Source organism: Parasphingomonas halimpatiens (assembly GCF_036663795.1).
Classification (GTDB): domain Bacteria; phylum Pseudomonadota; class Alphaproteobacteria; order Sphingomonadales; family Sphingomonadaceae; genus Sphingomonas.
Window position 1 is genome coordinate 1 of the sequence record NZ_JAXOJP010000019.1, and the last position, 87,939, is coordinate 87,939.

Annotated in this window: 86 protein-coding genes and 2 pseudogenes; 51 read left to right on the plus strand and 37 right to left on the minus strand. The window is 66.3% G+C overall.

Annotated elements, in window-relative coordinates:
• The first annotated feature begins 310 nt into the window (after positions 1-310).
• The 3 genes from U1839_RS17305 (at position 311) to U1839_RS17315 (ending at position 2,803) form a co-directional block, all read left to right on the plus strand.
• Positions 311-1,240, plus strand: a complete 930-nt coding sequence (locus U1839_RS17305; RefSeq protein WP_332804839.1) for a bifunctional riboflavin kinase/FAD synthetase — start codon at positions 311-313, stop codon at positions 1,238-1,240.
• A gap of 756 nt (positions 1,241-1,996) precedes the next feature.
• Complete coding sequence (locus U1839_RS17310) at positions 1,997-2,299, plus strand: hypothetical protein (protein ID WP_332804840.1); 303 nt, start codon at positions 1,997-1,999, stop codon at positions 2,297-2,299.
• Positions 2,300-2,374: 75 nt separating this feature from the next.
• Positions 2,375-2,803 carry an OsmC family protein gene (locus U1839_RS17315; RefSeq protein WP_332804841.1) on the plus strand — a complete coding sequence of 143 codons (429 nt, stop codon included), beginning with the start codon at positions 2,375-2,377 and terminating at the stop codon, positions 2,801-2,803.
• A 2-nt stretch (positions 2,804-2,805) separates the two neighbouring features.
• Here U1839_RS17315 and U1839_RS17320 read toward each other — a convergent pair whose 3' ends face one another.
• Entirely contained in the window at positions 2,806-3,030 is a 225-nt protein-coding gene (locus tag U1839_RS17320) for a hypothetical protein (RefSeq protein WP_332804842.1), read from the minus strand.
• A gap of 119 nt (positions 3,031-3,149) precedes the next feature.
• Here U1839_RS17320 and U1839_RS17325 point away from each other — a divergent pair, with 119 nt between their 5' ends.
• Positions 3,150-3,929: a hypothetical protein gene (locus tag U1839_RS17325; protein ID WP_332804843.1), complete on the plus strand. Its 780-nt coding sequence runs from the start codon at positions 3,150-3,152 to the stop codon at positions 3,927-3,929.
• Between the two features lie 205 nt (positions 3,930-4,134).
• On the opposite strand, the gene U1839_RS17330 is transcribed toward U1839_RS17325, so the two are convergent.
• On the minus strand, positions 4,135-4,839 hold the full coding sequence (locus U1839_RS17330; protein WP_332804844.1) for a helix-turn-helix transcriptional regulator: 705 nt from the start codon (positions 4,837-4,839) through the stop codon (positions 4,135-4,137).
• Positions 4,840-4,939: 100 nt separating this feature from the next.
• Between U1839_RS17330 and U1839_RS17335 the strand changes: the two genes are divergently transcribed.
• From U1839_RS17335 to U1839_RS17365, 7 genes are all read left to right on the plus strand, one after another.
• Positions 4,940-5,551: a glutathione S-transferase family protein gene (locus U1839_RS17335; protein ID WP_332804845.1), complete on the plus strand. Its 612-nt coding sequence runs from the start codon at positions 4,940-4,942 to the stop codon at positions 5,549-5,551.
• A 91-nt stretch (positions 5,552-5,642) separates the two neighbouring features.
• Positions 5,643-6,020, plus strand: a complete 378-nt coding sequence (crcB, locus tag U1839_RS17340; protein ID WP_332804846.1) for a fluoride efflux transporter CrcB — start codon at positions 5,643-5,645, stop codon at positions 6,018-6,020.
• Positions 6,017-7,162 carry an RluA family pseudouridine synthase gene (locus tag U1839_RS17345; protein WP_332804847.1) on the plus strand — a complete coding sequence of 382 codons (1,146 nt, stop codon included), beginning with the start codon at positions 6,017-6,019 and terminating at the stop codon, positions 7,160-7,162. Before crcB ends, U1839_RS17345 begins: the two co-directional genes overlap by 4 nt.
• A 9-nt stretch (positions 7,163-7,171) precedes the next feature.
• Positions 7,172-7,774 carry an FMN-binding negative transcriptional regulator gene (locus tag U1839_RS17350; protein ID WP_332804848.1) on the plus strand — a complete coding sequence of 201 codons (603 nt, stop codon included), beginning with the start codon at positions 7,172-7,174 and terminating at the stop codon, positions 7,772-7,774.
• Complete coding sequence (locus tag U1839_RS17355) at positions 7,771-8,430, plus strand: HAD-IA family hydrolase (protein WP_332804849.1); 660 nt, start codon at positions 7,771-7,773, stop codon at positions 8,428-8,430. The genes U1839_RS17350 and U1839_RS17355 overlap by 4 nt, the downstream gene beginning before the upstream one ends.
• Entirely contained in the window at positions 8,427-8,648 is a 222-nt protein-coding gene (locus U1839_RS17360; protein WP_332804850.1) for a hypothetical protein, read from the plus strand. Before U1839_RS17355 ends, U1839_RS17360 begins: the two co-directional genes overlap by 4 nt.
• Entirely contained in the window at positions 8,645-9,325 is a 681-nt protein-coding gene (locus tag U1839_RS17365) for an ATP12 family chaperone protein (protein ID WP_332804851.1), read from the plus strand. The genes U1839_RS17360 and U1839_RS17365 overlap by 4 nt, the downstream gene beginning before the upstream one ends.
• A 6-nt stretch (positions 9,326-9,331) precedes the next feature.
• On the opposite strand, the gene gmk is transcribed toward U1839_RS17365, so the two are convergent.
• Entirely contained in the window at positions 9,332-9,982 is a 651-nt protein-coding gene (gene gmk, locus U1839_RS17370) for a guanylate kinase (RefSeq protein WP_332804852.1), read from the minus strand.
• A 38-nt stretch (positions 9,983-10,020) separates the two neighbouring features.
• Here gmk and U1839_RS17375 point away from each other — a divergent pair, with 38 nt between their 5' ends.
• Entirely contained in the window at positions 10,021-10,590 is a 570-nt protein-coding gene (locus U1839_RS17375; RefSeq protein WP_332804853.1) for a DUF2585 domain-containing protein, read from the plus strand.
• A 128-nt stretch (positions 10,591-10,718) separates the two neighbouring features.
• On the opposite strand, the gene U1839_RS17380 is transcribed toward U1839_RS17375, so the two are convergent.
• The 3 genes from U1839_RS17380 to U1839_RS17390 form a co-directional block, all read right to left on the minus strand.
• Positions 10,719-10,934 carry a hypothetical protein gene (locus U1839_RS17380; RefSeq protein WP_332804854.1) on the minus strand — a complete coding sequence of 72 codons (216 nt, stop codon included), beginning with the start codon at positions 10,932-10,934 and terminating at the stop codon, positions 10,719-10,721.
• 56 nt (positions 10,935-10,990) lie between these two features.
• Positions 10,991-12,382, minus strand: a complete 1,392-nt coding sequence (gene fumC / locus U1839_RS17385) for a class II fumarate hydratase (protein ID WP_332804855.1) — start codon at positions 12,380-12,382, stop codon at positions 10,991-10,993.
• A 162-nt stretch (positions 12,383-12,544) separates the two neighbouring features.
• Positions 12,545-13,027 (minus strand): SspB family protein, encoded by a 483-nt coding sequence (locus tag U1839_RS17390; RefSeq protein ID WP_281125092.1) that lies wholly within the window; start codon positions 13,025-13,027, stop codon positions 12,545-12,547.
• 71 nt (positions 13,028-13,098) lie between these two features.
• Here U1839_RS17390 and hisB point away from each other — a divergent pair, with 71 nt between their 5' ends.
• The 11 genes from hisB (at position 13,099) to U1839_RS17445 (ending at position 22,509) form a co-directional block, all read left to right on the plus strand.
• The gene (gene hisB, locus U1839_RS17395) at positions 13,099-13,686 is read left to right on the plus strand and encodes an imidazoleglycerol-phosphate dehydratase HisB (protein WP_281125093.1); all 588 of its coding nucleotides are present in this window, start codon (positions 13,099-13,101) and stop codon (positions 13,684-13,686) included.
• Positions 13,683-14,000 (plus strand): YciI family protein, encoded by a 318-nt coding sequence (locus U1839_RS17400; RefSeq protein WP_332804856.1) that lies wholly within the window; start codon positions 13,683-13,685, stop codon positions 13,998-14,000. Before hisB ends, U1839_RS17400 begins: the two co-directional genes overlap by 4 nt.
• Positions 13,997-14,602 carry an imidazole glycerol phosphate synthase subunit HisH gene (gene hisH, locus U1839_RS17405; protein WP_332804857.1) on the plus strand — a complete coding sequence of 202 codons (606 nt, stop codon included), beginning with the start codon at positions 13,997-13,999 and terminating at the stop codon, positions 14,600-14,602. The genes U1839_RS17400 and hisH overlap by 4 nt, the downstream gene beginning before the upstream one ends.
• 145 nt (positions 14,603-14,747) lie before the next feature.
• Entirely contained in the window at positions 14,748-15,482 is a 735-nt protein-coding gene (gene hisA / locus U1839_RS17410; protein ID WP_281125097.1) for a 1-(5-phosphoribosyl)-5-[(5-phosphoribosylamino)methylideneamino]imidazole-4-carboxamide isomerase, read from the plus strand.
• A complete protein-coding gene (gene hisF, locus U1839_RS17415) occupies positions 15,479-16,246 on the plus strand; it encodes an imidazole glycerol phosphate synthase subunit HisF (protein ID WP_332804858.1) in 768 nt (255 codons plus the stop codon). The genes hisA and hisF overlap by 4 nt, the downstream gene beginning before the upstream one ends.
• A gap of 235 nt (positions 16,247-16,481) precedes the next feature.
• On the plus strand, positions 16,482-18,182 hold the full coding sequence (locus tag U1839_RS17420; protein WP_332804859.1) for a PAS domain-containing protein: 1,701 nt from the start codon (positions 16,482-16,484) through the stop codon (positions 18,180-18,182).
• Positions 18,104-19,309: an ATP-binding protein gene (locus tag U1839_RS17425; RefSeq protein ID WP_332804860.1), complete on the plus strand. Its 1,206-nt coding sequence runs from the start codon at positions 18,104-18,106 to the stop codon at positions 19,307-19,309. The genes U1839_RS17420 and U1839_RS17425 overlap by 79 nt, the downstream gene beginning before the upstream one ends.
• A 504-nt stretch (positions 19,310-19,813) precedes the next feature.
• On the plus strand, positions 19,814-20,020 hold the full coding sequence (locus tag U1839_RS17430; RefSeq protein WP_281125102.1) for a hypothetical protein: 207 nt from the start codon (positions 19,814-19,816) through the stop codon (positions 20,018-20,020).
• 31 nt (positions 20,021-20,051) lie between these two features.
• On the plus strand, positions 20,052-20,375 hold the full coding sequence (locus U1839_RS17435) for a phosphoribosyl-ATP diphosphatase (RefSeq protein ID WP_281125103.1): 324 nt from the start codon (positions 20,052-20,054) through the stop codon (positions 20,373-20,375).
• On the plus strand, positions 20,375-20,752 hold the full coding sequence (locus U1839_RS17440) for a histidine triad nucleotide-binding protein (protein ID WP_332804861.1): 378 nt from the start codon (positions 20,375-20,377) through the stop codon (positions 20,750-20,752). Before U1839_RS17435 ends, U1839_RS17440 begins: the two co-directional genes overlap by 1 nt.
• Positions 20,753-20,877: 125 nt before the next feature.
• Positions 20,878-22,509, plus strand: coding sequence for an amino acid permease (locus U1839_RS17445; protein WP_332804862.1), 1,632 nt, complete (start codon positions 20,878-20,880; stop codon positions 22,507-22,509).
• A gap of 79 nt (positions 22,510-22,588) precedes the next feature.
• Here U1839_RS17445 and U1839_RS17450 read toward each other — a convergent pair whose 3' ends face one another.
• Positions 22,589-23,587 carry an adenosine kinase gene (locus U1839_RS17450; RefSeq protein ID WP_332804863.1) on the minus strand — a complete coding sequence of 333 codons (999 nt, stop codon included), beginning with the start codon at positions 23,585-23,587 and terminating at the stop codon, positions 22,589-22,591.
• Between the two features lie 188 nt (positions 23,588-23,775).
• Here U1839_RS17450 and U1839_RS17455 point away from each other — a divergent pair, with 188 nt between their 5' ends.
• The gene (locus U1839_RS17455) at positions 23,776-24,453 is read left to right on the plus strand and encodes an EI24 domain-containing protein (RefSeq protein ID WP_332804864.1); all 678 of its coding nucleotides are present in this window, start codon (positions 23,776-23,778) and stop codon (positions 24,451-24,453) included.
• Entirely contained in the window at positions 24,450-24,833 is a 384-nt protein-coding gene (locus tag U1839_RS17460) for a hypothetical protein (RefSeq protein ID WP_332804865.1), read from the plus strand. The genes U1839_RS17455 and U1839_RS17460 overlap by 4 nt, the downstream gene beginning before the upstream one ends.
• A 113-nt stretch (positions 24,834-24,946) precedes the next feature.
• Here the strand turns inward: U1839_RS17460 and queG are convergent, their stop codons facing one another.
• The gene (gene queG, locus U1839_RS17465; protein ID WP_443030633.1) at positions 24,947-26,044 is read right to left on the minus strand and encodes a tRNA epoxyqueuosine(34) reductase QueG; all 1,098 of its coding nucleotides are present in this window, start codon (positions 26,042-26,044) and stop codon (positions 24,947-24,949) included.
• A 46-nt stretch (positions 26,045-26,090) separates the two neighbouring features.
• Here queG and U1839_RS17470 point away from each other — a divergent pair, with 46 nt between their 5' ends.
• From U1839_RS17470 to U1839_RS17480, 3 genes are all read left to right on the plus strand, one after another.
• Positions 26,091-27,008: an ABC transporter ATP-binding protein gene (locus tag U1839_RS17470; RefSeq protein WP_332804867.1), complete on the plus strand. Its 918-nt coding sequence runs from the start codon at positions 26,091-26,093 to the stop codon at positions 27,006-27,008.
• Positions 27,005-28,240 carry an ABC transporter permease gene (locus U1839_RS17475; RefSeq protein ID WP_332804868.1) on the plus strand — a complete coding sequence of 412 codons (1,236 nt, stop codon included), beginning with the start codon at positions 27,005-27,007 and terminating at the stop codon, positions 28,238-28,240. Before U1839_RS17470 ends, U1839_RS17475 begins: the two co-directional genes overlap by 4 nt.
• A 92-nt stretch (positions 28,241-28,332) precedes the next feature.
• Complete coding sequence (locus U1839_RS17480) at positions 28,333-29,580, plus strand: cytochrome P450 (protein WP_332804869.1); 1,248 nt, start codon at positions 28,333-28,335, stop codon at positions 29,578-29,580.
• A 201-nt stretch (positions 29,581-29,781) separates the two neighbouring features.
• Here the strand turns inward: U1839_RS17480 and U1839_RS17485 are convergent, their stop codons facing one another.
• Positions 29,782-30,063 (minus strand): hypothetical protein, encoded by a 282-nt coding sequence (locus tag U1839_RS17485; protein WP_332804870.1) that lies wholly within the window; start codon positions 30,061-30,063, stop codon positions 29,782-29,784.
• 114 nt (positions 30,064-30,177) lie between these two features.
• Between U1839_RS17485 and msrB the strand changes: the two genes are divergently transcribed.
• Positions 30,178-30,672, plus strand: coding sequence for a peptide-methionine (R)-S-oxide reductase MsrB (gene msrB / locus U1839_RS17490; protein WP_332804871.1), 495 nt, complete (start codon positions 30,178-30,180; stop codon positions 30,670-30,672).
• 3 nt (positions 30,673-30,675) lie between these two features.
• On the opposite strand, the gene U1839_RS17495 is transcribed toward msrB, so the two are convergent.
• The 3 genes from U1839_RS17495 to U1839_RS17505 form a co-directional block, all read right to left on the minus strand.
• Positions 30,676-31,209, minus strand: a complete 534-nt coding sequence (locus U1839_RS17495; protein ID WP_332804872.1) for a CHAP domain-containing protein — start codon at positions 31,207-31,209, stop codon at positions 30,676-30,678.
• A gap of 167 nt (positions 31,210-31,376) precedes the next feature.
• Positions 31,377-32,840 carry an MFS transporter gene (locus tag U1839_RS17500; RefSeq protein WP_332804873.1) on the minus strand — a complete coding sequence of 488 codons (1,464 nt, stop codon included), beginning with the start codon at positions 32,838-32,840 and terminating at the stop codon, positions 31,377-31,379.
• Entirely contained in the window at positions 32,837-33,667 is an 831-nt protein-coding gene (locus U1839_RS17505; protein ID WP_332804874.1) for an SDR family NAD(P)-dependent oxidoreductase, read from the minus strand. Before U1839_RS17505 ends, U1839_RS17500 begins: the two co-directional genes overlap by 4 nt.
• Positions 33,668-33,827: 160 nt before the next feature.
• Between U1839_RS17505 and U1839_RS17510 the strand changes: the two genes are divergently transcribed.
• Entirely contained in the window at positions 33,828-34,973 is a 1,146-nt protein-coding gene (locus U1839_RS17510) for an acyl-CoA dehydrogenase family protein (RefSeq protein WP_332804875.1), read from the plus strand.
• 131 nt (positions 34,974-35,104) lie between these two features.
• Positions 35,105-35,893 (plus strand): SDR family oxidoreductase, encoded by a 789-nt coding sequence (locus U1839_RS17515; RefSeq protein WP_332804876.1) that lies wholly within the window; start codon positions 35,105-35,107, stop codon positions 35,891-35,893.
• Between the two features lie 235 nt (positions 35,894-36,128).
• Here the strand turns inward: U1839_RS17515 and U1839_RS17520 are convergent, their stop codons facing one another.
• Together U1839_RS17520 and U1839_RS17525 are read right to left on the minus strand one after the other, a co-directional pair.
• Positions 36,129-36,767: a retropepsin-like aspartic protease family protein gene (locus tag U1839_RS17520; protein WP_332804877.1), complete on the minus strand. Its 639-nt coding sequence runs from the start codon at positions 36,765-36,767 to the stop codon at positions 36,129-36,131.
• A gap of 327 nt (positions 36,768-37,094) precedes the next feature.
• The gene (locus U1839_RS17525; protein ID WP_332804878.1) at positions 37,095-39,353 is read right to left on the minus strand and encodes an NADP-dependent malic enzyme; all 2,259 of its coding nucleotides are present in this window, start codon (positions 39,351-39,353) and stop codon (positions 37,095-37,097) included.
• Positions 39,354-39,642: 289 nt separating this feature from the next.
• On the opposite strand from U1839_RS17525, the gene U1839_RS17530 reads away from it, so the two are divergent.
• Positions 39,643-41,412: an aspartyl protease family protein gene (locus tag U1839_RS17530; RefSeq protein WP_332804879.1), complete on the plus strand. Its 1,770-nt coding sequence runs from the start codon at positions 39,643-39,645 to the stop codon at positions 41,410-41,412.
• Between the two features lie 64 nt (positions 41,413-41,476).
• Here U1839_RS17530 and U1839_RS17535 read toward each other — a convergent pair whose 3' ends face one another.
• The gene (locus U1839_RS17535) at positions 41,477-41,686 is read right to left on the minus strand and encodes a Sec-independent protein translocase family protein (RefSeq protein WP_332804880.1); all 210 of its coding nucleotides are present in this window, start codon (positions 41,684-41,686) and stop codon (positions 41,477-41,479) included.
• Between the two features lie 307 nt (positions 41,687-41,993).
• Positions 41,994-43,820, minus strand: a complete 1,827-nt coding sequence (locus U1839_RS17540) for a DUF885 domain-containing protein (protein ID WP_332804881.1) — start codon at positions 43,818-43,820, stop codon at positions 41,994-41,996.
• Between the two features lie 282 nt (positions 43,821-44,102).
• On the opposite strand from U1839_RS17540, the gene U1839_RS17545 reads away from it, so the two are divergent.
• From U1839_RS17545 to dnaQ, 5 genes and pseudogenes are all read left to right on the plus strand, one after another.
• A complete protein-coding gene (locus U1839_RS17545; RefSeq protein ID WP_332804882.1) occupies positions 44,103-44,672 on the plus strand; it encodes an SLATT domain-containing protein in 570 nt (189 codons plus the stop codon).
• A 3-nt stretch (positions 44,673-44,675) separates the two neighbouring features.
• Positions 44,676-45,998, plus strand: coding sequence for a reverse transcriptase domain-containing protein (locus tag U1839_RS17550; protein WP_332804883.1), 1,323 nt, complete (start codon positions 44,676-44,678; stop codon positions 45,996-45,998).
• A 106-nt stretch (positions 45,999-46,104) separates the two neighbouring features.
• Positions 46,105-46,434, plus strand: coding sequence for a DUF433 domain-containing protein (locus U1839_RS17555; protein ID WP_332804884.1), 330 nt, complete (start codon positions 46,105-46,107; stop codon positions 46,432-46,434).
• Positions 46,431-46,733 (plus strand): DUF5615 family PIN-like protein, encoded by a 303-nt coding sequence (locus tag U1839_RS17560; protein ID WP_332804885.1) that lies wholly within the window; start codon positions 46,431-46,433, stop codon positions 46,731-46,733. The genes U1839_RS17555 and U1839_RS17560 overlap by 4 nt, the downstream gene beginning before the upstream one ends.
• Positions 46,734-46,914: 181 nt before the next feature.
• Positions 46,915-47,412 (plus strand): annotated as a pseudogene (gene dnaQ / locus U1839_RS17565) (DNA polymerase III subunit epsilon); the annotation flags it as partial.
• Positions 47,413-48,210: 798 nt separating this feature from the next.
• Here dnaQ and U1839_RS17570 read toward each other — a convergent pair.
• Complete coding sequence (locus U1839_RS17570) at positions 48,211-48,774, minus strand: DUF5681 domain-containing protein (RefSeq protein ID WP_332804886.1); 564 nt, start codon at positions 48,772-48,774, stop codon at positions 48,211-48,213.
• Between the two features lie 325 nt (positions 48,775-49,099).
• Here U1839_RS17570 and mutS point away from each other — a divergent pair, with 325 nt between their 5' ends.
• Positions 49,100-51,799 carry a DNA mismatch repair protein MutS gene (gene mutS / locus U1839_RS17575; RefSeq protein WP_332804919.1) on the plus strand — a complete coding sequence of 900 codons (2,700 nt, stop codon included), beginning with the start codon at positions 49,100-49,102 and terminating at the stop codon, positions 51,797-51,799.
• A gap of 229 nt (positions 51,800-52,028) precedes the next feature.
• Here mutS and U1839_RS17580 read toward each other — a convergent pair whose 3' ends face one another.
• From U1839_RS17580 to U1839_RS17590, 3 genes are all read right to left on the minus strand, one after another.
• Positions 52,029-53,621 (minus strand): methyl-accepting chemotaxis protein, encoded by a 1,593-nt coding sequence (locus U1839_RS17580; RefSeq protein WP_332804887.1) that lies wholly within the window; start codon positions 53,619-53,621, stop codon positions 52,029-52,031.
• A gap of 106 nt (positions 53,622-53,727) precedes the next feature.
• A complete protein-coding gene (locus U1839_RS17585; RefSeq protein WP_332804888.1) occupies positions 53,728-54,264 on the minus strand; it encodes a glycine zipper 2TM domain-containing protein in 537 nt (178 codons plus the stop codon).
• Between the two features lie 84 nt (positions 54,265-54,348).
• Complete coding sequence (locus U1839_RS17590) at positions 54,349-54,822, minus strand: hypothetical protein (RefSeq protein WP_332804889.1); 474 nt, start codon at positions 54,820-54,822, stop codon at positions 54,349-54,351.
• Positions 54,823-54,930: 108 nt separating this feature from the next.
• Here U1839_RS17590 and U1839_RS17595 point away from each other — a divergent pair, with 108 nt between their 5' ends.
• The 3 genes from U1839_RS17595 (at position 54,931) to U1839_RS17605 (ending at position 60,909) form a co-directional block, all read left to right on the plus strand.
• Positions 54,931-57,678 carry a [protein-PII] uridylyltransferase gene (locus U1839_RS17595; protein WP_332804890.1) on the plus strand — a complete coding sequence of 916 codons (2,748 nt, stop codon included), beginning with the start codon at positions 54,931-54,933 and terminating at the stop codon, positions 57,676-57,678.
• A 14-nt stretch (positions 57,679-57,692) separates the two neighbouring features.
• Positions 57,693-58,073 carry a VOC family protein gene (locus tag U1839_RS17600; RefSeq protein WP_332804891.1) on the plus strand — a complete coding sequence of 127 codons (381 nt, stop codon included), beginning with the start codon at positions 57,693-57,695 and terminating at the stop codon, positions 58,071-58,073.
• Between the two features lie 445 nt (positions 58,074-58,518).
• Complete coding sequence (locus U1839_RS17605; RefSeq protein ID WP_332804892.1) at positions 58,519-60,909, plus strand: TonB-dependent receptor; 2,391 nt, start codon at positions 58,519-58,521, stop codon at positions 60,907-60,909.
• Between the two features lie 357 nt (positions 60,910-61,266).
• Here the strand turns inward: U1839_RS17605 and infC are convergent, their stop codons facing one another.
• Positions 61,267-61,791 (minus strand): translation initiation factor IF-3, encoded by a 525-nt coding sequence (gene infC / locus U1839_RS17610; RefSeq protein WP_332804893.1) that lies wholly within the window; start codon positions 61,789-61,791, stop codon positions 61,267-61,269.
• Between the two features lie 282 nt (positions 61,792-62,073).
• Positions 62,074-64,065 carry a threonine--tRNA ligase gene (thrS, locus tag U1839_RS17615; RefSeq protein WP_332804894.1) on the minus strand — a complete coding sequence of 664 codons (1,992 nt, stop codon included), beginning with the start codon at positions 64,063-64,065 and terminating at the stop codon, positions 62,074-62,076.
• Position 64,066: 1 nt separating this feature from the next.
• On the opposite strand from thrS, the gene U1839_RS17620 reads away from it, so the two are divergent.
• From U1839_RS17620 to U1839_RS17640, 5 genes are all read left to right on the plus strand, one after another.
• Complete coding sequence (locus U1839_RS17620) at positions 64,067-65,701, plus strand: hypothetical protein (protein WP_332804895.1); 1,635 nt, start codon at positions 64,067-64,069, stop codon at positions 65,699-65,701.
• 127 nt (positions 65,702-65,828) lie between these two features.
• Positions 65,829-66,953: an AI-2E family transporter gene (locus tag U1839_RS17625; RefSeq protein WP_332804896.1), complete on the plus strand. Its 1,125-nt coding sequence runs from the start codon at positions 65,829-65,831 to the stop codon at positions 66,951-66,953.
• On the plus strand, positions 66,950-67,423 hold the full coding sequence (locus U1839_RS17630) for a hypothetical protein (RefSeq protein WP_332804897.1): 474 nt from the start codon (positions 66,950-66,952) through the stop codon (positions 67,421-67,423). Before U1839_RS17625 ends, U1839_RS17630 begins: the two co-directional genes overlap by 4 nt.
• On the plus strand, positions 67,416-68,903 hold the full coding sequence (locus U1839_RS17635) for a DUF4403 family protein (RefSeq protein ID WP_332804898.1): 1,488 nt from the start codon (positions 67,416-67,418) through the stop codon (positions 68,901-68,903). The genes U1839_RS17630 and U1839_RS17635 overlap by 8 nt, the downstream gene beginning before the upstream one ends.
• Before the next feature lie 163 nt (positions 68,904-69,066).
• Positions 69,067-69,819, plus strand: a complete 753-nt coding sequence (locus U1839_RS17640; protein ID WP_332804899.1) for a hypothetical protein — start codon at positions 69,067-69,069, stop codon at positions 69,817-69,819.
• A gap of 21 nt (positions 69,820-69,840) precedes the next feature.
• Here the strand turns inward: U1839_RS17640 and U1839_RS17645 are convergent, their stop codons facing one another.
• Positions 69,841-70,428, minus strand: a complete 588-nt coding sequence (locus U1839_RS17645; RefSeq protein ID WP_332804900.1) for a GNAT family N-acetyltransferase — start codon at positions 70,426-70,428, stop codon at positions 69,841-69,843.
• Positions 70,429-70,529: 101 nt separating this feature from the next.
• Between U1839_RS17645 and U1839_RS17650 the strand changes: the two genes are divergently transcribed.
• Together U1839_RS17650 and U1839_RS17655 are read left to right on the plus strand one after the other, a co-directional pair.
• On the plus strand, positions 70,530-71,336 hold the full coding sequence (locus U1839_RS17650; RefSeq protein ID WP_332804901.1) for an AraC family transcriptional regulator: 807 nt from the start codon (positions 70,530-70,532) through the stop codon (positions 71,334-71,336).
• Between the two features lie 61 nt (positions 71,337-71,397).
• Positions 71,398-72,573 (plus strand): S41 family peptidase, encoded by a 1,176-nt coding sequence (locus tag U1839_RS17655; protein ID WP_332804902.1) that lies wholly within the window; start codon positions 71,398-71,400, stop codon positions 72,571-72,573.
• Between the two features lie 87 nt (positions 72,574-72,660).
• On the opposite strand, the gene U1839_RS17660 is transcribed toward U1839_RS17655, so the two are convergent.
• The 4 genes from U1839_RS17660 to U1839_RS17675 all read right to left on the minus strand — a co-directional run bounded on the left by U1839_RS17660 (position 72,661) and on the right by U1839_RS17675 (position 75,576).
• Positions 72,661-72,951 carry a hypothetical protein gene (locus U1839_RS17660; RefSeq protein ID WP_332804903.1) on the minus strand — a complete coding sequence of 97 codons (291 nt, stop codon included), beginning with the start codon at positions 72,949-72,951 and terminating at the stop codon, positions 72,661-72,663.
• A 353-nt stretch (positions 72,952-73,304) separates the two neighbouring features.
• Positions 73,305-73,514, minus strand: coding sequence for a hypothetical protein (locus U1839_RS17665; RefSeq protein ID WP_332804904.1), 210 nt, complete (start codon positions 73,512-73,514; stop codon positions 73,305-73,307).
• 47 nt (positions 73,515-73,561) lie between these two features.
• Positions 73,562-75,157, minus strand: coding sequence for a chaperonin GroEL (gene groL, locus U1839_RS17670; RefSeq protein WP_332804905.1), 1,596 nt, complete (start codon positions 75,155-75,157; stop codon positions 73,562-73,564).
• Positions 75,158-75,288: 131 nt separating this feature from the next.
• Complete coding sequence (locus U1839_RS17675; protein ID WP_332804906.1) at positions 75,289-75,576, minus strand: co-chaperone GroES; 288 nt, start codon at positions 75,574-75,576, stop codon at positions 75,289-75,291.
• 248 nt (positions 75,577-75,824) lie between these two features.
• Between U1839_RS17675 and U1839_RS17680 the strand changes: the two genes are divergently transcribed.
• The gene (locus U1839_RS17680; protein WP_332804907.1) at positions 75,825-77,009 is read left to right on the plus strand and encodes a cation:proton antiporter; all 1,185 of its coding nucleotides are present in this window, start codon (positions 75,825-75,827) and stop codon (positions 77,007-77,009) included.
• Positions 77,010-77,018: 9 nt separating this feature from the next.
• On the opposite strand, the gene U1839_RS17685 is transcribed toward U1839_RS17680, so the two are convergent.
• The 9 genes from U1839_RS17685 to U1839_RS17725 all read right to left on the minus strand — a co-directional run bounded on the left by U1839_RS17685 (position 77,019) and on the right by U1839_RS17725 (position 86,021).
• Positions 77,019-77,417, minus strand: a complete 399-nt coding sequence (locus U1839_RS17685; protein ID WP_332804908.1) for a hypothetical protein — start codon at positions 77,415-77,417, stop codon at positions 77,019-77,021.
• Positions 77,417-78,313 carry a sigma-70 family RNA polymerase sigma factor gene (locus U1839_RS17690; RefSeq protein ID WP_332804909.1) on the minus strand — a complete coding sequence of 299 codons (897 nt, stop codon included), beginning with the start codon at positions 78,311-78,313 and terminating at the stop codon, positions 77,417-77,419. Before U1839_RS17690 ends, U1839_RS17685 begins: the two co-directional genes overlap by 1 nt.
• On the minus strand, positions 78,300-78,764 hold the full coding sequence (locus U1839_RS17695) for a carboxymuconolactone decarboxylase family protein (RefSeq protein ID WP_332804910.1): 465 nt from the start codon (positions 78,762-78,764) through the stop codon (positions 78,300-78,302). The genes U1839_RS17690 and U1839_RS17695 overlap by 14 nt, the downstream gene beginning before the upstream one ends.
• Before the next feature lie 106 nt (positions 78,765-78,870).
• On the minus strand, positions 78,871-79,605 hold the full coding sequence (locus U1839_RS17700; RefSeq protein WP_332804911.1) for an FkbM family methyltransferase: 735 nt from the start codon (positions 79,603-79,605) through the stop codon (positions 78,871-78,873).
• A 267-nt stretch (positions 79,606-79,872) separates the two neighbouring features.
• Entirely contained in the window at positions 79,873-82,200 is a 2,328-nt protein-coding gene (locus tag U1839_RS17705) for a TonB-dependent receptor (protein ID WP_332804912.1), read from the minus strand.
• A 210-nt stretch (positions 82,201-82,410) separates the two neighbouring features.
• Positions 82,411-82,806 (minus strand): DUF2946 family protein, encoded by a 396-nt coding sequence (locus U1839_RS17710; RefSeq protein WP_332804913.1) that lies wholly within the window; start codon positions 82,804-82,806, stop codon positions 82,411-82,413.
• Between the two features lie 141 nt (positions 82,807-82,947).
• Entirely contained in the window at positions 82,948-83,931 is a 984-nt protein-coding gene (locus U1839_RS17715; RefSeq protein WP_332804914.1) for a right-handed parallel beta-helix repeat-containing protein, read from the minus strand.
• 192 nt (positions 83,932-84,123) lie between these two features.
• Complete coding sequence (locus U1839_RS17720; protein ID WP_332804915.1) at positions 84,124-85,053, minus strand: right-handed parallel beta-helix repeat-containing protein; 930 nt, start codon at positions 85,051-85,053, stop codon at positions 84,124-84,126.
• Between the two features lie 149 nt (positions 85,054-85,202).
• Entirely contained in the window at positions 85,203-86,021 is an 819-nt protein-coding gene (locus U1839_RS17725) for an LD-carboxypeptidase (protein WP_332804916.1), read from the minus strand.
• A 67-nt stretch (positions 86,022-86,088) separates the two neighbouring features.
• Here U1839_RS17725 and U1839_RS17730 point away from each other — a divergent pair, with 67 nt between their 5' ends.
• Together U1839_RS17730 and U1839_RS17735 are read left to right on the plus strand one after the other, a co-directional pair.
• Complete coding sequence (locus U1839_RS17730) at positions 86,089-87,510, plus strand: glutamate ligase domain-containing protein (RefSeq protein WP_332804917.1); 1,422 nt, start codon at positions 86,089-86,091, stop codon at positions 87,508-87,510.
• 61 nt (positions 87,511-87,571) lie between these two features.
• Complete coding sequence (locus U1839_RS17735; protein WP_332804918.1) at positions 87,572-87,826, plus strand: DUF6356 family protein; 255 nt, start codon at positions 87,572-87,574, stop codon at positions 87,824-87,826.
• On the opposite strand, the pseudogene U1839_RS17740 reads toward U1839_RS17735, so the two are convergent.
• Positions 87,823-87,939, minus strand: a pseudogene (locus U1839_RS17740) (IS5 family transposase); the annotation flags it as partial. The gene U1839_RS17735 and the pseudogene U1839_RS17740 sit on opposite strands and share 4 nt — an antisense overlap.

The following is an 87,939-nucleotide window of genomic DNA, read 5'->3' on the forward strand; positions in this document are numbered from 1 at the left end:
TGCGGCATGGACATCACAGCGCCAACGCTCGTCCATGACCACGAAGACAACCATAGACCAAGGTCAGAATTACCAAGGAAAATCAAATGTATGTAAAATCAATTAGACAACACAATACTAAATTCAGGCGAGCGCTAGCATGCGGCAGCCGATCGCGAAGAATTTAGTATTGTGTTCCCGAAATGGTAAGCGCGGCACCAACATTGGTCGGTGCATGGCCGCCGATTCGCCTTCGCGGCGACGGAGGGTGGCGCCGGCGATGTGCATAACCCCTTTGCGCCCTCCCCTCGCCCCCCTATAGCCCGCCGCCATGGAGCGGCTTGACGGCGGCTCGGCGCTGCCCCCGCACCTCGCCGGTGGTATCGTCGCGCTGGGCAATTTCGATGGATTTCACCTCGGACACCAGGCGGTGGTCGGGCGCGCCATCGCAGCCGCGCACGCCGCCGGCCGACCGGCGATCGTCGCGACCTTCGATCCGCATCCCGTGCGCCTGTTCCGCCCCGACGCCCCACCCTTCCGCCTCACCACGCTCGACCAGCGCGAACGACTGTTCGGCGCGGCCGGCGCCGACGCGATGCTGGTGTTCCATTTCGACGCCGCGCTCGCCGCGCTGACCGCCGAGCAATTCGTCGACCAGCGTCTGGTCGCCACGGCGCGCATCGGCGGCGTCGTCACCGGCGAGGATTTCACCTTCGGCAAGGCCAAGGGCGGCAATGTCGCGCTGCTCGCCGACCTCGGTCGCCGGCATGGCTTTGGCGTCGAGACCGTCGGCCCGGTGTCGCTCGACGGCCGCACCGTATCGTCGAGCCGGATCCGCGACATGCTCGTCGCCGGCCAGCCGCGCGATGCCGCGCGGCTTTTGACCCGACCCTGGGCAATCGAGGGTATCGTCACCCACGGCGCCAAGCTCGGCCGCACGATCGGCTACCCGACCGCCAATCTCGATCTCGGCAGTTATTTGCGGCCGGCCTACGGCATCTATGCGGTGCGGGGGCGGCTGCCGGACGGGCACATTCTCGACGGTGCCGCCAATCTCGGCATCCGCCCGAGCTTCGAACCACCCAAGGAACTGCTCGAGCCCTATTTCTTCGATTTTTCGGGCGACCTTTATGGCCAGCGCATCGAGGTCGAACTGATAGACTATCTCCGCCCAGAGGCGAAATTCGACACGCTCGCCGCGCTGACCGCGCAAATGGAAGCAGATTGCGCGCGGGCGCGGGCGCTGCTTGCTCGCGCCTGATCGCGCCATCCGATCGACGTGCCCCTAACGCAAAATGGGGGCCGGCATTGCTGCCGACCCCCTGTCGCCGGACTTCGACCCGCTCATCCGTCTTCCGAAGAAAACGAACCGCGCCGTCTGGTTTCGGCGGCCCGCTCCACCTCGTGCCGCGAACGGCGACAAAGCTTCGCGTTTCGGTCACCGGGGCCGGGCGCGATACCCTTGCGGGCCTCAGCGCCACAGCCTCGGCGGCCAGCTCGGCGTTCCGGACCGAAGTCCTTTCCGCTTCGCCTTGGCCCTTACCTGTCGAACCGCCTTCCGCCCGGTGATGAGCGTCGCGCATCCGGCCATCATGGCCAACGCCCTTCCTCGATCGCGGGGACGCGGAGGGACGTTTCGGTCCGCCGCTCCTGCCGCCGCGACGCCGACGCTTGCGCGTCCGCACATCCCGGCCATCAGTTACCTGCGGGCCTCCCGAAAAAGCGCGCCGAACCTTGCGGTCCTCGTCTCTTCCCCGGCATAAGCTTTTGATCTCTCTGCGGTTTCCCGCTTCGTCGTCATCCGCTTACAGTCATGATGGTGTCATCGAATCCGAGTCGCGCCAATAGCAATCCGCGCGGCCGCGCTTGTGGATAATGTGGATATCGTGGAGCGATTGGTGCGCTGCGGCGCGCACCAAGACGTGACATGAACGCAACGTTTTTTGCGGTTCATGCAACAATTGCTAAACCTCCCGCGTTCGGCACTTCACTGAATTAAAGGCAAGGGAGACTATCTATGCGTAAGCTCATCATGGCGCTCAGCGCCGTATCGCTGGTCATTCCGGCAATGGCGATTCCGACCGCCGCCGAGGCCAAGAAGCATTATTATAACGGCCATAGCTACAAGCGCACCAAGGTCTGCCGCCACTCGAGCGGTACGACGGGTCTCGTCGCCGGCGGCGTCGGCGGCGCGCTGGTCGGCAACTCGGTCTTCGGCCATGGCGCGCTCGGCACGATCGCCGGCGGTGTCGGCGGCGCCTTTGCCGGTCGTGCGATCGATCGCACGATCACCGCCAAGAAGCGTTGCTATTATCGCTGAGCCGGTCGGTACGCGAAGCAGACAGGAAGGGCGCGGTTCACCCCGCGCCCTTTTGCCATGACAGGGACAATCGACATGACGACACGCAGCGGATCAGCCCGTTATGACGGGTTCGGCAAAGACGGCCAGGGCCAGGTCTCGACCCAGTCGGGCGTGCTCACCGATCAGCGCTACGGCTTCGGCAGCCGCTTCGAGGACGGCCCTGGCACCAACCCCGAGGAACTGATTGCCGCCGCGCTCGCCAGTTGCTTCACCATGGCGCTGAGCTTCGCGCTCGCCAGGGCCGGGTTCAGCGACGGCGTGCTGGAAACCACCGCCAAGGTCACGCTCGACAAGGATGGCGATGGCTTCACCATCACCCGCTCGGATCTCGATCTAAGCGCGACGGTCGCCGGTATCGATGCCGCCGAGTTCGAGCGCATCGCCGTCGATGCCAAGGCCAACTGCCCGGTGTCGAAATTGCTCAAGGCGGAGATCACGCTGACGCACCGCCTTAATGCCTGACGTTAGATCAGGCCGCCGGTAAAAAACAGCCGCAGCCCGCTGATAAGGATAATCAACAGGTTCAGATTGCGGCCGGACTTGTGCGACGACATCAGCCCGACCGCCGTGCCGATGATCGCGATCGGCAAGGCGATCCAGTTGAGCAGCGGGACGAAAGGGATGGGAATCACGCCGACCAGGGCGAAGACCAGGGCGACGAGGCCGATCAGGAGCGATATGATGTTCATGCTTTACAAGATGGCGTGCATCGGACGCCCGCGCAAGGTGTTTTAGCTATATACCACACAACCAACGCTTCTTTAACCGGATCCGGTGCATTGGTGTCCGACGTATCTGGAGCGTTTGAATGGTTCGCAGTCGGTTTCCGGGCCTTATGGTCCTCGCTTTGCCGCTGGCGCTGCTCGCCTGCGGTCCGCGCGACAAGGACAGCCGCAACCTCGATTCGCTCGACAACGAGTTGATCGAGGCGGGCAATGCCAACAGCCATGACCCCGCGATGATGAGCGCGTTGCAGGACCAGATCATGGTCGACCCGTCGCTCGCCCATAAGGCGAATGACGACGCCGTGCGCCCGCCCGCCCAGCCGCTGTCGGGTGCGGTGCCACCCGAGAACATCGCTGCCACGCCGGCCGGGACAGCCGCCACAACCGGCCAGGCGACCAGCGTGGCGGTCAAACCGACCCCCGCGCCCAAGGGCGCCAGTTGCCCGCAGTGCGATGCCGCCAAGGCGTCGCTGACGCTCGGCGCGCTCGCCTCGCGGCAGCACGACCGCCGCACCGCCGCCTGCGCCGGGTCGCTGCGCTATTCCGCCGGCTGGGCCGACCGCCTGCCCGCCGACCTGCCGCTCTACCCCGATGCGCGCGTTGCCGAGGCCGCCGGCGCCGACGGCAAGGCCTGCGCGTTGCGCGCGGTGAGCTTCTCGACCGGCGCGTCGCTGCAACAGGTGATGGACTGGTATTATACCCGCGCCAGCGATGCCGGCTTCTCGGCCGAGCAACAGACTGATGGCAGCCAGCATGTGCTCGGCGGCACGCGCGACCGCGACGGCGGCGCCTTCGCGCTGTTCATGACCAGCCGCCGCGACGGCGGCACCGATGTCGATCTCATCGCCAATAACGGGCGTTAGTTAGAGCATTCCGCAGATAACCTGACCCATATCGTCGCATCTTCCCCCCCTTCCCCGGCGAAGGCCGGGGCCCAGTTGGGAAAGCGATTATGAGGAGCGGCAACGCCCCTCACGGCGTTCCCCAACTGGACCCCGGCCTTCGCCGGGGAACACAGGACGATAGCGCTGCTACGCGTATCGCGGTTCAGATCTCACCCACATCGCTCTAGCGCTGCAGCTCCCGACCATGCTTGATCGCCATATGACGGTCCCAACGGGCGCGCAGTTCGCCGGGTCGGCAGCCATGGCGCTCGTCGAGAAATTCGGCATCCGCCACGCGATCGGTGCGGAAGTGGCGAAAATCCTGCCGTAGCTCGCACCACGCCGCGAGCATGCGCACCGTGTCGAAATAGCCGACGACGACGGGCCAGATCGTCCGCGCACTCACCGCGCCCCGCTCGTCGCGATAGCCGATGCGGATCTTGCGCCCGGTGTGAATCCACGATCGTGTCCGCGCGATATCGATGCCGTCCACCGCGACGCTGCCCGGCCGCGTCCCGATCGCCGGTTGGGCGAAATATGGCCGGAGATGCTGGGGCACGACGTTGGTGATCTTGGCGATGAGATCGCGCGCCGCGCTCGCCAGGGCAGGGTCGCCGCGACCGGCGACCCATTGCGCCCCCAGCACCGCCGCCTCTATCTCGTCGGCGGTGAGCATCAGCGGCGGCATGTCGAAATGGCCGTCCAGCACATAACCCAAGCCCGCCTCGCCGCGGATCGGCACGCGCTGACCGATCAGGTCGGCAATGTCGCGATAGACCGTGCGCTTCGAAACCTCGAGCTCGCGCGCCACCAAGTCCGCCGTGATCGGTCGCGAAGACCGCCGCAGGATCTGGATGATCTGAAAGAGTCGGTCGGCCCGGCGCATCATGTCCTCGCTGCTGACATCATGCTGTCAGCAGGCCCTCCCTACAAGCGTTCATGTCGCGCGGCACCGTTCAGGTTGCCGGCGCCGTCGCAGGAGATTTCGAATGATCACATTGTACCACGCGCCCCAGTCGCGTTCCTCGCGGATGATCTGGTTGCTGGAGGAATTGGGCGCTCCCTACCGCATCGAGCAGGTCTCGATCTTTCGGCCGATGACCGGCACCGGGACCGCCGATCCATCCAATCCCCATCCCGACAAGCAGGTCCCCGCGATCATGCAGGGCGACGAGGTCGTCGCCGAGTCCATCGCCATCCTGCTCTATCTTACCGAAGCCTTTCCCGCGGCGGGTCTCGGCCCGCTCGCCGGCGAGCCCGGCCGCGGCGCCTATCTCACCTGGATCGGCTGGTATGCCGCAAGCATGGAGCCGGCGATGTTCGCCGCCATGGGCAATGAACTGGCCGCCGCGCCGCTCAAGCAGCGCAACCACGACGCCGTCGTCCGCCGCCTCGAAGGCGCCCTTGCCCGCGGTCCCTACATGATGGGCGAGACATTTTCTGGCGTCGACCTGCTGGTCGCCAGCGCGATCAATTTCGCGCGGCGCGCCTTTCCCGAAAGCGCGACGCTCGACGCCTATGTCGCGCGCTGCACGACCCGCCCGGCCGCGGTGCGCGCCGCCGCCCTCGACGATGCGGCCGGCCTGCAGCGCGCCGCGTGATCCCAGGTGGATTCCCCCTTCCCCGGCGACCAGCCGGGGAAGGGAATTCTCCGTGGGGTGACGGGAGAGGCCATCCGCGCTAACGGGGGCCATGTTTTCCCTGTTTCTCGTGATGCTCGGCGGCGCCTTCGGCTCCGGCGCGCGATATCTCACCGGCGTCGCCATGCTGCGACTGTGCGGCCCGAACTTTCCGTACGGCACGCTGACGGTCAACCTCGTCGGCGGGCTGGCCATGGGCCTGCTCGTCGGCACCATCGCCCGCCTGTCGGTGCCGGGCGAGAACTGGCGCCTGTTGCTCGCGGTCGGCGTGCTGGGCGGCTACACGACCTTTTCAAGCTTCTCGCTCGACGTCGCCAACATGCTCCAGCGCGGTGACCTCACCACGGCCTTGGGTTATATCCTCTTGTCGGTAATCGGCGCGATCGGCGCGCTGTTCCTCGGCCTCATACTGACACGGGTGGCGGCATGAGCGACAAGATGAGCGAGACCGACGTCCGCCAGTTCAACGTCGGTTATGACGATGAGGGCATCCGGCTCGACCGCTGGTTCAAGCGGCATTTGCCCGACACCAGCTTCACCACCGTCGCCAAATGGGCGCGCACCGGCCAGTTGCGCGTCGATGGCGCGCGCGCGACGCCGGGCGACCGCATCGCCGCCGGCCAGATCATCCGTGTGCCGCCGGCCGAGCCGGTGCGCGTCGATGCCGTGACCGGCGCGCCGACCGGCCCGAAGAAACGCGAGCGCGAACCGCTCAGCGGCGAGCAGACCGATTTCATCCGCGATCTCGTCATCCACCGCGACAAGCAGGCGATCGTCATCAACAAGCCGCCGGGTCTTGCGACGCAGGGCGGCACCAAGACCACCGAGCATGTCGACGGCTTGCTCGACGGTCTGACCTTCGATGGCGAGAGCCGTCCCAAGCTGGTCCACCGGCTCGACAGGGATACTTCGGGCGTGCTGCTCGTCGCGCGCACCGCGCGCGCCGCGGGTTATTTCGCCAAGGCCTTTTCGTCGCGCAGCGCCGAAAAGATCTATTGGGCGCTGATCGTCGGCGTGCCGTCGATCGAGGACGGCATGGTCGAACTGCCGATTTCGAAGCAGCCCGGCAGCGGCGGCGAGAAGATGCATGTCGACGAAAAGGAAGGGCAGACGGCGCGCACCCGCTACCGCGTGATCGAGCGCGCCGGCAACCAGACCGCCTGGGTCGAACTGCGCCCCTTTACCGGCCGCACGCACCAGCTGCGCGTGCACATGGCGGCGATCGGCCATCCGATCGTCGGCGACGGCAAATATGGCGGCCAGGCGGCGTTCCTGACCGGGGGGATCAGCCGCAAGATGCACCTCCACGCCCGCCGCCTGCGCATCGACCATCCCGACGACGCGCCGATCGACGTCACCGCCGAACTGCCGACGCATTTCGCCGATAGCCTCAAGCAGCTCGGCTTCGACGAGATGCTCGGCAACACCATGCCGCTCGACAAGCCGCCGCCGCCGAGCCGCGCGGTCCTGAAGCAGCAGGCGAAGCATCATGCCAAGGGCGTGCGCAAGGCACGCCGCGGCGAGCGGCGCGGACGCGGCGAGCGCGAGGCCGCGCCGAAGCCGCGCCGCTAGGACGGACCGGTGCACCCCAACCGCGCCTTCCGCTTCGACAGCGACGCCGCGATCCTCGGCTGGGCGGTCGGACGCGGCTTCGCGCACATCTTCGCGACCACGCCCGACGGGCCGATGGTCGTGCACGCACCGATCATTGCCGCCGGGCCGGGGGCGTTGCGCTTCCACGTCTCGCGCGCCAACCGCATGACGCCGCATCTCGACGGCGCGCGCCTGTTGCTGAGCGTGGCGGGGCCCGACGGCTACATCACCCCCGGCTGGTATGTCGACGGCGCAGAGACCGTGCCGACCTGGAATTATGTCAGTGCCGAGATCGAGGGCATTGCCACCACGATCGACGAAGAAAGCCTTGTCGCCCAACTGGATACGCTGGCCGCCGGACACGAGCCGCGCGTCGCGCCCGGGCACCCCTGGACCCGTGACAAAATGGACGAGGCCCGCTTCCGTGCGATGCTCAAGGCGATCGTCGGTTTTGAGCTGAGCGTCGAAGCGGTGCGCGGGACGATCAAGCTCGGCCAGAACAAGAACGACGCAGACATCGCGGGCGTGATCGCCGGCCTGCGCGGCAGCGGCAACCCCGATCTCGCCGCGGCAACCGAGGCGGCACGATGAACCGCCTCGCGCTGTTCGACTGCGACGGCACGCTGGTCGACAGCCAGGCCAATATCTGCGTCGCGATGGAAACCGCCTTTGCCGAGGCCGCGATCCCCGTCCCGCCGCGCGAGGCGATCCGCCGCATCGTCGGGCTCAGCCTGGTCGAGGCGGTCGGCGCACTGCTGCCCGAGGCAGACGACGCGCTCCACCGCCGCCTCGCCGCCGACTATAAAGCGGCGTTCTTCCGGCTGCGCGGATCGGGCGCGATGGCCGACGAGCCGCTGTTCGAGGGCATGATCGCCACGCTTGATGCTTTGACCGAGGCCGGCTGGGTCCTGGGGGTCGCGACCGGCAAGTCCGATCGCGGCCTTGCCCATGTGCTCAGCCATCACGGCATCATCACGCGCTTCGTCACCCTGCAGACCGCCGACCGCCACCCGTCCAAGCCCGACCCGGCGATGATCATGGCAGCGATGGCCGAGGCCGGCGCCGCGCCCGAGACGACGGTGATGATCGGCGACACGAGCTATGACATGCTGATGGCGCGCGCCGCCGGGACCGGCGCGCTCGGCGTCGCCTGGGGCTATCATCCGGTCGAGGAACTCACCGCCGCCGGCGCGCATGCCGTCGCCCCGACCGTCGCCGACCTTCCCCGGCACATGGAGAAATTGTGAGCAGCCCCGAGACGACCGCCCGCAACCGCTATCTGCTCATCGCGGGAAGCCGTATCGTGGGGTCGCTCGGCGCGATCCTCGGCATCATCCTGCTCGCCCGCGCGCGGGACTGGCCGACCAAGGGGCTCGGCGTCGCGATCGTGCTCGCCGCGCTCTACATGGTCGCGACCGTGCCAGCCGCGCTCGCACACCGTTGGCGGACGCCGCCGCAGCCGTGAAGCGTTTCTGGAAAGAGGTCACGATCGATGCCGGGCGCGGCATCGCACTCGACGGTCGCCCGGTGCGCACGCCGGGCAAGGTCGCGCTCGCCCTGCCCACCCCCGCGCTGGCCGAAGCGGTCGCCGATGAATGGCGCGCGGTCGCGGGCAAGATCGACCCGCGCGCGATGCCGCTGACCGGCCTCGCCAATGCCGCGATCGACCGGATCGAGCCCGACCAGGCGACCTTCGCCGCCGGCCTTGCCGCCTGGGGCGAGAGCGACCTGCTCTGCTACCGCGCCGAATCGCCCGAGCCGCTGATCGAGCGCCAGGCCGCCGCTTGGGACCCGCTGCTCGACTGGGCACGCAAGCGCTACGACGTGCATTTCGTCGTCACCGCCGGGATCATGCACCAGCACCAGCCACCCGCGACGCTGGCCCGCCTCGCCGAGGCGGTGGCGGCGCGATCGGCATTCGAGCTCGCGCCACTGTCGACGATCGTCACCATCACCGGCACGCTGGTTGGCACACTGGCGCTGCTCGAAGGCGCGACCGACGCCGCCACTTTATGGACGGCGGCGCATATCGACGAGGACTGGCAGGCGGAGCTATGGGGCCGCGACCCGCTGGCGCTGGCCGCCTATGAGGAGCGCGAGCGCGACTTTGCCGCGGCGGTGCGATTTCTCACGCTGCTCTGAGACTCACTACCGCAGCAGCTTGCGGATAAAGCCGATGATCCCAGTCTGGCGCGAGCGCTTGAGGCGCTCCGCCGCGAGAATGATCTTAACATGCTGGAAGCACTGCTCGACATCGTCGTTGACCAGCACATAGTCATAGCCGTCCCAGTGGCTGACCTCGTTCGCCGCGCGATCCATCCGTGCGTTGATGACGTCCATCGTGTCGGTCGCGCGCCGCTCGAGCCGGGCGCGCAACTCCGTCATCGAAGGCGGCAGGATGAAGACGCGCACGACGTCGCCGCCGGCCAGCTGGTGGAGCTGCTGTGCACCCTGCCAATCGATGTCGAACAGGATGTCGCGCCCCTCGCCGAGCGTGTGGAACACATCCGCCTTGGGCGTGCCGTAGCGATGCCCGAAGACATGCGCCCATTCGAGGAACTCGTGATTCGCCACCATCGTGCGGAAGGTTTCGAGGTCGACGAAATGATAATCGACCCCGTCGGTTTCGCCCGGGCGGATCGGCCGCGTCGTGTAAGACACTGACATCCCAAGCTCTGCCTCGTCGGCGAGCAGCTTGCGCGCGATCGTCGACTTGCCCGCGCCGGACGGCGAGGATAGTACGAAAAGCACGCCGCGGCGCTTGAATCCATGCGGGTCTTCGGGGGTGCTGGCGTCCATGCGCGCTAGTGGCGCGCGACACGGCGGGGCGTCAAGGCATGGCAGCGATGGAACGTGTGAAAAGCTGGTGGTGGGCGATCGCCTGCGTCGTGCTGATCGCCGCGATCTTCGAACTGAGCATGGGTCGCTCGCCGATCTGCCCGTGTGGCCACATGTCGCTATGGGCCGGCAAGGTACAGTCGCCCGAGAACAGTCAGCAATTGAGCGACTGGTACAGCTTCAGCCACATCATCCATGGCTTCCTGTTCTACGGCGCGGGCTGGCTCGTTTTGCGCCGGCAGCCGATCGGCCTGCGCCTGCTCGCCGCGACGATCATCGAGGCGGGCTGGGAGATGCTCGAAAACTCGCCGATCATCATCGACCGCTACCGTGCCGCGACGATCGCGGTCGGTTACAGCGGCGATTCGGTGCTCAATTCGATGAGCGACGTGCTGTGCATGATCCTCGGCTTCGCCATCGCGCGGCGCCTGCCTTTATGGGCGACGGTCGCGCTGGCGTTGAGCTTTGAGCTGTTCACGCTGCTGACGATCCGCGACAATCTGACGCTCAACGTGCTGATGCTGGTCGCGCCGAACGACGCGATCAGGGCGTGGCAGGCGGGCGGATAGCCGCGGTCAGGTCTAAATTCCCACCGTCACCCCGGACTTGTTCCGGGGTCCACCGTGCCGCGTAAGAAGCCGTCGTCGAGTCGGCGGCGCGGTGGATGCCGGAACAAGTCCGGCATGACGGAGGGATATTAGGCGCTCTTCGCCGACCCGAACGCGCGTTCCTTGAGTTCGACCGCGCCGCGCAGCACGGCCCAGCCTACCGCATAGGTCACCGCGAGCGGCAGCACGACCTTGAGCACATTCGCGCCGATCGCGCCGATCACCGCGCCGTCAGCAGCGCTGTCGTCGCCGCTCATCGCATCGATTGCGCCACCGATCATCGCGCCCACCGTCGTTGCACTCATGAAATCATCTCCTCGTTCGCCCGGTGAAGCGCGCGAGGTCGAAATCGGTTCCGGCGCTATTTTCCGACCATCGTCTCCGGCCGCACCAGCCGGTCGAAGGTCGCGGCGTCAACGAGGCCCAATGCCAGCCCCGCTTCGCGCAGCGTCAGCCCTTCGGCATGGGCGTGCTTGGCGATCTTCGCGGCATTGTCGTAGCCGATCTCGGGCGCCAGCGCTGTGACGAGCATCAGCGAACGCTCGACCAGATCCTCGATCCGCGCGCGATTGGGTTCGATTCCGTCGACGCAGCGCGACGCAAAACCCTCCATCGCCACCGCCAGCAGGTCGATCGAGCGCAGCACATTGGCGCCGATCAGCGGCTTGAACACATTGAGCTCGAGATGCCCCTGCATCCCGCCGACGGTGACCGCGGCGTGGTTGCCGATCACCTGCCCGGCGACCATCGTCAGCATCTCGCACTGCGTCGGGTTGACCTTGCCCGGCATGATCGAGCTGCCCGGCTCGTTGGCCGGCAGGTCGAGCTCGCCGAGCCCCGAGCGCGGCCCGCTGCCGAGCAGGCGGATGTCGTTGGCGATCTTGGTCAGCGCCACCGCCAGCGTGTTGAGCGTGCCCGACAGATGGACCAGCGGGTCGTTCGAGGCGAGCGCCTCGAAACTATTCTCGGCCGGGATGAAGGGCATGGCGGTGATGTCGCGCAGCGCTGCGCAGAAATCTTCGGCAAAGCCGTGCGGCGCGTTGAGCCCGGTGCCGACCGCGGTACCGCCCTGCGCTAGCCGGTTGGTGCCGTGCTCGACCGCCGGCTCGATCCGCCGCCGGCAGCGATAGAGCTGGTTGGCATAGCCGGAGAATTCCTGGCCCAGCGTCAGCGGCGTCGCGTCCTGCAGATGGGTGCGGCCGATCTTGACGATATCGTCCCATGCCTTGGCCTTGGCGTCGAGCGACGCGTGCAGCCGGTCGAGCGCCGGGAACAGCCGCCGCGTCACCGCGATCGACGCGGCGATGTGGATGGCGGTCGGGAAGCTGTCGTTCGACGACTGGCTCATATTGACGTGGTCGTTGGGGTGCACCGGCGCCTTGCCGCCGCGCGTGCCCGTGAGCACCTCGTTGGCGCGGCCGGCGATCACCTCGTTGACGTTCATGTTCGACTGGGTGCCGCTGCCGGTCTGCCAGATGACCAACGGAAACTGGTCGTCGAGCGTGCCCGCCACCACCTCGGCCGCCGCCGCTTCGATTGCGTCGGCGAGCCCCGCGTCGAGCCCGTGGACCCGATTCACCCGCGCCGCCGCCTGCTTCACCAGCGCCAGCGCGTGGATGATCGCCAGCGGCATGCGCTCGCTCGCCGGGAAAGGGAAGTTCTCGATCGAACGCTGCGTCTGCGCGCCCCAATAGGCGCTGGCGGGAACGGCGACGGAGCCGAGCGAATCGGTTTCGGTGCGGGTGTCGGTCATCGCAGACTCCGTCATTTCCCTTGTCCCTCTCCCTGAGGGAGAGGGAGGGAGGCGCGAAGCGCCGGAAGGGTGAGGACAGCACGCCATCGCAAACGTGCTGTCCTCACCCTTCCCATCGCTGCGCGATGGGCCCCTTCCCTCTCCCAGTGGGAGAGGGAACTTTCACTTCTTCCGCTTGAAATCCACCGAGACGACGTTCGATCCGTCCTCGACCGGGGTGATCGTCGGGCCGTCATTCTCGGCCGATTCGTGCGGCTCGGGGCCGTCGGGGCCGTCCTGCGCCTGGAAACGCAGCTCGAAATGCACCGCCGGGTCCTGGAAGCCGGTGATCGCCGAATAGGGAATCGTCAGTTTCGACGGCACCTGGTTGAAGCTCAGCCCGATCGAGAATTTCTCGTTATCGACCACCAGATCCCAGAAGCGGTTCTGCATGACGATCGTCATCTCGTCGGGAAAGCGTTCCAGCAGGCGCTTGGGGATGTCGACGCCGGGCGCCTGGGTCTTGAAGGTGATGTAGAAATGATGCTCGCCGGGGAGCCCGCCATTCTCGGCTACCGAGCCCAGCACCCGCCCGACCACGGCGCGCAACGCCTCCTGGACGATCTCGTCATAGGGAATCAGGCTGTCGGGCGCGTTGTCGGTCATCACGCATCGGTAGCGCGGTCTGGCGGCGGGTCAAGATTGCGCGTCGCGCAACAGGCGCTATGGGAGCCAGCATGCGCAGCGCCACCATCAGCCGCAAGACGAGCGAGACCTCGATCGACGTCACCGTCAACCTCGACGGCACGGGTGCCTATACCGTGTCGACCGGCATCGGCTTTTTCGACCATATGCTCGAACAGCTGTCGCGCCACGGGCTGATCGACCTCGACGTGAAGACGATCGGCGATCTGCATATCGACCAGCATCACACCGTCGAGGACACCGGCATCGCGATCGGCGAGGCGGTCAAGCAGGCGCTCGGCGAGAAGCGCGGCATCCGGCGTTATGCCGAGGCGCTGTCGCCGATGGACGAGACGCTGACCCGCGTCGCGCTCGACATTTCCGGCCGCCCTTTCCTCGTATGGAAGACCGAATTCTCGCAGAAGCGGCTCGGCGAGATGGACACCGAGATGTTCGAGCATTTCTTCCACAGCTTCGCACAGGCCGCCGGCATCACGCTGCACGTCGAGACGCTGTACGGCCAGAACAACCATCACATCGCCGAAAGCGCCTTCAAGGGCCTTGCCCGGGCGCTGCGCATCGCGGTCGAGATCGACCCGCGCAAGGCCGATGCGATCCCGTCGACCAAGGGCACGCTGTGAGCGGCGGCAAGTTCCGCGCGAACGGCGCGCTGTGCCTGATCCTGCTCGATTATGTGAAGTCGCTCGACCAGGTCGATGCGCAGATGGCGGCGCATGTCGCCTGGCTCGAGGCCGGTTTCGCGCACGGCGTACTGATCATCGCCGGCCGGCAGGACCCGCGCGTCGGCGGCGTCATCATCGCGCGCGGCGACAAGGACGAGATCGAGGCGCTGGCGGCGACCGACCCGTTCGTCACCAGCGGCGTCGCCACCGCGCGCGTGATCGCCTTCCATGCCAGCTTCGCGGCGGACGATATCGCCGCCTTGCTGGCATGACGATCGCGCTGATCGATTATGGCGCGGGCAATCTGCACTCGGTGCACAATGCGCTGAAGGCAGCCGGGTCGACCGACGTGGTCGTCACCGCCGATCCCGCTGTCGTCCTGCGCGCCGACCGCGTCGTGCTGCCCGGCGTCGGCGCCTTCGGCGCCTGCGCGTCGGCGCTGCGCGCGGTCGAGGGCATGGTCGATGCGCTCGACCGGCGCGTGCGCGGCGATGGCGTGCCCTTTCTCGGCATTTGTGTCGGCATGCAGTTGATGGCCGATCATGGTGAGGAACTTGGCACGCATGCCGGGCTCGGCTGGATCCCCGGCACCGTCCGCGCGCTGGTGGCGGACCGGCCCGAGACCAAGATCCCGCATATGGGCTGGAACGATGTCGTCCCCGCGACCCCGCACGCGCTGATCGTGCCGGGCGAGGCCTATTTCCTGCACAGCTTCGCCTTCGACGGCGAGGCGGTGATCGCCACCACCGACCATGGCGGCGCGGTGACCGCGGCGATCGGCCGGGACAACCTGATCGGCGTGCAGTTTCACCCCGAAAAGAGCCAGCGTTACGGGCTGCAATTGCTGGAGAGGTTCCTGACATGGCGACCTTAGTACTTTCCTCCCCATCGCAGATGGGGAGATGGACCAGCGAAGCTGGTGGAGGGGAAATGCCGCAAGCGCTGCGCTCGCGGCGCTTCCCCTCCACCAGCTTCGCTGGTCCCCCTCCCCACGCTTCGCGTAGGGAGGAAAGAAGGCCATGACCCTCATCGTTTTCCCCGCGATCGACCTCAAGGGCGGGCAGGTCGTCCGCCTTGCCGAGGGCGATATGGCGCGCGCCACCGTCTATGGCGACGATCCGCCCGCCCAGGCGATGCTGTTCGCGCGGGCCGGCGCGGAATATCTCCATGTCGTCGATCTCGACGGCGCCTTTGCCGGCAGCTCGGTCAATGGCGAGGCGGTGGCGGCGATCGTCGAACAATTCCCCGGCCACGTCCAGCTCGGCGGCGGCATCCGCAATCGTGAATCGGTCGAGCGTTGGTTCGATCTCGGCGTGTCGCGCGTCGTGATCGGCACTGCCGCGCTGGAAAATCCCGATTTCGTCCGCGAGGTCGCGCGCGACTTCCCTGGCGGCATCGTCGTCGCGGTCGATGCGCGCGACGGCATGGTCGCGACGCGCGGCTGGGCCGATATCTCTGATGTAACGGTGGTCGATCTCGCGCGCCGCTTCGAGGATGCCGGCGTGGCGTCGCTGCTGTTCACCGATGTCGGGCGCGACGGCATGCTCAAGGGCTGCAACATCGATGCGACGGTCGACCTCGCCCGCGCGGTCGACATTCCGGTGATCGCCTCGGGCGGCGTCGCCGGGATCGGCGAAATCCATATCCTCGCGATCCACGCCAGCAACGGCATCGAAGGCGTGATCACCGGGCGCGCCTTGTATGACGGCCGGCTCGACCTCGCCACCGCGCTGGCGGTGGCCGCCGCGGCATGACCGTCCGCGCGCGCGTCATTCCCTGCCTCGACGTCGCCAATGGCCGCGTCGTCAAGGGCGTCAACTTCGTCGACCTCAAGGACGCCGGCGACCCGGTCGAGCAAGCACGCGCCTATGACGCGGCCGGCGCCGACGAGCTCTGCTTCCTTGACATCACCGCGAGCCATGAGGCGCGCGGCACGCTGCTCGACGTCGTGCGGCGCACCGCCGAGGTGTGCTTCATGCCGCTGACCGTCGGCGGCGGGGTGCGTTCGGTCGAGGACGCCCGCGCGCTGCTGCTCGCCGGTGCCGACAAGGTCGCGATCAACTCCGCCGCCGTCGCCCGGCCCGAACTGGTCGCCGAACTGGCCGATCGTTTCGGCAGCCAGTGCGTCGTCGCCTCGATCGACGCACGCCGGTCCGGCGACGGCTGGGAGGTCTTCACCCATGGCGGCCGCCGCGCCACCGGCATCAACGCGGTCGAGCATGCGCGGCGCCTCGCCGAACTCGGCGCGGGCGAACTGCTCGTCACCTCGATGGATCGCGACGGCACGCGCGACGGCTACGACCTCGTCCTCACCCGCACCATCGCCGACATGGTCGCGGTGCCGGTGGTCGCCTCGGGCGGGGTCGGCGGACTGTCCGATCTCGTCGCCGGCATCACCCAGGGCCATGCCAGCGCCGTGCTCGCCGCCTCGATCTTCCATTTCGGCGAAGCGAGCATCGCCGACGCCCATGCCGCGCTCGCCGCCGCCGGCGTACCGGTGCGCCGGCCGATCGCTTAGGCCGTAGACTTATAAAGCGGCCATTCCGCTTGCGCCCCAATCCCAGCCGGTCTGCGCACATCTTTGGTTGCCTGAAACCTGCCGTTCGCTGAGCAACTGCTTTTCGACGGGAGCTGGGCCGAGAGCAGGCTGCCGGGTTTCGGGCGGCGAGATAAGCAGAGCTGGCTTTCGTTCGATTGTGCCGCGTTGGGATGCGGCACCTTAAGTGCTAGCTAGGCAAGGTACGACCTCGGTTATGCATGACCTCGGCGCTGGATCGAAGGAGAAGGCCGTGATTTACGAGGGCGGGGGCGAATTGGGCGCGTTGATGCGCGGCCATGACTGGTCGACCTCGCCGATCGGATATCCGGACACATGGCCCCAAGCGCTTCGGACGGCAGTGAGCATCATGCTCCCCAGCAAGCACATCATGTTCGTTGCCTGGGGTCCCGAACTCGCTTTCCTCTACAACGATGCCTACCGACCCGTATTCGGCAGCAAGCATCCCTGGGCGCTCGGTAGACCGTTCCGGGAGGTCTGGTCGGAAGTCTGGGATGAGATCACGCCGTTGGTGGAAGCAGCGCTTCGCGGTGAAGCGACTTGGTCCGAAAACCTTCCACTCGTTCTTGAGCGCAACGGCTACCCCGAAGACTGCTGGTTCACCATTTCCTACTCGCCGTTACGCGATGACAGCGGCAAGATCGCCGGTATCTTCTGCGCTGCCACAGAGACTACCCAGACAGTGCTGGGGGAACGGCGCCTGGTGGCGGAGCGCGAGCGGCAACGACTGCTGTTCGAGCACGTACCCGGTTTCGTCGGAATCTTGCGCGGACCCGACCATGTCTTCGAATATGTGAATGACGCCTATGATCGCGTAGCGGGCAAGCGGGGTTATGTCGGCCAGACTATGCGCACGGCGTTGCCCGAACTCGAGGGCACCGGCCTGTTCGAGGCACTTGATCGCGCCTTTTCAACCGGCGAACCCTACGTGGCGCGCGACGTTCCGCTCAGTCTTCAGCGCACGGCCGGAGCGGAGGCTGACGCGCTCTTTCTCACCTTCACCTACCAACCGATCGTCGACGAGCTGGGTAAAGTAACGGGCATCTTTTTCCAGGGCCAGGACGTTACCCAAGAGCATCAGGCACTGGCCGCAGTGCGCACCGAACGCGACCGCCAACTGATGCTCTTGCAGCAAATGCCTGGCTTCGTCGCCGTGCTCGCCGGCCCTAACCACATCTATGAGTTCGTGAACGACGCCTATGTCGACATGGTGGGGTCTCGCGATTTCCTCGGGAGGAGCGTTCGCGAGGTCTTTCCCGAGCTGGAAAGCCAGGGATTCTACGAAACGCTGGACAGCGTTCAGGCGACCGGTGAGTCGATTTCGGTCAAAGTCGTGCCGATCCGGTTCGCCGGCGAGGCCAGGGATCGGTTTATCGATATCCTTTATCAGCCAATCCGGAATTCAACCGGAGAGGTCACTGGAATATTTGCCGGGGGTTACGACATCACGGAGCGCATCCGCGCTGAGAAGGCACGCGCCAAGATCGAGGCGCATGTCGATGCGCTGAACGAGGACATCGAGCGTAGCATCGTCGAGCGGGCGGACGACCGTAGCCTGGTGTGGAAGCTCAGTCCCGACCTGCTCGGCGTGTTACGCGCGGACGGGCATTTCGAAACCACCAACCCCGCATGGAAGACGACGCTCGGTTGGAGCGAGTCCGAGATCATCTCGATGTCGATCTTCGAGATGCTGCACCCCGGGGATACCGAGCGGACGCGTGAGGGTTTTAACGCTATTCTCGCCGGAAATACCGTCGTCAATTTCGAGAACCGCTATCGGTGCAAGGATGGGGTTACCGCACCCTGTGTTGGGTCGCCGTGCCGGAGCTCGACAAGATCTACTGTATCGGCCGCGACATTACGGGCGAACGGGGTGCCGCCGAAAAGCTGTTGGTGACCGAGGCAGCGCTTCGCCAAGCGCAGAAGATGGAGGCGATGGGCCAGCTCACCGGCGGTGTGGCGCATGACTTCAACAATCTGCTTACCCCGATCATCGGCTCGCTCGACATGCTGATGCGCCGAGGGCTCGGCAACGATCGCGAGCGGCGGTTGATCGACGGCGCGCTGCAATCGGCGGATCGCGCGAAGACCCTTGTCCAACGGCTGCTCGCGTTCGCACGGCGCCAGCCTTTGCAGGCGGTCGCGGTCGATCTCGGCACACTGGTCGACGGGATGGCCTCACTGATCGGCAGCACAGTCGGGCCGAACATCGTCGTTCGAGTCGAGCTTGAAGAGAACCTTCCGCCGGCGAACGCCGATGCAAACCAGCTCGAAATGGCGATCCTCAATCTTGGCGTGAACGCCCGGGACGCCATGCCAGGTGGTGGAACGCTGACGATCACGGCCGCCCGCGAGAGCGTGCGTGGCGACCATCGGTCCGGGCTGAAGCAGGGGCATTATGTGCGCCTCTCCGTGGCGGACACGGGCACCGGCATGGACGAGGCCACGCTCGCTCGCGCCACCGAGCCGTTCTTCTCGACCAAGGGCATTGGCCAAGGCACCGGCCTCGGCCTGTCGATGGTCCACGGTCTTGCTGCGCAGCTCGGCGGCGGGCTCAATATCGTCAGCGAGCCGGGGCAAGGGACCGCCGTGGAACTGTGGCTGCCGGTCAGTCTTGGTCCGCTTGGACACGAGAACGAGACCAGGGCCGCACCATCACCGGTCACGTCAAAAGGCTGCGCCCTTCTTGTCGATGACGAGGAACTGGTGCGGATGAGCACGGCCGACATGCTCGCGGACCTTGGCTACACAGTGATCGAGGCGAATTCAGCGGAGCAGGCGTTGCAGCTTCTTGACGAAGGCGCGGCCCCCGACCTTGTCGTCACGGACCACTTGATGCCGGGCATGAGCGGCGCGGAATTGGCATTGGAGGTGCGCGCTCGTAAGCCGGGGGTGCCGATCCTTATCGTCTCTGGCTATGCCGAGGCCGAAGGGATCGCGTCCGACTTGCCGCGACTGACAAAGCCTTTCCGCAATGCGGAACTGGCGCAAAGCCTTGCGGATCTCGCGCGTAATACGGCTTGATGTCAAAACCGGTCGTTGTGACACTGCGGTCTCAACCACGGTTTTCTGCGGGCGTCGAGGTGTCAGAAGTCGGCTTCTGGATGGCCGCTTACGGGATGGGCGAAAATGCTCCTCAATGGCCGAGAATAGGGCGCACAGCTGTCGTCATCGACTGATCCAGCGAACGGCAGCTCAGGCTATCCTCATTCCTGAAAGCTGTCAGGCCGCTTCCCACCAGGTCGAGCCGTTCCGCTCCTGACGCGGAGATTGGCACGCCTGCGCGCGGCCTGTCCATCGGCTAGCCACCAAAGTGGGCCATTAAGCCCTTATCCGAACGGTCGTTTATGGGTTCACGACCGGGTTCTTTCCTTCCCCGGCGAAGGCCGGGGCCCAGTCACGGACCGATAGAATATTAGCGCTGCGCTCCGTTACCTCCGGCTTCCCAACTGGGCCCCGGCGTTCGCCGGGGAAGGCGAAAATGAGCGGGCAAACCAAAATTTAGGGAGCGCGCGTTACAAGAGCGCCATGCGATTCCTCCCCCTCGCCCTGCTGCTCGCCACCCCGGCGCTCGCCGTGACACCGGCGCATACCGGCGTGGCGAAGATCCGCACCGGTCCCGAACTGTCCGACATCGCGCTGTTCGTGATGGCGGCGCTGGGCGTGTGGCTGGTGCGGCGCGCGATGCGCGCGCGCTTTGCCAGGCGCGCCGCAGACGACAACGCGAAGGATTGACCTTCGGCGCGGTCTGGGCCAGCCGCATGTCATGGCCGCAGACACACTCGACCGCCTCGAGGCGACGATCCGCGCACGCCGCGCCGCCGACCCGTCCTCCTCCTATGTCGCCAAGCTGACCGCGAAGGGCCGCGCCAAGATCGCGCAGAAGCTCGGCGAGGAAGCGGTCGAGACGGTGATCGCCGCAACCAGCGGCGACGATGCGTCGATCGTGCCCGAGGCCGCCGACCTGATCTTCCACCTGCTCGTCCTGCTCGCCGATGCCGGGCTCGGCCTCGACGACGTCCGCGCCGAGCTGGCGCGGCGCGAGGGCCTGTCGGGGATCGACGAAAAGGCCGCCAGAGGAGCCGACTGATGCCGATCGACGCCACCCTGCCCTATGACGACCAGAACATCTTCGCGAAGATCCTGCGGGGCGAGATCCCGTCGCGCCGGGTCTATGAGGACGAATGGGCGATCGCCTTCCACGACATCAACCCGCAGGCGCCGACGCACATCCTCGTCATCCCGCGCGGCGCCTATGTCAGCTGGGACGATTTCAGCACGCGCGCGCCCGACGCCGAGATCGCCGGCTTCGTCCGTGCGGTCGGCAACGTCGCGCGCGCGGCCGGGCTGGTGGCGCCGGGCTATCGCCTGCTCGCCAATACCGGGCTCGACGCGCACCAGGAGGTGCCGCACCTCCATGTCCATCTCTTTGCCGGCAAGCCGCTCGGCCCGATGCTGGCGCGCTGAGCGAAACGCCAAAGCGGCGCGGCGCAATAAGGGATTGCACGGACCGGTTTAGTGGCTAGGCTCGCGCACAATCCAAACCTGCGGCGCCAACGAGCCCGCCTGTATCCCCGGGGGGACCGATCTGCATGATTTTTGATCGCGTAAAATCACTCGACGCCATTCTCGCCACGGCGGAGAAGAAGGGCCTGCACCGTTCGCTCGGCGCCTTCCAGCTGACCATGCTGGGTGTCGGCGCGGTGATCGGCACCGGTATTTTCGTGCTGACGTCCGAGGCCGCGCAGAAGGCCGGTCCGGGCATGCTGGTCAGCTTCATCATCGCAGGTTTCGTGTGCGGCGTTGCCGCACTGTGCTATTCCGAACTCGCCTCGATGGTGCCGGTATCGGGCTCGGCCTATACCTATACCTATGCGGTGACCGGCGAGCTGCTCGCCTGGATGGTCGGCTGGGCGCTGATCCTCGAATATGCCGTCGGCGCCAGCGCCGTCGCGGTGGGCTGGTCGAACCATGCGGTCGGTCTGCTCAACGGGCTCGGCTTTCACATACCCGCGGCGCTCAGTAACGGCGACGCGCTGATCGCCAAGGTGCAGATGGCGTTCGGCGCGACCGCCACGCCCGATCTCATCACCGCCAGCCAGGTCGGCGGTTATTTCAATCTCCCCGCAGTGATCATCTCCGGGCTGGTGACGATGCTGCTGATCCTCGGCACGACCGAGAGCGCACGCGTCAACGCCGTGCTCGTCGCGATCAAGATCGCCGCGCTGACCGCCTTCATCTTCCTCACCATCCCGGTGCTCAAGGCGAGCAACTTCACGCCCTTCGCGCCGACCGGCGCCAGCGGCATGCTCGGCGCCGCCGCCTCGATCTTCTTCGCTTATGTCGGCTTCGACGCAGTCTCGACCGCCGCCGAGGAAACCAAGAACCCGCAACGCAACGTGCCGATCGGCCTGATCGCCAGCCTCGGCATCTGCACGGTCTTCTACCTGCTCGTCGCCAGCGGCGCGATCGGCGCGATCGGCGCCCAGCCCGTCACCTCGCTTTCCGGCGGCGTGCTCTCGCCGGGTTCGGCCGAAATGGCCGGACGCTGCGCCTCGATCCTTGGCAGCGGCGCACTTGAGCCGCTGGTCTGCTCGAAGGAGGCGCTGGTCCATGTGCTCGATTCGATCGGCTGGCCCGCCATCGGTCGCCTCGTCGGCCTCGCCGCCGTGCTGGCGCTGCCGTCGGTCGTGCTGATGATGATGTTCGGCCAGACCCGCGTGTTCTTCGTCATGGCGCGCGACGGCCTGCTGCCGGCCAAGCTCGCCAGCGTCCACCCGCGCTTCAAGACGCCGCACGTGGTGACCGCCGTCACCGGCGTCGTCGTCACCATCGCCGCGGCGGTGCTGCCGGTCGGCAAGCTCGCCGACTATTCCAACTCGGGCACGCTGTTCGCCTTCATGATGGTGGCGATCTCGGTGATGGTGCTGCGCATGAAGGACCCGTCGCGCAAGCGCCCGTTCCGCACCCCGGCGGTGTGGGTGATCGCGCCGCTGGCGATCGTCGGCTGTCTCGGCCTGTACTTCTCGCTGCCGCTGATCGCGATCCTCGTCCTGCCGATCTGGGGCGCGATCGGGCTGGTCGTCTACTTCACCTACAGCCGGTCACGCAGCCATGTCGGGCTCGGTCATGACGACGAGATCCATGAGATGGACAGCGATACGCCGCCCATGCCGGTGCCGCCGCTCCCCGGTGCGCCGACACCGGGCCGCAACCAGGCCTGACCTTCCACTGACGCCAGACAAAAAAGGGGCCGCGACATCATCGTCGCGGCCCCTTTTGCTTGCCTTGATGAAAGGCGCGTCAGCCGAGCTTTTCGGCCACCAGCGCCTGCATGTCGCACATCGGGCGTGCGCCATAATGCGAGATGATCTCCGCCGCGCAGATCGCGCCGAGCCGGAGCGATTCCTCGAGGCTCTTGCCCTGCGCCTGGCCGCGCAGGAAACCGGCGGCGAACAGGTCGCCCGCGCCGGTGGTGTCGACGACCTTGTCAATCGGCTCGGCCGGGACGGCGACGGTGCGCCCGCCCAACACCGCGATCGCGCCATGCTCGCTGCGCGTGCACACCAGCAGCGGCACCTGCGCCGCGGCCGCGGCCACCGCCGCGTCGAAGCTGTCGCTCTCCATCAGCGCGAGAATCTCATTCTCATTGGCGAACATGATGTCGATCAGCCCGTCGGCCATCAGCGCGCGGAAATCGGCGCCGTGGCGCGAGATGCAGAACACGTCGCTGAGCGTGAAGGCGACCTTGCGGCCGGCAGCGCGCGCAATGTCGATCGCCTCGCGCATCGCCGCGCGCGGCTCCTCGGGATCCCACAGATACCCCTCGAGATAGAGGATCGCGCCCGCCTCGATCATCGCGCGGTCGAGCGCGCTGGCGGGCAGGAACTGCGACGCGCCGAGAAAGGTGTTCATCGTGCGCTGCCCATCGGGCGTGACGAAGATCAGGCAGCGTGCGGTGGTCGGCTCGCCGTCGCGCGCCGCGGTGGTGAAGCTGACGCCGGCGGCGCGGATGTCGTGCGCGAAGACGTCGCCGAGCTGGTCGTCGGCGACCTGGCCGATAAAGCCGCAGCTGCCACCCAGCGCGGCAATGCCCGCGACGGTGTTTGCTGCCGAGCCACCGCTCGCCTCGATCCCCGGGCCCATCTTGGCGTAAAGTTCGTCGGCCTCGGCCGGCGAGAACATCAGCTGCATCGAGCCCTTGGCCATGCCCTGGGCGATGATGAAGTCGTCGTCGGTCTGCGACAGGACATCGACGATCGCATTGCCGATCGCGACGACGTCATAGGTGGCTGCACTCAAGCTGGGTCTCCAAAAAATAGACCGTTCGCCCCGAGCGTGTCGAAGGGCCGTTCTTCTTCGCGGTAAAGAAGTGCGGGGCTTCGACGAGCTCAGCCCGAACGGAGTTTATGGATCGTCGCCTAATGGTCGCGCCGCCGCGGCGCAACCGGGGCGTTGACGGAGCCTGCGCTTGTCCGCACGCTGCGCCGATGATCCGTTCGCTGTTTCTCTCGCTCGGCCAGCTCGGCGACCCCCGTGTTGCCGCGGTCTTTCTCAAGTCGCTTGCGCTCACCGTGCTGATACTGTTCGGCCTTGGTACCGGCCTGTGGTTCGGCGCGGAAAGCCTTGCTGCGCGCTATGTCGACGATACCGGCACCACGCTCGCCGGCGCAATCGCGGTGCTGGCGGCACTGGCGCTCGGCTGGCTGCTGTTTCGCACCGTGGCGATCGCGGTGATGGACATCTTCGCCGACGAGATCGTCGTCGCGGTCGAGCGCAAACATTATCCCGCCGCGCTCGACACCGCGCGGGGCATTCCGCTGATGCGATCGCTGACCATGGCGCTCGGCGCCGCCGGGCGGGCGATCCTCGTCAATCTGTTGTTGGCGCCGCTCTACATCGTGCTGATCGTCACCGGCATCGGCACGCCGATCGCCTTCATTCTCGTCAATGGCTGGCTGCTCGGGCGCGATCTCGGCGACATGGTCGCGGCGCGCCACATGCCGCGCGAGGCGATGCGTGGCTGGCGCGCGACGACCCGCGGCCCCCGCTTCGTGCTGGGGGTTGCCGTGGCGGGGCTGTTCGTGGTTCCGATCCTCAACCTGTTCGCACCGGTGCTCGGCGCGGCGATGGCGACGCATCTGTTTCACGCGAAAGGCCGGTCATGATCCGCGCGACCCTCATCCTGCTGCCCGCGCTCGCACTCGGCGCCTGTGCCGGCGACGGCACCGCCCCGCGCACGCAACATGTGCCGGCAGCCTATGTCCCGATTCCCGGCGGCGTCGCGGCGGGCATGGATCGCGTGATCGGCCAGCCGGCCGGCGCGCTGGTCGGGCTGTTCGGCCAGCCGCTCGCCGATGTGCGCGAGGGCAATGCGCGCAAGCTGCAGTTCGGCAACGCGACCTGCGTGCTCGATGCCTATCTCTATCCCAAGGGCTCGGGCGAGCCACTCGTCACCTATCTCGACGCGCGCCAGACTGACGGCAGCCCGATCGACCGCGCGAGCTGCGTCGGGGCGTTGCAGGTCGGGCGCGGCGGGCGGCGGTAGGCTTTCTCCAAAGCCCCTCCCCTTTAGGAGTTCCGGGTCGGTCATGCCCCCGGCATGACCTGAACCGCACGGGGTGCGGTTCACCCGGAACTGGGTTGGGGTGGGGCAGTGCCTCAAGCGCCGGATTCGCGGATAGGCCCCACCCCCAACCCCTCCCCTAAAGGGGAGGGGCTTTGGAGTCGGGCCAACGCCCAGGCCGCTGCCTCAGCCACCACCGGATCGGCATCGTCCAGCAACGCCGCCACCGGTCCGACCAGCGCCCCCTCACCGCTATTCCCCGCCGCGATCAGCGCATTGCGCACCATGCGATTGCGGCCGATGCGCTTGATCGGCGAGCCCGAAAACACCGTACGAAACGCGGCATCGTCGAGCGCGAGCAGGTCGGCGAGCGACGGCGCCGCCAGTTCGGCGCGCGGCGCGAAGGCGAGGTTGGCGTGCGCTGCGTCGGCGAACTTGTTCCACGGGCACACCGCGAGACAATCGTCGCAACCATAGATGCGGTTGCCGATCGCGGCGCGGAATTCGAGCGGGATCGGCCCGGCATGCTCGATCGTCAGATAGGAGATGCAGCGCCGCGCATCGAGCCGGTAGGGCGCGGGAAAGGCGTCGGTCGGGCATGCCCGCTGGCACGCGTCGCACGAGCCGCACGCGTCGCGCCCCGGCGCATCGGGCGCCAGGTCGAGCGTGGTGTAAATGGCGCCGAGGAACAGCCAGCTGCCATGCGCGCGGCTGACGAGGTTGCTGTGCTTGCCCTGCCAGCCCAGCCCCGCCGCCTCGGCCAGCGGCTTTTCCATCACCGGCGCGGTGTCGACGAACACCTTGAGGTCGCCGCCGGCGCTCGCCACCAGCCAGCGCGCCAGTGCCTTGAGCGCGCGCTTGACCACGTCGTGATAATCCTGCCCCTGGGCATAGACCGAGATTCGCCCGCGATCGGGCACCGCGGCCAGCGCCAGCGGATCGCTCGCCGGGGCATAGCTCATGCCCAATGCGATCACGCTCTTCACCTCGCCCCACAGGCCGGTCGGGCTGGCGCGCTGCCCGGCGCGCGCCTCCATCCAGATCATGTCGCCGTGCATGCCCGCGTCGAGCCACTCCCGCAGCCGCTCGCCCGCCAGCGGCGCGGCATCGGCGCGCGCCACGCCGCACGCGGCAAAGCCGAGTTCGGCCGCTTTCGTGGCTAATGATGCCGCGAGTGACTTGTCTTGCTCCACCACCTCCCGCTACCACGCGACGGGCTTCCCGCCTGAGGAATTTTCGTTGCACGACCAACTCGCGATCAGCGCCACCGGGCTGATCAAGAATTTCAGCGGGCGACGCGTCGTCGACGGCGTCGACATCGCGGTGCCGACCGGCATGATCTACGGCGTGCTCGGCCCCAACGGGGCGGGCAAGACGACGACGCTGCGCATGCTGCTCGGCATCATCGAGCCCGATGGCGGCCAGCGCACGCTGCTCGGCACCGATCGCCCGCGCGAGGTCAGCGACCGCGTCGGTTATCTGCCCGAGGAGCGCGGACTTTATCCGGCGATGAAGGCGAAGGAGGCGATCGCCTTCATGGGCGCGCTGCGCGGCCTGCCGCTGCGCACCGGGCGCAAGCGCGCGGTCGAGCTGCTCGACGCCGCCGGGCTCGGCCATGCCGCCGACGACAAGATCCGCAAGCTCTCCAAGGGCATGGCACAGCTCGTCCAGCTGCTCGGCTCGATCGTGCATCAGCCCGAACTGCTCGTGCTCGACGAGCCCTTTTCGGGGCTCGATCCGGTCAACCAGGAACGGCTCGAGGCGCTGATCCTCGCCGAGCGCGACCGCGGCGCGACGATCGTGCTGTCGACGCATGTCATGGCGCATGCCGAGCGGCTGTGCGACCGGCTGGCGATCATCGCCAAGGGCCGGCGCCGTTTCGAGGGCACCGTCGCCGAGGCACGCGGCCTGCTGCCGATGCAGGCAACCTACACCCCGCGCAACGACGATGCGCATATCGCCGACTATCTGCCCGCCGGCGCGCAGCACCAGGGCGATGGCTGGCGCTTCACCGTCCCCGACGAAGGAACCGAACAGGTGCTGAGCAAGCTGATCGGCGCGGGTTACGGCATTTCCGGCCTGTCGATCGAGCGGCCCAGCCTGCACGACGCCTTCGTCAAGATCGTCGGCCGCGCCGCGCTGGAGGATCAGGCATGAGCCGCTTCACCACCCTCGTCCGCCAGACGCTGACCATCGCGCGACGCGATTTCGTCGCCACCGTGTTTACCCCGACCTTCCTGATCTTCCTGTTCGCGCCGGTGGTGATGGGGTCGTTCGGCGCGATCGGCGGCCTCGGTGCCAGCGCGGCCACCTCGGGATCGGGCGACAAGACGCGGATCGTCGCGCTGGTCGCCGGCAACGACGCGCGCACGATGATGGTCAACGATACGCAGCTGCGCCGCGTCTTCCGCGACGCCGGCGAGGCGCCGCCGTTGTTGCGGACCGACGCGCCAAGCGCCGACCCCGCCGTCCAGGCCCATGCGCTGATCGAGGATCGCGGCATCGATGTTGCGGCGGTGCTTTACGGGCCGCTCGACCATCCGCAGGTCGTATACACACCCAACAAGACGCGATCGGCGGCCTATCTCGCCCAGCTCGCCGAGCAGACGCTGCGCACCGCGCGCAGCGGCGGCGCGACCGCGCTGAGCAACGCGACGCTGACCGAAATCAAGCGCAATGCCCCGCGCATGCGCAGCGCCAAGGAATCGGGCTTCTTCGCGGTGTTCGCGATCTTCTTCCTCACGCTGCTGCTCGCCGGCCAGGTCGTCAGCGGCGTGGCCGAGGAACGCGGCAACAAGGTGATCGAGATCCTCGCCGCCGCCGTGCCGCTCGAATCGGTGTTCTTCGGCAAGCTGCTCGGCACCTTTGGCGTCGCGATACTGTTCCTCACCTTCTGGGGCACGCTGATCACGCAGATCACCACGCTGATGCCCGCCGGCATGGCGGCCGGGTTCGCCGCGCTCACCCCGGCGATGGGCATGCCGCTCTTCACCCTGCTGTTCCTCGCCTATTTCACCATGGCCTATATGCTGCTCGGCGCGGTGTTTCTCGGCGTCGGCGCGCAGGCGTCGAGCGTGCGCGAGATCCAGCTGTTGTCGCTGCCGATCACGCTGGTGCAGGTGTCGATGTTCGGGCTCGGCGCGGTCGCCATTTCACACCCCGGCAGCTGGATGGCCATCTTCGCCGAGGTCTTTCCGCTCAGCTCGCCCTATTACATGGCCGGCCGCGCGGCGCAGTCGGCCGAACTGTGGCCGCACCTAGCGGCGCTGGCATGGCAGGCGCTGTGGGTCGCGATCTTCGTCGCGGTCGGCGTCCGCGCCTTTCGCCGCGGCGTGCTGCAATCGGGCAGCGGTAAGTTCCGCTGGAAAGCGCTGATCGGTCGCAGCTGATACCCGCTTCGGCGACTCACCCGATATCCGTTGCGAAACGCTATTGACATAAGTGTCAGTTACCGCTTTTCTACGGCGAAAGGAGAGTGGACATGGCGACTCTGGCGCAGGAAGTGACGCACGATCAGACGGTCGATCCGTTCGATGTGAGCCGACCCGAGCTTTACACCGAGGACCGCTGGCAGGAGCCGTTCCGCCAGCTGCGCGAGACCTCGCCGGTGCATTATGTCCCCGAATCGGGCTTCGGCCCCTATTGGTCGGTGTCGAGCTACAAGCCGATCGTCGAGGTCGAATCGCTGCCCGATGTCTATTCGTCGCAGGCCGGCGGCATCACCATTGCCGATTTCATCGAGAATTCGACCTCCGACGTGCGCATGCCGATGTTCATCGCGATGGACCGGCCCAAGCATACCGGCCAGCGCCGCACCGTCGCCCCCGCCTTCACCCCCAGCGAGATGGTGCGGATGAGCGGCGACATCCGCCGCCGCACCGCCGAAATTCTCGACACGCTCGAATGGAACACCGAATTCGACTGGGTCGACAAGGTGTCGATCGAACTGACCACGCAGATGCTCGCCATCCTGTTCGACTTCCCGTGGGAGGACCGCCGCAAGCTGACCTTCTGGTCCGACTGGGCCGGCGATATCGAACTGGTCAAGACCGAGGAACTGCGGCTCGAGCGGCTCAAGCACATGTATGAGTGCGGCGCCTATTTCCAGGGCCTGTGGAACGCCAAGCTCGGCAAGCCGCCGACGCCCGACCTCATCTCGATGATGATGCACAGCGAAGCCATGGCCGAGATGGATCAGATGGAGTTTCTCGGCAACCTCATCCTGCTGATCGTCGGCGGCAACGACACGACGCGCAACTCGATGACGGCGGCGGTCTACGGCCTCGACAAATTCCCCGACCAGCGGACCAAGCTCGAAGGCGATCCGTCGTTGATCGGCAATGCCGTGCAGGACATCATCCGCTGGCAGACTCCGCTCGCCCATATGCGCCGCACCGCGACGCAGGACACGGTCCTCGAAGGCCAGCAGATCAAGGCCGGCGACAAGCTCGCTCTGTGGTACATCTCGGCCAATCGCGACGCGAGCGTGTTTGGCGAAGACGCCGACAAGATCGTCGTCGACCGCCCCAATGCCCGCCGTCACCTTGCCTTCGGCCACGGCATCCATCGCTGCGTCGGCGCGCGACTGGCCGAACTGCAAATCGCGACGCTGCTCGAGGAAATGAGCAAGCGCCGCATGCGCGTCAACGTGCTGCGCGAGCCCGATCGCGTCGCCGGCTGCTTCGTCCACGGTTATCGCAAGCTGCCGGTCGAAATCACCAAATACTGAGGTTGCGGGTTTCCGCCCGCTACCGCGCGCGGGAGAGGGATTATACCAAATCCCAGCCGGCATAACTCTATTAAGCCCCTCCCCTTTAGGGGAGGGGTAGGGGGTGGGGCAGTGCCGCAAGCACGGCGTTTGGGGTGAGGCCCCACCCCAACCCCTCCCCTGAAGGGAGGGGCTAAAGGTGCCGATCCGTGAACTGAGCGCTTAGTTCGGCTTGTCGACCGTCTCGACCTTCAGCGACTCGCCGGCACCGGAGCAGTCGCCCTGTTCGCGCGCCGTCACGGCTACGGGCTTCTTGCGCCCCATCGTCCAGTTGGCCTGCAACCGCACGCGCGGATTGGGGGCGCACCAGATCTCGCCGGTGTCGTTGATCGCCGTGACCCAGATCAGGTTATGCTCCTGACCATAGTCGATCACTGCGAAGGCGAAGCCGGCGCCCTTGTCGAGCACATGGACCGGGATGGGTGGTTCAAGCTGTTGAAACATACGGCATGAATTCGCGAGACGCGTCGCGGTTCCCGGGGCCTTTGACCGGCGATCGCATCCTGACGCCGTAACCGATCGTAGCTATAGGCCGAACAGGCTCAAAAGGACCGATTGATGACCCCCGACCGCCGCACCTTCCTGACCTTCGCCACCACCGGCACCGTCGCCTTCGCGCTGTTCGGCTGCCGCGATGCCAGCGCCCGCGCGCCCGAGCACTTCGCGGTGACGCTGACCGACGCGCAGTGGAAGAAGAAGCTGTCGCCCGCCGCCTATGAGGTGCTGCGCCACGAGGACACCGAGCGACCCGGATCGAGCCCGCTGCTCAACGAGCATCGCGCGGGCACCTTCGCCTGCGCCGGCTGCGCGCTGCCGAACTTCTCGTCGCGTACCAAGTTCGAGAGCGGCACCGGCTGGCCGAGCTTCTACGCGCCGCTGAAGGGCGCTGTCGCCACGCGCAAGGACGGCTCGCTCGGCTTCACGCGGACAGAGGTGCATTGCTCGCGCTGCGGGGGGCATCTCGGCCATGTCTTCGACGATGGCCCGCAGCCGACCGGGCTGCGCTATTGCATGAACGGCGTCGCGCTGAGCTTCAAACCCGGCGCGGCGTAACGATCAGAAAGCGGCGCTGTCGCCGTTCGAGGTGTCGGCGCTGGCCAGCGTCATCGGGGCGAGCGGCGCCTGGTCGTCGTTGTTGCGATCGGCATAGATGAAACCGTTGGCGGCATAGGCGCTGGTGCCGAGGCCACCGACCGGGCCGTACCACACCTTGACGCGGCTCCAGTCGCCGGCTTCCGACACGTCGACCGCGCGGACATTGGTCTCGACGCCGCCGCGGCGCGACCAGTTGGCATGCGTCAGGAGCACTTCGCGGTCGTTGATCACGTCGCTGACCATCGCGACATGGCCCATCGGCATGCGGCCGCTGGCGGCGAAGGCAAGGACGGCGCCGACGCGCGGGGTATGGCCGCGACCGTAATGGCCGGCAGCCTGGCTCCACCAGGTATTGGCGTTGCCGTGAATGTCGATGCCCGAAATCTGCCGCGCATAAGGCGCACACTGCCAGAACTGCGCCATGGCGGGGGTTGCCGTCATCAGGCCGCAGGAAACCAGCAGCGCGAATCGCGCTGTGACAGACTTGAAATTCATGTGACCCCCAAGGCCCCCGAACGATTGCTGATATGGTGGTTATAGACGGGTGCGCCGCCTGCAAACCCCGCCAACCGTTCGTCGGGAACCTTTCGGGACGAACCGTGTTTACACACCGACCAACCGACGAAACCCGCCGGTCGCTGCATGCTGCGTCGCAGCAAAAACTACGGAATCGCCCCTTCCATCGCGACATCGATCCGCGCGGCAGCATGTTTTAGGCGCGCCTCGTGCTCGGCGCGGCCGAACGGGAAGAAGGCGTAGAACAGCGCAGCGCCGCCATAGAAGATCAGCATCGTGACGATGAAGCAGATCGTCATGCGGTCGATCGTGCCGACCGACACCGTGCCCGGCGCCGCCGACTGCGGGAAGGAAGCGAGGCTGAGAATCTGCCCGGCAAAGAAGATGCCGAGCCCGCCGCACAGCTTCTGGACGAAGAACCCGCCGGCATAGAACACGCCTTCGGAACGCCGCCCGGTGCGCATCTCCGATTCCTCGACGACATCGGCGAGCATCGCCGCCCCGAGAATGAACGCGGCGACGCCGACCGCCGTCTGGAGCGCCCAGATCGTCAGCAGGATCGGTAGCGTCATCGGCATACGCGGCTCGGGGAACCAGCCGAGCAGACGCAGCACATAGGGCGAGATCAGCAAGACGACATTGACCGCCGACAACCACGCTCCGGCGCGCGCCTTGTTGCCGCCGCGCGTCAGGGCTGGCGCGATGAAGAAGGCGATTCCCGCGCCGACCATCAACGCGAGCGGCAGCAACACATAATCACCCCCGGCGAGCCGCCACACGAACTGATAGTTGTAGTTCGACAGCGCGAAGGAAATGCCCTGCGCGGTATAGGCGCACAGCCCCGCCGCCATCAGAATGAGGAAGCCCTTGTTGGCGATCGTCCGGCCGAACATGCCGAAATGGTCGTGCAGGCTGCCGCCGCGCGGCGGCGCCGGCGGCAGTCGCCCGATCTCATGGTGCAGCCCGATCGACGAGCTGACGATCGACACCGCCATCAGCACTGCCGCCAGCCCCGCCATGGCGCGATAACCATCGCCATTGGTCAGCCCGTTGGCATGCGCCGCGTCGGGGCGCAGGAACACGGTATAGGCGAGGAACAGCATCACCAGCCCGCCGCCCCAGCCGAACAGATAGCGGTAGGAGAACAGCCGCGTCCGCTCGTCATAGTCGGAGGTCAGTTCGGGCCCGAGCGCCGATGATGGAATCTCGAAGGTCGACAGCGCGACGCGCACCATCAGCGCGGTCGCGAAGACGTAGAGCAGCAACGGCCCCTGTTCCCAGTGCGGCGGGTTCCACAGCAACCACCAGCCGAGCGCGACCGGAATCGCCGAGGCGTACATCCAGGGATGGCGCCGCCCCCATTTCCCGCGCGTATGATCCGACAGATACCCGACCAGCGGATCGACGAACGCCTCGACGATCAGCGCCGCGCCGACCGCCAGCCCGACCGCTGCCGATGGCAGCCCGATCACCTGGTTGTAGAACAGCAGCAGGAAGGTCGCGAAGCCGCTATCCTTGATGCCATAGGCGATCGACCCGACCCCGAACGACCAGCGGCTGCGCGCACCCAGCTGGCGGGCCGGCGGCACGGCGAGCGGCGCGGCGCTCATCCGGCGATGCCGTCGAGCACCGAGAACAGGCTCGGCTGCGTGTCGTCCCAGCTCGCGCGCGTGCCGACCAGCATCCCGCCATCGACGAGGATATGCGTGCCGGTGATGAACCCGGCATCCTCGCTGGCGAGGAACGCCACTGCCGCCGCGATGTCCTCGGGCCGTCCGGCGCGCTGCACCGGCTGCGCATTGGCCGCGACGCCGGCGATTGCCGCATCCGCCATCGCCTGCTTCTCGGCATCGAGATCGAACGATGCGGTGAAGATGCCCGTGGTAATGAAGCCCGGCACCACCGCATTGACGCGAATCCGGTGCTTGGCGAGATCGGCCGCGGCGACCCGCGTCAGGTGAAGCACCCCGGCCTTGGCGACCGAATAGGCGGTCGGCGCGTAGCCGCTGCCCAGCGCCGAGACGCTCGAGGTGTTGACGATCGCCCCACCGCCGCGCTTCGCCATCAGCGGCGCGGCATAGCGGATGCCGAGCGCGACCGAGCGCAGCAGCAGCGCCTGGGTGCGGTCCCAATCCTCCGGCGAGATCGCATCGATCCGCTCGCGCGACCCACCCGCCCCGGCATTGTTGAACAATATGTCGATCCCGCCGGCGGCATCGGCCGCCTCGATCAGCGCGGCGATGTCGCCCGCCTCGCACACATCGGTGCGCCGGAAATGCACCCGCCCGTTCGAGGTCTCGGCGATCGCCTGGCCGCCTTCCGCGTCGATGTCGCCGATCCACACCTCGGCACCCTCGTCGACCAGCCGCTGCACCGTCGCCCGGCCGATTCCCGAGGCGCCGCCGGTCACCACGGCACGCTTGCCCGCAAAACGCATCACACTCTCCAATTTCGTTTTGACGTCCATAGTATGGGGTTGAGCCCCGTCAATCGCGCGTCTTTCGAATTTTAGGTTTGCAGGTGCTTGCCCGACGCGACGCCACTGACTAACCCTCGCAGCGACGACAAACCCCGTGCAGGAAAAGCGAGCGGACGCCATGGCACTCGACCCAGAAACCTTCGATGCGCTGATCGACACCGTGCGCCGCTTCGTCGCGGAGCGACTCCGCCCGCTCGAGGCGCAGGTCGAGGCCGATGACGCGATTCCCGCCGAGATCGTCGCCGAGATGCGCGACATGGGGCTGTTCGGCCTGTCGATCGCCGAGGAATATGGCGGGCTTGGCCTCACCATGTACGAGGAGGCGCGGATCGGCATCGAGATGGGCCGCACCACCCCCGCCTTCCGCTCGACCTTCGGCACCAATGTCGGCATCGGCAGCCAGGGACTGGTGATGGCCGGCACGCCCGAACAAAAGGCGCAATGGTTGCCGCGCATCGCCAGCGGCGAGATCATCACCAGCTTCGCGCTGACCGAGCCCGATGTCGGCAGCGATTCGGGCAGCGTGAAGACCCGCGCGGTCAAGGACGGCGACGTCTACCGCCTCACCGGCACCAAGCGCTACATCACCAATGCCGACAAGGCCGACCTGTTCACCGTCATGGCGCGCACCGGGCCGGAAGCCGGGGCGCACGGCGTCTCGGCCTTCCTCGTGCCGCGCGACCTGCCGGGGCTGTCGATCGGCGAGCCCGAAAAGAAGATGGGGCAAAAGGGCGCCAAGGTCGCCGACGTCAATTTCGACGACGTGGCGGTCCCTGCCGCCAATCGGCTCGGCGCGGAAGGCGAAGGCTTCAAGATCGCGATGCGCGTGCTCGATCGCGGCCGGCTGCATATCGCCTCGGTGTGCATTGGCGTCGCCGAGCGGCTGATCGCCGATTGCGTCGGCTATGCCACGACGCGCAGCCAGTTCGGCAAACCGATCGCCGAGCATCAGCTGATCCAGGGCATGATCGCCGACAGCAAGACCGAAGCGCTCGCCGCCCGCGCGCTCGTGCTCGAAACCGCGCATGCCAAGGACGCCGGCAAGGACGTGGTGATGGAATCGGCGGCGGCGAAATATTATGCCAGCGAGATGGTCGGCCGCGTCGCCGATCGCGCGGTGCAGATCTATGGCGGTGCCGGCTATATCGCCGATTACGGCATCGAGCGGCTCTATCGCGACGTCCGCCTGTTCCGCATTTACGAAGGCACCAGCCAGATCCAGCAGATCATCATCGCCCGCGAAACGATCAAACGCGGGGGGTGACAATTAGCCCCCTCCCGCAAGCGGGAGGGGGTTGGGGGTGGGCACCCGCCCTCGACAATCGGCAGCATATGCGGAGAGCGGGAGCCCACCCCCTGCCCCTCCCGCAAGCGGGAGGGGTGAGGAGAAAAAGTATGGACACCACCAACCTGTTCCGCCTCGACGGTCGCGTCGCCCTCGTCACCGGCGGCAGCCGCGGCATCGGCAAGATGATCGCCGCCGGCTTCATCGCGCAGGGCGCCAAGGTCTATATCTCGTCGCGCAAGGCCGCTGCGTGCGAGGAGACCGCCGCCGAGCTCGGCCCCAATTGCATCGCCCTGCCGCAGGACGTTTCCAGCGTCGCCGGCTGCACCGCGCTGGCCGAGCAATTTGCCCAGCACGAGTCGAAGCTCGACATCCTCGTCAACAATGCCGGCGCCGCCTGGGGCGTGCCGTTCGAGGAATTCTCCGAAATCGGCTGGGACAAGGTCATGGACCTCAACGTCAAGTCGCCCTTCTTCCTGACGCAGAAGCTGCACGGCGCGCTCAAGGCCGCCGCCAGCCACCAGCGCCCGGCCAAGGTGATCAACATCACCTCGATCGACGGCCTGCGCCTCAACCCGTGGGAGACCTATAGCTACCACGCCTCGAAATCGGCGCTGATCTACCTGACCAAGCGCATGGCCGCGCGGCTGATCAAGGATTCGATCAACGTCACCTCGATCGCACCGGGCGCCTTTGCCAGCGAGATGAACCGCGCCGCACGCGACCATGGCGACGAGGTCGCCAAGAGCATCCCGTCGCGCCGCATCGGCGACGCCGAGGACATGGCCGGCACCGCGATCTTCCTCGCCAGCCGCGCGGGTGACTATATCGTCGGCGACACGATCGTCTGCGATGGCGGCTTGGTGAACGCGTCGCTGGGCACCTCGATCGACGCGTAAAGCCCTTCTCCCTTCACCTTGAGGGGAGACGCTAAGATCTGCGCCGCAACCGGGAGCATCGTGAGATTAACCTGAACCGTTCGTGCTGAGCTTGTCGAAGCACTGTTCTTTCTTGCCACGGTTGCAAGGAACAACAGCCCCCTTCGACTGCCTGCCAAGGCAGGCGCTCAGGACAGGCTTCGACAAGCTCAGGGCGAACGGAAATTATCTTGTGATCCAGGTTTAAGGCCCGATCCTAGGTCGTCGCGTCCGCCGCAACCCCCACCGGATGATGCGGCACCAGCACCATCGTCTGCCCCTCGACGCGCCACGATTTGAGCCGCGACAGGAAGTTCATCCCGATCACGTCCATGTCGCCGAACGCCGGCGACACCACCACCGGCAGGTCGCGCGCCACGACATTGCCGATCCGCACCTCGGGGACGGTCGCGGTCTGCGCGTTGACCGCACCGTTGGCGGTCCGCACCACCATCGGGAAGGGCGCGTCGTCGGGGAACAGTCCGGCCTGCTCGGCCGTGTCGCTCGAGATCGCGGTGACCGTCGCGCCGCTGTCGACCAGCATGCGCCGCTCGATCTTGCCGATGCGCACGCGCACCCAGAAATGCCCGTCGCTCGCCATCGGCACACGCAATTCCTTGCCGACCGCCTCCTGCTCGCGCTCGCCGATGTGAAAGGTCTGCGCGATCCGCGCGAACGCCGGGTCGAAACGCGCGCGCTGCCCGACCAGCAGCACGACGAACCCCAGCGACGCGATCATGATCGCGAACGATACGAAGCGGCCGACGATCGGCACGCGCTGCAGCATCGCCACCACCAGCACGGCGATCGCCACCAGCAGGATCAACGTCGCATGAGCGCTGAGATAGTCGAGCATGGAGGCAATATTGGTGCGACCAAGCTGTATACAAGCTGACCGATCGCAGACTGCGACGACACGTCACGTATCGGCGTCTCACAATCGGTTCACGCGGAGGCGCGGAGACGCGGAGCTGTTGCGAGCGCCAACAATGCAAAACCCTCCACCGTGCAACGCGCACGGCGCGATGAGTTGGCGCGACGCCACCCGGCGCGCAACACCCTCCGCGCCTCCGCGCCTCCGCGCGAACAAATCTTCTTCTTGATCGGAGGCGGACCGAGCGCGTGCTGCTCGCCCCCTCCACCGCTTCGCGGTCCCCCTCCCCGTTCCGGGGAGGAGCTGGCGTCACCGCGCGATACCCCCTGCCGCCAGCACCGCCAGCGTCACCAGTTCGCCGGCGGTCGAGGTCATCGGTGCGATCTGCACGGGCTTCTCCATGCCGACCAGCATCGGCCCGATCACCGCGTCGCCGCCCAGCTCGCGCAGCAGCTTGGCCGAGATGTTGGCGCTCTGCAGCCCCGGCATGATCAGCACATTGGCCGGCCCCGACAACCGCGCGAAGGGATAATTGGCGAGCTGCTTGGGGTTGAGCGCAACGTCGGGCGCCATCTCGCCCTCATATTCGAAGCTGACCTTGCGCCGGTCGAGCACGCACACCGCCTCGCGCAGATTCTCCAGCCACTTGCCTTCCGGGTTGCCGAAGGTCGAATAGCTCAGGAACGCCACGCGCGGCTCGTGCCCCATGCGCCGCGCCACCGCCGCGGTGCCCTCGGCGATGTCGGCCAGTTCCTCGGCGCTCGGCCGCTCGTTGATCGTCGTGTCGGCGAGGAACACGGTGTGCGCCTTGCCGACCATCAGATGGATGCCGAACGCCGTGCGCCCGGCAATCGGGTCGATCACCTTGCGCACCTCGCGCATCGTATGCGCATAGGTCCGGGTGATGCCGGTGATCATCGCATCGGCCTCGCCGAGCTGGAGCAGCACCGCGCCGAAGATGTTGCGGTCCTGGTTGATCATCCGCTCGCAGTCGCGCCGCAGGAAGCCGCGCCGCTGCAGCCGCTCGTAGAGAAAGTCGACCATCTTCGGCACCAGCGTCGAGGTACGACTGTTGTGCAGCTCGTAATTTTCGGGGTCGGTCACGCCGAGCGCGCGCAGCCGATCGGGCACGTCGTCGCGCCCGACCAGCACCGGCGTGCCGTAACCGCCATCGCGGAAGGCGATCGCCGCGCGCAGCACCACTTCCTCCTCGCCTTCCGCGAACAGCACGCGCTTGGGGTGCGCGCGCGCGCCATCATAAGCGAGGCTCAGCACCGAAGTCGTCGGGTTCAATCGCGCGCGCAGCTCGTGGCGATAGGCCGCCATGTCGAGGATCGGCTTGGTCGCCACCCCCGAATCCATCGCCGCCTTGGCGACGGCGGCGGGGATCAGCTCCATCAGCCGCGGGTCGAACGGCGCCGGGATGATATATTCCGGCCCGAAGGTGTAACGCACGCCATAAGCCAGCGCGACCTCCTCCGGCACCTGCTCGCGCGCCAGCTCGGCAATGGCGTTGGCGGCGGCAATCTTCATCGCATCGTTGATCCCCGTTGCACGAACGTCGAGCGCACCCCGGAAAATAAAGGGGAATCCGAGAACATTGTTGACCTGGTTGGGATAATCCGACCGCCCCGTCGCGATGATCGCATCCGGCCGCGCCGCCTTGGCCAGCTCGGGCAGGATCTCCGGGGTCGGGTTGGCCATCGCGAAGATGATCGGCGCCTTGGCCATCTTCATCACCATCTCGGGCTTGAGCGCGCCCGCCGCCGACAGGCCGAGGAACACGTCCGCGCCGTCGAGCGCCTCTTCCAACGTGCGCTTGTCGGTCTTCGCGGCATGCGCCGACTTCCATTGGTCCATGCCCTCTTCGCGGCCCTGATAGATCACGCCCTGGCGGTCGCACATGATGACGTTCTCGTGGCGCACGCCCATCGCCTTCATCAGCTCGGTGCAGGCGATCGCCGCCGCGCCCGCGCCATTGACCGCGACCTTGATATCCTTGAGCTGGCGCCCGGTAAGCAAGCAGGCATTGATGAGGCCCGCGGCGGTAATGATCGCGGTGCCATGCTGGTCGTCATGAAAGACCGGGATATTCATGCGCTCGCGCAGCGTCTGCTCGATGATGAAGCATTCCGGCGCCTTGATGTCCTCGAGGTTGATCCCGCCGAAACTCGGTTCCATCAGCTCGACCGCGTCGATGAAGCGCGCGACATCCTCGGTCTTCAGCTCGATGTCGATCGCGTCGACATCGGCGAAGCGCTTGAACAGCACCGCCTTGCCTTCCATCACCGGCTTGGCGGCGAGCGCGCCGAGATTGCCCATGCCGAGGATCGCCGTGCCGTTGGAGATCACTGCGACGAGATTGCCCTTGGCGGTATAGTCGTACGCCGTGGCGGGGTCGTCGGCGATCGCCTGCACCGGCGCCGCGACGCCGGGCGAATAGGCCAAGGCGAGGTCGCGCTGCGTCGCCATCGGCTTCGACGCGATGATCTCGATCTTGCCCGGCCGACCCTCGGAGTGAAACAGCAGGGCTTCGCGATCGAGCTGGGCGTTGGATTCGTCGGACATCGGGGGGGAACCTCTCGTTTGGCAGTGCCCTTACGGAATGTGGCGCGGCGCGTCACCCCGCTTGTGGTGTAAGTGCCTGCCGGGCGAATTGACGCCCGGTCCGCGCGGCAAGTGCCGCCGTAACGGATCGCGCCGTTCGATCGCGTGCTCGCGAGGCGCGACGACGGCCTGGAATAGGCTGGCGCTGGCGGCGGCGGGCGCGCACGGCCCCGCAATTTTTACTTCGTGCAACACCGCCATTTTCTGCCACCATGTACCTGACATTCCGTCATTCCATACAGGGCGACTCATGGCCGGCACGCTTCCCCGCAAGATCATCCTCGCCGCGACGCTGGCGCTGCTCCCGGCGCCCGCGCTGGCGGCATGCAGCGTCGCGCAAATCGCCGCGTTCAAGGTGACGATGAACGGTCTCTCGCCGACGATCGAGACCCGCATCAACGGCAAGGACGCGCGCTTCATCGTCGATAGCGGCGCCTTTTACAGTTTCATTTCGCCGGGCAGCGCCACCGAGCTCGGCCTGCACCTCAGCGCCGCGCCCGATGGCTACTATGTCAGCGGCGTCGGCGGCAAAGCCAAGATCAAGATCGCGACGGTCAGCGAGTTCGGGCTCGCCGGCGCCAGCATCAAGGACATCCAGTTCATCGTCGGCGGCAGCGAGTTCGGCGCCACCGGGCTGCTCGGCCAGAACGTACTGGGTTACGCCGATGTCGAATATGATTTCGCGCAGGGTGACGTGCGGCTGATGCGCTCGAAGGACTGCGCGCATTCCCACCTCGCCTATTGGCATGGCGACAAGCCCTGGTCGACATTGGAGACCCTGCCGCGTACCCCGCTCGAGCCGCACACCGTCGCCTGGGTGACGCTCAACGGCGCGCGAATCCGCGCGTTGTTCGATACCGGCGCGCCGGTCACCATGCTGTCGCTCGCCGCCGCCGCGCGCGCCGGCATCACACCCGACAGCCCCGGGGTCGTCGATGCCGGCGAAAGCAGCGGGATCGGCCGGCGTGTCGTGCGGACCTGGATCGCGCCCTTCGCCAGCCTCAAGCTCGGCGACGATGAGCAGATCCAGCGCATCAAGCTGCGCATCGGCCGCCTCGAGCAGGGCCCCATCGACATGCTGATCGGTGCCGATTTCTTCCTCTCGCACCGCGTCTATGTCGACAACAGGCAGAATCGCATGTTCATCACTTTCAACGGCGGCAAGGTGTTCGACCTCAGCGTGCAGGAAAGCGCGGCGGCGACCGCGTCGGTCGGCACGACGCCTGCCGCCGCGACCGGCGGCCCTGCACCGAGCGATGCCGACGGCTTCGCCCGCCGCGCCGCCGCGCTCGCCGCGCGTCGCCAATATGCCCAGGCGATCGCCGATTATGGCCGCGCCATCGCGCTCGCGCCGGGCGATGCGCGCTATCCGCTGCAGCGCGCGCTGGCGCGCCTCGGCAGCGGCGATCACGACGCGGCGGGCGCCGATCTCGATCTCGCGGTCAAGCTCGATCCCGCCGCGGTCGACGCCCGCATCGCCCGCGCCGGTTATCATGCCCGCGACGACGACCACGCACCGAGCCGCGCCGATGCCGATGCCGCCGACCGCGTGCTCGCCCCCTCGGCCGATCGCCGCTACGAGCTCGCCGACATCTATGGCGCGATCGACGCCTTCGACGCGGCCGTGGCGCAATATGACCTGTGGATTCGCGCCCATCCCGACGACAGCCGCCGTGGCGAGACGCTCAACGGCCGCTGCTGGACGCGCGCCGAGGCGGGCCGCGAGCTCGACAAGGCGCTCGACGATTGCAACGCCGCCTTGCGCCTGCGCCCCGGCGCCGCCGACATTCTCGACAGCCGCGGCCTCGTCCAGCTGCGCCTCGGCAATCTCGACCGCGCGATCGCCGATTACGACGCCGCGCTGGCCAGAAACCCCGACATGGCCTGGTCGCATTATGGCCGCGGGCTGGCGAAGCAGCGCAAGGGCCTCAAGGACGAAGGCGCCGCCGACCTCGCTGCGGCGGTGAAGCTCGACGCCAAGCTGCCGGAGCGCGCGCGCAAGCTCGGCGTAGCGCCCTGAGCGACCGGCGGCAGCGCCATTTCGCAATCTAGACCCGTTGACTCAGACCGATGTCAGCCCTGCTTCAAATCGCTGAGCGTCCCCCCTGGCCGGGTGAGCGCCAGCCGCCAAAGGCGATGCACCAGAACAGGATCAGGCCGGCCGGCGGAAACAGCGCGAGAAACGCCAGCCCCCTGGGCCAGCCAATCCGGCCGAGGATCTGAAAGAGCGGTACGATCCAGATCGCGGTGACGGCGATGTAGATCAGCCAATGGACGATCGAAAACGAACCCATCATCGCTCTCCTTCAAAAACGCCCGGCGAAGATCGCCGCACGCTGAACATCCCCAACAACCCCGTGCTCCTGCGCACGCAGGAGCCCAGGTTTCCAGACGCGCCGCCCGCGGCCCTGGGTTCCTGCGTACGCAGGAACACCCAAGATCATAAACGCGGCCGCCCTACCCAATCACGCTCGCAAAGTACCGCGACACCACGCCGCCAGCACGTAGAACGGCCCGCTACTGCCCCGACCCCCGCCACAAAACCCTCCGCGCCTCCGCGCCTCCGCGCGAACAAACCCTCTTCTTCTTCCGCCCGCCCCCCTACGCCTTCACCCCAGCCACGTACCGCGAAACCTCCCCCGCCAGCACATCGAGCGGCACATTGCCCCCCTCGACCACTGCCTGGTTGAAATCGCGCAAATCGAACCGCGCCCCCAGCGCCGCCTTGGCCCGCGCGCGCTGCGCGTTGATCTCAATGTGCCCCAGCTTGTACCCACACGCCTGCCCCGGCCACGCACAGTACCGGTCAACCTCGCTCGCCGCATTGCTCGGCGGCAGCCCCGTCGCCGCGACGAATTCGGCCAGCGCCTGTTCGCGCGTCCAGCCCAGCGCGTGGATGCCGGTATCGACCACCAGCCGCACCGCGCGCCACGACAGCCCCATCAGATAACCAAGCCGCCCGGCGGGATCATCGTCATACAGGCCGAGCTCATCGGCGAGTTGCTCGGCGTACAGCGCCCAGCCTTCCGAATAGGCGTTGAACGCCAGGATCGAGCGGATCAGCGGCAGTTGCTGCGCATAGTCGCCCTGCCAGACATGCCCGGGAATGCCCTCGTGAAACACCAGGTCGGGGATCGTCACGCGGTTGTGGATGCTCGGGTCGCCGAGATTGACCCAGATCCGCCCCGGGATCGACCCATCGAGCGCCCCCGGCCCGCCATAGGCCGCCGGCGCGCCCGGCTCCTGCGCCAGCGGCATGCGGCGGATCTCGAGATCGCCCTTGACCAGCCGGCGGAACGCCTGGGGCAGGCGCGGCCGGATCGCGTCGATCCGCCCCTGCATATAGGCGATAATCTGCCGCCGCCCCTCATCGTCATTGGCAAAGCCGATCCCGGGCCGCTGCTGCAACGCCGCCGCGCGCTCGGCGACGCTGCCCTTCGTTAGCCCAAATCCCTTGAGGATGGTGTCCATCCGCGCCTGCAGCTCGATCAGCTGCGCGCGGCCCAGCGCATGGATCTCGGCCGGCGACCGCGTCGTCGTCGTCCCCGCGCGTAGCCCCCAGGCATACCATTCGGGGCCATGCGGCCGCGTCAGCAGCCCCGCCGCGTCGCTCGCGACCTTGCGCTGCAGCTTCAGTTCGTCGAGCTGCCGCATCATCGCCGGCGCAACGCGCGCGCGGACGATCTGCGAGGCGCGCGGCACCCAGTCGCCCGTCATGCCGCCAAGCTTGCGCACCAGCGGCCCGAGCAGCGGCCCGCCGATCAGCGCCGCCGAGATGATGCTGCCCGTCATGCCCTTGATCGTCTTGTCGAGCAGGAAGGCCGGCGGCACCAGCCCGGCCCGGCGCGCCGCGGCGATGCGCTGCGTCTCGCCGTCGAGCTGCCCCGCCATCGCCGCCAGCCGCGCGAGATAGGCTTCCGCATCGGCGGCGTTCTTCACCGGCTGGTCGCCATCGAGCAGCTGCGGCACGTCGAGCCACGCGCCGACATTCTGGATCACGCCATAAGGCGTGTTGCGCCAGCTGCCGATCGTCGCCACGCCATAAGGCAGCGCCATCCCCTCGGCCGCGGTGCGAAACGCGCTCTCGGCGACGGCAAGGCTGGTCCGCGTGGCGGGGTCGAGCAAACCGGCGACCGGCAGCCGCGCCAGCTCATCGAGCGCACCCGCCAGAAAGGTCCGCTTCGCCGCGACGCCTGCGGGGGAGCGATCGTCGAGCCGCCCGCGAAGGGTGGCGTGGGGGCCGGTGTCGAGGCCCAGGCGGGTTGCCTCGCCGGGGTCGAGTTCGAGCAGGTGCCAGGCGAGGCTGTCTAGGAGGGCGGCGGCGGGGGTGGTCGTTGCGGTGGTGGCGCGGGCGGGTAGTGCTGTGGTAGCGGCTACGGCGGCAAGGCCTGCCAGCGTCTCGCGGCGAGAGAGGGAGGGCGTGTCCATCGCGAAGAGATGACGGGTGCGGTGTCGCACGTCAAACACTGGTCGCATTGTCGAATCGCGTCGCAACTAAAAAGAGCCAGTTTACGAGTTGCTCGTTTGGTTGCGCTTTCAGGCATTCCAACATAAAACGCTTCGTGGTGCGGGCAGGGCGCCCTTAAAACGGCGCCAGCTCACTTAGTGGGCTGTTCTTGTAAGTCGGGGAAATCTCAGCCTTGGCTTTCTTCGTAAGAGTAAAAAGATGCTTCCAATCCTTCGTGCCCGCACCACACCAAGGAGCATCAAATGAGCGACACGCAAAAAATATCGCGTATTTGGCTCACCTACAAAGCTCGAATTAATTCGGAGCGAAGATTTAGAAGGTATGCGCTACTGAGTCACCTCGGGCTCAGCTGGTACGCATTTCTTTCAATAGTTTTCAGTATTTATCAGGGAAGCGTCGCCACGAAAATAGGTGAATCTTCGGCTTCTCAGACCTCGCTCATTATATCTGTGCTAACATTCGGTTTATCTCTCGTCATTTATGGCTTTAAGTTTGATGACGTGGCGAACCAACATCGTGACTGCTACTTGCGCATGCAGGCGATATATAAGTCACAATGCGACGCGCAAACAAAGCTAAATCAATATCATGACCTTCTTATTCATTACCCTAATCACTCAACCAGCGACTATGATAACCTTCTCTTCGATGCCTGGAAACGCGGAGACGCGATTTCGAACGAGGACGGTAAAATTACACTAGGCACGTACGTCGTTGTCGTAGGCTCAATGAGATTATTATTAAATTTTCTCTTATCTGTGATTTTATTCTTATTTCCGCTGGCAATTTGGCTCTGGTTCAACTGGCACTGAGCGATGGAAATTTCCCAAACTGGTCACTTTGACCACCGTCACTTGAAAAATCTGTTCGAAACGCGTGTGATTAAATCACAAGCTGTCGGACTCGACGGCACTCGTTTAAAAGTATTTGGCAGAAATCTGGACGAGGAAACTAACTTAATATCAAGAAAGGTGTTGGCATCGACCTATCGATTCACGCCTTACAGGGAAAAACTCATATCGCGGGGATCAGACCGCCTTCCTCGGCAAATTTCAATTCCGACCGTCAGAGACCGTTTGGCGCTCCGTGCCGCTTGCAACTCCCTGTCGGCGCTCGCTCCCGCTTCCCGAACCCTGCCTCCACACCGCTACATAAAATCGATTTCCGATTTAATCCGAGGCTCAACCGAGCCGCTGTCATTCCTCCGCGTCGATGTGAGAGATTTTTTTCCCAACATCGACCATACCCTGTTGACAGAACAGTTGAAAAATATCGGCGTCGAGCGATTTCTGTTAGACTTTATGCAAAAAGCCCTAAGCAACCCTACCGGCTTCACGAAGCAATCGTCGCCACGAACCGTCGGCATCCCGCAAGGATTAAGTGTCTCCAGTATACTTTCTTCAATATATATGATTGAATTTGACCGCACACAAATTGCCCTTGGAACGTATCACCGATACGTTGACGATATTCTTATTGTATGCCCATCGCGAGAATTAAAAAATCGCTACATTTCTGTTCATGATGGCCTATCAAAGCTCATGCTGACTCCACACGCCATGGGCCGAAGTGGTAAAACCGAAGAGAAGCGTATTTCGGATGGTATAGATTATATTGGATATCACCTTACCCCTCTCAAGACATCTGTTCGCGATTCTTCCTACAACCGTATGTTTGCCAACTTATCCAAGGTATTCACATTTTATAAGTATAAGCGAAATTACAATCAATTTATTTTTAAATTAAATTTAAGAATAACTGGATGCATTGTAGATGGGAAACGCAAAGGATGGCTTATGTTTTTCTCACAAACCGAAGATATGTCGCAACTTAGATTTCTCGATGATTTTGTTAAATTGCAAATTGCGCGAGTTGGGGTTCCATATGATAAAGAACCTCCGTGTCGGTTTATAAAAACTTATTACGAGATAAGATATAAAGGGGAATCATCTAACTACATTCCAAATTTTGACGCGTTTTCTCTTGAGCAACAATATGAGTTAATATCTTCAATTACTGGTGCCAGTATGGAGGAGCTTGCATCAAGGTCAATTGAGATAACCGATACTGAGTTTAAAACTATCGTTGCGCGAGAAGTCGCAGATCTTGAGCAGGATTTATTGGATTCTTTCTCCTAGGGCGGTGATCGGCGATTCCCCGTGATCCGGTGATTCCGTGACACGAGCAATAACCTCCGAACTCGCGTCGCACCAAACGCGGCGCAAAGCCGCACAGGCGATTACTGTGCCACGTGCAATAACCCCCGAACTCACGTCGCATCAAACGCTGCGCAAAGCCCCGCAGGTTGACCGCTTCGGGCAGTTGCGACATTTTGCCCGCATGAGGTTATCCGGCTTTCCAAGAATTGCCGTCGATCCCGCGATATGCGGCGGCAGGCCTGTCATTGCGGGCACGCGGGTGCGGGTAACCGACATATTGGAGATGCTCGCCGGTGGCGCGAGCACCGCCGAAATCGTCGCAGACTTTCCGTATCTGGTTGAGGAAGACGTGCGCGCCGCACTTTCCTACGCGGCGGCGGCGGCGGATCACCCGATCGTCCTCGCCGCCGAATGACCTTCCTCGTCGATGCGCAACTCCCGCCGGCGCCATGCCGGTGGATCGACGCGCGCGGTGAAACGGCACAGCATGTCAGTGAGATCGGTCTTGGGGCGGCAAGCGACGCAGCCATCGCCGCATATGCTGAAACGGGCGGCATGATCCTGGTCACGAAAGACGAGGATTTCGTCGTACTGCGCCTGCCCGATCGCTTCGCGCTCATATGGCTGAGCTGCGGCAACGCGACAAAAAATTGCGCACTGGCACGTGGCTGGAACCGCGCTCGGGCAAAAATCCGCGCTGCTCCCATTCGGTGAGCGCTTCATCGAAACGCCGTGAGCAATGCGGCTGCGGCGAGAGTTTAGTGCACCGGGTAAACTAGCATCGTAATCTCAGCCTTCTCCCCAAACTGATGGATTTATATCCTTTCTAAGGTGGGCATGAGCGGCCTCGATGGCGTCAGTTGCCCATCTTAGGGCCTGCTGATAGTCATTTATGATGCGCGAGATCGTATTCGATACCGAAACCACCGGATTTAGTTTCGATGATGGTGACCGTTTGGTTGAAGTCGGCTGTATTGAGATCGTCAACTCGATTGAGACGGGGCGGACTTTTCACGCCTATTTTCATCCTGAGCGTGCGATGCCCGCCGAGGCGCAGCGCGTCCATGGATTGAGTGATGCCTTCCTATCAGATAAACCGCTGTTTGCTACGCAGGCCGATGCTTTGCTCGAGTTTCTCGGCGACGGCCCGCTAGTTGCACACAATGCGTCCTTTGATTTCAGCTTCCTCAATGGCGAACTGCAACGTTGCGGCCGCGCCAAGATCGATGCGGCGCGCATGATCGATACAATCGTTCTGGCCCGCACTCGCCATCCCGGCGCTAAGCATAGCCTTGATGCGCTCTGCGCGCGATACGGCATCGAGCGCAACCACCGTGTGCTACACGGCGCGTTGCTTGATGCCCAATTGCTCTCGCAAGTCTATGTCGCATTAAAACGCGACGTTCCCGAAACAGTCGAGCTCGCGTCAGATTTCCATGCGCTCGCTAGCAGTTTGGAAGAGGCAGCCGGTTCATTGTTACAGCTGCGGGATCTACTCGCTGTAATGAGCACGCGCACATCCTACGGGGAAATGGGTCACAATCTGCCATCACTAGCAATTTCTCGCAGCCAAACAGCGACATTGGAACAGGGCGCGGTTGCCACGATTGCAGCGTCAGCAGAATTGGCCAGCGATGAGCCACGATCAGTCGTACTCGCATTATGCTTGGCTTCAATAAAACGCGCCCTCAAGCTTGTTAAAGCTTTGATGAAATGGCTTCTCGAAAAGACAAATATCTTTGTGGATGAGGCGGCGAAAACCGCTGGCAAGGCGGTCGGTCCTAGCCTCGTTCTCTTGACAGCTGATTTGGCGGGACTGCTCAGACCCATAATCGAGGCGATACAGCATATTTTATTACACCGGTAGAGATTGCTTGAATAGAATTTAACACCTAACGAGCCCCCTGATTTTCCACCGGCAGCGATCTCAATCCCAGCTGTGATTTGTCCTCACCCATCCCCACCCCGCACGACTATCTTCCGCGTCTACTCATCGTAAATCACGTTGTTATCCGGCATCAGCGCCACCTCGGGCTTCCCATATTCGCCGCGCTCGAATACATTATTCAGCGCCTCCTGCGCTACCTTCCGCTGCCGCTCCGCCTCCTGCACAATCTACGTGAAGCGCCACGGCGCGTCCGCCTGCCCTCTACCGCGCGCCACCCCCCGCCCCACCGGCAACCTCCCCTACTCATCCTCCATGGCTCCCCCCCGTCCCACCCGGCCGCACCACCACCGACAGGCTCGACCGCGGATCCACGATGATCTCGCTCTCCCGCGTCGGCTTCGGCTCGCGCAACAGGCCCTGCCACTCGAACGCATTGTACAGCGTCACCTGCTCCTGCTTGGTCTGCCGCTCCGCCTCCTGCACGATCTGCGTGAAGCGCCACTGCGCGATGCGGCTGCCCGCCACCGCATTGCGGATCATCGCGCGCATCACCGCCTGGTGCGCCGGCAGCTCGATCGTCCGCCCGTCCTCCTCCACGCGCATCATGCGGTAAGCCTCGGCCAGGATCATCGCCCGCGTCGGCTCGTCCGCGCCGGGCAGGCGGTCGCCCGGCCCGCCGGTCGCGCGCTGCCGGCGCGGCCGGCCCGCCGGATTGCCCGACTGCCCTTTGCGGAACCGGTGCGGCCCGCGCGGCTGCGGCGCCCCGACCGCGATTTGCTGCCCCGGCGCCTCCTGCTCGGCCGCCTGCTGCTCCGCCACCGGCCCGGCGTCGCGCGCACGGCCAGATTCAACGCCTTCCTCGCTCATCATATTACCCTCGGCGATGTCTTGTCCGATTCGCCCTATCCGCGAGATTGCGCCGCGGTTGAATCACGCCGCGCGCCGCCGTCTTGTTACGGCGCTTGTTTTCTCTTGTTCCGCGAGAACAGGGAGCGCACCCCTTAACCCGCTGATCCGTCACGCTTCCCGCGCCACAAAACCGCGTCGATTCCACGCGCAAGAAAAATCGCAGCTTTACGTAAACGTGAAGCCGCGTGGTCGCATGCTGGCGCATGACGTGCGGGCAATTTCCCGCTACTTCGCCCCCATGTCCGCCCCCAAGTCAGATGGCGCCACCACCGCCCCCACCCCGATGATGGCGCAATATCACGCGCTCAAGGCCGAGGCCGGCGATTCCATGCTGTTCTACCGCATGGGCGATTTCTTCGAGCTGTTCTTCGACGATGCCCGGGCCGCCGCCGCCACGCTCGACATCGCGCTCACCGCGCGCGGTGAACATGGCGGCGTACCGATCCCGATGTGCGGCGTGCCGGTCCATGCCGCCGAAGGGTATCTCGCCCGGCTGATCAAGGCCGGCCACCGCGTCGCCATCGCCGAACAGACCGAAAGCCCCGAGGCCGCCCGCAAGGCGCGCGGCTCCAAGGCGCTGGTCAACCGCGCGATCATCCGCTTCGTCACCGCCGGCACGCTGACCGAGGAGGCTTTGCTCGACGCGCGCACCGCCAATTGGTGCGTCGCGATCGGCGAGGCGGCAGGCGGGGTCGCGATCGCCGCCGCCGACATCTCGACCGGCCGCTTCGAGGTGATCGAGGCCGACGCCGCCGGCCTCGCCGCCGAGCTCGCGCGGCTGAACCCGGCCGAGGTCATCGCCGCCGAAGACTCGGCGCATGCCGGCCACGCCACCGACGGCACGCGCCCGCGCGCCGATTTCGACAGCGGCGGCGCCGTCGATCGGCTCCACCGGCTCTACGGCGTCTCCACGCTCGACGGTTTCGGCAGCTTCAGCCGCGCCGCGCTCGCCGCCGCTGGCGGGCTGGTCGCCTATCTCGAACATGCCGCCAAGGGCGCCCTGCCCTTCCTGCGCCCGCCCCGCCTCGCCGCCGCAAGGGACGGGATAGCGATCGACGCCGCGACGCGCGAGAGCCTCGAGCTGACCCAGGCGAGCGGCGGCGGCCGCAAGGGCAGCCTGCTCGACGCGGTCGACCGCACCCTCACCGGCGCCGGCGCCCGCCTGCTCGCCGCCGATCTCGGCGCCCCGCTGATGGATATCGCGGCGATCGAGGCCCGGCTCGATCTCGTCGCGCTGTTCGTCGCCGATAGCGGCCTGCGCGAGTCCTTGCGCACCACGCTCCGCACCCTCCCCGACATCGGCCGCGCGCTGGGCCGCATCGCCGCCGGTAGGGGCTCGCCACGCGATCTCGGCCAACTCCGCGACGGCCTCGAAGGCGCGGAAGCCCTCACCGCCCGCTTAGCCCCTCCCCTTCAGGGGAGGGGTTGGGGTGGGGCAGTGCCGCAAACTCCGCAGGCGTTGGATTCGCGGAGAGGCCCCACCCCCATCCCCTCCCCTGAAGGGGAGGGGCGTGAGACTCACGCAACGCAGTCTGGTGTCGAACTCCTCGCCGACCTGATCCCCCAACTCCGCGGCCACACCCCGCTGATCGACCTCCTCCGCCGCGCGCTCGTCCCCATGCCGCCGATCGACGCCTCCGACGGCGGCTACATCGCCGAAGGCTATGACGCAGCACTCGACGACCTGCGCGATGCCGGCGCCGGCGGCCGCCGCGCCATCGCCGCGCTCGAGGCGAAGTACCGCGAGCAGACCGGCACGCCCTCGCTCAAGATCCGCCACAACGGCGTGCTCGGTTACCATATCGAGGTCGCCGCGCGCTTCGCCGATCCGCTGATGCGCCCCGACAGCGGCTTCACCCACCGCCAGACGCTCGCCGGCGTGGTGCGCTTCAACGCGCCCGAACTGCACGAGCATGCCATCAAGGTCAGCCAGGCCGGCGCGCACGCGCTCGCCGCCGAGGCCGCACATCTTGAAGACCTCACCGCCGCCGCGCTCGACCGGCGCGAGCCCATCGCCGCCACCGCCGACGCGCTCGCCCGGCTCGACGTCGCGGCGGGGCTGGCGGAACGCGCGATCGAGGGCGGCTGGACCCGCCCGTCGCTCTCGCCCGACGCCTGTTTCGAGGTCGAGGGCGGCCGCCACCCGGTGGTCGAGGCCGCGCTGGCGAAGAGCGGCCAGCGCTTCGTCGCCAATGACTGCACGCTGTCGGAGGCCTCGCGGTTGTGGCTCGTCACGGGTCCGAACATGGGCGGCAAGTCGACCTTCCTGCGCCAGAACGCGCTCATCGCCGTGCTTGCCCAGGCCGGCGCCTTCGTCCCCGCGACGCGCGCGAAGCTCGGCCTGGTCGATCGCCTGTTCAGCCGCGTCGGCGCGTCGGACAATCTCGCACGCGGCCGCTCGACCTTCATGGTCGAGATGGTCGAGACCGCCGCGATCCTGGCGCAAGCCACGCCGCAGAGCTTCGTCATCCTCGACGAGGTCGGTCGCGGCACCTCGACCTATGACGGGCTCGCCATCGCCTGGGCGGTGGTCGAGGCGATCCATGAGGACAATCGCTGCCGCTGCCTGTTCGCAACGCATTATCACGAGCTGACCCGCCTCGCCGAACGCTGCGACGCGCTGTCGCTCCACCATGTGAGAGCGCGCGAGTGGAAGGGCGAGCTCGTCCTGCTGCACGAGGTCAGCACCGGCCCCGCCGACCGCAGCTACGGCCTCGCCGTCGCCCGCCTCGCCGGCATGCCCCCCGCCACCGTCGCCCGCGCCAAGGCGGTGCTGGCCAAGCTCGAGGCCGGCCGCGAGAAGACCGGCGGCATCGCGGCCGGTCTCGACGACTTGCCCCTCTTCGCCGCGATGGCCGCGATCGAGGAGGAACAAGGCGACGCGATCCGCGCGGAGGTCGAGGGGCTCGACGTCGACGCCCTCACCCCGCGCGAGGCGCTCGAGGTGCTCTATCGGTTGAAGGCGCTGAGCCGTGAGGATTGAAGTGCTGCCTGACGGAAGCGCCGTGCTTTCCCTCTCCCCTTGTGGGAGCATCGGGTCGATTGTGCCCCCGGCACAATCTGAACAGCGCGGGGCGCTGTTCACCCGATGCTGGAGGGAGCCGCGCAGCGGCGGAAGGGTGAGGGGGACTCACGCGAACGTTCCGTTCTCGACTTCCCCTCATCCGGCCCTGCGGGCCACCTTCTCCCACAAGGGGAGAAGGAAGGTGGCATCACCCCGCGCGCAGATCGCCCGCGAACGCCGTGGCGGCGTCGGACAGCGCGGCCGACTGGCCGGAGATCGCCTCCGCCAGCCCGCTCAGCATCACCGCCAGCTCGCCGGCAAGCGCGGCGCCGGCGGCGACCTCCTGCAGGTCGCTCTCGACCGACTGGGCGCCATGCGCGGCCTGGTCGACCTCGGCATGGATCGCGTCGGTCGCGCCGCGTTGCTCGACGATCGTCGCCGCGATGTCGGTCGCACCGGCGACGATGCGGCCGACATCGTCGCCGATCGCGACGACCGACTGCGTCACCGCGGCGGTGCATTGCTCCATGTCGACCAGTCGCGCGGCGATGCTGGCGGCAGCGGCGCTCGCCTGCCCGGCCAGCGCCTTGACCTCGCCGGCGACGACCGCGAAGCCGGCCCCGGCCGCGCCGCTGCGCGCCGCCTCGATCAGCGCGTTGAGTGCGAGCACGTTGGTGCGCGCGGCGATGTCCTCGATCAGGCCGACGATCGTTGTCGCGGTGTTGCCATGCGTCGCCAGCGCGGCGGCGTGCTCGCGGGCGCGCGCGGCGGCGTGGGCGGCGTCCTCGGTCGCGGCGACCTGGCCATCGACCTCGCGACCGATCGCTCCGATCGCGTCGTGCATCTGCCTGGTGGCGGCCATCGCCCCGCTCATCGACCCCGCGACGATCACCGCGCGCTTGCTCACCGCGGTCACCCGCGCCTGGCCGAGCGCGCTCGACTGGGCGAGCTGCCCGGTCGACTCGCCGAGCCGCGCGACCACCGCGCCGAGCTTTGCGACCACGCCCATCACCTGGCTCTCGAAGCGCGCGGCATGTTCGGCCAGCGCGTCACGGCGGGCCTGCTCGGCGGCGGCGCGCGCCTCGTGCCGTGCTTCCTCCTCGCGCAACGCGAGTGCCTGGCGCGCGGCGAGCGCGGCGGCTTCCTCGGCGTGGCGCTGGCGTTCGAGCGCGCGGAGCTCGGCGCCCGCCTCGGTCCGTGCAGCGAACAGCTCGGCCTGACCGAGCATCAGCGTGGCGAGCATCGCGACGAAGCCGGCGATCGCCAGTGCGTAGAAGAGCGGGCTGGCGACGAGCGGCAACAGGTCGAAAACCAGCCGGAGCGCGACGACGCCCATGAAGGCGATCGCCACCTCGGGCATCAGCGCGAAGACCAGCCCGCCGGCGCACACCACCGCGACCGTCACGCACAGCAGCGCGATCTGGTCGACCGGCCCCAGCGCCACGGACAGCAAGGTGAGCAGCGCGAACCACGCAATGCCGATCGCGAGACCATAAGCGAGCAGCGCGACCTGCGCCTTGCGCGGATCCGGATAGGCGATGCGCGTGAAGCGGCTGCCGGGCAGCAGCAGGAACGACGCGGCGATCGCCGCCACCATCAGCGGCGTCGCGACCAGCAGCAGCGGGTTACCGAGCTTGAGCGCATAGATGCCGCTCAGGCCGAACGATGCCAGCAGATTGGGGATGGCGAAGCTGTGGATCACGCGCGTCGTCGCGGCGATCCGGTCGGGCAGGCTGTCGCGGTCGACGAACATCGTTCGCCACCGGTGCCAGAAGCCCCCTACCGCCGCCCGTACGTCCACGCTGTTCCCCTCACCAGCAACGGGAGGGTAGAGCGCAATGGTTAATCGAGCGTTGACCATGAAGCGCGGCGACCCGACCCGGGCCGCCGCCTCCATCACGCGTCACTCAGCGGCAGCGGATCTGCGCCGAGTTGCGGTCGAGCGCCTGGCCGGCGATCGCGCCGAGCGCGCCGCCCAGCAGCGTGCCGACCGCGCGGCTGTGACCGCCGTCGATCACATTGCCGAGAATGCCACCGCCGACCGCGCCGAGCACCAGCCCGGTCGTGCCGTCGTTGCGCTTGCAGTAATAGCGCCCGTCGGTGCCGCGATAGATGCGGTCGTCGTTGGACAGCGTCCGCTCCTGATAGTTCGGGCCGGGGCGATAATAGCGCGAGGCGTCATAGCCGCTCTCGTCGCGGTCATCGATCAGATAACCCTGCTGCGGCGGCTGGCGCGAGTCGTAATAGCCGCCGCCACCGCGATTGGCCGCGCGCGCCTGCTGGTAGCGATCGAATTCCTGCTGGAACAGCGACAGCTCGTTCTGGAACCGGCGCTGCGCCGCGTCGAACCGCGCATCGTCGCGCGCGCTCTGCGCGAACGACGGGCTGGCCAGCGCCATGCAGCCGGTGGCCACGATCGTGGCGAGAGTGGTGAAACGCTTCATCATCATATCCTCCTGTGGATCGGCACGCCAACGTCCGAACGCGGCACTTCGTTGCATGTCCGTCCTGAACATGCCTTGACTGGCTTATCTTGCCGCAACCGCGTCGGGCCCGGTCCAGGTCCAGCCGCTGATCTTCCAGCCCGCTTCGCCCTTGTGCAACGAAAAGGCGAACTGCGCGGTCTCGGTCATCGCGACGCCCTTCTGCCTGAAGCGATAGACCGCCGGCACAACGACATAGGCGTCGGCGCCGGTGACCAGCTCACGCGTCGGGTCGCTGATCGTCACGCTCTGGTCGGTGATACCCTTTGCCCTGGAATCCGCCGCCAGCGCCGCGAGCCAGCCGTCGAATGCCCCGGCGCCGCTCCAGCGATAGGGCGCAACCTCGTCGATGATCGCCACGTCCCTGTCGTGCGTCGCAGCGGCGGCGGGCACGTCGCCCTTGTTGAAGCTGGCGACGAACGTCCTGATCGGCGCCTCGACCGCGGCGTCCTTCGCCAGCGCCGGCAGTGGCAGCGCCGCGCAGGCCAGGCCGGTCAATGCTATCGCAAGTCCTCGCATCTATTCTCTCCCCCGCGCGTCGCTCGCGCTGTTACGAACCTATCATGCACCCGTAACGATTGCATCCGCCGGGGTGACCCCCGCCCCCAGAGGAACTGACCCGCCACCATGCCCGCGCGCTTCGACACCCTGCCGCACCGCCGCGCGATCATCGATCGCCGCACCCTTGCCGACGCGCTCGCCGCGATCGAGGGCGGGGACACCGCGACGCTGCGCCGCGCCGCCACCGTCCAGCTCAAGGCCGCGCTCGACGCCGGCCGCGCCGAGATCGCGCGCCGGCTGGTCGAGCACCCGTCGCGCGGGATCGAGGCCGCTGCCGGCCAGGCCTTTCTGATCGACCAGATCCTGCGCCTGCTGTTCGACTTCGCTACCCAGCGGCTTCACCGCAACAGCAACCGCACCACCGCCGAGCGGCTGACGCTCATCGCGGTCGGCGGTTATGGCCGCGGCGAGATGGCGCCCTATTCCGATGTCGACATCGCCTTCCTCACGCCGTGGAAGCAGACCGGCTGGGCCGAGCAGGTGATCGAGTCGATGCTCTATGCGCTGTGGGATCTCGGGCTCAAGATCGGCCATAGCAGCCGCTCGCTCGACGAGATGGTGCGCCAGGCCAAGAGCGACATCACGATCCGCACCGCGTTGCTCGAGGCGCGCTACGTGTGGGGCGACCAGTCGCTCTACGACGAGGCCGCCGCGCGCTTCCGCAAGGAGGTGCAGGCGGGCACCACCCGCGCCTTCATCGCCGACAAGCTCGCCGAGCGCGAGGCACGCCACCACAAGATGGGCGACAGCCGCTATGTCGTCGAGCCCAACGTCAAGGAGGGCAAGGGCGGGCTGCGCGATCTCCATACTTTGTTCTGGATCGGCAAGGACGCCTATAACGTCTCCGATCCCGCAGAGCTGGTCGATGTCGGGCTGCTCACCCCGATCGAATATCGCCAGTTCCACCGCGCCGAGAACTTTCTCTGGGCGGTGCGCTGCCACCTGCACATGCTCGCCGGACGCGGCGAGGACCGGCTGACCTTCGACCTGCAGCGCGAGCTCGCCGACCGCATGCGCTTCGCCGATCGTCCCGGCAAATCGCGCGTCGAGCGCTTCATGCAATTCTACTTCCTCCAGGCCAAGACCGTCGGAAATCTCAGCGGCGTGTTCCTCGCGCATCTCGACGAGAAGTTCGCCGCGCGCGGCCGCCGCTTCAACCTGCCGACCTTCCGCCGCAGCCCGCGCCGGCTCAACGGCTTCGTGCTCGACCGCGGCCGCCTCGCGCTGCCCGACGACGATTTTCTCGCCAAGAACCCGGTGCGGCTGATCGAGATGTTCGCGCTGGCCGACAGGAACGAGATCGAGATCCACCCGCTCGCGCTGCGCGCCGCCGCGCGCGACGCCAAGCTGGTCGACGATTATCGCCGCGACCCCGAGGCCAACGCGCTGTTCATGGAGGTGCTGACCTCGCCGCGCCAGCCCGATACCGTGCTGCGCTGGATGAATGAGACCGGCGTGTTCGGCCGCTTCGTGCCTGATTTCGGCCGCGTCGTCGCGCAGATGCAGTTCGACATGTACCATCACTACACCGTCGACGAGCACAGCATCCGTGCGATCGGCTTGCTCAGCCGGATCGAGAAGGGCGAGCTCGACACCGACCATCCGCTGTCGAGCGCGATCATGAAGCAGATCGTGTCGCGCCGCGCGCTCTATGTCGCGGTGTTGCTCCACGACATCGCCAAGGGGCGTGGCGGCGACCATTCGGTGCTCGGCGCCGAGGTCGCGACCAAGCTCGGCCCGCGCTTCGGGCTGACCCCGGCCGAGACCGAGACCGTCGCCTGGCTGGTGCGCTTCCACCTGCTGATGTCGGCGACCGCGTTCAAGCGCGACCTGTCGGACTTCAAGACGATCCTCGATTTCTGCGAGGCGGTGCAGAGCCCGGAACGGCTGCGCATGCTGCTGGTGCTGACCGTGGTCGATATCCGCGCGGTCGGGCCCGGCGTGTGGAACGGCTGGAAGCGCCAGCTGCTCTCCGACCTCTACGAATCCGCCGAGGAAGTGCTGCGGCTCGGCCACAAGCAGAAGGGCCGCGCCGACCGCATCGCCCTGAAGCAGGAGACGTTGCAGGCCGTGCTCGGCTGGGACGACGATCGCTTCGCCCGTTTCGTCAAGCGCCTGCCCGAACCCTATTGGATCGCCGAGCCCGACGACGTGCTCGCGCACAATGCCCGGCTGATCGACGGCGCGGGCGACACGCCGCTGTCGATCGCGGCGATCGTCTATCCCGAGCGCGGCGCGACTTTGGTGACGATCTACGCCGCCGACCATCCCGGGCTGTTCTACCGCATCGCCGGCGCGATCAACATTGCGGGCGGCAACATCATCGACGCGCACATCCACACCACGCGCGACGGGATGGCGCTCGACAATTTCCTCGTCCAGGATCCGCTCGGCCGCCCGTTCGACGATGCCGGCCAGCTGACGCGGCTGAAGCAGGCGATCGAGGATGCGCTGGCCAATCGCGGCAAGCTCGCCGACCGGCTGAAGGCCAAGCCGCTGCCGCGCGCGCGCGCCGAGGCGTTCACGATCGAGCCCAATGTGCTGATCGACAACCGCGCCTCGAACCGCTTCACGGTGATCGAGGTCAATGCGCGCGACCGGCCCGCGCTGCTCAACCGGCTGGCGCACACGCTGTTCCAGTCGCGCGTGACGATCCATTCGGCGCATGTCGCGACCTATGGCGAACGCGCCGTCGATACCTTCTATCTAACCGACCTGACCGGCGATAAGATTTCCGACGGCACCCGACTCAAGGGCATCGAGCGCCGCCTGCTGGCGGCGGCAGCCGGCGAGGCGATCGACAAGGCGGCCTGAACGGGAGTGAGACGATGCCGGTAAACGGAATTGGCGGACTGTTCTTTCGCGCACACGACCCCGAGGCGCTGTCGACCTGGTATCGCGAGCATCTCGGCGTCGGCGGCGGTTGTGCCGCCGAAGGCGCCGGCGAGCCCGACGAATGGTCGTGGATGACGTTGGGTGGCCCGGTGGTGTTCGCGCCGTTCAAGGCGACGACGGATTACTGGAAAGCCGAGCACGCCTTCATGCTCAATCTGCGCGTCACCGAGATCGACGCGCTGCTGGCGAGCCTGACCGCCGCCGGGATCGAGGTCGAGACGCGGCCCGAATGGGACGACCCGCAGGCCGGCCGCTTCGCGCGGATCCATGATCCGGAGGGTAACCCGATCGAGTTGTGGCAGCCGCCGGTATAGGTGATTTGATCGCGGCATTGGCCGGGGATCAGTTGGAATTTTGTAAAGCGGGGTCTTGCGGATCAGCAATGTTGCCCCTCCCCTTCAGGGGAGGGGTTGGGGTGGGGCTTCTCCCCGAGCGCTGCGCTTGCGGCACGGCCCCACCCCCAACCCCTCCCCTGAAGGGGAGGGGCTTAAGGAGGCGCGCTGGTTCGCAATGTGCGACAGTGAGAAAGAACGCACGTCGGTATGACGGTCGAAATCCTACATTGAAAGTGCCGATTTCGACCGGACCCGCGATTTTCGGCCTGTCGCGCGCGCGGTCCGATCCCATGGAACATCGCTCCCAACCGCCCCACCTGAACAACATTCGTTTCGTCACATAACTTTCATCGAAACGCCGCGAATCCGTCGCCGAGAATCGATACCGCACCGCAACAATCCATAAAAACAAAGGGTCGTTGTGATGCGTGGTACCTTCTCGCTTGCGTTTGCAGGCGTTCTTCTTGGCTGTTCCTCGTCGACGGCGCTCGCCCAGTCGGTGGCCTCCCCATCGTCAATCGCGCCGGATGCGCCCGAAGCGCAGGGCGGCGACATCATCGTGACGGCGCAGAAGCGCGAGCAGAAGCTGCAGGACGTGCCGATCACGGTCTCGGCACTGACCGGCGCGCGGATGCAGGAACTCGGCGTCAATTCGCTCGCCGAGGTGGCGTTGTTCGTGCCCGGCCTGCGCATCCAGGAGCAGAGCGACAACAACCCCGGTTTCGTGATCCGCGGCATCACCTCGGACAGCGGCTCGTCGCAGCAGGGCGCGCGCGTTTCGCTCTATTATAACGGCGTCGACATCTCGCGGACGCGCGGTGCCTATCAGGACCTGTACGATCTCGAGCGGATCGAGGTGGTGAAGGGGCCGCAGGCGACGCTGTTCGGCACCGCATCGGCGGTCGGCGCGGTCAACATCATCTCGGCGCCGCCGCGTGCGGGCACCTCGGCCGGGCTCACCGCCTCTTATGGCAATTATCACCGCGCGCAGGTTTCCGGCTTCATCAATGCCGGCAACGATACGCTGTCGGGGCGGCTCGCCTTTGCCTACAAATATCATGACGGCTTCGTCCGCAACATTGCCGGCGACCCCAATGTGCCCAACCAGAACCAGGGCAAGATCAACCAGGACGACCTCAACGGGCAGGACCAACGCGGCGTGCGCGGCTCGCTGCGCTGGACGCCGAGCAACGCGATCACCGCCAGCCTGGTGCTGACCTATGACGGGCAGCGCAACCCGGGCACGGCGTTCCGCTCGCGCGCGCTGGCGCCGACCGGCGGCAATTTCGGCGACTATAGCTATGCCGAACTGTCGGGCTCGCCGTACAGCGCGCAGGTGCTCGGCGCGGCCAAGCTCGGGCTGAAGCGCGATGTGTACGATGCCAATTTCACGCTGACCGCGCAGCTTGCGCCGGGCGTCACCTTCACCACGGTCAACGGCTATCGCAAGTTCAACAGCAACGAGGTGTTCGACGCCGATGGCAGCCCGGCCTGGTATCTCGAATTCGCCGAGGATGCGCGCGGCGACCAGTGGAGCCATGAAGGCCGCTTCAACTTCACCGGCGAGCATTACCGCGCCTCGTTCGGCTGGAACGCGTTCTTCGAGAACAATTTGCAGCGCGTGCCCTTCTCGACCGAAGAAGGCACCTATCTCGCCTGCTCGGTCAGCCCGTCCTTCGCCGCGATCCGCTCGATCCTGGCGGCAAACGGCGTGTCTGGGTGCGTTGCGCCGAACGGCACGGTGACCGGCGCCAAGGCGACGGCGGTGCTGACGGGCGGTGCGGCGACGCAGATCCCCTATCAGTCGGTGTTCACCAATTACGGCACCAACGACACCTATTCGGTGTTCGCCGATGGCACCTGGATACCGACGCCGCGGCTCGAGATCACCGCCGGTGCACGCCTGCTGATCGAGCAGCGCAAGTCGGGCTATAGCTCGGTCCAGCCCAATTCGACGATCCTCGCCGGACTGGGGGTGAAGACCAGCCTTCTGGGCGTCGCCAACACCAATGCCGTGATCTTCACCGCGCAGAAGAGCTTCACCGGGGTGCTGCCACGCTTCAACGTCCTGTATCGGCTGACCGACCATGTGAACGTCTATGCCACGATCAGCAAAGGCCGCCGCTCGCCGGTAGTGCAGCTCTCGGCGACGACCGCGAGCGGGGTGGTGGTGCCCGCGCTGCAAGTCGTGCCCGAGGAAGTGGTGTGGAATTACGAAGCCGGCATCAAGGGCAAGGTCGGCCCGCTGAGCGGATCGATCGGCATGTTCTACCAGGCGTATAACGGCTTCCAGGTCTCGGTGACCAACAATGGCGTGACCACGACGCAGAGCGCCGGCAAGGCGCACAACCCGGGCGTTGAGGTCGAGGCGAACCTGCGCGTCAACCCGCTGCTCCAGCTGTTCGGCAACTTTGCCTATGTCGACGGCAAGATCGCCAGCAATGCCAGCTACGGCGTCTATTCGGGCGCGCAGTTCCGCCTGCAGCCGAAATACAGCGCCTCGGGCGGCGCGATGCTGCGCGTGCCGGTGGCGGGGATGACCTTCTATGCCACGCCGTCGGCGACGTATCAGAGCAAGGTGTATTTCGAGCTGCCCAACCAGGAGGCGATCAGCCAGGGGGCTTATGTGCTGGTCAATGCGCGCGCCGGGGTCGAACTCGCGGACGGGCGCTATGCGATCGGCGGCTTCGCGCGCAACCTGCTCAACCGCCGCTATCTGATCGATGCCGGCAACACCGGCGGCGGCTTTGGCGTGCCGTCATACATCGTCGGCGAGCCGCGGGTTTACGGGATCGAGGTTAGCGGGAAGTTCTGATTGGTTAGGGGGGGGCTGGCTGGGGCGCCCTTAGACTAGCCCCTCCCCTTCAGGAGTTGGGGGTCGGTCATGCCCCCGGCATGACCTGAACGGCGCGGGGCGCCGTTCACCCGCAGCTGGGTTGGGGTGGGGCCTCTCCATGAACGCCGCGCATGCGGCACCGCCCCACCCCCAACCCCTCCCCTGAAGGGGAGGGGCTTAAGGCAGTCATGCCGAACTCCGGCATCCACCCATCGTCGGGCGCCGGAGCTCGCGGCACGGTGGATCCCGGAACAAGTCCGGGATGACGGGCAAATTTCTTTTTGGTAGAACCGCAGGAAAGGCGGGCGGTGGATGCACCGCCCGGCCCCGCGAGCGTTACTTCGGCGACAGCACCATGAGCATCTGCCGGCCTTCCATGCGCGGATAGGCCTCGACCTTGGCGGTTTCGGCGGTGTCGGCCTGGACGCGCTGCAGCAGGATCATGCCGAGCTGGCCGTGGCTGAGCTCGCGACCGCGGAAGCGCAGCGTCACCTTGACCTTGTCGCCGTCACCGATGAACTCGATGATCTTCTTCATCTTGGTGTCATAGTCGTGGTCGTCGATGTTCGGACGCATCTTGATCTCCTTGATCTCCTGCGTCTTCTGCGACTTGCGCGCGAGGTTGGCCTTTTTCTGCGCCTCGTATTTGAACTTGCCCACGTCGAGGAACTTGGCGACGGGCGGATCGGCGTTGGGCGACACTTCGACGAGGTCGAGCCCGAGCGCCTTGGCCTGCTCCATGGCCTCGCGGGTGTACATCACCCCGAGATTCTCACCCTCATGATCGATCACGCGAACCTTGGGCGAAACAATGAATTCGTTGAAGCGAGGGCCGTTCATCGGCGGCGCCTGGCGGGTCATGGGAGGACGGATAGGTGAAGCTCCTGAGTCTGTTGTCGGGGCGATATAGGGATTATTGCGGCGAAACGAAAGGTGGTCGTTAAACCCCTCTCGTCGTCCGCCGGGGCACGGCCTTCATGCGTCGGACGGGCTGGCGCAAATTCCCTTCTCCCCCTGTGGGAGAAGGTGCCCCGAAGGGGCGGATGAGGGGGAGTCCGGAACGAAACATCCGCGTTACTCCCCCTCACCCTTCCCATCGCTTCGCGATGGGCCCCTTCCCTCTCCCACAAGGGGAGAGGGAGTTCAGGCGAGATCCGGCGCCAACGCCGCGGTCTTCAGTTGCGCGATGACGTCGTCGAGCGACAGGATCTGCTGGCGGTCCGAGCCAAGCTGGCGCAGCGCGACGGTGCCCTCATCGGCCTCGCGCTTGCCGACGACGAGCAGGTTGGGGACCTTGGCCAGCGAGTGCTCGCGCACCTTGTAGTTGATCTTCTCGTTGCGCAGGTCGGTGTCGACGCGGATGCCGGCCGCGGCGAGCTTCGCCATGACCTCGCGGGCATAGTCGTCGGCGTCGGACACGATCGTCGCGACGACCGCCTGGACCGGCGCCAGCCACAGCGGGAAGCGCCCGGCATGGTGTTCGATCAGGATGCCGATGAAGCGCTCGAAGGTGCCGAGGATCGCGCGGTGGAGCATCACCGGGCGGTGGCGCTGGCCATCCTCGCCGACATAGGACGCGTCGAGCCGATCGGGCAGCACCGTGTCGGCCTGGATCGTGCCGCACTGCCAGGTCCGGCCGATCGCATCGGTGAGGTGGAATTCGAGCTTGGGCGCGTAGAAGGCGCCCTCGCCCGGCAGTTCCTCCCAGCCGAAATCGGGGGTATCGCGCCCGGCCGCCTTGACCGCGTCGCGCAGATTCTGCTCGGCGGTGTCCCACATCGCGTCGGAGCCGAAACGATTGTCGGGGCGCAGCGCGAGCTTGATGGCGTATTTCTCGAAGCCGAGATCGCGATAGATGCCGTCGAGCAGGTCGCAGAAGGAGCGCACCTCCTCGATCAGCTGATCCTCGCGCACGAAGATGTGCGCATCGTCCTGGGTGAACTGGCGGACGCGCATGATGCCGTGCAGCGCGCCATGCGGCTCGTTGCGGTGGCAGCAGCCGAACTCGGCCATGCGGATCGGCAGGTCGCGATAGCTCTTGATGCCCTGCTTGAAGATGAGGATGTGCGCCGGGCAGTTCATCGGCTTCAAGGCCATCAGGTCGCTCTTGCCCGACAGGATCGGCGCCGCATCATCGACGCTGGGGATCTCGTCGGGGACGACGAACATGTTCTCGCGATATTTGCCCCAATGGCCCGACTGCTCCCACTGACGCGCGTCCATCAGCTGCGGGGTCTTGACCTCGACATAACCGGCGCCGTCGAGCTTGCGGCGCATATAGGCCTCGAGCGCGCGCCACACGAGATAACCCTTGGGGTGCCAGAAGACCGAGCCCTGCGCCTCGGACTGGAGGTGGAACAAGTCCATCTCCTGGCCGATCTTGCGATGGTCGCGCTTGCCTGCCTCTTCCAGCCGGAAGAGATGCGCGTCGAGCTGCTTCTTGTTGAGCCAGCCGGTGCCGTAGATGCGGCTGAGCATCGCGTTGTTCTGGTCGCCGCGCCAATAGGCGCCCGAGACGCGCGTCAGCTTGAAGGCTTGCGGATCGAGCTTGCCGGTCGAGGCGAGATGCGGGCCGCCGCACATGTCGAACCAGCTGCCGGCGCGGTACACCGTCAGTTCCTCGCCCGCGGGCAGTTCGGCGGCCCATTCGGCCTTGAAGGTCTCGCCCTGGTTGCGCCACGCGCTGATCAGGTCCTCGCGCGACCAGACCTCGCGGACGAGCGGCTCGTTGCGGGCGATAATGGCGCGCATCTCGGCCTCGATCGCGGGCAGGTCTTCCTCGGTGAAGGGGCGATCCTTCGGGGCGAAGTCGTAATAGAAGCCGTCGTCGGTCGACGGGCCGAAGGTGATCTGCGTGCCGGGGAAAAGGTTCTGCACCGCCTCGGCGAGGATATGCGCGAAATCGTGGCGGGCGAGTTCGAGCGCGTCGGCCTCGTCGCGCGAGGTGACGAGCGCGAGATCGGCATTGCCCTCGAACGGGCGGTTGATGTCGCGCAGATCGCCATCGACGCGCGCGGCGATCGCCGCCTTGGCGAGCCCCGGCCCGATCGCCGCGGCAATGTCCGCCGGGGTAGTCCCCGGGGCTACCTCGCGGACGGAACCGTCGGGCAGCGTGATGCGGAACAAGGCGGACATGATGGAACGGGTACTTTCTGTGGCAGGTGGAACCGCGCGGCTTATGCCCGCGTGCTTCCCATATAGGCAAGCCGCGTCGCAAGGCGAGCCGTCAAACCCGATGGTGTTGCGACAACCAACCGCTATTCGCTTTTTCCGGATTGTTCATTTCTTCCCGACTAACAACGTCGTCAGGAGCGTGTTTATGAAAGTACCGAGAGTCGCCAGCGGCATCCTGGCTTTCATCGCGCTGGTGCTGGTCGCAACGCCTGCCGCAGCGAAGAAGCTTGACGAGCCGCAAGAGGTAATCTGCGTGACGGTCAAGCATTTATGGGCAGGCAATGGCGAAGATGTCGCGAACATCGCGTCGGCACCTGTGCCGGAGAGCTATCGCCGGACATTTCTCGGCGGCGGTTGCGGTCGCTTCTCGCTCGATGAAGCGGGACTGATAGATTGGCACCTGGCCTTTGGCGACGAAGCGAGCACGACCGCCGCGCTCGCCTTTCTCGCGCAACATATGGGTGGCGCGGGTGGGAGCCTTGCCGGCCTCGACGCAAAGTTGTTGGCGGCGCGCCGGGCGGTGCAGCCCGATATCGATAAGGTGCGTCGCACGATCCAGCGCGGCGGGCACGGCGCTCTTGAGACCGCCATGCGGGAATTCTACCTCCGCCCTGCGGTCGTGCGCTTGCTGGCGCTCGTCGATCTGCACAAGGACGAGAGCTTTCTCGCCACGCAATATCTCCGTGCAGCGCAATTCTATGGATCACCCCGCCTTCTTGAACAGGCGCGTTCACATTTCGTCGCAGTACAGGCCGTATGGCGCGCGATGGGCACCTTGGCGTTTTACGACAAGGCACGCGATGGCGACGTTCTTCGGCTGCAGATCGACGGACGGAGACAGACCGATGCGGATGATTCCGACATGGCGATGGCCGTGACGACCGCGCAGCTGTCAGGCGACGAACTGGAAATATACCGGGCGGATGCACGGCTCCGCGCGCACTTCCAGCCCGCGTTCGAGACCGCTGCCAGGGAAGGTTACCGGCATGGCGAGGAGCTTTGCGACATCGGCGACCGGGACGATTTGAAAGACTTTGCGAAGACCTGCAGCGACGATAACGAATTCGAAATTGAGGCTGCCAATTATTGGTATCGGCGCGCGCAACTCGATCTTGTGACGGTTAGAAACGTGGCAGGCTGCCCTGCCGATGTCGGGGCTACGACCAATATGCTCGACAGTTTCTCCGCCGCTCTGCTCTTCATCGACGCAAAGGAAAAGCACAACGAGGGCAACTGGAGCTTGCGACGCTACGATGCCCAGTCGAGCGCAAAGGCAGCGCTTTACATAGCCCGCGCGGACACCAAATTGCGCTTAGCGCTTTGCCAGCCTCCCAACACCAGTGGATCGATGAGCATCTCGCAGAACCTGCAAGAAGTGCTCAACGACCTCGTAGTCGCCGAAGCATTAGTCCCTCCGTCAGAGGCGCCCAGCCGCTTTCGCCAGATCGGCGAACTTTACCTGAAAACTTATGATCGACTCGTCGTGGCGGAACGCGCGTCCGGCGAAACGAGACCGCTCTATGCGCCGATCGTCCGGAAAGCAGCTTATTTCCGGAGCGTGATTGACCGCCTCGCCGACATCGCTACCGCGCATTGATCCAATACCCGGCGCGATATGGCCGGACAAGCCATGTTGACGGAACACCGCCGCGACACAGTGGTTTTTGCAGTGCCCGCAGGGCGGGTGCTCATGTGCCCGACTGGTCTTGGTGCTGGGGGACGACATGGTAACGGAATCGAACAAGGCGCCGCGCGCCGCTCGTGCCGCGCCGGTGGCGGCGGCGGGCGTGCGGACGCGGCAGCTGTGGCTGACCGTGACGATCATGCTGCTGGCGCTGTGGATCGCGCTGCCGTTCCTGACGCCGATCGCCTGGGCGACGGTGCTGGCGATCGCCGAATGGCCGCTTTATCGCCGCGCGCTGCGGCGCCTGCCCGACCGGCCCGGGCTGGTCGCGGTCGGCTTTACCGTCGCAACGGCGTTGCTGGTGATCCTGCCGCTGTCGCTCGCCGCGGTGACGCTGGCCGAGGAAAGCCAGGGCGCGCTCGACTGGCTCAAGCATGCACAGCAGTTCGGCATCGCCGCGCCGCCGTGGCTCGCCGGGCTGCCGCTGGTCGGCGCGCGGGCGAGCGGGTGGTGGCAGGCGCATGTCGCGTCGCCGCAGGCCGCCAATATGCTGCTCGGCAGCCTGAGCGCCTCGTCGATCCTCGGCTGGACGCGGACGGTGGGCGGCGAGGTTGCGCGTGAATCGGCGCTGTTCCTGATCACGCTCGTCGTGCTGGCGACGTTGCTGGGGCGCGGCGAATGGATCGGGGCACAGGTCAAGGCTATGACGCTGCGGATGTTCGGCGATTTCGGCGAGGATTTCATGCTGCGGATGACCGGCGCGGTGCGTGCGACGGTCAACGGCACCTTGCTGGTGTCGGTCGGCGAAGGCGCGCTGATCGGGCTGGGTTATGCCGTGGCCGGGGTGCCGCAGCCGTTGCTGTTCGCGACCTTCACGATCGTGCTGGCGCTGGTGCCGTTCGGCGCATGGGCGGCCTTCGGGCTGGCCAGCCTGATCCTGATCGGCAGCGGCAGCGTGCTGGCGGGCGCGTTGCTGTTCGCCTTTGCCGTGGTGGTGATGACGATCGGCGACAATGTCGTGCAGCCGATGATGATCGGCAGTGCGGTCGAACTGCCCTTCCTGCTGGCGATGATCGGCGCCTTTGGCGGGCTGGCGGCACTGGGGCTGGTCGGGCTTTTCGTCGGGCCGGTGGTGATGGCCGCGCTGCTGCTGGTGTGCCGCGAATGGGTGACAGAGCCGGCACCGGCCCTGCGCCCGCGCCGCGCCCGGGTGGTGCGGCGATGATCGCGACGATGACCGAGCTCGACCGCGTGCGGCGCGACTGCCGGCGGATGGTGACGCGGCGCGCGCTGGCGGCGGCCGGGGCGACGGTGGTGCCGATCCCCGGCGCCGACCTGGTCGCCGACATCGGCCTGTTGGCGAACATGCTGCCGCGCATCAGCCAGGCGTTCGAACTCGACCATGACAGCGTCGAGAAGCTCGACCCCGAAATTGCCGAGAAGGTGTTCGTGTTCGCGGCGAGCCTGGGCAATAATGTGATCGGGCGGTTCGTGACGCGCAAGGTCGCAATCGGGCTTTTGCGGCGGATCGGCGTGCGCGTCGTGTCGGCGTCGGCGGCGCGTTATATTCCGCTGATCGGATCGGCCTTTGCCGCCTCGGTGAGCTTCGGGGCGATGAAGCTGGCGGGCAATGCGCATATCGAGGATTGCTATCGCACGGCGCGGTCGCTGCTGCCGGCGGACGGGCATGAGTGACCTGACCGTGGTGCGATCGATGGTTCGCTTGCTGGTGATCGGCGCGGCGTGTCTCGGCGTCGCGGGGTGCCACCGCGTGCCGCGCGTGGCGCCGCCGCGCGCGACCGACGTCATCGCGGTGCCGCCGCAGACCTCGATCATCACCGTGCCGGTGACGGCCGATCTCGACCAGCTGCGCGTCGCGCTCGAGCGCGCGGTGCCGCGCCGGCTATGGGCAATCGACCAGCCCGGCGAGACCTGCGTCGCGTCGAAGCAGGTCAAGATCCTGTTCGCGAAGATCAAGACGCCGACGATCACCTGCCGCATCGTCGGCGTCGTGACGCGCGGGCCGCTCGCTTTGTCGGGGTCGGGGCAGAATATCTTCGTGACGATGCCGCTGCATGCGGTGGTCAGCGCAGAGGATATCGGCGGCATCCTGAAGCGCGAGACCGCCACGGCCGACGCGCATGTCCGCGTGGTGGTGAAGCTCGATGTTGCGCCCGACTGGTCGCCGCGCGGCAGCATCGCGATCGCCTATGACTGGACCGACGCGCCGCATATCGACTTTCTCGGCCAGCGGATCGAATTCACCGGCAAGGCCGATGCGAAGCTGAAGGGCGTGATTGCGGGGCTCGAGCGCACGCTGCCGCGCGAACTCGCCAAGCTGCATTTTCGCGAGCAGGTGGCGCATGCCTGGGCCTCGGCCTTCACCTCGATCGAGCTCAACGAGGCCAATCCGCCGGTGTGGATGCGGATCACGCCGCAGACGCTGAACTATGGCGGTTACACCGTCAGCGGGCGGACGCTGACGCTGCGGCTGGGGATGAAGGCGGGGACCGAGACATTCGTCGGGCCGCAGCCGGCCGATCCGAAGCCGACGCCCCTGCCCGCGGTATCAAGAACCGCGACCTCGCCGGGCGAGATCCTGTTCGCGATTCCCGTCATCGCCGATTATCGCGAGCTGGAGCCGGTGCTGGCGAAGGCGCTGGCCAAACGTTCGGCGCGGCCGTTCGCGGTGCCGGGGATCGGGCCGGTCACTGCGCAGTTCGGCAAGGTGACGATCTATGGCACCGCGGGTGGCAAGATTGCGGTCGGGCTGGAATTCAGCGCGGCGACGCCGGGCGGCACGCCGTCGCGCGGCACGGTGTGGCTGACGGCGAAGCCGATCAACGCGGTCGACAGCCGGCGTGTGTCGTTCACCGAGCTGTCGGTTGCCGGCGTGACCGATTCGGTGCGCACCGGGCTGTTGATCAAGCTGGCCAATACGCCTGGCCTGTCGGATACGATCGCCGATGCGCTGACGCAGAATTTCAGCAAGGATTATGACGGGCTGCTCGGCAAGGTCGCGCAGGCGATCGCGGAGAAAAGGCTCGGCGACCTGCTGATCCGCGCGCATATCACGCATGTGCGGACCGGGCAGCTCAAGGCGGCGGGCCAGGGGCTGTATCTGCCGGTGTGGGGCCAGGGGACGGCGTCGATCGTGCTGGCGGGGCAGCCCTAGCCACGGACGCGACAACTTTGGTCAGGCACGATTAAGGTCGCGGCCCGCTTTCATGCCCGCGTCATCGCCCCGACACGCGCGGCATGACAGGGGCCGTGACAATGAAATCTGCGCGCATGTCTTGTCTTTCGCACTGCAGCATTGCGGGCTAGGCGGTTCGACGATGCGGGCTGCGCTAACTTCCCTGCGAGAGCGGCTGCCCGACCGGTTGCGCGGCCGCGCCGTGGCGATGGTGCTGGCGATCGCGATCGAACTGCTGGTCGTGGCAGCGCTGCTGACGCTGGGCCATTATCAGCGTGAGGTCCAGAAGCGCGACGAGAAGCTCGCCACCTTCCAGGTGCTGCCCGAGGCCAAGCCGGCGCCGCGCCCGGCGTCGCGCGCGACGAAGGTGACCAAGGTCAAGCATGACAGCGGGGGTGCCGCGCCGAAGTCGCCGACGCAGGATACGCCCGCGACGCCCGAGCCCAAGCCCGAAACGCCGCTCTTCATTCCGCTGAGCAAGGACGAGATGGCCGCCGCCGATATCGGCCATATGGCATCGGCCAGCGGCAACGATGCCGGCGATGGCCGCTCGACCGGTCGCGACAGCGGCGCGGCGTACGGCCCCGGCGAAGGCCCGGGCGGCGAGCGGCTGTTCAATGCCGAATGGGAGCGCGAGCCGACCCGCGCCGAAATGGTGACCTATATGCCGGCGGGCGTCGAGACCGGCTGGGGCATGGTGGCGTGCAAGACGATCCCCGGCAACCGCGTCGAGAATTGCCGCTCGATCGGCGAATCGCCGGGCTCGGGCCTGTCGCGGATGCTGCGCCTCGCGGCCTGGCAATTCCGCGTGCGGCCGCCACGGATCGGCGGCAAGCCGCAGATCGGCGCCTGGGTGCGGATCAAGTTCGACCTGATCCGCGGCGTGGTGAAGTAGCGACGTCGCGATGAGCGGCGCTCAGTCCCGCAGCGTCGCCTCGAGCAGCACCAGCGACGGATCGCCCTCATAGGTTCGGGCGGTGAAGCCCATTTCGCGTTCGAGCTCGATCGCGGCGTGGTTCTCGTGGCTTTCGATCGAGCAGAGCTTGCGGATGCCCTTGGCCTTGGCCTGGCGCGCGACATGGTCGAGCAGCGCCCAGCCGATGCCGCGCCCGCGCACGTCATGGCGGATCGAGATCGCGACCTCGGCAGTGTCGAGCTTCTCATCGGCGGCGAGCAGAGCATTTGCGACGATCGTCTCGCCATCGGCCTCGAACACGACGAAGTCCTCGGTCTTGCCGTGATCGACATGCGTCATCTCGGCGATGCGCGCCTCGGGCACCTTGCTCATCCCGCTGAGGAAGCGGAAGCGCAAATCGTCGGACGAGACGCCGGCGAAGAAGGTGGCGAGCGCCGCCTCGTCGCCGACCCGGACCGGGCGGACGTGGCAGACATAGCCGCTGCGCGTGGTGAGTTCGGTCGTCCCGGTCGCCGCGTCGGGGCGGGAAATCTCATCGAGCTTCATGTCGGTCGCCTTTTCGTCTGTGCCGCGTCGCGGCAGGACCATGCCGTGCACCGCGCGCGACCGTGCCGGTATCGGTATTGTTACGCGGTTCGCCGGGCCCGCCACTCCCCGGCCAGACCGGGCTGTGCTAGCGGCCAGTGGTCATGAGCGCCGACGTTATCGCGAAGGATCGGGCAGCCTTTGTGCGGCCGCGCCACCTGCCGGGGGTGGAACTGGTGTCGGTCGCCTATCGCCGCCGCACCTTTCCGACGCATTTGCACCCCGAATATGTCGTCGGCACGGTCGAGGCGGGCGCGGAGGAATTGTGCGTCGGCGGCGTCGGCCATGTCGTCGCGCGCGGCGACGTGTTGCGGCTGCACCCGGGCGAGCCGCATGCCAATCGGTGCATCGGCGACGCGACGCTGCGCTACCGCGTCTTCTACCTGCCCGAAGAGAGCATCGCACCCTATCTGCGCGATGGCCGGCCGCTCGCTTTTGCGGGCCCGGTGGCGCGCGACGCGCGGCTCGCGGCACAGGTGGCGGCGACGCATGAGATGCTGTGCGCGGACGGCAGCGGCCCGCTGGAGCAGCAGAGCGCGCTGCTCGCGCTGATCGACGCGCTGGCCAGCGATGGCGCCGTCGCACCGCCGGCGGCGGGTAGCGCTGCGGCGATCGCGCGGGCGCGCGACCATATCGACCGGCATTTCGCCGAGGGTTTCAGCCTCGCCGCGCTCGCGGCGGTCGCCGGGCTGAGCGTATTTCATCTCGCGCACAGTTTTCGCGCGGCGACGGGATTCAGCCCCCTCGCCTATCGCAACCAGCGCCGGGTGATCGCAGCGCGGCGCATGTTGCGCGAGGGCGGCGAGATCGCCGATGTCGCGGCGGCGGTGGGCTATGCCGACCAGAGCCATCTGACGCGGCAGTTCCAGCGCATCGTCGGCGCCTCGCCGGGGCGTTACGCACAGCAATAGCGTTCAATCCTTGCCGCTGCGGCGCGGCTAGACGCGCCGGCAGCAAGAGCGGGAGTGCGGCATGCGTTACATTGGGGCGATAATGATGGCGGTGCTGGCGAGCAGCGCTAGCGGTGCGGCGGCGCCGGACAGTATGTCGGCGACGGATTATCGCGCCGACGCGGGCGAGATCGCCGCGCTGATCGCGGCCAATTATGCGTATCTCGACGACCTGCCCGGCGGCGCGGTGCCGACATCGCCGATGCTGACCGCCGAGCGCGACGCGGTGCACGACCGCGATTCGCTGCTGCGCTATGCCGAGGACATGGTCACCGCGCTGGCCGATCATCACGCCATGACCGGCAGCTCGTTCAAGGACGATTGGGCGATCGTGCCGAGCTATGCCGATCTGTGGGTCGTCAAGCGCGGCGACGCTTACATCATCGACGCGGTGAAGCCGGACACGCCGGCGGCGCGTGCCGGGATCGTCGCCGGCGAACGGCTGGTCGCGGTGGACGGCGTGGTCATCGACCGCGCGGTGGCGGCGTTCTGGGATCGGCTCGGGCTGGCGCCGGTCGGCGAGCGCGCGCCGTTCGCCGCGCGCGTGCTGGCGGCAGGGCGGCGCGACCGCGGCCGGACGCTGGCGACGCGCGACGGGAAGGCGCGTGTCGTGACGCTCGCCAGCCTCTATGTCGGACAGGTGGATCGGCCGCCGTTGCGCGTGATGCCGGGGAAGAACGGCGCGGTGACGATCGTGTTCAACAATGCGCTGGGCGACGACGCGACCATCACCGCGTTCGACGCGGCGATGGCGAAGATCGCGCCGCGCGCCGCCGTGACGCTCGACCTGACCGACACGCCGAGCGGCGGCACGACCAGCATCGCGCGCGCTGTGATGGGCTGGTTCGTCACGCGGCCGATGGCGTACCAGGTGCACAATTTGCCGGCCGAGGCGCGCGAGACGGGAATCGCGCGGCAATGGATCGAGCAGGTGCTGCCGCGCGCGGGCAAATATCATCCCGGCCCGGTCAGCGTGCGCGTCGGGCGCTGGACCGGGAGCCTCGGCGAAGGGCTGGCGATCGGCTTCGCCGCGCTGGGCAAGCCGGTGTGCGGCACGGCGATGGCCCGGCTGAAGGGCGCGGTCTATGATTTCGACCTGACGCACAGCCGGCTGCGGTTGAAGTTTCCGGCCGAGCGGCTCTACACGATAACCGGGCAACCGCGCGAGAAGGTGGTGCTGCGACGCTGTGTCGGATAGCGGCTCCCCCTGACCCGGCCGACTGCCGCCCGCAGGTTCGCGTGTGCCGAGGCTCGAGCGCGTCCGGGAAATCCTGAAAGCAGGCGCCTATGAGCGGACAGACTGCGCGATGTCGAAATGCGGGTCGCTGATCTGGACGCCCTGTTTCGCCCATGCCGAACGCGAGCGACAGGTGACTCCGGGACGGCCCGGGCGTGGGTCTGCGGCCTCGGCATCGGCGAAGAACCTGATGCAATAGACGTCACGGTCGCCTTCATAGGTGACGCGGTAGGTGGTCGTGGTCGCGCTTCGCCGCGGAGACGCCATCGTGGGCGATGCGACGGTGGCGATCGTGGTGGCGGCGATCAGGCAGGCAGTCAGGCGGGCGATGATGGTCACAGCGTATCTCCGGGCAAATCCGGGCCCGGATCGGCGCCGCGACTGCCCGCCACGCCATGCGAAAAGTGTGCCATATACATAACACACGCAGTTGCGCTGCAGAGATCAGTGCAGGCGCCCGACCGCCCCGCCATTTCCCGCCAATCTTCGGCGGATGACGCCGATGTCTGGCACGGGCCGCCGACCTTCGGAACTGTTTGAAGCGGTACCCGCACAGCAAGCCGGGCGATCGGAATGGCGCGCGGCGACATCGCACGCTGCCGGGATCGTTATGCCCGGCGCGCAACAGTCGCTCGCGGCGGCGACCCCGGCTAGCGGGCGCTGGACCTTCCCCGCACGGGAAGGATCAGATGCTATTTCGTCGCGATGTCGCCGGGTTCGGCGCGGTATTCGGCCTTGACGAAGGCCTTGGCAGCGGTCTGGGTGCGGAAAGCGTCGGTCAGGATCTCGGCCGACACCAGCGGATAACCTTGCGAGTTATACCGCGTGGTGCGGACGGTGACGCGGAACACGCCCTCCTCATCCTTAGTTACGAGGAAGGGGCGGACGGGAACTCGCGACATTATATTCTCCTGAGACAGGTCGGGCAGATGATGGACAGGCGGCGTAATTACGCCGGCTGGTCCTCGGATGCGTCGGCGATCGCCGCTTCGGTGGTCAGCAGCAGGCCGGCGACCGAAGCCGCATCCTGCAGCCCCGAGCGCACGACCAGGGTCGGATCGATCACGCCGGCCTCGACGAGATTTTCGAACTTCTCGGTCTGCGCGTTGAAGCCCATCGCGGGATCGTTGCCGTCGAGCAGGCGGCCGGCGACGACGCCGCCGTCATGCCCGGCATTCTCGGCGATCTGGCGCAACGGTGCCTGGAGCGCCTTGCGCACGATGTCGATGCCGCGCGTCTGGTCGTCGTTCGCGCCCTTCAGGTCGGCGAGCGACAGCGAGGCGTAGAGCAAGGCGGTGCCGCCGCCGGGAAGAATGCCTTCCTCGACCGCCGCGCGTGTGGCGTGGAGCGCATCGTCGACGCGATCCTTGCGCTCGCGCATCTCGACCTCGGTCGAGGCGCCGACGCGGATGATCGCGACGCCGCCGGCGAGCTTGGCAAGGCGCTCCTGGAGCTTCTCCTTGTCATAGTCGCTGGTGGTGATCTCGATCTGCGCCTTGATCGCGGCGATGCGCGCCTTGATCGCCTCGGACGAACCGGCGCCATCGACGATGGTCGTGTCGTCCCTTTCGATCAGCACGCGCTTGGCGGTGCCGAGCATCTCCAGCGTGACACTGTCGAGCTTGATGCCGAGATCCTCGGAAATCAGCTCCGCCTTGGTGACGATCGCGATGTCCTCGAGCATCGCCTTGCGGCGATCGCCGAACCCCGGCGCCTTGACGGCGGCGACCTTGAGGCCGCCACGCATCTTGTTGACGACGAGCGTGGCGAGCGTGTCGCCCTCGACGTCCTCGGCGATGATCAGCAGCGGACGCCCCGACTTCATCACCGCCTCGAGCACCGGCAGCAGCGCCTGGAGATCGGACAGCTTCTTCTCATGGATCAGGATGTACGGATCGAGCAGCTCGACCGTCATCTTCTCGGTGTTGGTGACGAAATAGGGCGACAAATAGCCACGGTCGAACTGCATGCCGTCGACGACTTCGAGCTCGAACTCCATGCCCTGCGCGTCCTCGATCGAGATCACGCCTTCCTTGCCGACCTTCTCCATCGCCTCGGCGATCATGTTGCCGATTTCCTCGTCGCCATTGGCCGAGATGATCCCGACCTGGGCGATTTCGGCGTTGTTCGACACCGGGCGCGAGCGCGCGACGAGCGCCTCGACGACCTTGGTCACGGCGAGATCGATGCCGCGCTTGAGGTCCATCGGACTGACGCCGGCCGAGACCGACTTCATGCCTTCGCGAACGATCGCCTGGGCGAGCACGGTGGCGGTGGTGGTGCCGTCACCGGCATGATCCTGGGTGCGCGAGGCGACCGCGCGGAGCATCTGCGCGCCCATATTCTCGAACTTGTCCTTGAGCTCGATTTCCTTGGCGACGGTGACGCCGTCCTTGGTGATACGCGGCGCGCCATAGCCCTTGTCGAGCACGACGTTGCGACCCTTGGGGCCGAGCGTGACCTTGACCGCGTCGGCAATGATGTCGACGCCGCTCATGATGCGCTCACGCGCGTCGCGGCCGAATTTTACGTCTTTGGCTGCCATCTTGGCGGTTCCTTTTTGGAAAATACCGTTCGGGCTGAGCTTGTCGAAGCCCTGCCCTTCTTTCCGCCCGCGTTCAGACAAGAACGGCCCTTCGACAAGCTCAGGGCGAACGGGAGGTTGTGCAAACTAGATCAGCCGACGATCCCGAGAATGTCCGACTCCTTCATGATCAGCAGGTCTTCGCCGCCGATCTTGACCTCGCTGCCCGACCATTTGCCGAACAGGATCTTGTCGCCGGCCTTGACGTCGAGCGCGACGAGCGTGCCGTCCTCGCTGCGCGTGCCGGAACCGGTCGAGACGACTTCGCCTTCCTGCGGCTTTTCCTGGGCGGTGTCGGGGATGATGATGCCGCCGGCGCTCTTGGTGGCGGCTTCGATGCGACGGACGAGCACGCGATCGTGCAGGGGGCGGAATGTCATGGAGGGGGGCCGTTCGCTTGCTGGACCGCGACGCAATCGTCGCTCTCACAACCGGCGCCAGCGCAGCCATTTGCGAATTGGCACTCACGGAGCGCGAGTGCCAGCATGCCCCATGTGGGCGTTAATGCCGCGCGGGGCAAGGGCGGAGGCACGAACGCGACCTAAAATGGGCTCAGTGCGTGCGGCGTGCGCCGGCGTTCGGCGCCAACACCTTGCGCGGCGGCACGGCAATTCGCTAGCTCTCCGCCATGACCAACACGACCGAGATCTTCCTCATCGCGATGCTGCTGATCTTCGCGCTGCCCTATCTCGTCTGGCGGCTCGGTCGGACCGACTATTATGCCCCGCTGGTCGTGGTGCAGATCATCGGCGGGATCCTGTTGGGCCCAGGCGTGCTCGGCGCGGCCTTCCCCGCTTATTACGCCTTCATCTTCAGCCCCCCGGTGATCGGCGCGCTGAACGGCATCGCATGGTGGGCGGTGATGCTGTTCGTGTTCGTCGCGGGAATCGAACTCGATCTTGGCGAGGCGTGGCTGCGGCGGCGCGAGACCGGTGTCACGGCAGGGCTGGCGTTGCTCGTGCCACTGCTGTTCGGCATGGCGGCGGCGGCGGTGATCCTGCGCTGGCCGGGCTGGATCGGCGCGAAGGGCAATTACTGGCAGGTCCTGCTCGGCATCGGCATGTCGTGCGCCGTTACCGCCCTGCCGATCCTGGTCCTGTTTCTCGACAAGCTCGGCATTTTGCGCCAGCCGCTGGGCCAACGCATCCTGCGTTATGCCAGCCTCGACGATATCGCGATCTGGGGCGTGCTGGCGCTGATCCTGCTCGACTGGCAGCGCGTCGGGCGACAGCTGGCCTTCCTGATATTGTTCGCGATCGCGGCATGGGCGATCCGCCGCACGATGCGCGGCATTGGCGAGCGGGATCGCTGGTATGTCGGGCTGATCTGGCTGGCGGCGTGCGGCTTCGCCGCCGACTGGTCGGGGTTGCACTTCATGGTCGGCGCGTTCGTTGCCGGGGCGGTGCTCGACAAGAAATGGTTCGATGAGGCGCGCATGGACGCGTTCCGCGACCATATCCTGCTGGCGATCATGCCGGTGTTCTTCCTCAGCACGGGGCTGAAGACCAGCTGGGGCGTGGGCGGGGCCGAGGTGTTCGCCGTGGCAGCGCTGCTGCTCGTCGCGTCAGTGAGCGGCAAGCTCGCCGGGATGCATCTTGCCGGCCGCTTGCTCAACTGGGCGAAGGGCGAGGCGCGGATCATCGGCTGGCTGGTGCAAACCAAGGCGCTGATCATGATTATCTTCGCCAATATCCTGCTCGACCGTGCGGTGATCAGCAGCGAAACCTTCACCGCGCTGCTGCTGATGGCGATCGGCAGCACGATGCTGACGATCCCGGTGGTGACGCCGCTGCTGCGGCGCGGCGCCCACTGACGCGCGGCGCTATCCGGCGCGACGCCGGGTGCACCAGGCGTGCGCGGTCAGCGCCGCACCCAACAGCGCGGGCGCGGTGACACCCGGAAAGTCTATCCACAAGGCCGCGCTGCCGCAGATGCCGACCGCCACTTCCCATACATGGAACAGCGCATGGCCTGCCAGCCACAGGGTCGCGGCCGCCCAGAGCAGCGGGCGCTCGCGCGGCAGGCGGACGCCGGCGAGAAAGCCAGCGCCGATCATCACATAGACCAGCCCGATATCGCGCAGGAAATGCTGGTTGAACGGACCCGTCCTGGTCACACCGGGCACGGCAACGTACCAACGTTGCGGATCGACGAGCATGACGAGACCGTTGCCGAGCAGGAACAGGCCGAGCAGCAAGGCGGCGAGCTTGACGACGCGCATCACCCTGCCCCGCCCGGCAGCAGGCCTTCATCGGCCATCACGCCGGCGATATGACGCAGCTTGTCGGGATTGCGCACGATGTAGAGCGCCACGATCCGGCCGTCGGCGATCTCCAGCGCGGTGGTCTGGAACACGCCGCCGCGGTCGACGCTGGCATAACCGGGCAAGCCGTCGATGTGTAGCGCGCGCAGCATCACCGGGCGATAGCTCGGCTTGCGTCGCAGCCCGGCGAACAGGCGCAGCACGCGCTCGACGCCGCGGATCGGGTTGCGGAAGGCGATGACGCGGCCGCCGCCGTCGGAATGGATCACGACATGCTCGGCGAGCATCGCGCGCAGCCCTTCGGCATCGCCGTCGCGCGCGGCGACGAAGAAGGCCTGGGCAATGCGATCGGCCTCGGCCTGCGCGACGGGGAAACGCGGGCGCGCCTCGCGGACGTGGCGCCGCGCGCGGACCGCGAGCTGGCGCACCGCGGCGGCATCGCGGCCGAGCGTGGTCGCGACATCGTCCATCGCCACGCCGAAGATGTCGTGGAGCAGGAAGGCGGCGCGCTCGAGCGGCGAGAGGCGTTCGAGCGCGATCATCAGCGTCAGGGTGAGATCGTCGGAAGACGTGGCGTCGCTATCGTCGAGCAGCGGCTCCGGCAGCCAGGCACCGACATAACTCTCGCGCCGGTGCCGTGCCGACTTCATCCGGTCGAGGCACAGCCGGCTGACGACACGGGTGAGATAGGCAGCGGGCACGTCGACCTGCGCGCCGACCGCCGACCAGCGCAGCCATGCGTCCTGCACGACATCCTCGGCTTCGGACAGCGAGCCGAGCATGCGGTAGCCGAGCCGCAGCAGCCGCGGCCGCTGCGTCTCGAACACCTCCGTCGCGGAGTCAGGCTGCAACATCGCGCTTTTCTACCGGATGTGCGGCGCGAAAGCCCACCTGCAGACGATTCCAGCTGTTGATCGCGCCGATCAGCAAGGTCAGCTCGACCTGCTCCGCCGGGTCGAAGCAGGCGGCGAGTGCCTCATAATCGGCGTCGGGTGCGCCGGTCTGGGGCAGTAGCGTCAGCGCTTCGGTCCAGCCGAGCGCGGCGCGCTCGCGCGCGGTGTAGAGTGGCGACTCGCGCCACGCTTCCAGCAGATAGAGCCGCATCTCGCTCTCGCCCGCCGCGCGCGCGTCGGTGGCGTGCATGTGCAGGCAGAAGGCGCAGTGGTTGATCTGCGACGCGCGCATCCGCACCAGTTCCATCAGCGCGAGTTCGAGGGTGCCGTGCTTGAAGCTGGCTTCGAGCGCCATCATCGCCTGCAGGCCGCGCGGGGCGAGCATGGCGGCGTTGGGCAATCGGGGGGTCATGTCGTGTCTCCTGCGTGCACCATGCACGCTCGATGACATGACGAGGCGGCGACGGCGATTGTGACATGCCGGGTAAATTTATTGCACGGCGCGCTTACGAATGGCGTTAGCGGTCCATCCAGACGATCCCGAAGCCCTGGTTGGCAACGAGGCGCGTGACGCGAAATCCGAGATCGGTCGCGAGTTGTCGCACGTCGTCGACCGTGCGGCCGTCGATCAGATGATATTCCATGCGGATGTGATCGACGGTCGCGAACAGCGCCGGATCGCGCATGAAATCCCACTCGGCTCCCTCGCAATCGACCTTGAGCAGGTCGATGTGACCGCCGGCGCGAGCAAGCACCGTGGCGAACCCCGTCAGCGTGATCGCGCCGTCGGCCTTTGGTTCGGTGCGGGCAATGTTGGAACCGCCATATTCGATCATCTCGGCGCGCCCTTCGACAGCCGCCACGCCCTCCTCGAAGACGCTGGTCAGCGGGTGCGCAACATTGTGCCGCGCATAGGCCGCGGTGCCCGGTGACGGTTCATAGGCATGGATTTCCGCAGCGGGAAAACGCTCGCGCGCGAAACTTGTGAACAACCCGACATTGGCGCCGATATCGACGATCGTCCGCAGCGCGCGGGTGATCCGGCGCAAGCCATAATCGTCGTCGAGAACGACATTGGCGAAATCGGCGACGAGCAACGGATCGTCGGGGAAACGCATCGCGCGGGCCTGGCCACCGAAGCGCAAGCTCTCGGGCAGGCGCGTGCGGGATGTCCCGACAAAGGCAACGCCATGCCGGTGTGCGCGCAGCGCACGGTGGATCAGGGTAACAAGTTGCCGCACGCGCTGTTTCATTGACGCCTCTCTTCGATGGCGTTCTCCGCCATTGGCAATGCCATGACGCTGCCGGTCCGCCCTTTCCTCACCCTCGCGGCGAAAGATGATGAAGAAAGTGTGCGGCGGCAGCTTTCGAGCAGCGCCCGACTGCGGTCAAGCGACCCGCGCCGGGCGATGCCGGGGATCGGCCCGCATGATTTGGTCGTAGCGCCGATCGAAGGAGCCTTCGACCTGCGGCGCCACAAAGAGCGCGTGCCGGTCAGCGCGAGTCGGGAAGATGGACGCTCACAGCTTCACCGTCAGATCGGCGTGGAAGCTCCGCTGCGGGAAGGGATGGAACAGGAAATATTTGTCGTTGTTCACATTATCGACGCCGATCGCGAAGCGGTAATGGTCGGTGACCTTGAACGCGGCGCGCAGGTCGACGACAAGATATTTGTAGAAGCCTTGATAGGTGTTGCCGACGATGTCGCTGTTGTCGAGCGTGGCATAGTTGCGGCTGGCGTAGCGCGCGGCGGCGGTCAGCGCGATGGCATCGGTCGGGCGCCAGGTGACGACGGCGCTCGCCTTCCAGTGCGGCACCGACGGCAGCACCTTGCCGACCGCCGCCGGAAAGGCAGCGTCGCTGCGGGTGGTCGCGTCGGCATAGGTGACGCTGCCCGAGACATCGATATGGGTGCTGGCGATGTCGTTGCGGTTGAACGCCAGCTCGACGCCGCGCGCGCGGGTGCGATCGACATTCTGGACGAAGGTAGCGATGGTCGATGTGCCGTTCAGCGGGCCGCTCTGCGAGATCAGCGCATCCTCGATCGATTCGTTGAACAGCGACAGGCGGATATTGCCGTGCGCGTCGCGCCGCTCGATCGCCAGTTCCCCCGACAGAGCGCGTTCGGGTTTGAGATCGGGATTGGCGATCTGCTGGATCGCGCCGGTCGTGACCGCCTGGTAGAGTTCGCCCGCGGTCGGGAAGCGATAGGCCTTGCCGAAGGACAGGCGCGCAGTCCAACCGGCTGCCGGCGTCCAGGCGAGCGAGGCCTTGGGCGAGAAGCCCGTTGCGGTGCGCGAAGGCTGATAGACCGGGTTGACCGGCGACAGCAGCGGCGACGTGGAGAAGTTGAACCCGTCGAACCCGCGCCACCATTCGTAGCGGCCGCCAAGCGTCAGCGTCAGCGGTTCGGCGAGGCGGATCTCATCCTGCGCCCATAAGGCGGTCGTCTGGGTCTTGCCGCGCGACGCCTGGTTGAGGGCACCCTCGCTCCCGCGGATCCAGTCGCTCGTCGCGTAGCGGTTGCTGTTCACGACATAGCGATCCCAATGCGCCCCGGCGTTGACCGTATTGGCATTATCGGCGCGCCAGGCACCCTTGGCATCGAGGGTCTTCCACCCGGTGCCATCGAGCCGGGTAATGCTGCCCGCGCCGCCGGCGAAGGCGGTGGGCAGCGGATCGGTCGCGGTGCGCTGAACGTCCTTGCCGAAGCTGTAGATCGTGCCGACGACCTGCCAGTCGAAGCGCCCGCCATGACCGGTCACCGACAGCGCATGCGACCAGTGTCGTTCGTCGAAGCGATAGACGCTGCCGCTGAAAACGCTTGCCGCGATAGTATAGCCATCGCCGGCACTGTCGATCTGCCGTGCGGTCGGGCTGGTCGGCGAAACGTAGATCGGCAACCCCGTCGTCGTATCCGTCAGATAGCTCTCGACGGTCGAATCGACCGCGTTGAGGAACAGGCCGCCGACATAGGTCAGCCGCAGCGACGAGGAGAGGTCGAGCGCCGCCTTGACCTTGATATTGTCCTGCACCGCATGTTGCAGCGAGATGGCGCCGAAGATGCGGATCGCCTGGTTGGCGCGGTTGACATCGTCATAGCCGCCATTCGTCGGAATCGCCGGCGCGCCGGCGAGCGCGCCACGCGTGCCGGTGGCATAGCCGATCGGCTGGCTGTCGCTGATCGTATGCGTGACGCTGGCGAACAGCGCGAGCGGGCCGAAGCGATCGCCGAGCGTGGCGGAGAGCTGATGGGCGGGCAGCGTGCGATGCGTGCCATATTGGTCTAAGGGCTGGACGTTGGCGCCGGCGCTGAGCGTGCCCTCCAGCTTGTCGGGCAGGCGCGTGGTGATGTTGACCACCGCGCCGATCGCATTGCCGGCATAGGCCGCCGAGAAGGGGCCGTAGAGTATATCGATCCGCGCGATTTCCTCCGGGCTGACCATGCCCCAGCGCGGGCTGGCCGATGTGTTGTTGTTGCCGATCAGCGAGGAGAGCAAGGCGCCATCGGCGTAGATCAGGCTGCGCGCACTGGCGCCTAGCCCCGAAGTACGCGTCGCCAGCGGCGCCTGGGTGTCGCCGAGATTGCGCTTACGGACGACGAGGCTGGGGAGATATTTGAGCGTGTCCTCGACAGTGACCGCGTTGACGGTGTCGGCGATGTGATCGGCCGTTACGGTGGCGCGGCTCGTCGGTGCGTTCTCGATCGACTGGGTCTGTTTCTGCGCGACGACAAGGACGTCCTGCGCAGGCGCCGGCGCGTCCTCGGCGCGGGCGGCGATGGGAGCCAGGGCGACAAACAGGGCGAAGGCCGACGCGGAAGCGCGCAGGCAGGCGATATCGGTCATGAAAGTTACTCGTTCAGGGCGGCATATGGCCGCGCGTCAGCTGGTCGGCCGGCGAAGCGGCCGCACGAAGGTGGGAACGAGGTGGCCGGTGACAGGCAATCACCAACGGCAGGACGCGGGCGACATGCTCGTCACTCGATGGATCCCGCCACCTGTTGGATCCAGATTGTCGGATCATGGCGGCGCGTGATGACGCGACACCCCACCTCGTCAGCGCAGTGCGGGTGGTCCGCGCAAGGGAGGGCGTAGAAAGGCCCAAATCGGCCGCCGCGCGATCGGCGTAAACAGCACGCCGAACGCGACGATCGCGGCGAGCGCGATCGCCAGCTGGATGATATCGGCGCCGCCGAGACCTGGCGCGGCGAGGCCGGCAAAGGCGCAGGGCGCTTCATGCTTGCCCGGCGCGTCGTGGTCGCCGCCTGGGGTGGCCATGCCGGGCATCGCCATGGTCGCCGTCATCGGGCCGCTGCCCGAGCAGATCACGATCGCCACGCCCTTCGCGCCAAACACCGGCATGAAGCCGGCCGGGACGAGCACCTTCATGGCCAGGGCAAGCGTCACCATCAGCCAGGCCAGGCGCGCGTGCCGGCGGAAGAGATGTCGCATACCCCGCATAAGCGCGCCGTAGCGGCTGCGATCCGCCATGTCATGACCGGCGCGCGCGACGGACGAAAAAAGCCCCGGCCGTCTCCGACCGGGGCTTTTGGATTTCGCGAACCTTGCCGGCGGGCCCGCGTCGCCGCGCCGTTACTTGTTCGGAATCAGCGACGTAAACGCACCATCGGTGCCGTTGCCGTCGAGCTGGTTGCTGCCATAGCTGAGCAGGCTGCCGCTCTGGAGCGCCGCGACGCCCGTGAGGTTGTTGCTGATCAGGCTGTTGCCGACACGCGCCGTTGATCCGGTGCCGTTGACGATCAAGCCAAAGCTGCTGCTGTTCGAGACCACCGAATGATCGAGGATCAGCTTGATCGTACCGGTCGATGGCGGCGACTTGAGCAGAATGCCGTTGGTGTTGCCCGCGATGGTCGTGTTGTCGACCGTGGCATTGATCACCGACCCGACGATGTTCACCGTATCGAGCCGCAGGCCGATATTCTGGTTGTTGAGCAAGCGGCTGTTGACGATCGTTACATCGGCGGAGATGCCCGCTGCGGGCTGGACCAGAACGCCCCCGGTCAGCGTATCGCTGACGACGCCGCCCTCGATGATCGAGACGTTGTCGATGATCAGCTTGCCGGTCGCAGTGTTGACGAAGTTGACGCCATAACCGTTACGGAAACCGCTGATCGTCATGTTGCGCAGCGTGACGTTGCCGCCCTGCAGAACGTAGATGCCGTTGACGCCGGCGACGCCGGTGCTGCCGAGGCCGTCGACATAAAGACCGCTGATCGTCACATAGGTGCCGGCCGGAACGTTGATGATGATGGCATTGGTCGCCGCCACCAGCACGCCCGCCTGCGGATTGTTATCGCAGATGATCGCGATCGATTTGGTGATGGTCAGGCTGCCGAAGCCGCCCGGATCGAGGCAGTTGATCTCGCCGCCGGCCGCCGTCTTGGCGATCGCGCCGCCAAAGGTCTTGCACGGCGCGGTGCGGCTGCAGGGATTGACGTCGTCGCCGACGCCCGAGATCCAGGTCCGAGTCGCCTGCGCCGAAGCGGGTGCGGCAAAGAATAGCCCAGCCGCGAAAAAGGTACTAAAAATCAGCGCGATACGCTTGAATGCCGTCATTTAACCCTCCCGTTTCAACGGGAGTTAGCATAATCTAAACCATAGTGGTTAGGAAGGAAGCGACGCGCCCCGCGCCGCATCAATCCGTGCCCGAACGGCACGAGCTTGTCGCCCCCCCGGTGGCTTGCCCGAGATGAAAGAACCCCGACCGCTTCCGGCCGGGGTTCTTGTTTTACCGCGTCGCGCGAGCGCTTATTTGGTCGGTATCGCCGCAGTGGTGAAGGTGCCGTCGGTGACGTTACCATCGATCAGATTGTTGCCATAGCTCGAGAGCACGGCATTCTGGATGGCCTGGACGCCGATGAGGTTGTTGGTAACGAGGCTGTTGCCGACACGCATGGTCGATCCGGCGCCGTTCGTGAAGAGTCCCGTATTGCTGTTGTTGGTGACAACCGCATGGTCGACCATCAACTTGACGGTACCGGTCGATGTCGGCGACTTTATCAGGACGCCGTTGGTGTTGCCGGCGAAGGTGCTGCCACTGACCGTGGCATTGATGACCGAGCCGACGCTACCGACGGTGTCGAGGCGCAGCCCGACATTTTCGTTATTGAGCAAGCGACTGTTGTTGATCGTGACATTGGCGACGATGCCCGCCCCCGGCTTGACCTGAACCCCTCCGGACAGAAGGTTGCTGGAAATGCCGCTCTCGATGATCGACACATTGTCCATGATCAGCTTGCCGGTTTGCTGATTGACGAAATTCACGCCGAAGCCGTTGCGAAAGCCGCTGATCGTCATGTTGCGCAGCGTGATGTTGCCGCCCTGCAGAACCTTGACGCCGTTGGTACCCGGGCTGCCCGTGCTGCCGAGCCCGTCGATATACAAGCCGCTCAGCGTGACATAGGTGCCAGCGGAAACGTTGATGACGATCCCGTCGCTTCCCGAAACCAGAACGCCGGCCTGCTGGATATTGTCGCAGATCAGTGCGATCGACTTGGTGATCGTGACGGCGCCGTAGCCGGCCGGATCGAGACAGTCGATTTCGCCACCCGCATCGGTCTTGGCGATGGCGCCGGCGAAGGTGAGGCAGGGCGTGGCACGGCTGCAGTCGTTGCTGTCATCGCCGCTGCCCGACACCCAGGTCCGGGTAGTCTGGGCCGATGCTGCGGGGCTGCACACCAGGCCGAAAACGAAAAGCGCCGGCAGAAATTTCGCTATATGGTTGATTTTTTGCATGGAACCTTCTCGTTTGAACCCAACCACCTCATTATAGGGTGGCGGAAATCGAGAAGGTTGCGATAGGTACGGCTACGTATCGATCCTAATGGTCAGCCGATTCCGAACGGCACGACCTTGTTGCCGGCGTCATGCGCGATGTCAGCCGCACCGAGATAGGGCACGCCCATCTCGCCGCACCAGCGCACGATCATCTCGGCGGGCGTGCCCGACCAGGCCGGCGTGTTGGGCTTGATGTCGACGACCCGTCCGAGCCGGATGCCGGCGACACCCTTCAACTGCGTCGCGTGCGCCATGGTGAAGAGCATGCGGTCGACGCGGTAGAGCGGCTCCGACACTTCCTCGATCATCAGCACATGATCGGTCAGATCGGGCATGTAGGGCGTACCGATCAGCGACGCGAGAATGGCAAGGTTGAACGCCGCGGTCGGTCGGCCGTCGAGGCTCGGTTCGAGCCCGGCGCGGTCCTTGCGCACGAGCCAGTCGAGCGAGCGCGTCACCGTGATGTCGCCGCCCTTGCGGTTGAGGTCGATCAGCATCGGCCCGTGCACCGGGTGGCCGATCCGCGCGGCGTAAAGCGCGCCGAGCAGGAAGCCCATGTCGGAATAGCCGACATAGCTCTTGCCGCGCGCCGCGGCGTTGAGCTGTGGGAGCACGGTGTGGAGGATGCGATTCGACCCGTAGCCGCCACGCGCGAACCAGATCGCGTCGATCGATGGATCGTTGGCCAACTCGACAAAGGCGGCGGCGCGGGCGTCGTCGGGGCCGGCGAAATGGCTGCCGTCATCGAGAAAACATTGCGGGTGGATGACGAGCTCGACCATCGGCAGGGTCAGCGCGACGAACGCCTCGGCCTTGGCGGCAGTACCCGTATCGAGCCGATTGGCCGGCGCGCATACCCCGATCTTCACCCGTTCCGTCCTTCGCATCGTTGCCGGAGCGCTTGCCCCTCACCGGCCCAGGCGATAGCGCGGGCGGATGGTGGACGGCAAACCCTACTTCTTCGTCGGCATCGGCGGTTCCGGCATGATGCCGCTGGCAATGATCCTCGCCGGGCGCGGCGCGGAGGTTGCGGGATCGGATCGCACGCTCGACCAGGGACGGCTGCCGCGCAAGTTCGACGATTTGCGCGCCAAGGGCGTCGCGCTGTTCGCGCAGGATGGCAGCGGGATCGTTTCGGCCGACCAGATCGTGGTGGCGTCGGCGGCGGTGGAGGCGAGCGTGCCCGACATCGTCGCGGCCGAGCGGGTTGGTGCCGAGCGCATGACGCGCGCCGCGCTGCTCGCCTCGCTGTTCAACGCCGGCGCCCTGCCGATCGGCGTGGCCGGAACCTCGGGCAAATCGACCGTGACGGGCATGATCGGCTGGATCCTCCACATCCTCGGGCAGGACCCAACGGTGATGAACGGCGCGGTGATGAAGAATTTCGTCGGCGACGACACGCCCTATGCCAGCGCGCTGGTCGGGCGTGGCCTCCCCTTCGTCAGCGAGGTCGATGAGAGCGACGGCTCGATCGCCGGCTACGCGCCGAAGATCGCGGTGCTCAACAATGTCAGCCTCGATCACAAGTCGCTCGAGGAATTGCGCGCGCTGTTCGGCGCGTTCATCGCCAAGGCCGAGACGGCGGTGATCAACATCGACAATGCCGATGGCGCGGCGCTGGCGATGACGCTACCGGGCGACCGGGTGACCAGCGTCTCGATCGAAGGCGAAGCGGATCTGGTCGCCAGCAATCTCGCCGAGCGACCGTTCGGCGTCGATTTCGCGCTGACCGAGCGCGGCGGCGGTACCGCGCACGTCAAGCTGCAGGTGCCCGGGCGGCACAATGTCGCCAACGCGCTGGCCGCGATCGGCGCGGCGCGCGCGGCGGGGATCGCGCTCGACGATGCGGCGAAGGCGATCGGTGGTTTCGTCGGCTTGCGCCGACGCATGGAACTGGTCGGCGAGGCGGCGGGCGTCTCGGTAATCGACGATTTCGGGCATAATCCCGACAAGATCGGCGCCACGCTCGACACGCTCCACGCCTTTCCCGGTCGGCTGTTGTTGTTGTTTCAGCCGCATGGCTATGGCCCGCTCAAGATGATGCGGCGCGAGTTGGTCGCGACCTTCGCGACGAGGATGGGCAGCGAGGACGTGCTGGTGCTGGCCGATCCGGTCTATCAGGGGGGCACGGTCGCGCGCGATGTCACCAGCGCCGACATTGTCGACGACGTGGCGGCGGCGGGTGCCGCGGCGCATCACATCGCCGATCGCGCCGCCGCCGCCGCGCATCTCGCCACGATCGCGCAGCCGGGCGATCGCATCGTCGTGATGGGCGCGCGCGACGACACGCTCAGCCAGCTCGCCGGCGACATGCTGGCGATGATCGCCGCGAAGGATGGCAAAATCGCCGACGCGTGATAGGAGGGCGGTGACGCCTGACGGCGCCGCCTACGTGAATATCTCGAAGGGATTCACCGCCATGTTCCGCCGCCTGTTCCTCGACCACCCCGCATCGGTCGGCGAAAGCTATGCCGAGCATTTCGGCGTGGCATCGCGCTTCGGGTTGAAGATGGTCTCGGGCGGCGTGCGCTGCGCGCTGCATGCGGTGCTCCCGTTCCTGTTCAAGACCGCCGGCAGCGACACCGTCGCGGCGCTACACGCCGAACTGGTGCTCAAGCGCAGTGCCGCCCGCGCGGCGCAGACGCAGATGAACACCGTTGAATATGTGATCTAGGAGGCGTTGACAAATTGGCGCATCCACAGCCGGATTGAGACGAGGTGGATGAAGCCGAGATAGCTATCGGCGGTTTTGTCATATCGGGTGGCGAGCCGCCGGGCGTTTTTGAG

Bases quoted from the DNA above. Each gene is read 5' to 3' on its own strand.
- U1839_RS17305 (WP_332804839.1), top strand. From the start codon at position 311: ATGGAGCGGCTTGACGGCGGCTCGGCGCTGCCCCCGCACCTCGCCGGT.
- U1839_RS17310 (WP_332804840.1), top strand. From the start codon at position 1,997: ATGCGTAAGCTCATCATGGCGCTCAGCGCCGTATCGCTGGTCATTCCG.
- U1839_RS17315 (WP_332804841.1), top strand. From the start codon at position 2,375: ATGACGACACGCAGCGGATCAGCCCGTTATGACGGGTTCGGCAAAGAC.
- U1839_RS17320 (WP_332804842.1), bottom strand. From the start codon at position 3,030: ATGAACATCATATCGCTCCTGATCGGCCTCGTCGCCCTGGTCTTCGCC.
- U1839_RS17325 (WP_332804843.1), top strand. From the start codon at position 3,150: ATGGTTCGCAGTCGGTTTCCGGGCCTTATGGTCCTCGCTTTGCCGCTG.
- U1839_RS17330 (WP_332804844.1), bottom strand. From the start codon at position 4,839: ATGATGCGCCGGGCCGACCGACTCTTTCAGATCATCCAGATCCTGCGG.
- U1839_RS17335 (WP_332804845.1), top strand. From the start codon at position 4,940: ATGATCACATTGTACCACGCGCCCCAGTCGCGTTCCTCGCGGATGATC.
- crcB (WP_332804846.1), top strand. From the start codon at position 5,643: ATGTTTTCCCTGTTTCTCGTGATGCTCGGCGGCGCCTTCGGCTCCGGC.
- U1839_RS17345 (WP_332804847.1), top strand. From the start codon at position 6,017: ATGAGCGACAAGATGAGCGAGACCGACGTCCGCCAGTTCAACGTCGGT.
- U1839_RS17355 (WP_332804849.1), top strand. From the start codon at position 7,771: ATGAACCGCCTCGCGCTGTTCGACTGCGACGGCACGCTGGTCGACAGC.
- gmk (WP_332804852.1), bottom strand. From the start codon at position 9,982: ATGGACGCCAGCACCCCCGAAGACCCGCATGGATTCAAGCGCCGCGGC.
- U1839_RS17375 (WP_332804853.1), top strand. From the start codon at position 10,021: ATGGCAGCGATGGAACGTGTGAAAAGCTGGTGGTGGGCGATCGCCTGC.
- U1839_RS17380 (WP_332804854.1), bottom strand. From the start codon at position 10,934: ATGAGTGCAACGACGGTGGGCGCGATGATCGGTGGCGCAATCGATGCG.
- fumC (WP_332804855.1), bottom strand. From the start codon at position 12,382: ATGACCGACACCCGCACCGAAACCGATTCGCTCGGCTCCGTCGCCGTT.
- U1839_RS17390 (WP_281125092.1), bottom strand. From the start codon at position 13,027: ATGACCGACAACGCGCCCGACAGCCTGATTCCCTATGACGAGATCGTC.
- hisB (WP_281125093.1), top strand. From the start codon at position 13,099: ATGCGCAGCGCCACCATCAGCCGCAAGACGAGCGAGACCTCGATCGAC.
- hisH (WP_332804857.1), top strand. From the start codon at position 13,997: ATGACGATCGCGCTGATCGATTATGGCGCGGGCAATCTGCACTCGGTG.
- hisA (WP_281125097.1), top strand. From the start codon at position 14,748: ATGACCCTCATCGTTTTCCCCGCGATCGACCTCAAGGGCGGGCAGGTC.
- hisF (WP_332804858.1), top strand. From the start codon at position 15,479: ATGACCGTCCGCGCGCGCGTCATTCCCTGCCTCGACGTCGCCAATGGC.
- U1839_RS17420 (WP_332804859.1), top strand. From the start codon at position 16,482: ATGCATGACCTCGGCGCTGGATCGAAGGAGAAGGCCGTGATTTACGAG.
- U1839_RS17430 (WP_281125102.1), top strand. From the start codon at position 19,814: ATGCGATTCCTCCCCCTCGCCCTGCTGCTCGCCACCCCGGCGCTCGCC.
- U1839_RS17435 (WP_281125103.1), top strand. From the start codon at position 20,052: ATGGCCGCAGACACACTCGACCGCCTCGAGGCGACGATCCGCGCACGC.
- U1839_RS17440 (WP_332804861.1), top strand. From the start codon at position 20,375: ATGCCGATCGACGCCACCCTGCCCTATGACGACCAGAACATCTTCGCG.
- U1839_RS17445 (WP_332804862.1), top strand. From the start codon at position 20,878: ATGATTTTTGATCGCGTAAAATCACTCGACGCCATTCTCGCCACGGCG.
- U1839_RS17455 (WP_332804864.1), top strand. From the start codon at position 23,776: ATGATCCGTTCGCTGTTTCTCTCGCTCGGCCAGCTCGGCGACCCCCGT.
- U1839_RS17460 (WP_332804865.1), top strand. From the start codon at position 24,450: ATGATCCGCGCGACCCTCATCCTGCTGCCCGCGCTCGCACTCGGCGCC.
- U1839_RS17475 (WP_332804868.1), top strand. From the start codon at position 27,005: ATGAGCCGCTTCACCACCCTCGTCCGCCAGACGCTGACCATCGCGCGA.
- U1839_RS17480 (WP_332804869.1), top strand. From the start codon at position 28,333: ATGGCGACTCTGGCGCAGGAAGTGACGCACGATCAGACGGTCGATCCG.
- U1839_RS17485 (WP_332804870.1), bottom strand. From the start codon at position 30,063: ATGTTTCAACAGCTTGAACCACCCATCCCGGTCCATGTGCTCGACAAG.
- msrB (WP_332804871.1), top strand. From the start codon at position 30,178: ATGACCCCCGACCGCCGCACCTTCCTGACCTTCGCCACCACCGGCACC.
- U1839_RS17495 (WP_332804872.1), bottom strand. From the start codon at position 31,209: ATGAATTTCAAGTCTGTCACAGCGCGATTCGCGCTGCTGGTTTCCTGC.
- U1839_RS17500 (WP_332804873.1), bottom strand. From the start codon at position 32,840: ATGAGCGCCGCGCCGCTCGCCGTGCCGCCGGCCCGCCAGCTGGGTGCG.
- U1839_RS17505 (WP_332804874.1), bottom strand. From the start codon at position 33,667: ATGCGTTTTGCGGGCAAGCGTGCCGTGGTGACCGGCGGCGCCTCGGGA.
- U1839_RS17510 (WP_332804875.1), top strand. From the start codon at position 33,828: ATGGCACTCGACCCAGAAACCTTCGATGCGCTGATCGACACCGTGCGC.
- U1839_RS17515 (WP_332804876.1), top strand. From the start codon at position 35,105: ATGGACACCACCAACCTGTTCCGCCTCGACGGTCGCGTCGCCCTCGTC.
- U1839_RS17520 (WP_332804877.1), bottom strand. From the start codon at position 36,767: ATGCTCGACTATCTCAGCGCTCATGCGACGTTGATCCTGCTGGTGGCG.
- U1839_RS17525 (WP_332804878.1), bottom strand. From the start codon at position 39,353: ATGTCCGACGAATCCAACGCCCAGCTCGATCGCGAAGCCCTGCTGTTT.
- U1839_RS17530 (WP_332804879.1), top strand. From the start codon at position 39,643: ATGGCCGGCACGCTTCCCCGCAAGATCATCCTCGCCGCGACGCTGGCG.
- U1839_RS17535 (WP_332804880.1), bottom strand. From the start codon at position 41,686: ATGGGTTCGTTTTCGATCGTCCATTGGCTGATCTACATCGCCGTCACC.
- U1839_RS17540 (WP_332804881.1), bottom strand. From the start codon at position 43,820: ATGGACACGCCCTCCCTCTCTCGCCGCGAGACGCTGGCAGGCCTTGCC.
- U1839_RS17545 (WP_332804882.1), top strand. From the start codon at position 44,103: ATGAGCGACACGCAAAAAATATCGCGTATTTGGCTCACCTACAAAGCT.
- U1839_RS17550 (WP_332804883.1), top strand. From the start codon at position 44,676: ATGGAAATTTCCCAAACTGGTCACTTTGACCACCGTCACTTGAAAAAT.
- U1839_RS17560 (WP_332804885.1), top strand. From the start codon at position 46,431: ATGACCTTCCTCGTCGATGCGCAACTCCCGCCGGCGCCATGCCGGTGG.
- U1839_RS17570 (WP_332804886.1), bottom strand. From the start codon at position 48,774: ATGAGCGAGGAAGGCGTTGAATCTGGCCGTGCGCGCGACGCCGGGCCG.
- mutS (WP_332804919.1), top strand. From the start codon at position 49,100: ATGATGGCGCAATATCACGCGCTCAAGGCCGAGGCCGGCGATTCCATG.
- U1839_RS17585 (WP_332804888.1), bottom strand. From the start codon at position 54,264: ATGAAGCGTTTCACCACTCTCGCCACGATCGTGGCCACCGGCTGCATG.
- U1839_RS17590 (WP_332804889.1), bottom strand. From the start codon at position 54,822: ATGCGAGGACTTGCGATAGCATTGACCGGCCTGGCCTGCGCGGCGCTG.
- U1839_RS17595 (WP_332804890.1), top strand. From the start codon at position 54,931: ATGCCCGCGCGCTTCGACACCCTGCCGCACCGCCGCGCGATCATCGAT.
- U1839_RS17600 (WP_332804891.1), top strand. From the start codon at position 57,693: ATGCCGGTAAACGGAATTGGCGGACTGTTCTTTCGCGCACACGACCCC.
- U1839_RS17605 (WP_332804892.1), top strand. From the start codon at position 58,519: ATGCGTGGTACCTTCTCGCTTGCGTTTGCAGGCGTTCTTCTTGGCTGT.
- infC (WP_332804893.1), bottom strand. From the start codon at position 61,791: ATGACCCGCCAGGCGCCGCCGATGAACGGCCCTCGCTTCAACGAATTC.
- thrS (WP_332804894.1), bottom strand. From the start codon at position 64,065: ATGTCCGCCTTGTTCCGCATCACGCTGCCCGACGGTTCCGTCCGCGAG.
- U1839_RS17620 (WP_332804895.1), top strand. From the start codon at position 64,067: ATGGAACGGGTACTTTCTGTGGCAGGTGGAACCGCGCGGCTTATGCCC.
- U1839_RS17625 (WP_332804896.1), top strand. From the start codon at position 65,829: ATGGTAACGGAATCGAACAAGGCGCCGCGCGCCGCTCGTGCCGCGCCG.
- U1839_RS17630 (WP_332804897.1), top strand. From the start codon at position 66,950: ATGATCGCGACGATGACCGAGCTCGACCGCGTGCGGCGCGACTGCCGG.
- U1839_RS17635 (WP_332804898.1), top strand. From the start codon at position 67,416: ATGAGTGACCTGACCGTGGTGCGATCGATGGTTCGCTTGCTGGTGATC.
- U1839_RS17640 (WP_332804899.1), top strand. From the start codon at position 69,067: ATGCGGGCTGCGCTAACTTCCCTGCGAGAGCGGCTGCCCGACCGGTTG.
- U1839_RS17645 (WP_332804900.1), bottom strand. From the start codon at position 70,428: ATGGTCCTGCCGCGACGCGGCACAGACGAAAAGGCGACCGACATGAAG.
- U1839_RS17650 (WP_332804901.1), top strand. From the start codon at position 70,530: ATGAGCGCCGACGTTATCGCGAAGGATCGGGCAGCCTTTGTGCGGCCG.
- U1839_RS17655 (WP_332804902.1), top strand. From the start codon at position 71,398: ATGCGTTACATTGGGGCGATAATGATGGCGGTGCTGGCGAGCAGCGCT.
- U1839_RS17665 (WP_332804904.1), bottom strand. From the start codon at position 73,514: ATGTCGCGAGTTCCCGTCCGCCCCTTCCTCGTAACTAAGGATGAGGAG.
- groL (WP_332804905.1), bottom strand. From the start codon at position 75,157: ATGGCAGCCAAAGACGTAAAATTCGGCCGCGACGCGCGTGAGCGCATC.
- U1839_RS17675 (WP_332804906.1), bottom strand. From the start codon at position 75,576: ATGACATTCCGCCCCCTGCACGATCGCGTGCTCGTCCGTCGCATCGAA.
- U1839_RS17680 (WP_332804907.1), top strand. From the start codon at position 75,825: ATGACCAACACGACCGAGATCTTCCTCATCGCGATGCTGCTGATCTTC.
- U1839_RS17685 (WP_332804908.1), bottom strand. From the start codon at position 77,417: ATGCGCGTCGTCAAGCTCGCCGCCTTGCTGCTCGGCCTGTTCCTGCTC.
- U1839_RS17690 (WP_332804909.1), bottom strand. From the start codon at position 78,313: ATGTTGCAGCCTGACTCCGCGACGGAGGTGTTCGAGACGCAGCGGCCG.
- U1839_RS17695 (WP_332804910.1), bottom strand. From the start codon at position 78,764: ATGACCCCCCGATTGCCCAACGCCGCCATGCTCGCCCCGCGCGGCCTG.
- U1839_RS17700 (WP_332804911.1), bottom strand. From the start codon at position 79,605: ATGAAACAGCGCGTGCGGCAACTTGTTACCCTGATCCACCGTGCGCTG.
- U1839_RS17705 (WP_332804912.1), bottom strand. From the start codon at position 82,200: ATGACCGATATCGCCTGCCTGCGCGCTTCCGCGTCGGCCTTCGCCCTG.
- U1839_RS17710 (WP_332804913.1), bottom strand. From the start codon at position 82,806: ATGCGACATCTCTTCCGCCGGCACGCGCGCCTGGCCTGGCTGATGGTG.
- U1839_RS17715 (WP_332804914.1), bottom strand. From the start codon at position 83,931: ATGACGGCATTCAAGCGTATCGCGCTGATTTTTAGTACCTTTTTCGCG.
- U1839_RS17730 (WP_332804917.1), top strand. From the start codon at position 86,089: ATGGTGGACGGCAAACCCTACTTCTTCGTCGGCATCGGCGGTTCCGGC.
- U1839_RS17735 (WP_332804918.1), top strand. From the start codon at position 87,572: ATGTTCCGCCGCCTGTTCCTCGACCACCCCGCATCGGTCGGCGAAAGC.